We start from the raw sequence: 114,512 nt of genomic DNA, 5'->3' as shown, positions 1-114,512 counted from the left end.
GGTGACGTTCAGGATGTGGTTCATCAGCCGGCCGAGCTCGGAGAAGAGCACGCGGATGTACTGGCCGCGCTTGGGCACTTCGAGGCCGATCAGCTTCTCGATGGCGAGCACGAAGGCGTGCTCCTGGTTCATCGGGCAGACGTAATCGAGGCGGTCGAAATAGCCGATGTTCTGCAGATAGGTCTTGTGCTCGATCAGCTTCTCGGTGCCGCGATGCAGCAGGCCGATATGCGGATCGACGCGGGTGACGATCTCGCCGTCGAGATCGAGGACGAGGCGCAGCACGCCGTGCGCGGCGGGGTGCTGCGGGCCGAAATTGAGCGTGATTTTCGCGTCGTCGGCCGCGATGGTCGTGTTCGTTGCCAGATCAGGCATTCTTTTCTCCGCCGGCAAGCGAATAGCGAGTAGCGAGTAGCGAGCAGGGAAGAAATGACATCACGATTTCTTCCCCTCCAGCGACCGGATCAACGCGCGCAACATCTTTCCAATGCTCTGGCATTGGTCCAACGCCGGTCCGGCCTTTGCCGTTGTCGTTATACCCACTCGAGATGCAAGCAGGAGATGTGTCTCCAGCTCCTTCAGCGAGCCTTGTGCGATCCGCAGATGCTGGATGAACGAACCGGTGGCTTCGCGTCCGTGTCCCTCCGCGATATTCGCGGCAATCGAAGCCGCCGACCGACGAATTTGAGAGGTCATCCCGAACAGCTCGTCCCGCGGGAACGACCGCGTCAATCCATAGCACGCCTCCGCCAACGTCATGGCCTGCTGCCAGACGCTGAGGTCCCGGTAGGACGTGATGGGCTGCTCGCTCAATAGTCATTCCCTATTCGCCACTCGCCATTCGCTACTCGCCTCTAACCCTTCTTCCCCGGATTGCCGGAGGCGGCCTTGTCGCCGCTCGGCAGAATGTGCGGCGCGCCTTCCCACGGGCTCATGAAATCGAAGTCGCGGAATTCCTGAACCAGCTGCACCGGCTGGTAGACCACGCGCTTGAGCTCGTCGTCGTAGCGCACCTCGACATAGCCGGTGAGCGGGAAATCCTTGCGCAGCGGATAGCCCGAGAAGCCGTAATCGGTGAGGATGCGGCGCATGTCCGGATGATCGGTGAAGGCGACGCCGTACATGTCGAAGGTCTCGCGCTCGAACCAGTTGGCGGCCGGATAGACCGCGACGACGGACGGCACGGACTCGTCCGCGCCGACGCGGACATGAACGCGCAGGCGCAGGTTCTTCGTCAGCGACAACAGGTGATAGACGACGTCGAAACGCTTGTCGCGCTTGGGATAGTCGACGCCGCAGATATCGACCAGGATCTTGAACTCGCAGCTCGGATCGTCGCGCAGGAAGGTCATCACCCGGACGATCTCGGCGGTCGCGACGTCGATGTTCAGCTCGCCGAAGGCGACTCCCTGCGCCGTGACGGCGCCCGGCAGGGCGTCGGCGAGATGTTGGCCGAAGGCGGTCAGATCGGTCATCTCAGCGCTCGATCGTTCCGGTGCGGCGGATCTTCCGCTGCAGCAGCATGATGCCGTAGATCAGCGCCTCGGCGGTCGGCGGGCAGCCGGGGACGTAGATGTCGACCGGCACGATGCGGTCGCAGCCGCGGACCACGGCGTAGGAATAGTGATAGTAGCCGCCGCCGTTCGCGCAGGAGCCCATCGAGATCACGTAACGCGGCTCGGGCATCTGGTCGTAGACCTTGCGCAGCGCCGGGGCCATCTTGTTGGTCAGCGTGCCGGCGACGATCATCACGTCGGACTGACGCGGCGAACCGCGCGGCGCGGCGCCGAAGCGCTCGAGGTCGTAGCGCGGCATGTTCGCCTGCATCATCTCGACGGCGCAGCAGGCGAGGCCGAAGGTCATCCACATCAGCGAGCCGGTACGGGCCCAGTTCACCAGCGCTTCGGCGGAGGTGACGAGAAAGCCCTTGTCGGCCATCTCCTGCTGCATCGCCTTGAAATAGGGATCGTTGTCGCTGACGGCGCGGCCGCCCTCGACGGTTGCGCGCGCGCCCTGCCCCGCGGGGAGAATCACTCCCATTCGAGCGCCCCCTTCTTCCATTCGTAGATGAAGCCGACGGTGAGGACGCCGAGGAAGGTCACCATGGACCAGAAAGCGAAGACGCCGGTCGCGCCCAGCGTGATCGCCCAGGGGAACAGGAACGCCACCTCGAGATCGAAGATGATGAACAGGATCGAGACCAGATAGAAGCGGACGTCGAACTTCATGCGGGCGTCGCCGAAGGCATTGAAGCCGCATTCATAGGCGGACAGCTTTTCGGGGTCCGGCTTGGACGGGCCGAGGAGCACGGGAGCGAGGACCAGGGCCGTGGCGATGACGCCGGCGATCCCGATGAAAAGCAGGATCGGCAGATATTCGAGAAGCTGCTTTTCCATTCCCGGCCCTTTTTGCGGCCGACCGATAGCGCTGGCGCGCCGAGGAAGGGCCGGACGGTGTTATTTCGCAGGCGCAGTATAAGACGCGGGTGCCCACGAGCAACGCGGGTTTAGACTAAGATTCGTCGCGAAAAAACCGGAATTTTCAAGGAGTTTGCGAGCGATTCGCAACTGACGCGTAAGCGTGCGAAACACTGTGCCAGGGGTGGTTTTTTGCAGTGCATTTGCACGCATTGCGGGCGCGGATTCCACGCATGGTGCGGCGGTCCGTCTCCGCTCCTATCGGAGCTTCGGCGGGACTCGCCATTTCCACCGCGAAGCGGTGGAAATGGCGGGAGCGACGGGGCTCGAACCCGCGACCTTCGGCGTGACAGGCCGACACTCTAACCAACTGAGCTACGCCCCCGCATGACGGACCCGGACGGCCCGCTCCGCGAAAGGCGGCCGGTGTAGGGGGCGAGGCCCCGCGCTGTCAAGCGATTGCTGCACTCAGCGGCCCGCAGGCGGTTGCGGCGCCGTGACGATCCCGCCGGCGCGGAATTCCTCCGGCGTGACCTTGCCGTCGCCGTTCTGGTCGAGCTGGTCGAACTGCGAGCGCACGCCCGAGGCGAATTCGGCGAAATCGACATAGCCGTCGCTGTTCCAGTCGATCAGCGGGATGGCGGCCGTCTGGTCGAGCTTGATGCGGCGCTGGTTGGCGGCGGCGACCTCATCGGGATCGAGGCGGCCGTCGCGGTTGGTGTCGGCCTGCCAGAAATCCTGCTTGAGGCCGGCTTCGAGCTCTTCGCGCGTGACAGTGCCGTCGCCGTTGGAGTCGTGGCGGGCGACCAGCGCGGCGCCGGGGTGCCAGATCTCCGAGCGCGGCTTGTCATAGGGCGACCAGTGCGGCGGCGGCCGGTGGAACAGGCCGCAGCCGGCCACGAACACCGCGCAAAGAACAATCAGATGGGACGCCCGCATCGCCGGACTTGGCCCGCCGGCTGCAGCCGCGTCAAGCCGGGCTACTGGCCGCCGCCCGGCATCCCACCGCCGCCACTGCCGCCGCCGTGACGTCCATGGCCGCCGCGCCGTCCACCGCCCTGCCCATTGGTCCCCTGCCCCGCCGGCTTGGCACCGCCGGCGTTGAGCTCCTGCGGCGAAAGCTGGCCGTCGCCATTGGTGTCGAGGGTGTCGAACAGCGACAGCGTCGCGCCGGAATATTCCTTGAAGTCGATGCAATTGTCCTGGTTCCAGTCGACCAGCGGCGTCGCCTGGCTGGCGTCCTGCTGCACCCGAATCTGGTTGATGGCGTGGACCTGGTCGGGGCCGAGACAGTTCGTGTGGTTCACGTCATAGGTATCGAATTCCGCCTTGAGGCCGGCGACGAGCTCGGCGCGCGTCAGCGTTCCGTCGTGGTTGGCGTCGTAGCGCAGCAGGCCGGAACTCTGCGAGTGCCAGTTCTCGTCGCGCGGCGTCGCGTTGGGATTCCAGCGCGGATGGCGCGGCGTGGTGCTGCACGCGGCGAGCGCGAGCGCCGCGGCGGCAACCAGGAGGGTTTTTCTCATGGCGGCAGCCTAGCGCATGCCGCCTCAAGCCGACGATTAAACTTCTGTCGCAAAGCGTCGCCGCATTGCGGATCGGTCATCAGTAGAGCCCGACCTTGCCCTTCAGATCGTCGATGATCGCGTCGGCGCGGTAACCTTTGCCGGCCTTGAAAACCAGCGGCATGCGCTCGAGCGCCAGCGAATCCTTCGCGGGATCGCCGTCGATCACGACGAGATCGGCCCGCTTGCCCACCGTCAGCGAGCCGACATCGCCGTCGCGGCCCAGATAGCGCGCGCCGTTGAGGGTGGCGATCTCGAGGGCCTGCGGGAAGGAGAAGCCGCCTTCGACCAGCAGCTCGATCTCGCGCTTGGCCGAGAAGCCCGGGACCACGCCGCCGAAACCGGTGGGGTCGGTGCCGGCGAGCAGGGTGCCGCCGGCCTCGACGAACATCTTCTCCAGCTTCATCAGCTTGGGAAAGATCACGGCATAGGGCTTGTCGTTGACATTGGTCGCGGCGGCCGCCCAGGCGTCCTCATAGGCCTTGCGCAGTTCGGGGATCAGCAGGTCGAGCGCCCGCTGGGGCGCCTTCGGACGGCCCGGCGTGAAGGTCTCGAACACCGTCATGGTCGAGGTCAGCGCGACATGGCGTTTCACGAGCAGATCGATCAGCGCCTTGACGCCGGGGCTTGCGATATCGAGATCGGCCAGCGCCTGCTGCGATCGCGCCGGACAGACATCCGGCTGCTTGTCCCTGTTGAAGTCGGTCATCACCGCGAAGCCGTGCTCGAGATTGTCGATGCCGAGCTCGGCCGCCTCGCGATAGGTCACCGAGCAGATATGGCCGGTCACCTTGAGGCCGCGGGCGTGCGCCGCATCGATCGCCGCTTTCATCTCCGCCCGCGAGATCGTGACGTAGACCTTGAACGAGGTCGCGCCTTCGTCGGCCCAGTAATTCACGGTCTTCACGGCGTCGTCCGGCCCGGTCAGCGCATGCATCTTCGGGATGGGAAGCGGGCCGTTGAGATAGGGACCGGTGATGTCGAAATCGGGGCCGAGCATCTCGCCCCTGTCGATGCCGAGCTTCACATTGATGTCGCCATAGGGGCTCATCGAGCCGCCGGTCCGTGCCGTGGTCGTGCCGCCCGCCAGATAGAGCCGCGGGAAGCTGTAGAGCATGGAGGCGTAGTTGCTGCCGCCCATCGGATAGAAGAGATGCTCGTGCACCATCACGAAGCCGGGGAGCAGCGCCTTGCCGTGCATATCGATGACGGTGGCGCCGGCCGGGACCGGCGTGCGCGGGCCGATGGCGGCGATGCGGCCGTCCTTGACGACCAGCGTCTGGTCGTAGCGCGGCCGGGCGCCGGTGCCGTCGACGATCTCGGCATGGGTGAAGGCCAGCAGCGGCTGGTCGTACGCGACGAAGGGCGTGATGTCGGATTTCGCCGGCGGCGCCGCGGGCGCGACATCGTCATCGTCGTCCGCGAGGACGGCGGTGGCGGACAGCGCAACGAGACCGATAATGGCCAGAACGGCCGGAACTGAACGCATGCAAGCCCCCGTGGAACGCGGCGGGACTATAGCGCGGCCGGGCGGGACTGCTATAACGCCGCGAAACGGGCGGTTAGCTCAGCTGGTAGAGCATATCGTTTACACCGATAGGGTCGGCGGTTCGAGCCCGTCACCGCCCACCACGCGATCTCAGGACATCCCGGCGGCGGCCAAAAGCCCAAAGGCGCCAAGCGCCAGCAGCGTCCGGACGGTGTCGAGTTTCTCCCATCGGCGGATCGCCCCACGCCAGCCTTCGGGCGGCGCGGACGGATTCCAGACGAGCACGGCCTGGTTGATCGGGACAGTGCCCGCCAGCGTGATCACCATAAACGCAAGCAAAGCGAGCTGGCCTGCACAGCGCAAGGCGAAGGCGAGATCGAACGCAGCGCCACCGAGAGCGATCGCGGCGCCGGTCGCCAGGAACGTCAACGCGAAGATCGCGGGCACCAATATGCGAAGGGTGCGGATGAGCGCTTGGCGCAGGCGGATATGCGCCGCATCGTCGAGAGCGGCGAGCGGGCCGCGCACGCCGAAGCGGATCACGAACTCCTCCCCGGCCAGGAGACCGGCGAAGAACACGCTCGCGAAACCGAGGATCTCGGCCGGCATGCCCGTCAATCGCTCCCCAACACGAGCTGGTTGCCCTCGCTGTCCTTCATGATCACGAAGCTGCCCCAGGGCTGTTTCTGCGGCGGGCCGGTGAATTCGACGCCGCGTTCGCTGAGCTGGCGCCAGGTCGTCTCGACGTCGTCGCAGGCGAGGCTGCAGTTCATCCGCGTGCCGACGCGATCCTCCTCGCCCGCCATCGTGAAGAGGACGAACCGCGTCTCCGCCTTGCCGATGCGCAGCTCGATCCAGCGCTGGCCGTTCGGCCCCATCTGCTGGTCGGTGGCGATGCGGAAGCCGAGCTTCTCCGTATAGAACTGCAAGGCGCGCTGCTGGTCGCGCACCGGGATGGAGATGAATTTCACCTGGGTGATCATGACCGGCGGCCCTCTCTGTGCCGCCGAATTGCTAGATCGCGCGGCTTGTCCGGACAAGCATCCCGGCGAATACTATAGCGATGGTTCGCAGAGCGCCGCCGCTGGACGCCTATGTGGTCGAAACCCTGATGCCCGACCTCGTCGGACATGACCGGGCGCCGTCGGCCTTCCTGGTCTACGTGAAGCTGTGGCACGACGCCGGCGGGCCGGGGCGGCGGCGCCAGGTCAGCCTGTCGACGCTGGCGGTGGAGACGGGACTGTCGAAATCCTCGATCCAGGCGGCGTTGCGGCTCCTGCGCCAGCGCGGCTATCTGGCAAGCAGCCGGACGGCGGCGACGGCGGTGCCGGCCCACAGCGTGCTGGCGCCGTGGCGGCGCTGAGACGCATGGCGGGAGCGAAGCAAACCTAAGATAAGGCGACGCAATCCGCCGGGACGCCGCCCATGGACCTCAACGAGATCACCGTCTTCAGCGGCACCGCCCATCCCGAGCTCGCGGCCGAGATCTGTGCCCATCTCAACGTGCCGCTCAGCCCGTCCAAGCTCGTGCGCTTCGCCAATGACTGCCTGGAGGTCCAGCTGCAGGCCAATTGCCGCCAGCGCGACGTTTTCATCATCCAGCCGCTGGTCACGCCGGTGCAGGAGCACCTGGTCGAGGCGCTGCTGATGCTGGATGCGGCGCGCGGCGCCTCGGCGGGCCGCATCACGCTGGTGATGCCGCATTACTCGTATGCCCGCTCGGACAAGAAGGACGCGCCGCGCATCTCGATCGGCGGCCGTCTGGTCGCGGACCTGATCGTGACCGCGGGCGCCAACCGGGTGCTGACCATGACGCTCCATTCGCCGCAGGTGCACGGCTTCTTCTCGATCCCGGTGGACCACCTGCATGCCCTGAACGAACTGGCGGACCACTTCCGGCAATACGACCTCAGCAACACGGTCGCGGTGTCGCCGGACCTCGGCAACGCCAAGGAGACGGCGGCCTTCGCGCGCATGCTGGGCGTCGGCGTGGCGGCGGCGGCCAAGCAGCGCTTCGCCGACGACAAGGTGCAGATCAGCTCGATCATCGGCGATGTGACGGGCAAGGACGTGATCGTGCTGGACGACGAGATCGCCAAGGGCTCGACCACGCTCGAACTGCTCAAGCACCTGCGCGAGCGCAAGGCCAAGTCGGTGCGCATCGCCTGCACCCATGGCCTGTTCGCGGCGGGCGCGGTGCAGCGCCTGAGCGAGCAGCCGGACGTGCTGGAGATCGTCTGCACCAATTCGGTGCCGATCGCGGCCGACAAGCGCGCGCCGAAGCTCACCATCCTGTCGATCGCGGCGCCGCTGGCCGAGGCCATCAAGCGCATCCATGACGGCGAGTCGGTGAGCGCGCTGTTCCACGCGAATTGAGCTCAGCCCAACTGCCGCGGTCCGCAATGCGGCCGCCCAGTTGAAGCCAATTCAACTGTAGAAAGTCGAAACGCCGCCTAACTTTCGGAATCGCGCGGGGTTTCACCCGGGCGGCCCGCATTCGCGGGCCATGACAGCCAGGGGTCCACGACCGCGCGAAACGCCCTTACGTGTTGAGCGAGTCCTTGAGCTGCTTGCCCGGACGGAAACGGGGCTGCTTGGAGGGCTTGATCGTGATCTCCTCGCCGGTCTGCGGATTGCGGCCCTTGCCACCGGCCCTGGTCGCGACCACGAAAACGCCGAAGCCCGTCAAACGCACCTCGTCGCCCGCCTTGAGCGTCGCGGCGATCAGGTCGAACACACCATCCACGGCCTTGGCCGAGGTGTTCTTGTCCAAGCCGGTCGTATCGGCCAGTTTCTGGATGAGATCGTTCTTGTTCACGGCGACGGCTCCTTTGCGCGATTCGCTCCGAGGTGTCGACTTTATGACCTGTCGGCCCCCGGTCAAACCGAAAAACCCAAGAATTCAGCGGAAAATCATATGAAAAGGCCCCGGACGGGGTGCCGCCCGGGGCCTAACTCATTTGTACACCGGTTTAATGCGTGACCACGGCGTCGCCGTCCAGCGCGGCCGGGGGCGGCGTGACCGCCTCCGGCTCGATCCAATCGATCGCTTCGGGCTGACGCACGAGCGCGACCTTCAGGACGTCACCGACATTGGCGACCGGAACGATCCGCATGCCGGACTTCACATTGTCGGGCACTTCGGCGAGATCCTTCTCGTTCTCCTGCGGGATGATCACCGTCTTGATGCCGGCCCGCAGCGCCGCCAGGAGCTTCTCCTTCAGGCCGCCGATGGGCAGGGCCCTGCCCCGCAGCGTCACCTCGCCGGTCATCGCCACGTCGCGGCGCACCGGGATGCCGGTGATCACCGAGATGATGGAGGTGGCCATGGCGAGACCCGCCGACGGACCGTCCTTGGGCGTCGCGCCTTCCGGCACGTGCACATGGATGTCGATCTTGTCGAACAGCGGCGGCTTGATGCCGAAGGAGGTCGCCTTGGAGCGGACATAGGACCGCGCCGCGTCGATCGATTCCTTCATCACGTCGCCGAGCTTGCCGGTGGTCTGCATGCGGCCCTTGCCGGGCAGCATGACCGACTCGATCTGCAGCGTGTCGCCGCCGACCTCGGTCCAGGCCAGACCGGTGACGACACCGACCTGGTCCTCGCCTTCGACTTCGCCATAGCGGTATTTCCGCACGCCGGCGAAGCTGTCGACATTGTCCACGGTCACCTCGACCGACTTGGCCTTGTGGCTGACGATCTCCTTCACCGCCTTGCGGGTCAGGTTGGCGATCTCGCGCTCCAGGTTGCGGACGCCCGCTTCACGGGTGTGATAGCGGATGAGCGACAGCAGGCCCGCATCGGTGATCTTCCACTCGTCGTCCTTCAGGCCGTGCGCCTTCATCTCTTTCGGGATGAGATGGCGCTTGGCGATCTCGACCTTCTCGTCCTCGGTGTAGCCGGGGATGCGGATGATCTCCATGCGGTCCATCAGCGGGCCCGGCATGCGCAGGGAGTTCGCCGTGGTGATGAACATCACGTCCGAGAGGTCGAAATCGACCTCCAGATAGTGGTCGTTGAAGGTGTGGTTCTGCTCCGGGTCCAGCACCTCGAGCAGCGCCGAGGACGGGTCGCCGCGCCAGTCGGCGCCGAGCTTGTCGATCTCGTCCAGCAGGAAGAGCGGGTTCGCGGTCTTCGCCTTCTTCATCGACTGGATGACCTTGCCGGGCATCGAGCCGATATAGGTGCGGCGATGGCCGCGGATCTCGGCCTCGTCCCGGACGCCGCCGAGCGACATGCGGACATACTCGCGGCCGGTCGCCTTGGCGATCGACTTGGCGAGCGAGGTCTTGCCCACGCCGGGCGGGCCGACGAGGCACAGGATCGGGCCCTTCATCTTGCCGGCACGCTGCTGCACCGCGAGATATTCGAGGATGCGCTCCTTGACCTTCTCGAGACCGAAATGGTCGTCGTGCAGCACCTGCTCCGCCGCCACGATATCCTTGCGGACCTTGGACTTCTTGCCCCAGGGCAGCGACAGCAGCCAGTCGAGATAGTTGCGCACGACGGTCGCTTCCGCGCTCATCGGCGACATCGAGCGGAGCTTCTTCACTTCCGCCGCCGCCTTCTCGCGGGCTTCCTTCGACAGCTTGGTCTTGCGAATGCGCTCTTCGAGCTCATTCATCTCGTCGCGGCCTTCGTCGCCCTCGCCGAGCTCCTTCTGGATCGCCTTGAGCTGTTCGTTGAGGTAGTACTCGCGCTGCGTCTTCTCCATCTGGCGCTTGACGCGGCTGCGGATCTTGCGCTCGACCTGCAGCACGCCGATCTCGGATTCGATCAGCGACAGCACCTTCTCGAGGCGCTCGACGGTGCCCAGGGTCTCCAGCAGCGCCTGGCGGTCGGCGATCTTCACCGACAGATGCGAGGCGACGGTATCGGCGAGCTTGGCGGCGTCGTCGATCTGCGCGACGGAGGCCAGCGTCTCGGCCGGGACCTTCTTGTTCAGCTTGATGTACTGCTCGAAGTTGGTCTTGACGGTCCGGACCAGCGCCTCGATCTGCTTGGCGTCGCTCGACTCCTCGGGAATCTTCTCGATGGTCGCCTGGAAGAAGTCGGTGCGCGGCACGAAGCCGGTGACACGGGCGCGGCTCTTGCCCTCGACCAGGACGCGGACGGTCTGGTCGGGCAGCTTCAGGAGCTGGAGCACCGTCGCCAGCGTGCCGATGCGGTGCAGCCCATCGGCGCCCGGATCGTCATCGTCTTTGTTCTTCTGCGTGAGCAGCAGGATCTGCTTCTCGTCGCTCATCACCTCTTCGAGCGCGCGGACGGATTTCTCGCGGCCGACGAAGAGCGGAACGATCATGTGCGGGAATACGACAATGTCGCGCAGCGGCAGAACCGGCGCCAGGTGGCCGCTATCGTCGCCCTGCGGGATTTTCGGCGTGTCTTGATCGGACATTTCTTTTTTTCTCCTACCGCCTCGCTATCCATGAGACGGGTGCTGTCGGCGCCAGCCCCTTCGATGGGCGCAAGTGCCGGGTGATGGAGCCTCCCATTGGGCCGACTCCCGAAACGTTAAAGTGGTCCCCCGGCGGGGCGGTTTCAAGACGTGCAGCTTAGCGGCAATTTCCGGACACGGATGGTAAAGGATCAAGGTTTCAGCAGTCTGCATAGCGACACAACGTCCATCGTGACACGGCGTCACCAATCGTCGCCCGACGTCAAGCGATGTTGAGGCGTTCGCCCTTCTCGCAGAGGGCGCCGCAATGATAGCTGAAGATCGCCGGCGCCAAGCGTCCCGCGCCGGCCAGCACCAGCCGGCGCAGCGTCATCTTGAGCCCGGCCTTCAGCGGATTGTGCCCGAAGGCATGAACGGCGAAATCGCCGTCGAACAGCCGCTGTTCGCGGATCACGAGGCCGGAGGTCTCCAGCGTCAGCGCCAGCGACATCGGCGAATAGGCGTTGATATGGCCGATATTCAAGGTCGGCTGCATCGACCGGTGCGAGACATGCGCCGTGATCTCGCAGGGAACTTCGACATAGACATAGCGTCTCGCAACCCGTCGCAACTCGTGCAGAAAGCCGCGCGGATCGACGACATGCTCGAGCACATGGGTTGCGTAAACCAGGTCGAAGGATTCGTCGGCAAAGGGGATCGTCCTGCCGTCATAGGGCTCGATGCGAATCTCCGCGCCGCTGTTCGCTTTTGCGGTTGCGACCCGGCCGTCACTGATCTCGATGCCTGTGAAGCTGTGCCCCAGGCCGCGCTGCGCCAGTTTCTCAAGCACCATGCCGGTGCCGCAACCGACTTCGAGAACGGTCCCGATCTCGCCGCGAACCGGCCGCGTCAGAGCCTCGATGTTGGAGGCCTTGTCGCGCGCGCCGATCTCACGCCATTCCAGCGTCTTGCGGTCGTAGGGCCGCGAGTAGAGCTCTACGAGATCCGGAACCTTGAAGTTCGGCATGCCACATCAGGAGGCGTTCTTCTGCGCCGCCTCGCCTTTGTCCGAATAGGTGTAAAGGGGACGCGCCTTGCCTTCGACCACATCGGCGGTGATCACCACCTCCTGCACGCCGTTGAGCGTCGGAAGCTCGAACATCGTCTCGAGCAGGAAGCCTTCCATGATCGAGCGCAGGCCGCGGGCGCCGGTGCGCCGCGCGATCGCCTTGCGGGCAATCGAATGCATGGCCTCCTCCTGGAAGCGCAGCTTGACGCCCTCCATCTCGAACATGCGCTGATACTGCTTGGCCAGGGCGTTCTTCGGACGGGTGAGGATCTCGATCAGCGCCGGCTCCGACAGGTCGCCGAGCGTGGCGAGGATCGGCAGGCGGCCGATGAATTCCGGGATCAGGCCGAATTTCAGCAGGTCTTCCGGTTCGACCTCGCGCAGCACGTCGCCCGTACCGCGCTCGTCCGGCGCGCGGACATTGGCGCCGAAGCCCATCGAGGAGCCGTGCGTGCGGCCCGAGATGATCTTGTCGAGGCCGGCGAAAGCGCCGCCGACGATGAAGAGGATGTTGGTCGTGTCGACCTGCAGGAACTCCTGCTGCGGATGCTTGCGGCCGCCCTGCGGCGGCACCGAGGCGACGGTGCCTTCCATGATCTTGAGCAGGGCCTGCTGCACGCCCTCACCCGACACGTCGCGGGTGATCGAGGGGTTGTCCGACTTGCGGCTGATCTTGTCGACCTCGTCGATATAGACGATGCCGCGCTGCGCCCGCTCGACATTGTAGTCGGCGTTCTGCAGCAGCTTGAGGATGATGTTCTCGACGTCCTCGCCGACATAGCCGGCCTCGGTCAGCGTCGTGGCGTCGGCCATCGTGAACGGCACGTCGAGGATGCGGGCCAGCGTCTGCGCGAGCAGCGTCTTGCCGCAGCCGGTCGGGCCGATCAGCATGATGTTCGACTTCGCCAGCTCGACGTCGCCGTTCTTGCCGGAGGAATTGATGCGCTTGTAGTGGTTGTGGACCGCGACCGAGAGCACCTTCTTGGCGTGCGCCTGGCCGACCACGTAGTCGTCGAGGACCTTGAAGATCTCCTGGGGCGTCGGCACGCCCTCCTTCGACTTCATGAAGGAGGTCTTGTTCTCCTCCCGGATGATCTCCATGCACAGCTCGACGCATTCGTCGCAGATGAAGACGGTCGGGCCGGCGATGAGCTTGCGCACCTCGTGCTGGCTCTTGCCGCAAAAGGAACAATACAGCGTATTCTTGGATTCGCCGCCGCTCGCCTTACTCATTGGTTCTCCAAGGCTTTTCTCGCCCCGTTAGATTGCGGTGTTTCTGACGAACACCGCTTGCACATCCCGCGCCAACCCGAAGCGGCGCACTCATCCGGTCATTCGACCACGTTAGCGCCGGGCGGATCAAGAATTGTTTAATCCGAACCAACCTCCTGAAAAGTCAGGAACTTTGACGCTCAGATGCCTTCGCCTTCGGGGCGACGCACCATGATCTGGTCGATGAGGCCGAAAGCTTTCGCCTCTTCGGCCGTCATATAAGTATCGCGGTCGAGCGCTTTTTCAATCTCGGCCACGGTCCGGCCCGTATGATGGGCGTAGATTTCGTTCAGCCGGCGCTTGAGCTTGACCACCTCTTCGGCATGGCGGGCGATATCGGCCGCATTGCCGTAGAAGGAGGCGCTGGGCTGATGCACCAGCACCCGCGAGTTCGGCAGGGCGAAACGGTCGCCCTTCTTGCCGGCCATGAGGAGCAGCGATGCCGCGCTCGCCGCCTGGCCGACGCAGAAAGTCTGCACCGGCGCGCGGATGAGCTGCATCGTGTCGTAGACCGCAAGACCCGCCGTGACGACGCCGCCCGGCGAGTTGATGTACATGTGGACTTCCTTCTTGGGGTTCTCGGCCTCCAGGAAGAGAAGCTGCGCCGTGATCACGCTGGCGGCGAGGTCGTCGATGCCGCCGGTGATGAAGATCACGCGCTCCTTCAGCAGTCGCGAAAAGATGTCGTACTGGAACGAACCGCGCGCGGTCTGCTCGTAGATGTACGGCATCGTCGTGTTCGTGAATGTATCAAGCGGGTCCTTCATGGCCCGTCACCCTTTCGATTCGCTGTCGCGAGACTGTTACGCGCGGAAGCGCACGTCAATTCGACTTCCATTATTCCATTATATAGTGCGGCGCGTCCGACGATGCGACCATGCGGCACAAAGGGTTATTGGATTGCTGAATCGCGCGGGATTCAGCCGCCCAAAGCGTTGCGCGCAACGGAACCCGGCTCCGGCTATTGCGCCTTCAACTTCTCGACCGCTTCGTCCGGATCGCTGAACAGGGTCTCGCGGTCGACCTTGCGGTCCGAGACTTCGGCAAGTTCGGCGATGAAGTCGACGACCTTGTCCTCGAAGATCGGGGCGCGGATCTCGGCGGCGGCCTGCGGATTCTGGGTGTAGAAGTTGAACACCTGCTGTTCCTGGCCCGGGAACTGGCGGGCGCGCGCAGCGATGGCGCGCTGCACCTCCTCGGCGCCGACGCTGATGCCGTTCTGCTCGCCCAGCTTGGCCAGCACCAGACCCAGGCGCACGCGGCGTTCGGCGATCTCGCGATATTCCGTCTTGAGCTCGTCCTCCGACTTGCCCTCGTCCGCCGCGGTTTTGCCTTCGCGCTGCAGCTCGGCCTCGACCTGCTTCCAGATGCCCTCGAATTCGCTCTCGACCATGCGCGGCGGAAGGCCGAAGGCATGCGTCTCGTCCAGCGCATCGAGGATGCGGCGCTTGAGGTGCAGCCGGCTGGCGCGGGCGAAGTCCGACTTGATCTGGTCGCGCACCCGGTCCTTCAGCGTGGCGATGTCGGGCATGCCGATCTTCTTGGCCAGCTCGTCGTCGAGCGTGATCGGATCCGGCTTCTTGACCTCTTTCACGGCGACGTCGAACACGGCGTCCTTGCCGGCGAGCGACGCTTCCGGATAGTCGGCCGGGAACGTGACCTTCACCTCGCGTTCTTCGCCGGCCTTGGCGCCGATGAGCTGGTCCTCGAAGCCGGGAATGAGCTGGCCGGTGCCCAGGCCGAGGTTGAAATCCTCCGCCTTGCCGCCGGGGAACTCGACGCCGTCGACCTTGCCGACGAAATCGATCACGATGCTGTCGCCGCTCTGCGACGGCTCATCGGCCTCGCGCGGCGAGAAGGTCTTGGACTGTTCGGCGAGGCGGTTGAGCGCCTCCTCGACATCGGCATCGCCGACCTCGCCGACCAGGCGCTCGACCTTGAGCTTGGAGACGTCGGTCAGCTCGAAATCCGGCATCAGATCGACGGTGACGGTGAATTCGAGATCGCTCTTGCCGTCCACCACCTGTTCGAAGGCGCTGACGAGATCGACCTTCGGCGGCGAGGCCGGCTTGAGGGCGTTCTCGGTGATCGCCTTCTGGCTCGATTCGTTGACCGCCGCCTCGACGATCTCGCCCATCATGGACTTGCCGAAGCTCTTCTTCAGGAACGAGACCGGCGCCTTTCCGGGGCGGAAGCCCTTGAGGTTCATGCGCGGCTTCATCTCCTCGAGACGCCCGTTGAGACGGGAGTCGAGGTCGGCCTTCGGGACGACGACCTTATATTCCCGGCGCAGGCCTTCGGAGACGGTCTCGGTGATCTGCATGTCGAACTTCCTTACTTCTTATATGTCGCTCAAGCCTTGGCCTGCCGAGCCGTAGCTCGCGGTCACCGGCCCGCCTCCGCCCTTTGGGCTCCGTCGCGGCAGCCTTCTCTCGCTTCGCGAGCGAAGGCTGGTGCGGGCGGAGGGACTTGAACCCCCATGACTTTCGCCGCTGGTACCTAAAACCAGTGCGTCTACCAGTTCCGCCACGCCCGCGCCGGGGCCTTGCCGGAGGCCCTGCCGCCGGAAGGCGGGCCGTGTAGCAGGGTTTTTGGGAGGTGGCTAGGGGCCGACTTTCGCGGCCAGGGGCGCATAAAACCAATCCGGCCGGCATTCCCGGGAGGTTTGCGCAGACCTCCGGAGTTCGGCAGACGCGGCCGAAAAACTTAGGACGAGGTGGTGAGGATGATGAGGTCCTCACCGATCCCGAGGCCGAGCTCGGCATTCCGCGCATCGAAGCGGCGGCAGCGTGGACGCTCCCACTTCACTTTGGTCTTCTCGTTTTGCTCCTTGGGCTGCTGATTCATGTCCACTCCGCGCGCGCAACCAGTGTTTTGTCGTTCCCGAATATAAAGAGAGGATCAATTCGTCAATCGGATTTTGCATCGAATCGATGGCGACGTGACCTAGGACGCTCCCGTCAAAGGCTTGAGCCATAGTGCGACATCCCAGTAGCGGTCGAACTTGCGGCCGATCTCGCCATAGGTGCCGATCGGTGCGAAGCCCAGGGCGCGGTGGACGGCGTTGGAAGCATCGTTGGGCTGGGTGATGCCGGCGAAGGCGCGGTGGATGTCCTCGCCCTTGAGGGAATCGAACAGGGTCTCGTAGAGGCGGCGGCCGAGGCCTTTGCCGCCCTCGCCCGGCGCCAGATAGATGCTGGTCTCGATGGAGGTAGCATAGGCCTCCTTCTCCTTGAACTTCGCCGAGCAGGACCAGCCGACGGCGCGGCCGTCGCGCGCCGCGACGAGGCAGCGATAGCGACCAGCGAGCGCGAACTGGTCCAGCCATTCGCGGCGCTGCGCCAGGGTGCGCGGCTCGAGGTCGAAGGTGATCGGCGTGTGGACGACGTAGTGATTGTAGATGCTCAGGAGCGCGGGCAGATCGCCCCGCTCTGCCGGCCGTATCGCGACGTCATTCATCGTCCTTCAGCGCCCTCAGGACCGCGGGAAGCAGTTCGGGCAGATCCTCCGCGATCAGACCGGGGCCGAACGCATTCGCGGCTTCGCCGTGCAGCCACACACCGGCGCAGGCCGCGTCGAACGAGTCCAGCCCTTGCGCCATCAAACCACCGATGAAGCCGGCGAGTACATCACCGGATCCGGCGGTCGCCAATGCGGGCGGCGCATTGCTGTTGATGACGGCGCGACCGCCGGGTGCGGCGACGACCGTGTCCGCTCCTTTGAGCAGCACGGTGCATCCCGCCTGCGCAGCAGCGGCGCGCACGGCTGCGAGCTTGCTCGCCGACGATGCGAGGAGGCCGGGAAACAGGCGTTCGAACTCGCCTTGATGCGGCGAAAGGACGGCAGGCTCCCGCAGCAACCGGAACAGCACTCTGGGCTCGGCCCGGAAGGCCGTCAGCGCATCGGCATCGAGGACGCAAGCCGCCTTGCTGCGCAGGACCGCGGCAACGAGCTCCTGGGTGGCGCGACCGCTGCCGCAGCCGGGGCCGATGACGGCAGCATTGAGGCGCTCGTCCTTCAACACGCCGGCGAGGCCGGCTGATCCGTCGAACGGCTTGACCATGATGGCGGTGAGCGCGGCGGCGTTGACGGCGAGCGCCTCTTGCGGGCTCGCGACGCTGACGAGGCCGGCGCCGATGCGCAGCGCGCCGCGGGCGGTGAGACGGGCCGCACCGGTGGCGTGGGCCGGGCCGCTGACGACGACGCAATGGCCGCGCGCGTATTTGTGACCCTCGGTCTTCGGCCAGGGATAGGACCAGAGCGACGGTCCGTTCTCCGACAGTTTCGGCTTGATGGCATCAAGCGCCGCCTCGGGGATGCCGATATCGGCGACCACGACCTCGCCGCAGCGCTCCCGGCCCGGCAGCAGCAGATGCGCCGGCTTCTTGCGGAAGAAAGTGACGGTGAGGCCGGCGTCGAAGGCGGCGTCGCCCAGTGGCCGGCCGGTGTCGCCATGGATGCCGCTGGGGATGTCGATCGCGATGACGCGGGCCTTGTAGGCCGGCGAGGCGAGCGCGAGGCGTTTCGCCTCGCCGTCCAGCGGACGCGACAGGCCGGCGCCGAACAGCGCATCGACGAACAGGTCGGCCATGCGGTTGCTCTCGGCGATGCGGATGGTCTCACCGCGCCAACGGCGGATCATTTCGGCCGCCTCGCCCTTGTAGTCAGCGACGTCGCCCAGCGTCTCGACCCAGACGTCCCAGCCGCGGGCATCGAGATGGCGCGCCGCGACGAAGCCGTCGCCGCCATTGTTGCCCGGACCGCAGAGCACGCAGACCGGGCGCGGGCTCCAGCGCTTGCAGATCTCGTCGGCGACGGCCCGCCCGGCCTGCTCCATCAGCTCGAACGGCGCCACGCCGTGGCTCGCCGCATAGCGGTCGGCGGCGGTCATCTCGTCGACGGTGAGGATCTCGCTGGTCATCGCACCCGGTAATGATACCGATAGAGTTCGCAGCCGAAGCCTAGACGCTCATAGAGCCGAATGGCAGGGCTATTCGCGGCGACCACCTGCAGGCAGGCACCGGTGGCGCCGGCGGCCTGCGCCCGGGTGAGCAGCGCGGCAAGCGTGGCGCGGCTGAGGCCCATCCGGCGCTGGGCGGGATCGGTCACCACCCATTGGATGCAGGCCATCTTCTCATGGAGGCCGCAGAAGGCGACCGAGGCGATGTCGCCGCCCTCGCCCCGCGCCTCGGCGAAGAAAGTGGGAACAGCGACGGCGTCGAGCACGGCGTGCAGCGCGCGCGCCTCCTCCAGCGTGCGGCGGGAATGGATGCGGTGCGCCTCCAGCCATTCCTTGGTGGGACGGGTCTCGTGCACCTCGGTGAAGATCGCGGTGCTCGGCCTGGGCGGCTTGTTGCGGCGGAAATTCATGTAGAGCGTGACGGTCTCGTCCTCGGCGCGATAGCCGCGGGCGTCGAGCACCTGCTCGAGTTGCGGGTCGGCATGGCTGAGGATGCGGAAATAGGAGGGCCGGCCATGGGCGCGGTAGATCGCCTCGCAATAGGCGATCTTCTCATGCAGCGGGCGGCGGCCGGGGCCGATGACGTTCACCGAATTGGTCCGACGCGTCGCGCCGTTGGCGAGGCGGATCAGCCAGCCGTCATAGAAGACCTCTTTCAGCGCGGGCCAGGCGTTCATGCAGGTCTCTTCGACCTGCGCGGCGAGTTTGGGCGTGTCCATGCATTCCCTCCGTGTGAGAAGGCCGGGCGCGCGGGAGGTGCCGGATACGAAAAAGCCCCGCACGGTCCGGCGGGGCTTGTTGGAAAACTCGTGCGTCGTGCGCGCGTGCTCAACCGCCCCATCGGAGGGTGGTACGGCGTCGCGAGCTGAGGCGGTTCGAATTCATGCGGTGCACTATGCGGAAAATGAAGTGAGGTGCAAGAGCTTCTCCCAACTTGTCATCCCCGGCCGAGCGCAGCGAGGGGAAGGGGACCCAGGCGTCGAGACCGTGACGGTGTCGACCACCTGGGTCCCCTTCCCTTCGCGATGCTGGCGCATCGCTCAGCCGGGGATGACAGCTGTGTGTTTCAAAACCCCTTCGGCGTCTTGTCGTAATGGGGATCGGCGCTCTCATACGCGTAGCTCGCGGCCAGCACGCCGGCGTCGTCGAACATCTTGCCGACGATCTGCAGGCCGACCGGGAGACCGTCGCTGGTGAAGCCGCAGGGAACGCTCGCCGCCGGCTGCTGCGTCAGGTTGAACGGCGTGGTGAAGGGCGTCCAGGCCATCCAGGCATTGCCGTCGTCTTCGAAGGGCGAGAGCTTGTCGACGTCGAAGGCGGTGGTCGCGAGCTGGGGCGTCAGGAGGAAGTCGTATTTCTCCATGAACTGCCGCATCGCGCTGCCATAGGCGCCGCGCGCGAGGTTGGCCTCAAGGTATTCCTTCTTGGAATAGGCATAGCCCTCTTCCGCCATCCGACGCAGGCCCGGATCGAGTTGCTTTTTCTTCTCTTCCGGATATTCGCCGAGGAGGAGTCCTGCCCCCGACCACCACAGGGTGCGGAAGATCTCGCTCGGATCGCCGCCGGGCGGATCGACCGGTTCGACATGGGCGCCGAGCGCCTCGAAGCGCTTCGCGGCAGCGGCGACCAGCGTCTCGATCTCGGGAAGGATACGCGTCGCGAAGCCCATGCGCGGGCTGAAGGCGATGCGCTTGCCGGCCAGCGGCGCCTCGATGCCGGCGGCATAGTCGGTGGGCCCGTAAGGCAACGAATACCAGTCGCGCGCGTCGGGCCGCGCGACGACGTTGAGCAGCATGGCGCTGTCGAGCACGGTGCGGCTCATAGGCCCGACATGGGCGAGCGTGCCGAAGGGCGAGAGCGGATAGGCGGGCACCCGGCCGAAGCTGGGCTTGAGGCCGTAGGTGTTGGTGAAGCTCGCCGGGATGCGGATCGAGCCGCCGCCATCGGTGCCGAGCGCCAGGGCGCAGAAGCGCGCCGCGAGCGCCGCGGCGCTGCCGCCCGAGGAGCCGCCGGGCGTCTTGTCGGTGTTCCACGGATTGCGCGTGATGCCGGTGAGCGGCGAGTCGTTGGTGCCCTTCCAGCCGAACTCCGGCGTCGTGGTCTTGCCGATCAGCACCGCGCCCGCTTCGCGCAGCCGGGCGACGGTCGGCGCATCGGTATCGATATAGGCGCCGGGGTCGACGGTGAGCGAGCCGCGGCGCGTCGGCCAGCCCTTGGTGACCAGGAGGTCCTTCACCGCGACCGGCACGCCGTCCAGCGGCGAGAGCGGCGCGCCGGCCAGCCAGCGGGCCTCGGAGGCTTCGGCCTGGGCGAGCGAGGTGCCGGCGTCGATGTGGCAGAAGGCGTTGACCTGCGCATCGAGGCCCTCGATGCGGGTAAGGCAGGCCTCGGCGACCTCGACCGGGGAGAGGTCGCGGGACGCGAATAGCGCGGAGAGCTCGGAGGCGGTGAATTCGTGGGGGTCTTTGGACATGCGTGCTCGTTCGTCTTTCCAAACTCAGGATGTCATGGCCCGCGAATGCGGGCCACCCAGTTGATGCGGCGCGCGCTGCCGAATGTCTGGCCGGCGTTTCCTTCTTCGGCTCTGCGACGGTTTCACCTGGGTGGCCCGCACTCCGGCGGGCCATGACACTTATAATGAGGCAAACATCAATTCACCTTCGTCAGCGATGCCTCGCTACCCTTTTCGAGCAGGCGCAGCTTGCCGCCGGTGTTGTCGAAGACGGTCACCGAGCAGTTTTCGGGTGAGAAGACCACGACGCGGTCGTCGTTCTGGGCAGCGCCCATCAGGACGTTGATCGCGACATAATGCGAGAAGACCACCGCGTCCTCCTTGAGGCCCGCGATCGCGGCGACGCAGGCGTCGCGCCAGGCTTCGAGCTCGGGCGTCGTGCCGGCCCACGATCCGGCCATGTGGGCGCGCAGCCAGGCGACGCGGGCCTCGAGGCTCATGCCTTTGGGCGATGGGATTTCGGCGACGCGCGGCTCGATCACCGGGGGCTTGCTCCAGAGTTTGGCGAGCGGGATGGCGGTCTCCTGGGTGCGCTTCAGGGGGCTGGCGAGGATAAGGCGCGGGCCGAGGCCCTTGAGGCGCTCGGCGACCGCCTCGGCCTGGGAGCGGCCCAGATCGTCGAGGCCGGGGTCCATGTCTTCGCCGAAGCCGGCGGCGGCGCGGCCGTGTCTGACCATGTAGATGCGGGGCATGACTCTGTCCTGGATAGCGGGTGCGAAGGAGCTGCTTTACTTCGACAGCGCCTCCCAGGTCGCCATCGCGAGGCCGAAGCCGCGCATGTCGCCGGTCGTCGTGCCGTGCATCACGTTCATCACATAGGAGAGCGTGGTGTGCGCATCCAGGTCGATGATGATGATCGAGCCGCCATAGCCGCCCCAATAGAGCGTGTTGGGGTTGGGCAGCGGGACCGCGCCGCCCGCGAGGCCGAAGCCCAGGCCGAAACGCGCGGGGATGCCCATCACCTTGTCGGTGCCTTCGACCTGCAACTCCAGCGCCTTGCGGCAGCCGGCTTCGGACAAGAAGCGCTTGCCCTTGGCGACGCCGCCATTGGCGAGGATGGTGTGGATCTCGGCGACCGAGCGCGCATTGCCGGTGCCGCCGGCGGCGGGGATCTCGGCGCCGCGCCAGGCGCGCGTCCTGGTCTCGGAGACGTCGATGCCGGGATTGGTCGCCATGTTCTGTGTCAACTCGTTGACCGGGCCGCCGCTGTCGCCCACCGCTTCGCCGGGCGGCGGCGGGATGAGCTCGGCGACGCGGCCGTCTTCCGATGCGGGCAGGCCGATCCAGAAATCGGCGCCGAGCGGCTGCGCGATCTCCTCGCGGAAGACGGTGCCGATGGACTTGCCGGTGACGCGGCGGATCACCTCGCCGACGAGATAGCCTTGCGTGAGCGCGTGATAGCCGGGCGCGGTGCCCGGCTCCCAGAACGGCGCCTGGGCGGCGAGCAGCGACGTCATCTTGTCCCAGTCGTAGATGTCCTGGGTCGTGATCTTCTCCTTCCAGCCCGAGAGGCCGGCGGAATGGCTCATCAGGTGCGAGACCTTGACGGCCGCTTTGCCGGCGGCGGCGAACTCCGGCCAGTACTTCGCGACCGGCGCGTCGAAATCGATCAGGCCGCGGTCGGCGAGGAGGAGCGCGGTCAGTGCCGTCATCGTCTTGGTCGTCGAATAGACGTTGATGATGGTGTCCTTCACCCAGGGCCGGGTCTTCGCCGCGTCGGCGTAGCCGCCCCACAGATCGACCACGGTCTCGCCGTTGCGCGTGACGCAGTAGGAGGCGCCGATGTCGGCGCCGGTGGCGAAGTTGGCATCGAAGACGGTTTTGACGTTTTCGAAGCCGTCGTGGACGAAGCCTTGGGTGGTGGACATTTGGAATTCTTCCCGGACTGTTATCTGCACCAAATATGTCATGGCCCGCGAATGCGGGCCACCCAGGTGACGCAGCTCTTATGTCGTTATTTGCGCCCTACGCCCAACTGGGTGGCCCGCACTCCGGCGGGCCATGACAAGGGAGGGTGTTAGGTGAAGGTGAACAAATTCGTCACCGCGCCCGGCGTCACCGTTCCCGGTTTGCCCAGCACCTCTTCCCGCATCATCCGGTCTAGCGTCGCGTCGTCGTCCGGCGTGTGGGCGAGGAAGCGTCTGTCGCCGTCCTGCTTGCCGACGATGATGCCGAAGCGCTTGCCGCGGCGGTCCGTCACCACCGTGTAGGTCTCGACGGTCGCGGCGCCGCTCGGCTTTTCGATCACGGCGGGATGGGCCGTCGCGTCGATGTCTTTCTGGTAGGATTCGGGGTCCTCGCGCTGCCATTTTCCTTGCGTCGGGCGCGTCGAATAGATGCCGGCGGAGTGCTTGGTCACGTACCAGCCGTTTCCGGTCACGAGGCCGAACTTGCCGGGCGCGGTGCGGGCCTTGCCGGCCATCTGCACAATGGAATGCATGACGTAGTTGTTGCCGGGGCCGCCGAAATAGGGGAGCCCGCCGGTGATGGTGAGGCCGCGCGGATCGTCGGGCGCAATGCCGAGCTCGAGGCAGCCGATCTCCACCGCGCTCGGGAAGCAGGAATAGAGGTCGATGAAGCTGACGTCGCCGATGTCGAGATCGGCCATCGCGAACGCCTTCCTGCCGATGGTGCGGATCGCGGGCGAGGAATGGAAGTTCACCCGCTCGGAGACGTTCCAGATGTCGGCGGCGTCGCCGCAGCCGTGCAGGAAGACCCATTTGGATTGCGGGATGCCGAGCTCGCGCGCTTTGGCGACGGATGTCATCACCACGGCGGCGGCCATGTCCACTTCGATCACGGCGTTGAGATACTTCGTGTACGGAAAGCCGACGAAGCGGTTCTTGTCGGTCGGCGTCGCGATCTCTTCCGGGCTGCGATAGGTGGGGAACCAGGAATAGGGATTCTCCGACGCCACTTTGGTGAAGGGCGAGAAGAACTTGCCGAGCCAGTCGAGATGCTCGGCGGGGCTGCGGCGCTTCATGCCGCGCAGGCCGTTCTCGAACAGCGGGTAGACGTTGACCGGGAAGGCGAGGCCATGGCGGCGCTCGTAGTCGGTCGTGCCGGCACGCATGTCGCCGATCTCTTCCGGGTCGGAGCCGGGATCGGCGTCGGGGCCGGATGCCCAGCCGAGGTCGATGCCCTGTTTGATCGCGCTCAGCAGCGAGGCGATGTATTCGGCACCGGCGAGCAGCGCGACGTCGCACTCGCCGTTCGCGATCTCTTCGGCGGTGCGGTTCACCAGCCATTGCGGCGTGTTGCCGCCGGTCGCGGTGTAGAAGGCGCGGCGCGGCTTGGCGCCGAGCTTGTTCGCGAGGCTGAGCGGCGGATTGCGGAACATGCGCTTGGGCAGGCGGCCCTGGTCGCCGGGGCTGTCGGCCGTGAAGCGCACCACGGCTATGGTGTCTAGCGCGGCGGCGAGGTCGGCTGCGCCGGTGTCCGCGATGGCGTCGCGCGCAACCTTGGCCAGCATGTCGATGGGCGAGAGGCTGTCGCGGACATTGGTCTTGGCCGTGCGCTGCGTGAACTGTGCCCCGCCGACGAGGATGGGAGTGCGGGGGTCGAGGGAGTCGGTCATGGCGTGTTCCGATGTTCTGTTGCGGCGATGACAGCACGGGCACGCGGGGAATTCAAAGCGGGGCGGTTACGTCGGGTAACTCCGTTGTCATCCCCGGCGAGACGCACGGCGTGCGTCGAGGGAAGGGAACCCGGGTGGGAGATACCGTCACGGTATTTGGCGCCTGGGTCCCCTTCCCTCGCACCGCTTCGCGGTGCTCGCCGGGGATGACAATGATATTTTACCCGCGCGCCGTCCCGAAATACCGCTCCAACCGCGCAATCGCCTCGTCGATGACCTCGTGCTTCTTGCAGAAGGCGAACCGCACCATGTGATCGGGCTTGGCCTCGTCGAAGAACACGCTGAGCGGGATCAGGGCGACGCCGGCGTCCTTCACCAGGCGCTCGCAGAAGGCGCGGTCGGGCTCGTTGGTGAGGCCTCGGATTCCGGCGGTGAGGAAGTAGGTGCCTTCGCAGGGGAGGACGTCGAAGCCGAGGCGGCTAAGGCCGGCGGCGAGCTTGTCGCGCTTGGCTTGCAGCTCTCTCGTCAGGTTCAGGGTGAAATCGATCTGCTGCTCGATGCCGTAGGCGACACCAAGCTGGAGCGCGGTCGGCGTGGTGAAGGTGATGAACTGATGCGTCTTGGTGACGACCTCAACCAAAGCACGCGGGCCGGTGACCCAGCCGACCTTCCAGCCGGTCAGCGAGAACATCTTGCCGGCCGAGCCGATGCGGACGCAGCGCTCCGCCATGCCGGGAAAGGCGATCAGCGGCGGGGTGGTCTTGCCGTCGAAGACGAGGTGTTCGTAGACCTCGTCGCAGATCACAACGGCGCTCGTTTCCTGGACGACGCGCGCAAGGGCGGAGAGTTCTTCGCGGTCGAAGACGCGGCCGATCGGGTTGAGCGGGCTGTTGATGATCACGGCGCGGGTCTTCGGGCCGACGACAGCGCGCAGATCGTCCTCGGTGAGGCGCCAATGCGGCGGCTTGAGCTTCACGCTCTTCACGATGGCGCCGACCGCTTCGGCGATGGGCCGATAGGAATCGTAAGACGGTTCGATCAGCACGACCTCGTCGCCCCGCCCCACCAGACCCATGATCGAGGCGGTCAGTGCTTCGGTGGCGCCCGAGGTGATCAGGACCTGCGTCTCAGGATCGAAGTCGAGGCCGTAGAACCGCTTGGCATGGCCGGCGATGGCGCGGCGCAGCTCCACCCTGCCCTTCATCGGCGGATATTGGTTGGGGCCTTCGATCAGCGCGCGCGACGCGGCCTCGCGCACCGCGAGCGGGCCGTCCTCGTCCGGGAAGCCTTGGCCGAGATTGATCGCGCCATGCTCGATGGCGAGCGCGGACATGTGGGTGAAGATCGTGGTCGGGAGGGAGGCGAAGACGGGGTTGGGCATGGCAGAACTATCCTATGGAATGTCATCCCGGCCAAGCGATGCGTCAGCGTCGCGCAGAGCCGGGACCCATTCCTCCAGCGGCACGATGGGTCCCGGCTCTGCGCCCGGCTTTGCCGGGCTTGGCCGGGATGACAGTTTTGGATGTGTCTTGCCCTAGCGACAGGTTGCCTTGGTGCGCGGATGCCCTAGCATCCGCGGCAGATAACATCGGGAGGACAGCATGGCGCATGACATCGTCATTCGCGGCGGGAAGATCGTCGACGGCACGGGGGCCAAGGCCTTTTCGGGCGACGTCGGGATCAAGGACGGGCTGATCGCGGAGGTCGGCACCGTCGCGTCGAAAGGCGCGCGGGAGATCGATGCCGATGGCGCGATGGTGTCGCCGGGGTTCATCGACCTGCACACGCATCTCGACGCACAGATCGGCTGGGACCCGGACCTCACGCCGATCTCCTGGCATGGCGTGACGACGGCGCTGATGGGCAATTGCGGCGTGACCTTTGCGCCGTGCAAGCCGAAGGACCGCGAATTCCTCGCCGGCATGATGGAGTCGGTGGAGGACATTCCGCGCGGCGCGATCATGACGGGGCTGCCCTGGACCTGGGAGGATTACGGCGGCTATCTCGACACGCTCGATACGCTCCGGCCCGGCATCAACGTCGCCGGGCTCGTGGGACATAGCGCGGTCCGTTATTACGTGATGGGCGAGCGGTCCTTCGAGGACCAGGCAAGCGGCGCCGAGACGGCGCAGATGGCCGACATCGTGGCGCGCGCGGTGGATGCGGGCGCGGTCGGCTTCTCGACCAACCGCTTCGCGCCCCACAAGGCGCCGGACGGGCGCTCGATCCCCGGCACCTTCGCCGATCCGTCGGAGCTGGTCGCCATCGGCAAGGCGGTTGCGGCGCGCGGGGCGCTGATGCAGGCGGTCGGCGCGACGGGCGACGTGCTCAAGGTGCTCGGCGATGAAGCGGGCAGCCGCATCCTGTTCTCCTATGGCGTGGGCGCGGCCAAGGGCGATGGGCGCCGCTCGGCCGAAGGGATCGACAAGCTGGCGGAGGGGCGCGACCTCACCGCGATCTGCCAGGTGAAGGGCACGGGCTTCATGTTCGGGCTGCAATGCTCCCTGCCCTTCCGCGGCGAGAGCTGGGACAAGGTCCGCGCGATGGATTTCGCGGGACGAGTCGCGGCTATCCGCGATCCGCATATGGCGGCGCGGCTGATCGAGGAGGGCGAGACGCGGCTGCCGCTTGAGCATACTTATTATATCGGCGACGCCGACGTGCCGAACCTGACGGCGCCGCGCGATGCGAGCGTCAAGGACGCGATGGCGGTGCGCGGCGAGGCGTTTGTCGAGTTGTTCCTGCGGCTGTCGCGCGAGACGGAGGGCCGCGCGCTGTTCAACTATCGGCTGTTCTGCCAGGACATGGACGAGCTGGGCGATCTGTTTGCGAGCTCCAAGCATGTGCTGCCGAGCCTGGGCGATGCGGGGGCGCATGTCTCGCAGATCATCGATGCCGACTGGGCGACGTTCGTTCTCAAATACTGGGTCAAGGAGCGCGCGGTCTATTCGCTCGAGGAAGGCATCCAGCGGATGACTTCGGACGGGGCGCGGATCATGGGGCTGAAGGATCGCGGCGTGCTCGCGGTGGGCAAGCGGGCGGACGTCAACGTGATCGACCTGGAGCGGCTCACGCAGCTGCAGCCGCATATCGTGCACAACTTCCCGGGCGGTGCGCCGCATTTCACGCAGAAGGCGCGGGGCTACAAGGCGACGCTGGTGAACGGACAGGTCAATGTGCTGGACGACCAGTCGACCGGCGCGCGTGCGGGTCTGGTGCTGCGGCACGGGCGGTGATCGGGCGTTTCGCGCTGGTCGCGACGGCGCTGCTCTGCGGAGGAGCCTTCGCGGCCGCGGGCTGGCAGCGCGGGCCGGCCGAGACGGCGCTGCAATTCGCCGAACGTGTGCTGGCGGTCGCGCCGGACGCGGAACCTGACGCGCTGGAGGCGCGCTGGAACGGGCGGCCGGTGATCTTCGCGAGCTACATGCATCCGAGCGGGCAGGACAGCACGGATCGTCTGGTGGTGATGCTGGACAAGGCCGCGGATGGTTCGTACCGCAAGATCGACGTCACCACCGGCGAGGAGGAAGGCGGCGCGGCGCGGGTCGAGGCCATTGGTTTCGCCAATGCGGACCGCGATCCGGCGCAGGAGCTGATCGTCATCCTGAGCTGGAACACGGAGCATTACGACGTCAGCGGCACGTTCTATGAGGTGCGCATCTTCGACGACGCGGCGGTGCGCGGGCAGCTTACTTACCTGAAGGCGGTCAGCGCCCATTTCGGCGGCGATTGCGACTGCACCTGGCGCGACGGGAAGACCAAGCATTTCCGCTTCAAGACCATCGCGGCGGTGAAGGCGGAATTGAAGCGGATGGGGTTTTAGGCGGGCCGAACACGCATTTGCATGTACGAGAAGACTCCCTTCGATATCGATGACCTGATTGCCGGCATCACCGATGAAAGCAGGCACGAAGAAATCGGATTGGACCGCGATGTTCGCCCACCACCGCCACGCAGCGCTCCAAGCACCGTGCTGCTCGCTAGCCTGCGATCTTTAATCCATCGACGATCTTGCGATAGCTTTCATACCAAGAAACAACTCTTTCCGGCGATGTCTGAAACCACTCTGTCCCGAAGCCCTCGTCAATTCGCGTGCCGGCTTGATCAAGGGCGGCGTGAATCGCTCGCTCCAACATTCGTCCGTCATCTGTAGCTATTACAAGGCCAACTATCGGAGCGACTGCGATGCTAGTAAGGGCCCCTTGCGAAAGGATACGGGTGGTCACAAGTCCGGCCGTGAACCCAATCTTACATGGCCAATGGTCCCGACCTTCAAGACGAGCCAGTCGTTCGTCGGAAGATTGATAATAAAGATAGACAGACTCGGCTCCCGATCCGAGTTTGTGGCGTGGCGGAAGCTGCTCCCCATCGCCGCCGACAGCTTCATCGAGAGTTGCCAATGCGGAATTGTCGAGTTCTTCACCAGCTAACGTGCTTTGACCAACTCGGTACCAGCCGACCGACGGACGGACCAACCTTCCGTCTGTCACCAGCGAACTTAGAGCCTTTTTTAAAGTTGCCTCCGCGTCGTTGGCTGCCGTGCCAGCCGAGCTAACGTGCTTTTGAACGACAAATTTCAATATGTCATCGCGCTTTACCGGATTTCTCGATGAGCTAACGAATTCGAGTGCCAGCTCGGCCGCGATGCTCGGCGACAAAGGAATGCCCTTGTATTTGTAGTCATTCATTCGAAACCCTATCGCGTCGATTGCGGAGGCTTCCAACCACCAATTCCAGCACGCATGTGAATGTCGTCACGCCTCGTCGCCCTCGCGCGGCTTCTCGCCGCGCTTGCGGCCCATGATGCGATCGAAGGCGCGAAAGTCGGCCCGCCCTCGCCGATCCGCGAAATATTCGGCCGTCTTGAGTGCATGCGTCTCATGGGCCTTGCCAGAAGTACGGGGCTTGGTTCGTGCTCGAGTCTTCTTCATCGCTTAGCCTGTTTGCCAACAGTTTCGGTACCGCGCAGTTCCTTCATAACGGTGTTCATGGGTGGCCGCCACGAGGGCGGCCATGACGGTGAAAAAATAGGCATTCGGCCGTGAATTTAGGCGGCCGCTTCAGCGGCGGCGAGAGGCCGTCCACAACCCATTGAATCTCCTATACGATTTTTACGCGAAAACCGGCACGAGTCCTGCTAAATCGTTAACGCTGCGGCCGGTTGAGCCGCCGGGGAGACATGCATGAAAAAGATCGAAGCGATCATCAAGCCGTTCAAGCTGGATGAAGTGAAAGAGGCGCTGCAGGAAGTCGGCGTCCAGGGAATCACCGTCACCGAGGCCAAGGGCTTCGGGCGGCAGAAGGGCCATACCGAGCTCTATCGCGGCGCCGAATATGTCGTCGATTTCCTGCCGAAGGTGAAAATCGAGATCGTCGTGGACGAAGCGCGGGTCGAGGCGTCGGTCGACGCCATCCAGAAGGCTGCGCGCACGGGCCGCATCGGCGACGGCAAGATATTCGTCCTCAATGTCGAAGAAGCGATCCGCATCCGGACCGGCGAGACCGGCGCGGACGCGATCTGAAGAATCCATACCGGGTTTAGGTTCAATCTCTTGAAGGGGAATACGTAAGTCATGGCACATAGTCCTGCTACTCCGGCCAGCATCCTGGCGCTGATCAAGTCCAAGGAAGTCAAGTTCGTCGACGTGCGGTTCACCGATCCGCGCGGCAAGTGGCAGCACGTGACCTTCGACCTGTCGATGGTCGACGAGGATTTCCTCACGCAAGGCACGATGTTCGACGGCTCCTCCATCGCGGGCTGGAAGGCGATCAACGAGTCGGACATGACGCTGGTGCCCGACCTCGACACCGCCGTCATCGATCCGTTCTTCGCCCAGACCACGCTGGTGCTGATCTGCGACGTGGTCGAGCCGACCACCGGCCAGCGCTATGGCCGCTGCCCGCGCTCGATCGCCAAGGCGGCGGAGAGCTATGTCAATTCGTCGGGCGTCGGCGACACGACCTATTTCGGCCCCGAGGCGGAGTTCTTCATCTTCGACGACGTGCGCTTCGAAGTGGGCATGAACAAGGGCTACTACTATCTCGACGCGATGGAAGGCGCCTACAACACCGGCACGGAATACGAGCAGGGCAACCTCGGCCACCGTCCGGGCGTCAAGGGCGGCTATTTCCCGGTTCCGCCGGTCGACAGCGCGCAGGACATGCGCGGCGAGATGCTCGCCATCATGGGCGACATGGGCATCCAGCCGGAGAAGCACCATCACGAAGTCGCCACCGCGCAGCATGAGCTCGGCTTCAAGTTCAACACGCTGACCAAGTGCGGCGACTACATGCAGATCTACAAATACGTGATCCACCAGGTCGCCGCCGCCTATGGCAAGTCGGCGACCTTCATGCCCAAGCCGATCTACGGCGACAACGGTTCGGGCATGCATGTGCACCAGTCGATCTGGAAGGCCGGCAAGCCGCTGTTCGCCGGCTCGGGCTATGCCGACCTGTCGGACACCTGCCTCTACTACATCGGCGGCATCATCAAGCATGCGAAGGCCATCAACGCCTTCACCAACCCGCTGACCAACTCCTACAAGCGCCTGATCCCGGGCTTCGAAGCGCCGGTGCTGCTCGCCTATTCGTCGCGCAACCGCTCGGCGTCATGCCGCATCCCGTTCTCGAACTCGCCGAACGGCAAGCGCGTCGAGGTCCGCTTCCCCGATCCGGGCGCGAACCCCTATCTCGCCTACGCCTCCATGCTGATGGCCGGCCTCGACGGCATCGAGAACAAGATCCATCCGGGCGACCCGATGGACAAGGACCTCTATGCCCTGCCCCCCGAAGAGCTGAAGCAGGTGCCGACGGTGTGCGGCAGCCTTCGCGAGGCGCTCGAGAATCTCGACAAGGACCGCGCCTTCCTCAAGAAGGGCGGCGTGTTCAGCGACGACTTCATCGACGCCTATATCGAGCTGAAGATGGGCGACGTGTACGCCTTCGAGCACACGCCGCACCCGGTCGAGTTCAAGATGTACTACTCGGTCTGACCGGCCGCACGATCGCAGGAAGGGCGCGGCGCGCATGTGCCGCGCCCTTTTTGTTTGGACCGACGGGAAGCCCGGACCGGGAGCGACAGCTGGCTTCCGGGTCCGGACTCCATTGGCGGCCGCCAGACGGCCGGCGAATACATTGCCTATACTTCGGGAAGTATAATAGTCTCGCGCCGCGCGAAGGCGGGGGCTGGGGTGAGCGCTGCACCGAATACTGCGAACAACTTACATATCTCGGATCTGCGCTGGATCGTCGCCGGATCGATCCTTGCGGCGTTCTTCCTCGTCGTCTTCGGCATGGTGCTGATCCTCATCTCGGCGCTCCAGCTCCAGCATTCGATCGAAGGGCTGCCGCCGGATGTCGCCAAGGGCGTGACGATCGGCAAGGTCCGCGAGGACGTCGCCACCCTGGATGGCCGCGAAAAGCTGCAGGCCAGCCGCGCCGCCGAACTCGACAGCACGCACGACAAGCTGGCCGGCTTCGACGCCGAGATGCGCGCCGCCGTGACAAAAATCTCGGCCGCGGAACGAAGCGCCGAACATCAGGTCGCCGCGATCCTGCTCCGCTATCCCGATCTGGCGAAGATCGGCATCGCGCTTCCTTCGGACACAGGCACCAGCGGCTTCAGCCGTTCGGTCCAGGACCGCCTGGATGGCATGCTGAACGACCTGATCGCCAAGGCGGCGGGTGGGAACATCCCGGGTGCCCAAGTCGACAGCTTCAGCCGCGAAGTCCGGGTGGCGCTGGCCCCCGCCATCGACAGTTTCAACACGGCCGATGCGCAGTGGCGCCAGGACTACAACAGTTCGCAACTGGCGACCGGGCGGGAAAAGGAGCTTGCCACGCCGCTGCCGGACCTTCCTACCCTGTTCAAGAACGATCAGTACGCCGGCGTTCTCGAAGACTTCCGCGCGTACGAAGTGTTCGGGACATCGGTCTTCAAGGTCGTCTGGCTGCCCAACGCCATGCTGGTCCTCCTGCTGGCGATCTTCATGGGCATGCTGGGCAGCCTGATCCACCTGACGCGCCGGGTGGTGCTCGAAAAATGCTTCGCGACGACGGGCGAGATGCTGTCGCGGATCGGATTGGGCGCCGCCGTGGCGCTGGCCCTGTTCTTCTTCTCCGCCGCCGGCGTGCTGGCGATGTCGCAAAACTCCGCCAGTCAGAGCGGCGACCATGCGATGAGCCCCTATCTCATCTCGTTCCTCGGCATCACGGCGGGTTACCTGTCGGATCGCGTCACCGCCTGGATGCGCGAGATCGGGGAAAACACCTTCAGCCTGAAAAGCGCGGAGGAGCCCGCCCGCTGGGCGGTGGGGCTGAAAGCCGAGATGGCACGCCAGAACCTGACATCGCAGACCCTCGCCGCGGCGATCGGCGAGACCGTCAGCGACCTCGACGACTGGCAGGCCCTGACCAAGCAGGTGCCGAGCGCGGCGCAGAAGGCGCTCGCCTATTATCTGCGCGTCCGTCCGAACACCCTGTTCACCGATGTGCCGCCCTGAGAGCCCATCGACATGGGAAGCCCGGCGTTGCTGTTGAAGATTTGCCCGGAATGGAAAGGCAAGCGACATGGCGAACACGTCCTACGCCGCAGAGCATCCGACACAGAACGCCGTGTTCCGGTCGCTGAATGCCCTGGCGCCGCAAATCCGGCGCGTGCTGATCGGGCTGTTCCTGATCGCGGCGTTCTCGGCGACGGGCGCGGTGCTGCTGTTCGTGCTCACGGCCGAGCAGTTGCAGAACGCGATGGCGGCGCCGGACCTCTCGACGACCAAGTCGACCATCGGCGCGATCCGCCAGGACGTGGCGTCGGTCGAGTACTACTATTCGCAGCTCGACGTCATCTCGAAGAAGCAGAAGGCGGTCGAGGACGCGCTGGGCACGGCCGATGTCGACTCGCGCGGCGCGCTGGCGCGGATGACGAGCAGCGCCGACGACGTCACCACCTTCATCAACCAGAACGACACGGCCTATATCCTGCCGCCGCTGAAGCTGCGCCCCTTCGCGCCGCCGCCGGGCGTTTCGCCCCCAGCCCTCGCCGCGACCGGCGGATCCGGCCCGTCCGCGCCGCCGCCCGCGACGGCGCAACTGGAGATCCTCGATTTCGACAGCGTGGTGACCGGTTATCTCGCAACCTATTATTCCGAGCTGGGCGAGGCCGACGCGTCGCCGCAGGCGGAGACGGCCCGCAAGGCGCTCACAGAGTTCAAGACACAGATCTATGCGAGCTTCGAGGTCTATCGCAAGGCGCATTCGGAATACGACGCCGACACCGCCCGGCTGGCGTCGCTGAAGGCGCAGGAGAGCGCGCTCGACACGCGCAACAAGGATCTCGACGAGGAGATCGCGCCCAAGGGATCGGCGCTCTCCAATCCGGCCTATTGGAATCTGTGCGAGGACTTCTTCTCGTTCAAGACGCTGGTCGGGGAGAACGCCTATCACATCGTTCTGCTGCCCAAGATGATGCTGGTCCTCACCCTGGCGATCTTCATGGGCATCCTGGGGAGCCTGATCTATATCAGCCAGGATTTCCTCAAGGACCCCGAGGGACGCGGCTTCTGGGACATCCTGTTCCGCATCGGGCTGGGCGCGGGCGTGGCGTTCGCGCTGTTCTTCTTCGCGGCCGCCGGCATGCTGGCGATGACGCAGAGCTCGGCACCGAGCGCGCAGGCCAATATGAGCCCCTATCTCATCTCGTTCCTCGGCATCACGGGCGGCTATCTGTCGGACCGCGTGACGCAGTGGATGCGCGAGGTGGGCGAGAACACCTTCAAGATCAATCCGGGCGGGCCGCCGCCGCGCTGGGCGGTCGGACTGGACGCGGCATTGAAGAGTGGCGGGCTGACGGGCGCGGCGCTTGCCGCGGCGACCGGTGCGACGGCGGCGGAGGTCGAGGACTGGATCGCGCTGAAGAAGCCCGTGCCGGGGGAGAAGCAGGTGCTGGTGTCGGCCTTCCTGCGCCTGCATCCGAGCGCGATCTTCACGGATATCGAGCCGGGGTAGCGCGTTGTCATCCCCGGCCGAACGCCGCGCAACGGCGTGAGGGGAAGGGGACCCAGGTAGGAAATACCGTGACGGTGTTTCCTACCTGGGTCCCCTTCCCTCGCACTCGCTAGCGCTCGTGCTCGCCGGGGATGACAAGCACGTTACGCCGCCGCCGCTTCGCTCTCGGTCTTGAGATCCGGCAGGCTTGCCGGGAGCACGACATAGGCGCAGCAGCCCTTGCCGGGTTCGCTTTCCAGCCAGGCGCGGCCGCCATGCAACTCGGCGAGGCCGCGCACCAGCGCGAGGCCGAGGCCCGTGCCGCCGGCCTGGCGGTCGTAGCGGTTGTCGACCTGGCTGAACGGCGTGAAGATCTTGTCGAGCTTCTCGCGCGGGATGCCCGGGCCGTTGTCCTGGACGCTGATCTGGAAACCGCCACAGCGCGCGAGCTCGGCGCGGACCATGATGCGGCCGCCCTCGGGCGTGAACTTCACCGCGTTGGAGCACAGGTTGATCAGGATCTGCTTCAAGGCGCGCTCGTCGGCATAGAGCGGCGGGCAGGATGCGTCGATCTCGATGCCCAGCGTCTGCTGGCGCTCGCGCGCCTTGGCACCGATCAGCTTGAGCGCGATGTCGAAGGTGCGGCGCGCGTCCAGCGGATGCGGCGCGATCTCCATCTTGCCGGCCTCGATCTTGGCGACGTCGAGCAGGTCGTTGATCAGGCTGAGCAGATGGGCGCCCGAGGAATGGATGTCGCCGGCATATTCCTTGTAGCGCGCCGAGCCGACGGGGCCGAAGCATTCCTGCGCGATGATCTCCGAGAAGCCGAGGATGGCATTCAACGGCGTGCGCAGTTCGTGGCTCATATTGGCGAGGAACGCGGTCTTCGACGCGTTCGCGGTCTCCGCCTCGAAGCGCTTGCGCAGGGCTTCGTCGCGGGTCTCCTCCAACTCGCGCGCCAGATCCTCGACCTGGAAGCGCAGGCGGGCGTCCTCGTCGACGCGGCGCGCCAGGCGGCGGCCGTCGAAGAAGAGCTGCGCCGCGAAGCCCGGGATGACGAGCGCGGTGCCGTAGTCGAGCATCGAGCCACCGAACGCGAAGCGCAGCGCCGCCACCGCCGAGATCGGCGCCAGGCAGGCGATGAACATGTCCATATGGGTCGCGCGGCTGACGATCAGGGTCGAGAGCATCGCGATCGTCGCGCCGGCGAGGAAGATATGGTTGATCTGGCTGGCCGGATCCCACAGCAGCCAGGGCACCAGGCCCCAGATCGTGCTGATCACGACCTGCAGCACCGTCATGCGCGCGAACCAGGGGCGCACCGCTTCGTAGTCGGTCTGGCCCGCCGTGGTCATCTGGTAGAAGGAGACGATGTTCGAGGCGAGGAACATCGTGATCGACACGACGCAGGGCAGCAGGATCGCCTCGGCGAACGGACGCTGACCGAGATAGCCGAAGCTGTCCGACCCGAGCCAGGCGAGCGCGAGGGCCCAGAGCGGCGAGGTGAACCGCGTCGTGCGCATCGCGGAGGCGACGAGGTCGAGTTGCGCGTTCAGCACCCGCACGTCGGCGCTGCGCCTCACCCTGAGCTGCTGTCCAAATCCCACCGGCCGAATCCCTGCCTGCCGCCCGCGGATGCGAGGCCCGTGGATCGTAGGGCGTGGTTCTTAAAATTCTCTGAGAGCTGTAAAGGTTAGCCGGCCATTACTTGGGCCGGCGCGGAGAATTCGGTCACTAACGGGAAGTAAACATAGACTTTGGTGCCGCGTTCGGGCGCACTTTCGATCCAGACCCGGCCGCCATGCAGGTCGACAAGGCCCTTCACCAGCGCGAGACCCAGGCCGGTGCCGCCGGACTGGCGGCCATAGCGGTTGTCGATCTGCGAGAACGGCTCGAAGACGCGTTCGAGCTTCTCCTCGGGAATGCCCGGGCCGTTGTCCGCGACCTCGAGCAGCAACCCGCCATTGCCGCTGCGTTGCAGCGCGATGTCGATGCGGCCGTCCTCGGGCGTGAACTTCACCGCGTTGGAGAGCAGATTGAGCGCGATCTGCCGGAAGGCGCGGTCGTCGGCGACGAGCAGCGGCAGATCCGGCGCGATCTCGCAACGGATCGTCTGGCGCCGCTGGCGGGCGCGGGGCCCGATCAGCCTTTCGATGTCGGCGACCGCCGCGGCGGCGTCGAGCGGCCGCGGCTCGATCTCCATCTTGCCGGCCTCGATCTTGGCGACGTCGAGCAGGTCGTTGATGAGGCTCAGCAGATGCGCGCCCGAGGCGTGGATGTCGGAGGCGTATTCGCTGTAGCGCGCCACGGCCTGCGGCCCCAGCGATTGCTGGGCGATGATGTCGGAGAAGCCGAGGATGGCGTTGAGCGGGGTGCGCAGCTCGTGGCTCATATTGGCGAGGAAGTTCGTCTTGGCGGAATTGGCCGCCTCGGCCTCCTGGCGGCCGCGCAGCGCCTCGTTGTTGCTGGCCCGCAGCGCCGCGGACAGATCGACATTGGCGAAATGCTCGCGCAGCGACTGGTCGATGCGCTTGGCGCCGCTGACGCCCATCAGCGAGATGTAGACCGTCCACAGCGGCAGCAGCTGGGCGAAGACCAGGGGCACCTCGCCGGTTCCCGTCACCAGCCGCGTGCCGTAGATCAGCGTGATCGGCACGACGCCGGCGAACAGCACCTCCAGCAGCGCGGCGCGGGTGAAGACCATCGACCACACGACCGAGACGAACATCATGCACAGATAGATGCTGCTGACGGTGTTGCCGCGCACGTTGAAAAGGCAAAGGACGGTTCCCCAGACGACGCCGATGCCGAATTGCAGCGCCACGAGCTGCCAGCGCAGTGCGGCGGGGTTGCGCAGCCGGTGGCGGTTGCGCAGCCAGATCGCCGTCGCCGCGGCCGAGAGCGCCGCATGCAGCGCGAAGGCGAGGAAGAAGTGCCAGAGCGGCACGCGCCCGAACAAACCGCTGGCGCGCAGCAGCGGAAGGAACAAGACGATCGTCCAGAGCGGGTTGAGGCCGATGGTGGACGGCAGGGTCTCGACGAGCAGTCTCAGGCGCGCCTCGGCGACGCGCGGCGGCTCCGAAATCGTCCACAGATGAAAGCTACGCATACCGGTGCCGCTCGACAATCCGCCGCTCGTGCGACGCCGTCCCAAATGTAGAAAACCGCAGTTAAGAAAGGGCTGCGAGGCGGGCCCAGGTTTCGCTGGCTTTCGCCTCGGTTAAGCTTAGAAGTTCCCGAATCGCAACGCTCGCACACGGCACCCATGGCCAAAGACCTGTTCGACGACAACGCGCCCGCTTCGAAGGGCTATACCGCCAAGGACATTGAGGTCCTGGAAGGCCTGGAGCCCGTCCGCCGGCGGCCCGGCATGTATATCGGCGGCACCGACGAGCGCGCGCTGCACCATCTCGCCGCCGAAATCCTCGACAATGCGATGGACGAGGCGGTTGCGGGCTTCGCCAACCGGATCGAGGTGGAACTTTCCGCGGGCGACGTGCTGACGATCCGCGACAATGGCCGCGGCATTCCCACCGACCCGCATCCGAAGTTCAAGAACAAGTCGGCGCTCGAAGTCATCATGACCACGCTGCATGCCGGCGGAAAGTTCGGCGGCAAGGTCTACGACACCTCGGGCGGATTGCACGGCGTCGGCGCCTCGGTGGTGAACGCGCTCTCGGAATGGATGGAAGTCGAGTCGGCGCGCGACCGCCAGGCGCAGAAGATGCGCTTCGAGCGCGGCCATGCGGTGGGCAAGCTCAAGGACCTCGGCGCGGTCAACCGGCGCGGCACGATCGTCTCTTTCCATCCCGACGCGCAGATCTTCGGCAAGGACTGCCATTTCTCGCCGGCGACGCTGTACCGGATGGTCAAGTCGAAGGCGTATCTCTTCCGCGGCGTCGAGATCCGCTGGAAATGCGATCCCGAACTGATCAAGGGCGAGACGCCGGCCGAGGACGTGCTGAAATTCCCCGGCGGGCTGCTCGACTTCCTCAAGAGCGAGGTCGGCGCGAGCAACACGGTCAACCAGCGCGACTTCTCCGGCCGTACCGAGAACAAGGACGGCAAGGGCGCGGTGGAATGGGCCGTCACCTGGACGCCGCAGATCGATCCCTTCGTGCATTCCTATTGCAACACGATCCCCACCTTGCAGGGCGGCACGCATGAACAGGGTCTGCGCACGGCGCTCACCAAGGCGCTGCGCAGCCATGGCGAGCGGGTGAACAACCGCAAGACGGCGCTGATGACGGCGGACGACGTGATGAGCTGCGCCTGCGCCGTGCTGTCGGTGTTCATCCGCGAGCCGGAGTTCCAGGGACAGACCAAGGACAAGCTGTCCTCGCCCGATGCGCAACGGCTGGTCGAGAACGTGGTGCGCGATCATTTCGATCACTGGCTGGCGGAGAGCCCGGCGGAGGCCGACCGGCTGCTCGACTTCGTGATCGACCAGGCGGAGGACCGGCTCAAGAAGCGCCAGGAGAAGGAAACCCAGCGCAAATCGGCGACCCGCAAGCTGCGGCTGCCCGGCAAGCTGTCGGACTGCACGCGCGGCGACCGCGCGGGAACGGAGATCTTCCTGGTCGAAGGCGACAGCGCCGGCGGCAGCGCCAAGCAGGCGCGCGACCGCGCGACCCAGGCGGTGCTGCCCCTGCGCGGCAAGATCCTCAACGTGGCGAGCGCGGCGGCGGGCAAGCTGCAGCAGAACCAGGAGCTCAGCGACCTGGTGCAGGCGCTGGGCTGCGGCACGGGCAGCAAATACCGCGAGGCCGACCTGCGCTACGACCGCGTGATCGTGATGACCGATGCCGACGTCGACGGGGCGCATATCGCGTCGCTGCTGCTGACCTATTTCTATCGCGAGATGCCGCAACTCATCAAAGAGGGGCATCTGTATCTCGCGATGCCGCCGCTCTACCGCATGACGCAAGGCGCCAAGACCGAATATGCGCGCGACGAGAAGCATCGCGACGCGCTGCTCAAGACCGCGTTCCGCGCCGGCGCCAAGGTCGAGATCGGGCGCTTCAAGGGCCTGGGCGAGATGATGCCGGCGCAGCTCAAGGAAACGACGATGAAGCCGGGCGCGCGCTCGCTGCTGCAGGTCGAGATCGCCGAGGATGCGCGCAAGGACACCGAGAGCATCGTCGAGCGGCTGATGGGCAAGAAGCCCGAGCTGCGCTTCCAGTACATCCAGGAGAACGCGCAGTTCGTGACCGGGGTGGACGTTTAGAGTCCGTTGTTTTCAAGTTGATGCAACAATCCGGTGTCATGGCCCGCATTCGCGAGGGCTTTTCGGAAGTTGGGGGTTTGGGGCTCGCATTTGAGCTTTGAGCCTTTTGCAGGGATTGCGCTCCGGGTGGATGGCCCGGCTTGGTCGGATCGGACTACGCGACCGCGGCCCAGCGCTTGAGGTTTATGGCGATGGCTGCGAGGTGGAAGGCGCAGGCGTTGCGTGCCAGGCCTCGGTATCGTGCACGCTTGAGGCCGTGGACGTTCTTGAACAGCGCGAACAGCGGCTCGATGGCGCCACGGACCTTGGCGAGGCGGCTGTTGCGGGCATGCTCGTCTTGCGTCAGTGGGCGTTTGGGATGGCCGCGCCGCATGATGTGATTGGTGATGCCCATCGCGCCCAGCCGGACCGCGCGGCCGTGGCTGTCATAAGCCTTGTCGGCGTAGACGGCCTGCTCGTCGCCGCAGATCAATTGGTCGGCAACCGCGCTCTCGTTGATGTTGGCCGGTGTGAAGAGGAGGCGGCGGATAAAGCGGCTGGTCTTGTCCATCGCGGCGTGCAGCTTGTAGCCGAAGTGGTATTGGCCGTCCTTCTTTGTCCAGGCCGCGTCGGGGTCGTGCTCGCTGCCCACCAGCTTGCTCGCCGCTCTGCCCGCATCGTCACGCGGACCATCGCCCTGCGGCCTGGGCGGCCGGTTGACCGCGGCGGGGATCAGCGAGGCGTCGATCAGCGTGCCTTGCTTGAGCACGAAGCCGCCGGCCTCGATCTGCCGGCCAATCTCGGCGAACAGCGCCTCCTCCAGCCCGCCCGCCAGGCTCTCGCGGAACCGCCACAGCGTAACGTGGTCGGGGATCGGATCGCTCAGCGCAAGGCCCGCAAAGCGCCGGAACGATAGCCGGTCCTTCAGGCCTTCCTCCAGGGCCGGGTCCGACAGCGCGTACCAACGCTGCAATATCAGCGCCTTGAACAGCATCAGGGCCGGATAGCCCGGTGCCCCCATCGGACCACCGCGCAACGGCGCCAGCAAGACTTCCACCGGTGCCCAGTCCAAAAGCGCAAACACTCGGTCCAGCGCCCCGCTGCTGCCGCCAGCCGCAACAACCGCCCCATCCGCGAAGCTCAGCTGCCCGATACGACGTTCCGCCATCGCCCAATCCACCGTCCGATCAACACAGACAATGAATCAGTAATCCCAACTTCCGAAAAGCCCTCGCTTTTGCGGGCCATGACAGGTTTTTGGCTGACTCCTTCTGATCACAACAGACTCTAGAATCGAGTCAGTCAGGCCAGCCAGGTCTCTATCTTGCGGTGGCTGTACGCGGCTTTGATGGTGTACGCCTCGTCCCGGCGCACCGCGCAAGGCACCGGTAACGGCAGGATGTTCAAGCTCGAGAAGAACACGGCGCCGGGCTCCGGGCGCGCTTCCAGTGTCGTTTCTCCATCGAGCTCGAGCCGGAGCCAGCGCGCCAGGCCGTTCGCGCTGCCGTCCTCCGACGCCTCACACGTCACCTCCACATCGCCGTGCAGCGCGAAAGACTCGGAAAACGCGATGCGGAGGAGTTCGACCGGTTCCGACATCAGCCGCAGATCGCGATCGCCGATGGCGCTCGACTTGGCGGCGGTCGTGAAGTCGGCCATCGGCGTCAGGTCGAAACCACAGGCGCTTTCGAGCCGGCCGATGCGCGGATAGTCGCTCCAGGCGGCAAGCGCGACGCGCAGGGATGCGGCGGCGGGAACGGTGATCGCACCCTGCGCGAGCAGCCGCGCCTTCGCGTCGGCGATCGCGCCGAGCGGATCGAACGTGAAGAGGTCGTCGCCGAAGATGTCGCAGAACAGCAGATCGGCGGGGCGCGGCAGATCGATGCCGACCTTCACGTCCTGCGACGGCTTGTCCAGCACCGTGATGCGGTCCGCATAGCCGTTGTGTCCGGCAAGCTCGCGCGCCAGCGCCGCCGCGACCGGATCGCTCTCGCAGGTGAAGACATGCGCCGCTCCGGCGCGCGCCGCCATCAGCGCGAGCATGCCGGCGCCGGTGCCGATCTCGAAGACCTGCATGCCCGGCTTGATCGCGCGCCGCAGCACCGCGTCCCACGCCGCATTGCGCCATGCATCGTTCATCATCGGCACGTGATAGCCGGGGAGAAGCGAATGGAGCAGCGCCCGGCCGCGGGCGACGACGCGCGGATCGCCCTGCCCCGCCGCAAGCCCGATGCGCGCGAGCTCGAAGGCGCGCAACTTGTGCTTCTTCTTCGCCACCATCTCGGCGAGACCGATCATGTGCAGGGCGTAATCCGGCTTGCCGCGCAGGCCCGCTTCGAAGGTCGCGATCAGGCTTTCGATCTCGTCGCTCCGGCTCACAGCGTCAGCCTCCCGAAGACGATCGTCGTATCGCCCGATTGCGAGGGGACCGCGGTGGCAGGACGCGCCGCGACGAGCCTGGCGGCATCCGCCGGCAGGCCGTAATGCTGCTCGCCCAGCGTGACGCCGACCGGCTTGCGCGACGCGAAGACGAGGGTCACCGATTTGCCGCGGCAATCGTCGGTCATGCAGGCGATGACCGTGCCGTAGGGTCCCGGCGCGCCGGGATCGGGCGCGAAGGACTTGCCGTCGATCTCCGCCCGCAGGAGGCCCGCGTCCTTCGGCACGACGACGACCATGCGATTGGCCAGCGCCGAGCCGTGCAGCGCGAGCGTCACGCGGCGGCCGGCGCCGTCGGGCCGGCTCGCGATCGCTGCGGAGGGCGCGGCATAGCGCGTCGCCCCGGCCGGCGCCGCATAGGCGTTGGTGAACGAGAGCGGCATGGCCTGCCGGCGCGCGGCGGAGAACGGCATCGCTGCGCGCAGCGATGCGGGCAGCGCGCCGGCCGGATCGGCGGCCCAGACCGCCTTGCCCGCGATATGGTCGTCCACGAAGCTCAGATTGAGGCGCTCGGGCTGCCGCACGCTATAGGCCGGATGCAAACCGGCGATCACTGCGAGGACGAGGCCTGCAACGGCGGTGACCGCGGCGCAGCGCTGCGGCGGACGCGGTGCGAGCAGCGGCAGGAGCGGCAGTGCGGCGAACGCCATGGTGACCGTGATCAGCGGATGCAGCGCGAGGCCCTGCACGAGCTCCGACGCCGAGGACAGCGAGAGCCAGATGACCAAGGCTGGAAGTGCGAGGAGCACGCCGACCGCTTCGGCCCCGGCGCCGTCCAGCCGTGCCTGCACGATGAGCAGGATCGCGGCAATGAGCGCGGGAAACAGGAAATAAGGGCTCAGGCCCGGCAGGAAGATCGCGGTGACCAGGCCAAGACCGGCGAACCACGACCAGACCGACAGCGCCGCCAGGCGGGGGCTGGCGAGCCGCGTCCAGAGCAACAGGGCCGTGGCGACTCCCAGCGCGAGCGCGAGGCGCAGCCAGACGGGATGGGCATAGGATGGATCGGGCTGGCCGGAGACCAGCGAAGCAACGGTGTGGAGCAACCAGCCGAACAGCGCCGCACCCAGCAGCGCGGCCGGCGGAATTGAAAAGGCGACCAGGCGGCGGCCGATGCCGAGCACCTCGCCGCGCGAGGCCCAGGCGGCAGCGACCAGCAGCAGGATGACGAGAACGGCGAGCGGAATGGCCCAGCTCGCCGGCAGGCGCGGCAGGAGATGGCCGAATACGGTCAGATAGATCGCGTCGCCGCCCTTGAGCGCCGCGAAATCGGTCTGCATCAATCCGGAGACCGTGCCCAGCAGGTTGTCGCCGTGATGCTGCAGCGTCGCGAGGCTGAGATTCTCGCGGCGGTCGAGCGGCGTGTGGTAGTGCGCGACATTGCCGCTGAAGGCGAAATTGTAACCGGTCTGGCCGCGATCGAGAAAGACCGTGAGATCGGTGTCGTTGGGCAGCAGCCTGTAGATCACCGCGAAGAGCGAACTGGTTGCGTATTCGGGGACGCTTTGCGCATAGAGATCGATCAGCGCGCCGTCGCCGGGGCTGGTCTGGAACAGCAGGCTCGGCCCCTGATTGCCGCGGGCCTCGACATTCACCACCACGCCGACCCGGGCGAGGAAGGCAGGGTTGTCGGCGAAGGCCGCGGCGCCAAGCAGGCCGGCCTCCTCGCCATCGGTGATCAGGGCGAGGATCGGGTGTCTGGTCTTCAGGCCGCGTGCTTGAAGCGCGCGCACGGTCTCGAGGACCGTAGCGACCCCCGACTGGTCGTCCGCCGCACCGGGACCGGCGGGCACGGAGTCGTAATGCGCCAGCAGGACGATCGCCTTGCCCTGGCCGGGCGCGACCTCGGCGATGATGTCCTCGACGGTGCCGCAGGCGAAGAAGCCGTATTGCCTGCGGCCGTTGCAGCCGAGCGCGCGGTAGACCGAAGTCCCGACATGAAGCGCCGCGAATTCCTTGCGGATGCGCTCGCGCACCGCATCGTTGGCGCGGGACGAGACGGGATGCGGGATTTCGGGCCCCAGCAGGTCGCGGAGCACGACATTTGCGCGGGCCGCCGAGAAGGCGGTGGCCGGCGCGTTCATCGGGCGCGGCGCGGGCAAGCCGTTGAAGGTGGCACCGAGAACCCAGATCGCGACCGCAAGGGCCGCGAGCAGGATCAGGCGCGGGCGTGCGCCGCTCGCCTTCGAATCCATGATCCCCTCCCGCGTTCGGCCGGAGCGTTGCCTCCGGCGGCGCGCTTGTCGAGGGGCAGACTGGAGCGTCTGGCCGGCGAAGCGGTCCGTGCCTTGTCTTCCCCCCGAGTGGCGGGAGCTCCTTATGGAACTCGCTGAAAATCACGGAGGTTGAAAAGTAACAAAATTGCGCTATATTGCGACGCACATAGAGTCGGATCGCCAATTCGGGCGTGGACCTAGGGCGCACGCCTGCGCCCCACCAGGAGCGTAAGACGAGCATCGTGACGAGCACCGGCGCGGAAGCCGGTATTGAAGAAGTCCAGATTTCTTCGAATTCTACGGCTGACGCCAGCCCACCTCTTTCTGCCCCTGAAGCGCCCGGCTTCGAAAGCCTGGGGCTTTCGGCCGATGTGCTGAAAGCGGTGGCCGAGAGCGGCTACACCATTCCAACCCCGATCCAGGCGCAGGGCATTCCCCATGTGCTGCAGCGGCGCGACATCATCGGCATCGCCCAGACCGGCACCGGCAAGACGGCGTCGTTCACCCTGCCGATGATCGAGCTCCTGGCGCGCGGCCGCGCCAAGGCGCGCATGCCGCGCTCGCTGATCCTGGAGCCGACGCGCGAGCTCGCGGCGCAAGTTGCCGAGAGCTTCGAGAAATACGGCAAGTTCAACAAGCTTTCGATGGCGCTGCTGATCGGCGGCACGTCGTTCGACGACCAGGACCGCAAGCTCGACCGCGGGGTCGACGTGCTGATCGCCACGCCGGGCCGCCTGCTGGACCATTTCCAGCGCGGCAAGCTGATGCTGAGCCAGGTCAACATCCTCGTCATCGACGAGGCCGACCGCATGCTCGACATGGGCTTCATCCCGGACGTCGAGGAGATCTGCAAGAAGCTGCCCTTCACGCGCCAGACCCTGTTCTATTCGGCGACCATGCCGCCGGAGATCCAGCGGCTGACCGACCAGTTCCTGCACAATCCGGTGCGGGTGGAAGTGGCGCGGCCGGCGACGACCGCGACCAACATCACGCAGGAGATCGTGCTGGTCCCGGCGAACGACTGGGCCAAGCGGGAGGCGCTGCGCCGCCTGATCCGCGAGGCCGAGCCGACGCTCAACAACGCCATCGTGTTCTGCAACCGCAAGCGCGACGTCGACGTGGTCGCCAAGTCGCTGGTCAAGCATGGCTTCGATGCCGCGCCGCTGCACGGCGATCTCGACCAGTCGCTGCGCACCAAGACCCTGGACCGTTTCCGCGCCGGCGACCTCAAGATCCTGGTCGCCAGCGACGTGGCGGCGCGCGGCCTCGACATCCCCGCGGTCAGCCATGTGTTCAATTTCGACGTGCCCTATCACCCGGACGACTATGTCCACCGGATCGGCCGCACCGGGCGCGCCGGGCGCGCCGGCCACGCCTATATGCTGGCGACGCCGCGCGACGAGAAGCAGGTCGACGCCATCGAGCGCCTGACCAAGTCGCCCATCGGCCGCAAGACGATGGAGAATCTCGAAGTGCGCGAGGACCGCAAGCCGCGCCGCGACGAGGAACGCAAGGGCGGGCGCAACGGCGGACGAGGCGAGCGCGATCGCGGCCGCCGCGACAAGTTCCGGCCCGACAAATTCCACGAGCATGTCGCGGCGATGGAGCCGGCGACGGCCTCCGACGTCGCGGCGGCGCCGGCCGAACAGCCGGCCGCCGCGCAGGCGCCCGAACCACCGCGCCAGGAGCGCGCGCCGCAGCCGCAGAAGAAGCGGCACGAGCCGCGTCCGCCCAAGCCGCAACAGCCGCAAGGCAAGCCGCGCGAGCCGGCGCACAAGGCGCATCAGGACCGCCGCAACGACGCGGCGCCGGTGAAACCGGAACGGCACGAGCTGCCGGCCTTCCTGTTCCGCCCGATCAACCTGCCCAAGAAGGCCGACGCCTGACGCATCCGCAGCTTCAGCCGCACCTGGACACGTGGCGGCTGACGCCGGACGGCAAGCCGTTCGAGACCCACAGTTCCTGGCTGACCTTCGCCAAGCGCGGCAATGCGCCCGTGCTGCTGAAGGTCTTCAAGCCGCACAGCGACGAGGGCCGCAGCGCGCAGATCCTGCGCCATTGGGGCGACCGCGCCGTGCGTGTGTTCGAGGCCGACGCGGAAGCGGTCGTGATCGAACGCGTCGTCCCGGGCACAGCGCTCGGCGAGCTTGTGTCCGAGGACGACGACCGCGCCACGCACATCTGGTGCGACACGGTTTGGGCACTGCACGACAGACCCGCGCCCCAGGGTTTCCCGACATTGTTCGATTGCGGGCGCTGCTTCAACAGGCCCTATCCGGAGCATGCGCTGCTCACGCGCGACCTGTTCGAACACGGCAAGCGCGCGTTCTTCGCGCTGTGCGAGAGCCAAGCGCCGGAGCGCTTCCTGCTGCATGCCGACCTGCATCACGCCAATGTCGTGCGCGACGAGGCCCGCGGCTGGCTGGTGATCGATCCCAAGGGCTATGCAGGCGAGCTGGCGTTCGAGGCGGCCTCCTTCCTGCACAATCCTACGCGCGCGTTCTGCGAGCCCAAGCCGCTGGCACGCCGGGTGCGCATCCTGGCGGAGCGGCTGGCGCTCGATCCCGAGCGCCTGCTGCGCTGGTGCTTCGCGCATGGCGTGCTGAGCGCGCTGTGGTCGGTCGAGGACGGCGTGTTCGATCCGGTCGGCGGCATCGAAGCGGCGCATGCGGCACTGGCAGTGCTGGGGCACAAGACGGGCGGATAGGACGGAACCTTGCCCGAGAGCGGCGCCTTCGTCCTTCGAAAGGCTCTGGATGCGGATAGACGTCCGATCATCTCCAAATCTTCATGAAAAAGACGGCTGCAAAAGCCGGGCGGTAGCGCTATATTTGCTGCAATGCAGCATGAATCTCCCAAGCCCGTAGCCGAACCGCGTCGCGTCCTTGTCCTGCAGGGCGGCGGGGCGCTGGGCTCCTACCAGGCCGGCGTCTACGAAGGTCTCGCCGAGGCCGATTATCATCCCGATTGGGTCGCGGGCATCTCGATCGGCGCCATCAATGCCGCGCTCATCGCGGGCAACCGGCGCGCAGACCGTCTCGCCAACCTGCGGGCGTTCTGGGAGACCTCGAGCGTCGGCATGCCCTTCAACCCGGATGTCCCCGGCGCGACGGTGCGGTCGGTCCTGAACGAAGCCGCCGCCGCCTGGACCGCGGCGGCCGGCGTGGCGGGCTTCTTCCGTCCGCGCTTCCCCCCGGCCCTGTTCTATCCGCCCGGTGCCCCCGAAGCGCTCAGCTATTACGACACCGGCCCGCTGCGCGAGACGCTGACCAAGCTGGTCGACTTCGACCGGATCAACGCGAAGGAGGTCCGCCTCAGCCTGGGCGCGGTGAACATCCGGACCGGCCAGCTCGTCTATTTCGACAACACCGCGCAGCGGATCGGGCCGGAGCATGTGATGGCCTCGGGCGCGCTGCCGCCCGGCTTTCCGCCGATCGAGATCGACGGCGAGCATTATTGGGACGGCGGCGTCGTCTCCAATACGCCGCTGCAACATGTGATGCAGACGGTGACGAAGGACGATCTCGTGATCCTCCAGGTCGACCTGTTCAACGCGGCCGGCCGGCTGCCGCGCACGCTCCTGGAAGTCGCCGAGCGCGAGAAGGACATCCGCTATGCCAGCCGCACCGCGCACAACACCGAGATGGGGCTGAAAATCCACGAGGCCAAGGTTGCGCTGCGCGCGCTGCTGGACTCGCTGCCGCCCGAACTGCGCAAGACGCCGAACGCCGAGCTGCTGGGCGACCTGTCCTACGAGAACGCGGTGACGCTGGTGAAGCTGGTCTATCGCCGCAAGCCCTATGAAGGCCCGTCGAAGGACTATGAATTCTCGCGCCAGACCATGCTGGAGCACTGGGCCGCCGGCCTGGCGGACCTGCGCAAGACGATGGAGAAGCGCGGCGAGATGGTGTGCGAGCGCCGTAAGGCGACGACCAAGCTGATCGAGATGGAGCCTCTCAAGTGACGCGCGACGACATCCTGAACGCCTCGTCCATGCCGCTGTTCAGCCCGAGCTATCCGCACGGGCCGTTCCGTTTCGTGCGGCGCGAATATCTCATCATCACCTATCGCACCGACCCCGCGGCGATCCGCGCCGCCCTGCCCGAGCCGCTGGCGCCGGCGGCGGGCGACCTCGCCTATTACGAGTGGATGAAGATGCCCGATGCGTCGGGCTTCGGCGACTATGAGGAGAGCGGCACCGGCGTGTTCGCGACCTTCAACGGCGAGCCGTGCAATTTCTCAGTGCAGATGTACCTGGACGACGAGCCGCCGATCACCGGCGGGCGCGAGATCTGGGGCTTTCCCAAGAAATACGGCGTGCCGCGACTCAAAGTGATCAAGGATACGCTGACCGGCACCCTGCACTACGACGACGAGCGCGTGGCGCTTGGCACGATGAGCTACAAACCCGTCAGCCTCGCCGACAAGCTCGACATGGTGAAGGCGGGCATCGCCAAGCTCAACGTGAACCTCAAATGGATTCCGGATGTCGACGGCAAGCCCAAGGTCGCCCAGCTCGTCGGCTATAATCTGGAAGACATCGTCGTCCACGAGGCGTGGGACGGGCCGGCGCGGCTGCACCTGATCCCGCACGTCAATTGCCGTGTCGCCGACCTGCCCGTGCTCGAGATCGTCGGCGGCCGCCACCAGATCGTCGATTTCGTGCTGCCCTATGGCCGCGTGCTGCACGATTATCTTACCCCTTAAAGGAGTTACCCCATGTCGCTCAAAGGCAAATCCGCCGTCGTCACCGGCTCCACCAGCGGCATCGGCCTCGCCTATGCCCGCGCCTTCGCCAAGGAAGGCGCCAACATCACGCTGAACGGCTTCGGCGACGCCGCAGCCATCGAGAAGGAGCGCGCGGGCATCGAGGCCGATTTCGGCGTCAAGGCGATCTACTCGCCGGCCGACATGACCAAGCCCGACGAGGTCGCCGCCATGATCGCGCTGGCCGAGACCACCTTCGGCTCCGCCGACGTGCTGGTGTGCAATGCCGGCATCCAGTTCGTGGCGCCGGTCGAGGAGTTTCCGGTCGAGAAATGGCAGCAGATCATCGCCATCAACCTGACCTCGGCCTTCCTGTGCATGCGCGCCGCGGTGCCGGGGATGAAGAAGCGCGGCTGGGGCCGCATCATCTCGACCGCCTCGGCCCATTCGCTGGTGGCCTCGCCGTTCAAGTCGGCCTATGTCGCGGCCAAGCACGGCATCGCCGGCCTGACCAAGACCATCGCGCTGGAGACCGCGACGCACGGCATCACGGTCAACTGCATCAGCCCGGGCTATGTCTGGACTCCGCTGGTCGAGAAGCAGATCCCCGACACGATGAAGGCGCGCAACATGACCAAGGAACAGGTCATCAACGACGTGCTGCTGGACGCCCAGCCGACCAAAGAGTTCGTGACCGTCGAGGAGGTCGCGGGGATCGCGGTGTTCCTGTGCTCGGACGCGGCGAAGAACATCACCGGCGCGAACATCTCGGTCGACGGCGGCTGGACCGCCGAATAGGCATCTTTCGCAAAACCTGCTCGATACGACTCGACAGCGGCGACGATATAAACAGGTGAACTTGCAAGTTAGACTTGCAAGTTCACCTGTCATGTCGTAGCGTGGCTTGGTCATGCCCAAAGACCTCAAGGCCGCCGTCACCGATTTCGTCCAGGCCGTCGGCCTGCTGGCGCGCCGCGTCCGCGCCGCGGGGGCGCATGAGCTGAGCTGGACACAATCGGCCGTGCTCGGCCGGTTGGTCGTCGGCGGACCCGCCACCACCGCCGAACTGGCGCGCGCCGAAGGGATGAAACCGCAATCGATGGGCGCGACGATCGCCGCCCTCGAAGGGCTCGGCATGGTCGCGCGCGTGCCGCATCCGACGGACGGGCGGCAGATGACGATCACGCCGACGCCGAAGGGCGAGGCCGAACGCAAGCGCACCGGCGACGCCAAGCGCGCCTGGCTGCTGGAGGCCGTCGCCCAGCTCGACGCGCGGGAGCAGCAGACGCTGTTCGCCGCGGGCGACATCATCCGGCGTCTCGCGGATCGCGACACGCGGTAACCCGATACCAAGGAGATCGATCATGGAATGGAGCACGGCCACGGCCTATTTTTTCGGCGGCGCCTTTCTGACCAACGCCATCCCGCATTTCGTCAGCGGCGTCATGGGCAAGGCCTTCCAGAGCCCGTTCGCCAAGCCGCCGGGCGAAGGCCTGTCGTCTTCGACGGTGAACGTGCTGTGGGGCTTCGGCAACCTCGTGGCCGCGTATCTGCTGCTGTGCCGCGTCGGCCAGTTCGATCTGCGGTCGACGCCGGACATCGCCGCGTTCGGCGCGGGCACCCTCGTCCTCGGGCTGCTGACGGGCAGCCGCTTCGGGCGTTTCAACGGCGGCAATGCCGCCAAAAAGGACGCATGAGCGGCGGGACATTCCGCTCGCTGCGCATCCGCAACTATCGCCTGTGGGCGGGCGGCGCGCTGGTGTCCAATATCGGCACCTGGATGCAGCGCACCGCGCAGGACTGGATCGTGCTGGCGCAGCTGACGCATCACAATGCGACGGCCGTCGGCGTGGTCATGGGGCTGCAATTCGGGCCGCAGCTGTTTCTGCTGCCGTTCACCGGCTTTGCCGCCGATCACCTGGACCGTCGCAAGCTCCTGTTCGCCACGCAAGGCGCCATGGGCCTGCTCGCGCTGGGGCTCGGGGTGCTCACGCTCTGCGGCATCGTGCAGCTCTGGCACGTCTATGTGTTCGCACTCCTGCTCGGCTGCGTCGCGGCGTTCGACACGCCGGCGCGCCAGACTTTCGTGTCGGAACTGGTGTCGGAAGCCCATCTTTCGAACGCCGTGGCGCTCAATTCGACCTCGTTCAACATGGCGCGCATGATCGGCCCCGCCATCGCCGGCGGCCTGATCGCCGCGGTCGGCTCGGGCTGGGTGTTCCTGATCAACGCCGCGTCCTTCGCCGCCGTGCTCGGATCGCTCGGCCTGCTGCGCAAAGGCGAATTGCATGCGAGCCACCGCGCGGTCCGGGCGCGCGGCAGCCTGGCGGAGGGCTTCCGCTATATCCGGAACCGGCCGGACATCCTGGCGGTGCTGTTCATGCTGTTCCTGATCGGCACCTTCGGCATCAACTATCCGATCTTCGTCGCGACCATGACGGTCAGCGTCTTCCACGGCGACGCGAGCCGCTACGGCCTGCTGACTTCCGTGATGGCGGTCGGATCGGTCGCCGGCGCGCTCCTGTCGGCCAGGCGCGAGAAACCCCGGATCGCCTTCCTGCTCGTCGGCGCGGCGGCCTTCGGCGCCGGCCTGGCGATGGCCGCGCTCGCGCCGAGCTATGTCCTGTTCGGCGCGGCATTGATGTTCGTCGGCCTGGCGGCACAAACCTTCACCACCACCGCGAATGGCGCGATCCAGCTCTGGACCGCGCCGGCGATGCGCGGCCGCGTCATGGCGATCCTGCTGGCCATCGCGCTGGGCGGAACGCCGCTCGGCGCGCCCCTGGTCGGCTGGATCGCCGACCGGTTCGGGCCGCGCTGGGCGCTGGGCGTTGGCGCCGCCTCGGGCTTCGCAGCCGCCGCGATCGCCCTCGCTTATCTCGCGACGCATCGCGGCCTGCGCGTCCGGATCGACGCCGGCCGCGTGCGTTTCAGCCTGGACGCCGAACGCCCTACGCCTTGATGCTGCCCGCCAGCATCTTGCGGATGCCTTCGCCGTAAGGCGGACGCAGCATGGCCGTGAGGTCGCGGCTGACCTGCTGGAACACCGCCTTGGCGTGGCTGAAGGTCTTGAAGCCGTCGAGGCCGTGGTAGTTGCCCATGCCGGACGGGCCGATGCCGCCGAACGGCAGGTCTTCCATCGCGACATGCATCACGACATCGTTGACGCTGACACCGCCCGAGGTGGTGCGGGTGAGCACCTTCTCCTGCTCCGCACCGTCCTTGCCGAAATAGTAGAGGCCGAGCGGCCGGCTATGCGCGTTCACATAGCCGATCGCATCTTCGACGTTCTTGTAGGTCTTCACCGGCAGCAGCGGTCCGAAGATCTCGTCCTTCATGATCGCCATGTCGTCGGTCGGGTTGAGGACCAGGGTCGGCGGGATCTTGTGATAGGGCTGCTGGCGGAAATCCTCCTTGGCCGGATTGAGCTCGACGATCTCGGCCCCCTTGGCGCGCGCGTCGTCGAGATAGCCCTGCAGGCGGTCGTAGTGGCGCTGGTTGATCACCGAGGTGTAGTCGGGATTGTCCTTCAGCGTCGGGAACATCGTCGAGATCGCATTGGCGGCCGCATGGACGAATTCCTTCGCCTTGCCTTCCGGCACCATCACGTAATCCGGCGCGAGGCAGATCTGGCCGGCATTGAGGGTCTTGCCCTGCATCACGCGCTTGGCGGTCAGCGCCATGTCGGCGCTGTCGGAAACGATCACCGGCGACTTGCCGCCGAGCTCGAGCGTGGTCGGCACCAGGTTCTCCGCCGCCGCCTTCATCACGTGATAGGCGATCGAGGTCGCGCCGGTGAACAGCAGGTGGTCGAAGGGCTGGCGCGCGAAGGACGCGCCGACCTCGGCCCCGCCGGTGAACACCGCGACCTCGGTCTCGTCATAGGCCGAGGCGAAGAGGCGCGCCATCAGCTCCGAGCAGCGCGGGGTGAACTCCGAGGGCTTGATCATCGCGCGGTTGCCCGCCGCGAAGATGCCGGCGAGCGGCGTGAAGGTGAGGTTGAAGGGGAAATTCCACGGGCTGATCACGCCGACGACGCCCTTGGGCTGGTATTCGATATAGGCCTTGGCGCCGAACAGCCCGAGGATCGCCGGCGTCACCTTGCGCTTCTCGCGCTTCATCCAGGTCTTCAGATGCGCCTTGGCGTGCTTGAGCGGGCCGATCGAACCGGAGACGTCGGTGAACAGCGACGCCTCCACCGAGCGATGGCCGAAATCCTCGCGCAGCGCGTCGGCGATGGCGTCCTTGTGGCCGACCAGCAGGGCAATGGAGCGGTCGATCCACTCGATGCGCTTCTCGGCGCTGGGCGGCCCCTCCTTCAGATGGGCCTGGCGCTGTTTTTCGAGGATCGCGCGCATCCGCTGTGCGGGATCGAGGGCGATCGGTCGGGCTTCCGCAGCGCTCATGTCATGTCCTTCCACGAAGATTGCGTGATATTTTGTCAATCTAGGCGCTGTACCGCGCCGCCTCAATGCTCCCCTTAAGGGTTTTTTACGACCCTCGGGGCAACTATCGCGCAAGCCCTGTTAGAGGCTTGGGTGTCGCGGTGGAGAGATAGCGTTGCGCAGTGAGCGGGAACAGGCGCTGGCCAGGACCGCGCTCGCCCTGATGGGCGAGTGCAACGTGACGCCGACGCCCGAGAATTACGAGCTCTTCTATTCCTATGCGGCGGGCGACAATCCGTCGGTGGGCCACGTCATCGGCGACATGATCGCGGCGCGCCGGGTCTTCTCGCCGGCCGTGCTGAAGGAATTGCGCGACCGCAGCTTCACCCGCAACAGGACCGAGCGCGCGGTCGAATCGATCGGCGAGACCGTCGGCGTCTCGCTGGACGAGGCGATCGCCAAGCTGGAAGCGGCGAGCCGGCACGCCCTCGCCTATGGCGACACACTGTCGGCGGCGCGCGGCGAACTCAAGGGCGAGCATTCGCCGGAGGAGCTGCGCCAACTGGTCGGCAATCTGGTGGCGGCGACCAAGTCCATGGAGACGCGCACCCGCTCGCTCGAACGCGAGCTGCAGCAATCCTCGCAGCAGGTCGGCGAATTGCGCGCGCAGCTCGACAAAGTGCGCAAGGAAAGCCTGACGGATTCGCTCACCGGCATCGCCAACCGCAAGGCCTTCGACAGCGAACTCGCGGCCGCCATCGCCGATGCGCGGTTGAGCGGCGAGAACCTGGCGCTCTTCCTGTGCGACATCGACCTGTTCAAGTCGTTCAACGACACCTGGGGCCACCAGACGGGCGACCATGTGCTGCGGCTGGTGGCCAATTGCCTGTCCGAGAACACCAAGGGCCGCGATACCGCGGCGCGCTATGGCGGCGAGGAATTCGCGGTGATCGTGCGGCAGGCGGGACTTGCCGCCGCGGTCAGCCTCGCCGAACAGATCCGCCGCACCGTCGAAAGCAAGAAGCTGGTCAAGAAATCGACCGGCGACGTGCTGGGCTCGATCACCATCTCCATCGGGGTGGCGGAGCTGAACGGCGGCGAGGACTCGGCGGCGCTGATCCTGCGGGCCGACCAGTGCCTCTATCAGGCCAAACATGCCGGACGGAATTGCGTGATCGCGGAGACCGATCCGCGCATGGGCGCGCTGGAAATTGACGCTGCGTAATTGCGGCAGTTGCCCGCGCGGAAGCATCCCACCACCCGGAAAATCGCAGCGCGATTTTCCGACCTCCCCTCTAGGGGGCGGTGAAATCGTGCGTATACTCCGCGCGGCAAAATCGCGGAGATAGGGTCATGCGCACGGAATTCGATCGGGCCTATGTCACGGCGCATGGCCGGGTGGCGGTTCTCACGCTCAATCACCCCGAGGCGATGAACGCGGCCGGCACCAAGCTGGTGCGCGGCGCGGCCAAGGCCATCGACTTCATCGAGAACAAGGACAATGGCTTCCGCGCCGCGATCCTGACCGGCGAGGGGCGCGGCTTCTGTTCCGGCGCGAACCTGTCGGAGCGCGGCAGCGGCGAGGAGACCGGCGTCGGTCATGCGCTGGAGACCATCTATCACCCCTTCCTGCGCCGCCTGCGCGACCTCTCCATTCCGCTGGTCACCGCGGTGAACGGCGCGGCGGCGGGCGTCGGCATGAGCATCGCGCTGATGGGCGATCTCGTGGTGGCGTCGCGGTCGGCGTATTTCCTCCAGGCCTTCACGCGCATCGGACTGGTGCCGGACGGCGGCTCGACCTGGCTGCTGCCGCGCCTGATCGGACTGGCGCGCGCCAAGGAGCTGTCGCTGCTGGCCGAGCGCCTTCCCGCCGAGAAGGCGTTCGAATGGGGCCTGATCAACCGTGTGGCCGGTGACAACGAGCTCATGGACGAGGCGCTGAAGCTCGCGCATCAGCTGGCGGACGGGCCGGCCTCGCTGACCGTGACGCGCCATCTCTACTGGCAGAGCCCGCTCAACACTTACGAGGAGCAACTCGACCTGGAGCGGAAGGGGCAGGAGCAGTCCCAAAAGACACAAGATTTCGTGGAAGGGGTCACCGCCTTTCTGCAAAAGCGGCCTGCCAAGTTCCACGGGAAATAAGCCACCGCGCATCGTCAAGGCCGCCCCACTCGCGCGTCCGTGACTTGCGCAGGACCGGGAAGTTCTGACCTATTGCCGGCAGATTCATGACGGCGACGCGCAGCCGCGCGCGGCCACAACCCATCCAGTGGAGTTCTCAGCGATGCGACGCAGCCTTGTTCTTTTGGCCGGGGCCTTGAGCCTGGCCGGCGCGGCAATGGCCGCCGGCAATGGCGACGCGCCGCCCGCGGGCAAGCCCGAACTCGGCGCCTGGGGCGTCGATCTCACGGCGATGGACCGGAGCGTCAAGCCAGGCGACGACTTCTTCCTGTATGCCAATGGCAGTTGGCTCAAGACGACCGAGATCCCGCCGGAGCGCAGCAGCATCGGCGCCTTCCAGAGCCTGCGCATCCTGAGCGAAACGCGGATGAAGGATATCGTGGCCGGACTCCAGGCCAAGCCGCGCGAGGAGCTGACGCCCGAAGAGCGCAAAGTGCGCGACCTCTACGATGCCTTCATGGATCAGGCACAGATCGAGGCGAAGGGGTTGGCGCCGGCCAAGGCGGATCTGGCGCGTATCGCCCGGATCAAGACGCTGGACGACGTCGCGCGCGCGATGGTCGATCCGCGGCTGAACGAGCCCAGCGTGTTCAATCTCAGCATCGGCGTCGACCAAAAGGACTCCAATGTTTACTCCGTGGTGGTCTCGCAGGGCGGCCTCGGCATGCCGGATCGCGATTACTACCTGCGCGACGATGCGGCGTTGGCCGCCAGCCGCGACGCCTATCGCAAATATCTCACGCAGATGCTGACGCTGGCCGGCGCCAAGGACGCGGCGCAGCGCGCCCAGGCGATCTACGACGTCGAGGCCAAGATCGCCAAGGAGCACTGGACCCGGGCGGAAAACCGCGACGAGGACAAGATCTACAATCCGATGAAGATATCGGAGCTGAAGGCTTTCGCGCCCGATTTCCGCTGGGATGCCTTCTTCACCGGAGCCGCCATTCCGGCCGTCGCGCCCAAAGGCGAGCGCGTCATCATCGCGAGCCAGAAATCCGCCTTCCCGGCGCTGGCGAAGATCTTCGCGCAGACCCCGGTCTCGGTGTGGCGCGACTACCTGACGGTGCACTACCTGCATCAGTTCGCGGCCTATCTGCCCAAGGCGTTCGACGACACCGATTTCGCCTTCTACGGCACGGTGCTGGGCGGACAGCAGCAGCAGCTCGATCGCGCGACCCGCGGCGTTCATCTGCTCGACCGCCTGATCGGCGAGGCGCTGGGCAAGGTCTATGTTGCGAAATACTTCCCGCCTTCCGCCAAGCAGAAGGCCGAGGAACTCGTCGGCAACCTTCTCAAGGCCTATGACGCCGATATCCACACCCTGCCCTGGATGTCGGAAGCGACGCGGGTGAAGGCGCTGGAGAAGCTGCACAAGCTCAAGCGCTATATCGGCTATCCGGACAAGTGGATCGACTATTCTTCCTATGCCGTGACGCCGGGCGCGCTGCTCGCCGACGTGCAGGCGGGCCAGGCCTTCGAGTGGCACCGCGAAGTCGTCCGGCTCGACGATCCGGTCGACCGCACGGAATGGGGAATGACGCCGCAGACGGTGAACGCCTATTACGATCCGTCGGTCAACAAGATCGTGTTCCCCGCCGCGATCCTGCAGGCGCCGTTCTTCGATCCCAACGCCGACGATGCGGTGAACTATGGCGGCATCGGCGCGGTGATCGGGCATGAGATCAGCCACGGCTTCGACGACCAGGGCGCCAAGTATGACGGCGACGGCATCCTGCGCGACTGGTGGACAGCGGACGACAACAAGGCGTTCGTGGCGAAGACCTCCGCGTTGTCGGATCAGTTCGACACCTATGAGCCGCTGCCCGGCCTGCACATCATCGGGCGCAACACGCTGGGCGAGAACATCGCCGACCTGGCGGGGGCGACGATCGCGCTGAAGGCCTATCACCTGTCGCTGGACGGCAAGCCGGCGCCGGTGCTCGACGGCTTCACTGGCGACCAGCGCTTCTTCCTGGGCTTCGGCCAGATCTGGCGCGCCAAGTACCGCGACAATGCGCTGCGCACGCAGACGCTCTCCAACGAGCACAGCGTGTCGCAATTCCGCGCCATCGGGCCGACGCGCAATATCGACGCCTGGTACGATGCGTTCGGCGTGAAGCCGGGCGACAAGTACTACCTGCCGCCGGAGAAGCGGGTGCATCTCTGGTAATCACATCGTGCCGCCGGGAACCCTCCCGGCGGCACTTTTTCTTTGCAGCACGAGGATATCTTCCATGAAACGCAGTCTTCTTCTGCTCGGCGCGGCCGCCATCGTGATGAGCGCCGCGGCGCTCGGCGGCGAGCCGCAGGTCAAGCCCTGGGGCGTGGACCTGGACTATATCGACAAGACGGTGAAGCCCGGCGACGACTTCTTCCTCTATGCCAACGGCAACTGGGTGAAGCACGACACCATCCCCGCCGACCGCACCTATTCGGGCGTGAACCTCGAGCTCGACCTGCAGAACGAGGCGCGGCTGAAGGGCCTGGTCGCCGACCTCGCCAAGACGCCGGACGACAAGCTGACGGCCGAAGGGCGCAAGCTGCGCGACCTCTACAACGCCTATATGGACACCGCGCAGATCGAGGCGAACGGCCTGGCGCCGGCGCAGAAGGACCTGGCGGCGATCGCCGGCTACAAGAGCCTGAGCGACGTGGCGGCGGCGATCGGCGATCCGCGGCTGGGCGTGGACGGGCCGTTCGGATTCTACATCGGCGTCGACGACAAGAATTCGGAGGTCTATTCGATCAACCTCTACCAGTCGGGCCTGGGCATGCCGGACCGCGACTACTACCTGAAGACCGACAAGGAGATCGTCGAGACCCAGGCCGCATACAAGAAGTATCTCGCCGACATGCTGGGCATCGCGGGTGCCGCCGGCGACGCGGCGGCGCGGGCGGAAAAGGTCTATGCGCTCGAAGCCGCGCTGGCGCAGGTCAGCTGGCCGGCGGAGGACCGGCGCGACGAGGACAAGATCTACAATCCGATGACCATCGCGCAGCTCAAGGCGCTGGCACCGGGCTTCGACTGGGACGCGATGTTCCGGGCCGCAGGCATTCCCGAGACCGGGCCCAAGGGCGACCGCAAGGTCATCGTGGCGGAGAAATCGGCCTTCCCGAATCTCGCCAAGGTGTTCGCCGCCACGCCGATCGAAGTGTGGCGCGACTATCTGACGATCCGCTACCTGCATCGCTGGGCTTCGCTGCTGCCCAAGGCGGTCGACGACACCGATTTCGCATTCTACGGCACGGCGCTCGCCGGCAAGACGGCGCAGCTCGAGCGCCCGACCCGCGGCATCCGCCTGCTCGACGTCTCGATGGGCGAGGCGCTGGGCAAGCTCTATGTCGCGCGCTACTTCCCGCCGGAGGCCAAGGCCAAGGCGCTCGACCTCGTGCACAACCTGCTCAAGGCTTACGACGCGGACATCCGCACCCTGGCCTGGATGACGCCGGCGACGCGCGCCAAGGCGCTCGACAAGCTGCACGCGACACAGCTCAAGATCGGCTATCCGGACACGTTCCGCGACTATTCCGCGCTCAGCATCGCGCGCGGCGACCTGCTGGGCAGCGTGCAGGCCGCAGGCGTGTTCGAATGGCACCGCGAAGTCGTGCGCATCGACAATCCCGTCGACCGCACCGAATGGGGCATGACGCCGCCGACCAACAACGCCTACAACAATCCCAACCTGAACGAGGTGGTGTTCCCGGCCGGCATCCTGCAGCCGCCCTATTTCGACGCCAATGCCGACGACGCGGTGAACTATGGCGAGATCGGCGCCACCATCGGCCACGAGCTCAGCCATTCCTTCGACGACCAGGGCGCCAAATACAACGCCAAGGGCGTGCTGGAGAACTGGTTCAGCGATGCCGATCTGACGGCGTTCAAGGCACGCGGCGACGCCATCGCGGCGCAGTACGACCAGTACACGCCCCTGCCCGGCCTGCACATCAACGGCAGGCTGACGCTGGGCGAGAACATCGCCGACATCGCGGGCCTCGTGATCGCGCTCAAGGCCTATCACATCTCGCTGCACGGCAAGCCGGCGCCGGTGCTGGACGGCCTGACAGGCGACCAGCGCTTCTACATCGCCTATGCCCAGAGCTGGCGCGAGCGGCACCGCGATGCGGCGATCCGCAGCCAGGTGCTGTCGAACCCGCACAGCCCATCGGAGTACCGCGTCAACGGCGTGGTGCGGAACACGGACGGCTGGTACGCCGCGTTCGGCGTCAAGCCGGGCGACACGTACTACCTGCCGCCGGACAAGCGCGTGCCGGTGTGGTGAGTTGACCGCGAACCATCAGGGAAAGAGCCCATGAAAAAGACCGTCGTCGCCCTGGCCGCACTGGCCGGGGCCGCCTGCCTCGCCGTCGCGGCCCCACCGCCCAGCGCCGCCATCGGTCCCTGGGGCTTCGACCTCAGCGGCATGGACCGCAGCGTCAAGCCGGGCGACGACTTCTTCGAATACGCCAACGGCGCGTGGTTCAAGCGCACGACCATCCCGGCCGACCGCACCTCCACCGGCTCGTTCCAGGAGCTGCGCATCCTGTCCGAGCAGCGGATGAAGGATTTGATCGCCGACCTGCATGCGAAACCGGCCACGGCGCTGAGCCCGGAAGAGCACCAGATCCTCGACCTCTATGACGGTTTCACCGACACGGCCGGCATCGAGAGGCGCGGATTGGCGCCGATCAAGCCCGACCTGGCGCGCATCGCGGCGCTGAAATCCTATGATGACCTCGCGGCGCTGATGGGCGATCCGGCGTTCGCTTCGTTCGGCGATGGCGACAGCATCGCCGCCGACCGCATCACGCCGGACGCCAAGAACTCCACGGTCTATGTGATCTCGGCGACGCAGTCTGGGCTCGGCATGCCGAACCGCGACTATTACCTCAAGACCGACGACGCGGGCTTGGCGGCGACGCGCGACGCCTACAAGACCTATCTCGCGCAGATGCTGACGCTGGCTGGCGCCAAGGACGCGCCGGCGCAGGCCGCGGCCGTCTATGCGCTGGAAGAGGAGATCGCGAAGTCGCACTGGGCCTCGGCGGCGCGGCGCGACGCGGACAAGACCTACAATCCGATGACGGTGAAGGACCTCCAGGCCTTCGCGCCGGGCTTCAACTGGATCGTGTTCTTCAAGGCGCAGGGCATCGGGCCGGACCGCAAGGTGATCGTGCGCGAGAACACCGCGTTCCCCGCCCTGGCGCAGACCTTCGCCAAGACGCCGCTGGCGGTGTGGAAGGACTACCTGACCGTCCACTACCTGCATTCCATGGCGGACTACCTGCCCAAGGCGGTGGACGACGCGGACTTCGATTTCTACGGCAAGGTGATCGGCGGACAAGCCCAGCAACTGCCGCGCGACACGCGGGCGGTGACGCTGATCGACAATGCCCTGCCCCATCCTTTCGGCAAGCTCTATGCCGCGAAGTATTTCCCGCCGCAGACGCGCGCCAAGGCGGAACAGCTGGTCGCCAATATCGTGAAGGCCTACGACGCCGACATCCGCAAGATCGCCTGGATGAGCGAGGTCACGCGGCAGAAGGCGCTCGACAAGCTGCACGCCTTCACGCCGCATATCGGCTATCCCGACCGCTGGCGCGACTATTCGGGCCTCGTCATCGGCAAGGACGATCTCATCGGCGACGCCGAACGTGCCAACGCGTTCGAGTGGCAGTACCGGCTGGCGCGGATCGACCAGCCGGTGGTGCGCGACGAGTGGAGCATGACGCCGCCGACGGTGAACGCCTATTACACCCAATCCTTCAACGCGATCTTCTTCCCGGCCGCGATCCTGCAGCCGCCCTTCTTCGACCCCAATGCCGACGATGCGGTGAACTATGGCGGCATCGGCGTGGTGATCGGGCACGAGATCGGCCACGGCTTCGACGACCAGGGCAGCAAATACACCGGCGCCGGCACGCTGGAGAGCTGGTGGACCGACACCGACCGCAAGGCCTTCGAAGAGCGCGTCACGGCGCTGGGCGCGCAATATGAGGGTTACGAAGGCCTGCCCGGCCTGCACCTCAACGGCCGCCTGACCATGGGCGAGAACATCGGCGACCTGTCGGGCGTCGCGATCGCGCTGCAGGCCTATCACGCCTCGCTGAACGGCAAGACGTCTCCGGTGCTGGACGGCTTCACCGGCGACCAGCGCTTCTTCCTTGCCTTCGCCCAGATATGGCGCGGCAAGTACACCGACGCCGCGATGCGCCAGCAGGTACTGACCAACCCGCACAGCCCACCGCACTGGCGCGCCGTGGGACCGGAGCGCAACGTCGATGCCTGGTATGCGGCGTTCGACGTGAAGCCCGGCGACAAGATGTACATCCCGCCGGAGCAGCGCGTTCATTTGTGGTGAGGTGAAGCGCTAGCGTTTCCTTTGCGGGCGCGCAGGGCTCACCGCCTTGCGCGCCTTTTTCCTTGCCGTGGGGGCGGCCTGCGCGACCTTCAAGGCCGCGCGCGCCCATCGGGCAAGCTCATCGGGGTCGTCATAGAGACGCTCAGGAAGACTGAGCCAGGTCGTGACGACCAGCTCCTTGCCCTTGGTGAAAGTGAAGGGCTTCGACGTCTCGGCGTCGAATGCCTTGCGCGTTTCGGCGTCGGTCTTGAAGTAGATCGTGTCGTTGTCGAAGACCATGCCAAGCATGGTGTCGCCGGCATAGATGCCCTCGCCGCCGAAAAACCGGCGCAGGCGGATCGGACCGAATTCCGAGAAGAGATCGTCGAAACGATGCGGATCGTTCATCTCTTGCCCGCCGCCCCATAGCGCAGGCCATCGATCAGCAGCGCGAGCATGCGCCGCGTGTGATCCGGCGCGACGTCGTAGGCGGGACGGCACAAGCTGACCGCGGCGCTCAGGAGATCGCCGGGCGCGACGCCTGCGCGTATCTCGCCCGCGGCGACGGCGCGACTCAACAGCATCTCCATCGCGGGCCGGAGCCTGCCGTCATAATAGGCCGGCAAGGTCTCATAGGCCGGATCGCCCGAATGCAGCGCCTTCGCAAGCCCGCGCTTGGCCGCCACGAATTCGGTGAACCGGAGCATCCAGCGCGACAGCGCCTCCGTCGGCGGATATTTCGTCGCCAACGCTGCGGCGGCATCTGCGCAGGCGTCCACCTCCTGCCGGAACACCGCGACGATCAGGTCCGAGCGCTGCGGGAAATGGCGATACACCGTGCCCACGCCGACGCCCGCCTTCTCCGCGATATCGCGCACCGGCGCATCCACGCCCGATCTTGCGAACACCGCCGACGCCGCCTGCAGCAACGCCGCGATATTGCGCTGCGCATCGGCGCGTTTGGCAGGTTTCGCGCTCGCTTCCGGATGCTCCTGCGCCGTCTTCACGGAAAACCTCTTGCTAAACGGAACAGCGTTCCGTATAAACGGAATACGGTTCCGCTTGCGCTTCCATAGCGCAGACCGGCGATCGCCGCCACCCGCGCGCTAAAGGAGACCAGCATGACCGACAACCGCATCGCCCTCGTTACCGGGGCCAACCAGGGCATCGGGCTTCAGATCGCCAAGGATCTCGCCGCCGAAGGACTGACAGTGCTGGTCGGCTCCCGCAATCTCGAAAGCGGCCAGAAGGCCGCGCGCGAAATCGGCGCGAATGCCCACGCCATCCAGCTCGACGTGACGAATGCGGCCTCCATCGCCGCTGCCGCAGAGCGCATCCGCAAGGAATTCGGCCGACTCGACGTGCTGGTGAACAATGCCGGCATCTCGAAAATCGGCCAGCCGAAGGGTGCGGTGGAGGACATCGTCAAAAGCGGCCGCATCAGCAGCGCATCGCTGGATGACATCCGCACGATCTATGAAACGAATGTCTTCGGCGTCATCGCCGTGACGCAGGCCATGCTGCCCTTGCTGCGGACGTCGACCGCGGCGCGAGTCGTAAACGTGTCGAGCGGCGTCGGTTCGCTCACCCGAACGCTCGGCCCGGGCGGCGAGCACCTGCGCGCGCTCTACGGCATGTATTCGGCTTCGAAGACCGCACTCAACGCGGTGACAGTGGGGCTTGCCCTCGATCTCGGGCCCGAGGGCATCAAGGTCAACGCCGCCTGCCCCGGCTACACCAAGACGGCGCTCAACAACTTCCAGGGCACGCGCACGGTGGAAGAGGGCGCGCGCGAACCGGTGCGCCTCGCGCTGCTTGACGACAACGGCCCGACCGGCAGCTATTCCAACGACGAAGGTCCGCTTCCGTGGTGATACCCGAACGGCCCGCGCCGATTCCGGCCGGCCGCCCTGGGTGATCGAAACGGCCATGGGGCGGCCTCAAAGCCTGCCCGGTCCTGTGATAATGTTGCGTCGCTCGACGGGGGGCGCGTCGATGCGCAGAATCCGGACGGTATTGGCTTTGTTGGAGCACTGAATATCAGCGCGCGCGATAACGCGCCCGCGCTCAAACCGTCGCCGGCGTGATGCTCACGCTTTCGCCGCAGCCGCAGGCGGCGGTCTGATTCGGATTGTTGAACACGAAACGGGCGCCGAATTTCTCGGTGACGAAATCCATCTCGGTCCCGATCAGGAACAGGATCGCCTTGGGCTCGATGAAGATCTTCACGCCCTTGTCCTCGACGACCTCGTCCAGCGGACGCATGTCCTCGGCATAGTCCATCGTGTAGGCCATGCCGGCGCAGCCCCCATTGGTGACGCCGACGCGCACGCCCTGATATTTGCCCTCGGCGTCGGCCATGATGTCGCGAATGCGCGCGGCGGCGGAGTCGGTGAGGCGCACGGCTTTGGGGCGCTCGCGGCGGGATTTGGAAGGCGTGGTGGTCTGCGTCGTGGTCATTGCTTTGCCTTTGGCATTCACCCCACCCGATCCGCCTTCGGCGGATCGACCTCCCCTCCGGGGAGGTGGAGTCTTCTAGTACATGTTCAGTTCGAGTTTGGCTTCTTCGCTCATCCGTTCGGGGGTCCAGGGCGGATCGAAGGTCATGTTCACGGTGACCTCGCCGATGCCGTCCACGCCCATCAGCGCGTCTTTTACCATGCCGGGCATCTCGCCGGCCACCGGGCAACCCGGCGCGGTCAGCGTCATGTCCACGGTGACGTCCATGTTGTCCGCCACGTCCACCTTGTAGATAAGACCGAGTTCGTAGATGTCCACCGGGATCTCGGGGTCGTAGACCGATTTCAGTGCGGTCACGAGCTTCTGGGTGAAATCCTCCAGCACCTCGGCGCTGAGCGCGGAACCGGGATTGGCGAAATCGGCCTTGTTGGGGGTGTCGTTCATGCCGATATGGCGGCCGCGCCGCCCTCCAATGCCGATTTCATCGTGTGCCAGGCAAGAGTCGCGCATTTGACGCGCATCGGGAACGCCGAGACGCCGGCCATCACGTCGAGGCGCTCGCGATCATCCTCGTTGAGGCCCTCGACGTCCTCGCCCTTCACCAGGTTGAGGAAGCCGCCCATGAGCTTTTCGGCCTCGGCGACCGTGCGGCCGACGATCATGTCGGTCATCAGCGAGGCCGAGGCCTGGCTGATGGCGCAGCCCTTGCCCTCGAACATGATGTCGGCGATGCGGTCGTTCGCGTCGACCAGCAGCTGCACCGTGACACGGTCGCCGCAGAGCGGGTTGTGGCCCTGTGCCGCGTTGGTGGCGCCATCCAGCTTGCCGAAATGGCGCGGATGCTTGGAGTGATCGAGGATCACGTCCTGATAGAGCTCGCGGAGGGAGTCGTCCATGGGCTAGCCCAATATCTTCCTGGCCTTCGCCAATGCGTCCAGCATGACGTCGACCTCGGCGCAGGTGTTGTAGAGCGCGAAGCTCGCGCGGGTGGTGGAGGCGACGCCGAAGCGCTCCATCAGCGGCTGGGCGCAGTGATGGCCGGCGCGCACCGCGACGCCTTCGCGGTCGAGGATGGTGGCGAGGTCGTGAGCGTGCATGCCCTCGGTCTCGAAGGAGAGGATCGCCGCCTTGCCGGGCGCGTCGCCGATCACGCGCAGCCAGTTGAACTGGCGCACGCCCTCGCGGGCGTAGGCGAGCAGATCGTGCTCATGCGCCTTCACCGCGAGGCGGTCGAAGGAGTTCATGTAGTCGAGCGCGGCGGCGAGGCCGATGCTTTCGATGATCGGCGGCGTGCCGGCCTCGAAGCGGGCGGGCGGATCGGCATAGGTGACGATGTCGCGCGTGACCTCGCGGATCATCTCGCCGCCGCCATTGTAGGGGCGCATCTGCTTGAGCAGCGCGCGCTTGCCGTAAAGCGCGCCGATGCCGGTGGGGCCGTAGAGCTTGTGGCCGGTCAGGACGTAGAAATCGACGTCGAGATCGCGGACATCCACGATCTCATGCACCGCGCCCTGGCAGCCATCGGCCAGAACCGGCACGCCCTTGGCGTGGGCGCGGGCGGCGATCTCCTTGAGCGGTGTGGTCGTGCCGAGCACGTTGGAAATGTGCGTGATGGCGACGAGCCTGGTCTTCGGACCGATGGCGGCATCGAGCGCCTCAATGTCGAGGCCGCCATCGTCGCGGACGTCGACCCAGCGCAGCACGGCGCCTTGGCGCTCACGCAGAAAGTGCCAGGGGACGATGTTGGAGTGGTGCTCCATCACGCTCAGCACGATTTCGTCGCCGGGCTGGATGCGGGGGGCGAGATAGGAGGCGGCGACCAAATTGATCGCCTCGGTGCCGCCCTTGGTGAAGACGATCTCGTCTTCATGCGCGGCGTTCAGGAATTTCTGCACGGTGCGGCGGGCGGCTTCGTAGCGGTCGGTCGCCTTGGCCGAGAGATAGTGCACGCCGCGATGGACGTTGGCGTATTCGCCGGACGCGAAATCGCGCATGGCGTCGAGCACCTGGCGCGGCTTCTGTGCGCTGGCGCCGTTGTCGAGATAGACCAGCTTCTTGCCGTAGATCTGCTTCGACAGAATTTCGAAATCGGCGCGGGCGGCGGCCGGATCGAAGGCGGTAGCGATCTTGCCCTGCGCGGTCATGGCTGCATCGCCTTGGGCAGTGCGTCCTCCACGGCCTGCCAGACCGAGGCGCGGATCGTCTCATCGGCGATCTCGTCGACCGCCTCTTCGAGGAAGGCGCGGACCAGCATGTTGCGGGCTTCGGCCTCCGGGATGCCGCGGGCGCGCAGGTAGAACAGCGAATTGGCGTCGAGGTCGCCGACCGCGGCGCCATGGGCGCATTTGACGTCGTCCGCGAAGATCTCGAGCTCGGGCTTCAGGTCGGCCTCGGCGCGCTCGCCCATCAGCAGGGCCTTCGCGGTCTGACGGGAATCCGACTTGTCGGCGCCCTGCTCCACCGTGATGCGGCCCTGGTAGACCGCGCGCGACTTGCCGCCGGCGACGTGCTTGAAGAGCTGGGTGCTGGTCGTGTGGCCGACCGCATGCACGATATGCGTGGTCACGTCGGCATGGGCGCCGTCGCCCAGCACCGAGACGCCGGAAAGGTGCGCGCTCGCGCCTGTGCCGGCCAGCGCGATCTGGAATTCGGCGCGGCTGAGCTTGCTGCCGCCGTTGAAGAGATGGGCGCAGTAGCGGCCGTCGCGGGCGATGGTCGCGGCGTATTCCTCGACCTGGACGGCGGCACCGGCATGGGGCGCCATGCGGATATGCGTGAGCTGCGCGTTGGCGCCGACCACGATCTCAACGCCGAGATTGGAGATGCCGACGCCGGGACCGATCTCGATGAGCGTCAACGCCGCGCCGTCTTCCAGCACGACGAGGCCGCGCACTGTGCCGTGACCGGCGAAGGTCAGCGACAGCGGCTGCGCTATCGCGCGGCCTTTCGGGGCGCGCAGGGCGAAGCCGGTGCGCGCCTGGGCCAGCGAGGCCGAGGCCATCGCGTTCTGCGGCAGCGTGCCCAGATGCGCCTTCACCCAGTCCGGCGCGGCCGACGCGTTCGACAGGTCGAACAACTCCACGCCCTCCGGCAATGTGCCGACAGTCCAGGCCACGGCACCATCGTCATTGGCGCCGTCAAGCGCGGACTTCAGGTCGGAATATTTCCAATCCTCGATCCGGCGATGCGGTAGCCCAAGCGCGGCGAAGCGGTTGGCGGCTTCCGCGCGGCGTTCGTCGAGCCAATGCGCGTTCGCGTTCATGCCGCCTTGCCCACGATGTGCTCGTAGCCCTTGGCTTCCAGCTCGTGCGCCAGCTCCTTGCCGCCCTCGGCGACGATGCGGCCTTTGGCGAGGACGTGGATGCGGTCGGGCACGATGTAGTCGAGCAGGCGCTGGTAATGCGTGATGACCAGCATGGCGCGGTCCGGGCTGCGCAGCGCGTTGACTCCCTCGGCGACCAGCTTCAGCGCGTCGATGTCGAGGCCGGAATCGGTTTCGTCCAGAATGGCCAGCTTCGGCTCGAACAGGGACATCTGGAGGATCTCGAGCCGCTTCTTCTCGCCGCCGGAGAAGCCGACATTGAGGGCGCGCTTGAGCATCTCCTCGCTGACCTTCAGCGCGGCGGCGCGGGCGCGGACGGTCTTGAGCACCGTCATCGCGTCGACTTCCTTCTCGCCGCGGGCCCGGCGCTGCGCGTTGAGCGCGGTCTTGAGGAAGGTGAGCGTGGTGACGCCGGGGATCTCGACCGGGTATTGCATGGCGAGAAAGACGCCCTTGGACGCGCGCTGTTCCGGCGCCAGCGCGGTCAGGTCTTCGCCATTGTAGGTGATCGAGCCCGAGGTAACATCGTAGCCGGCGCGGCCGGCCAGCACATAGGACAGCGTCGACTTGCCCGAGCCGTTCGGCCCCATGATGGCGTGCACCTGCCCCGCCGCGATGGAGAGCGTCAGCCCTTTGAGGATTTCCTTGCCGTCGACGGCGACGTGGAGGTCTTTGATTTCAAGCATGGGAAAGGTTCGCTTTGAAAACCCCAATGTCATGGCGCGCAAATGCGGGCCACCCGGTTGGGGAGCCACAACGGCTGAAAGTTTCGCGGGATGTCACCTGGGTGGCCCGCATTTGCGCGCCATGACACCGGTGGGCGGGGCGATGGCGATGGATCATCCGACGCTCCCCTCAAGCGAAATGCCGACGAGCTTCTGCGCTTCGACGGCGAATTCCATGGGGAGCTGCTGCAGGACTTCCTTGCAGAAGCCGTTGACGATCAGCGCCACCGCCTCTTCCTGCGGAATGCCGCGCTGCAAGCAGTAGAAGAGCTGGTCCTCGGCGATCTTCGAGGTCGTGGCTTCGTGCTCGATGCGCGCACTCGGATTGCGGCTCTCGATATAGGGCACGGTGTGGGCGCCGCACTTGCCGCCGATCAGCAGCGAATCGCATTGGGTGTAGTTGCGCGCGTTCGAGGCCTTGGGATGCACGCTGACCAGGCCGCGATAGGTGTTCTGCGCCTTGCCGGCGCTGATGCCCTTGGAGATGATCCGGCTGCGCGTGTTCTTGCCCAGATGGATCATCTTGGTGCCGGTGTCGGCCTGCTGGAAATTGTTGGCGATGGCGATGGAGTAGAACTCGCCCACCGTGTCGTTGCCGCGCAGGATGCAGCTCGGGTATTTCCAGGTGATCGCCGAGCCGGTCTCGACCTGGGTCCAGGAGATCTTCGAGCGGTCGCCGCGGCAGTCGCCGCGCTTGGTGACGAAGTTGAAGATGCCACCCAGGCCGTTCTCGTCGCCGGGGTACCAGTTCTGCACCGTGGAGTACTTGATCTCGGCGCCTTCGAGCGCCACGAGCTCGACCACGGCGGCATGGAGCTGGTTCTCGTCGCGCTTGGGCGCGGTGCAGCCTTCGAGATAGGAGACGTAGGAGCCTTCGTCGGCGACGATCAGGGTGCGCTCGAACTGGCCGGTCTCGGACGCGTTGATGCGGAAATAAGTGCTGAGCTCCATCGGGCAGCGCACGCCCTTGGGGACATAGACGAAGGTGCCGTCGGAGAACACCGCGGAGTTCAGCGTCGCGAAGAAATTGTCGGTCACCGGCACGACGGTGCCGAGGTACTTCTTCACCAGGTCGGGATAGTCGCGGATGGCTTCCGAGATCGGGCAGAAGATCACGCCGGCTTCGTTGAGCTTGGCCTTGAAGGTCGTGGCGACGGAGACGCTATCGAACACCGCATCCACCGCGACGCCGGCGAGCGCCATCTGCTCGTGCAGCGGAATGCCGAGCTTCTTGTAGGTCTCGAGCAGCTTGGGGTCGACCTCGTCGAGGCTCTGCTTGAGCGGCGTGTTCTTGGGCGCGGCGTAGTAATAGGAGTTCTGGTAGTCGATCTTCGGGTAGTGGACGCGGGCCCAGTTCGGCTCGCGCATCTCCTTCCAGCGCGCGAAGGCGCCGAGGCGCCAGTCGAGCATCCATTCGGGCTCGCCCTTCTTGGCGGAGATGTACTTCACCGTGTCTTCGGAGAGACCCTTGGGGGCGCGCTCCATCTCGATGTCGGTGACGAAGCCGTATTTGTATTTCTCGCCGATCTCGGCGACCTGTTCCTTGGTTTCGCGGGCGACGGACATCAGGCGGCCTTTCGCGCGACACGCGCCGTGAGCTTGGCGATGGCGGCAAGCGCCGCATCGACGTCCGCTTCGGGCGAATTCCACCCGAAACTGACGCGCAGCGCAGACGCGGCGAGCGCGTCGGAGACGCCCATCGCCTTCAGGACATGGGACGATCTCACCTTGCCGGAGGAGCAGGCGGAGCCGGAGCTGACCATCACGCCGTCGAGGTCGAGCGCCATCACCGCGGTCTCGGCCGCAATGCCGGGCAGCGCGAAGTTCGAGGTGTTCGGCAGACGCGGCGCGGCGGCGCCGAAGACGACGGCGTCCGGAACGACCGTCCGCAATTCGGCTTCGAAGCGGTCGCGCAAGAGGGACGACAGCGGCGTGGCGGCCGCAGCAGCGGCGCCGAAACCGGCGATGCCGGCGACATTCTCGGTGCCGGCGCGCTGGCCGCGTTCCTGTCCGCCGCCGAGGATCAGCGGCGCGAGCGGCGCGCCCTCGCGCACGACCAGCGCGCCGATGCCTTGCGGGCCACCGAGCTTGTGGGCGGAGAGCGTGAGATAGTGCGCCGACGGCAGATCGATCTTGCCGGCGGCCTGGATGGCGTCGACGAAGAGATAGCTTTCGTGCTCGGCCATGAGCCTCGCGACCTCGGCCAGCGGCTGGATCACGCCGGTCTCGTTGTTCGCGGCCATCACGGCGACCAGCGCACGGCCTTTGCCTTCGCGCAGCAGGACGCGGAAGGCTTCGAGATCGACCGCGCCGTCCGCGGCGACCGGGACGTATTCGAGCCGGATGCCAGGGACGCGTTCGGCGATCGCGCAAGCGTTGGCGAGGATCGAGTCGTGTTCGACGGCGCTGACGAACAGACGGGTGATGCGGGCACCTGCCTCGGCAGCCCCCTGCACCGCGCCCCACAGCGCCAGTGCGTTCGCCTCGCTGCCGCCACCGGTGAAGATCACGTCCTGCGCCCGGGCGCCGGCCAGCGCGGCGACTTGGTCGCGCGCCGCTTCGACCAGCGCGCGGGCGGCGCGCCCTGCTCCGTGCACGGAGGATGGGTTGCCGCCCACGGCCAAGGCGCGCTCCACCGCAGCGCGGGCTTCGGGGCGCAGCGGCGACGTCGCATTGTGATCCAGATAGGCCATGACTCTCTGTGCCGGTATCAGGCCGCTTCTTCGTGCTGCTGCGACGGCTGCGGCGCCGGCTCGCTGCTGGCGACCAGCGTGCAGGGCTGGCTGCGGCCCAGAACGCGCTTCTCCACGACATCGGCCAGCGAGACCGAGGAGAGGAAGACATGGATCTGGCGCCCGAGCTCTTCCCAGAGGTCATGGGTCACGCAGCGCGCGCCGGCATTGGTGCAGCCCTTGGCGGTGCCCGGCTTGCAACGCGTGGCGGCGATCGGCTCGTCCACCGCGACGATGACGTCGGCGATGCGGGTCTCGGCGGCCGGGCGGCTGAGACGGTAGCCGCCGCCGGGGCCGCGCACGCTCTTGACCAGTCCGCCGCGGCGGAGCTTGGCGAAAAGCTGCTCGAGATAAGAGAGTGAAATCTCCTGGCGCTGGGCGATATCGGCCAGCGAGACGGGCTTGTTGGCCGCCTCATGCTGGGCCAGATCGGCCATCGCCATCACGGCATAACGTCCCTTGGTGCTTAGGCGCATGGCCCAATCTCCTTCGGCTGAAGCGCGTTTTGCCTTGCTTTTGAGGGGCCCAACCGGTGTAAGAACGGGCCCGCCGCGCTGGAATCTGCCAGCCGGATATAGGTTCCCCCACTAACGCGGTCAAGTATTAGCGTGACGCAATCCCGGCATAGCTGCAATTCTTTGAATTCCCTGATGGTTTCCGGGTTATTGCGGCGCGGGAATCCCGACTTATCTGCTGTTGAAGCCCCACCCGGAAGGCCCCATGCCTGATATCATCCTGCCCGGCCCCGCCGGTCGCATCGAAGCCCGCTATCAGCGCCAAAAGGCGCCTGGAGCGCCCATGGCGCTGGTGCTGCATCCCCATCCGCAGTTCGGGGGCACGATGAACAATCCGCTGGTCTACGACCTGTTTCACATGTTCCACAAGCTGGGTTGCACCACGGTGCGGTTCAATTTCCGCGGCGTCGGCCGCAGCCAGGGGACGTTCGATTCCGGCTCCGGCGAATTGTCCGACGCGGCGGCGGTGCTCGACTGGATGAACACGCTCTATCCCAACCCGTCGAATGTCTGGGTGTGCGGGATCTCGTTCGGGGCGTGGATCGGGATGCAGCTCCTGATGCGGCGGCCCGAGATCACCGGCTTCGTGTCGATCGCGCCGCCGGCCTCGATGTACGACTTCGCCTTCCTCGCGCCCTGCCCCGCTTCCGGCCTGATCGTGCACGGCACGAAGGACCAGGTGGTACCGGAGCCCGACGTGCAGAAGCTGGTCGACCGGCTGACCGCGCAGAAGGGCATCAAGATCACCTACGACAAGATCGAAGGCGCCAACCACTTCTTCGACAAGCACGAGGCCGATGTGGTGGAAGCCGTCGAAGGCTATGTCCACAACATGATGAGCAAGCCGCGCGAGGGGCGCTGAGCGTGCGTGCTTCGAGGCTCGCTTCGCTCGCACCTCAGCATGACGGGATTTGTGCTGCACGACTCCCGTCATGCTGAGGTGCTCCGCCGAAGGCGGAGCCTCGAAGCACGCACTCCGCCTCAACCTGCCCGGTGCAGCTTGCCGCCCGTCATCGGTTCCTTCACGCCCGTCGTGGTCGGCAGGGAGAGCGGCAAGCCCTTCACCGAACGGGCCGCGAGATAGGCGAAAGCCTCCGCCTCGATGAAATCGCCGTTCCAGCCCGCATCCTCGGCGCTGAGCACCGGCGCGTTCACCCGGGCCCGCAGGCCGTCCATCAGCGTCCTGTTGTGGCGGCCGCCGCCGCAGACGATCCAGGCATTGGGCATCTCGGCGAAATGCTCGCGCGCCTTTGCGATGGAAGCGGCCGTGAAGGCGGTAAGCGTCGCCGCGCCGTCCTGCGGCGACAGGCCCTCGACCGCCGCCGCGCCGAAATCCAGGCGGTCGAGCGATTTGGGCGGCGTCAGGGCGAAGAACGGGTTCTCGAGCATCTTGTCCAACGCCGCGTCGTTCACCTTGCCAGTGCGGGCGAATTCGCCGCCCTCATCCACCGGCACACCGCTGTGGCGGTGCATCCAGTCGTCGATCGGCGCGTTGCCGGGACCGGTGTCGAAGGCGAGCACCTCGTCCCTGCCGATATAAGTGACGTTGGCGACGCCGCCGATATTCACCAGAACGATGGGAAGCTCGTAGCGCGCCGCCTTTCCGACAAGCGCCGCGTGATAGAGCGGAACGAGCGGCGCCCCCTGCCCGCCGGCCTTCACGTCCGCGGAGCGGAAGTCGTTGACCACGGCGATGCCGGTCAGCCGCGCCAGCAGCGCGCCATCGCCGATCTGCCAGGTCCAGCGCTGGGCGGGGCGGTGCAGGATGGTCTGGCCGTGGAAGCCGATCAGTGCGACCTGGCGAGGACTGAGGCCGGCCTTCTTGAGGAGCGCCTGGACGGCTTCGGCATGGACTTCGGTCAGCCGGCGTTCGGCCTCGCGGATCGAATACGGCACCGGCGCGCCGGCGGCGACGGTCTGCGCGTCGTCCAGCGCCTGGCGGAGCATGGCGCGCATCGCGGGATCGTAAGGCAGGCCCAGGGCGGGACCGGGCACGGCGACGTCCTCGCCATCGGTCTCAACCAGCGCGGCGTCGACGCCGTCGAGCGACGTTCCGCTCATGAGACCTATGATTTTCTGAACATCGGCCATTTGTGTTACACACCCTGCCCGTTCGTCATCGCCCGCTTCATGCGGGCGACCCATTTTCACGCAAAGGAAATTGGGTCGCCCGGACAAGCCGGGCGATGACGCTTAGGGGGAACATACGACAACTTCAACCCGAGTTATTCCGATGCCCGCCGCGCCGCAATTCCGCTCCGACTTCCTCCGCACCTTCGTGGAGCGCGGCGCCTATTACGACTGCTCGCAGCCCGACGACCTCGATGCGTTGTTCGCGCGCGAGCGGGTGACCGCCTATATCGGCTTCGACTGCACCGCCAAGTCGATGCATATCGGCAACCTGGTGCAGCTCATGACGCTGCGCCGGCTGCAGCAGGCCGGGCACCGGCCGATCCTGCTGATGGGCGGCGGCACGACCAAGGCCGGCGATCCCTCCGGCAAGGACGAGACGCGGCTGATCCTGACCCCGGAGCAGATCGAGGCCAACAAGCAGTCGATGCTGGGCGGGGTGAAGCACCTGCTCAAATTCGGCGACGGACCGACGGACGCGATCATGGTCGACAACGCGGAATGGCTCGACAAGCTCGAATACATTCCGTTCCTGCGCGAGGTCGGCAAGCATTTCTCGGTCAACCGCATGCTGACGATGGAGAGCGTGAAGCTGCGGCTCGACCGCGAGCAGCCGATGTCGTTCCTCGAGTTCAACTACTCGATCATGCAGGCCTATGACTATGTCGAGCTCTACAAGCGCTATGGCTGCCGGCTGCAGTCCAGCGGCTCGGACCAGTGGGGCAATGTCGTGTCGGGCATCGACCTGGGCCGCCGTATGGAAGGCGCGCAGCTCTTCGCGCTGTCGACGCCGCTGATCACGACGTCCTCGGGCGCCAAGATGGGCAAGAGCGTCTCGGGCGCGGTGTGGCTGAACAAGGAGATGCTCAGCGTCTACGACTATTGGCAGTTCTGGCGCAACACCGAGGACGGCGATGTCGGCCGCTTCCTGCGGCTGTTCACCGACATGCCCCCGGACGAGATCGCGCGGCTGGAGGCGCTGCAGGGCGCCGAGCTGAACGAGGCGAAGAAGATCCTCGCCACCGAGGCGACGGCGGTGCTGCACGGCCGCGCCGCGGCGGACGAGGCGGCGGAGACGGCGCGGCGGACCTTCGAGGAAGGCGCGCTGGCGGAAGGGTTGCCGACCTTCACGCTGGCGTTGCCCGACGGGGTGCTGAACCTCGCCGTGGCGACGGGGCTGGCGGCGTCGAACTCCGAAGCGCGCAAGCTGATCACCAATGGCGGGCTCAGGCTGAACGACGTCGCGGTGAGCGATCCCCGGCTGCAGATCGATGCCGGCGCGCTGACCGCGGATGGCGTGCTGAAGCTGTCGAGCGGCAAGAAGAAGCATGTGCTGGTGAGGCCGCAATAGCTCGCTTGTCAGCCCCGGCGAGCCGTGCGCAGCACGGCGAGGGAAGGACCCAGGTCGGAAACACTGTGACGGTGGTAGCCACCTGGGTCCCCTTCCCTCGCAGCGCGCTGCGCGCACTGCTCGCCGGGGATGACAACTGAGCTTATGGCTTCGGCGGTGTTGCTGTCGTCGGTGCCGCCGGCGCCTGGTTGTTCGACGGCGCGTTGGCGGCGTCGGGCATCTTGCCTTCGAAGACCCGGCGCAGGATGCCCGGCGTCACCATCGACAGCGGATTGATGCTGATCTTCGGCTCGTCGGCGTCGCCGCTGACCGCGTAGGTCATGCCGATGATGCCCTCGCCCGGCTTGGAGACGAGCAGCTCACCGACCAGCGGGATCACGCCCAGCACGCTGTTGAGCCCGAACAGCGGGACCAGCGTGCCCTTCAACGCGATCTGGTTCTTCGGCCGGTCGATATAGCCCTCCGCACTGATGCCTATGGCAGGACCCGACGCACGCGCGTCGTGGATGGCGAGCACGCCATTGTTGGCGCCGAACGGCACTTTGAGCTCGTCGACCGCGATGCCGCCGCCTTGCAGCAGGTTGCCGAAGCCGATCAGCGAACCGGCGCTGAACAGGCGAGCGAGGAAAGGCTGGTTGAGCAGGCGGAAATCGTCGAGCTTCACCACGCCGCCATAGTCGTTGGTCGTCGCGTCGTCGGCGGCGGGCGCGGCGGCGGAGCCGTGCAGGGTCGCCTGGAGATCGAGCTTGCCGCCCTTGATGCTCGCGAAGCCGAACAGGCCGCGAGCCAGCGTCCCGAAATCGCCGGTCGTGATGCTCACGCGGCGGTCGGGGCCGGCGGGCGCGATGGTGCCGGCGATGGCGGCTTTTCCGATGCGGCCGCCGAGCGTCATCGTCGCCGGCCGGTCCGCCACGCCGGTGACGTCGAGCGCGAAGGCCGCGATGGCGACATTGTTGCGCAAGGCGACGCGATCGAGCTTCGCATTGATGTGGAACGGCTCGTCGAAGGTATCGGCGGCGCCGGCTTTGCCGTTCGCATTGCCGGTGCCGCTGCCGCGCCGCGCGATCTGGGTGCCGTCGAGCGAACGGCCTTTGAGGATCACCTCGACGCCGGCCGGGCCGCGGCTGAAGACCAGCGCGAAGTCGTTGGACGCACCGGAGCGGACCGCTGGCGCGTTCAGCGACACCAGCTTGCCATTGTCGTCGAAATCGAGCGTCGCCGCGGCCTGGAGGCTGGGGCCGGCGATGGTGACATTGGCGGAACGCATCGCGCTGCGCGGCCCGAAGGTCGCGACGACGTGCGCCGAGGCGGGGAAGCCGGCCGGCTTGTTGATGCCCACCAGATCCGCCGCCATCGTCGCGGGCGTGAGGTCCAGATTCATGTCGGCGGTGCCGAGCTGACCGCGGCGGCCGGTCAGCGTGGCGACGATGCCGACGGGCCCTTTGAGGAAATCGGCGGAGCGCAGGCCGAGCGCTTCGCGGCCGGCCTGGTCGAGTTGTCCCTTCACGCCGATCCGCGTCGTCACGGGATCGGCGGTCTTGAAATCCTCGACCCAGTCGACGGCAAGGCGCGAGGTGGCCAGCGCCACGGTGCCGCCGGCGTGCAGATGGCTGTTGTCGACGTCGAAGGTCATCGCGCCGTCATTGAGCCGCGTGTTCTTACCCAGCGAGATGCCGAAGCCGGTTGCGACTGCCTTGATCGAGATGCCGATGGCATCGACGCTCAGTTCGCGGCGCATCGGAACATGGAAGCTCAGATCGACCGCGGCTTTGCCCGCCGTCGCGGCCGGATCGATGCCGAAGCGCGTCGCATAGTTCAGCGGCTTGAGATCCGTCAGCTTGAGGATATCGGTCAGAGAGCCGTCGACATGGGCGGCGATGTCGCCGATCGAGTTGGCCGCGCTGAGGTCGGGAATCGCGGCATGGCCCTTGCTCACCAGCAGCGGGCCAATGCGGCCCCGCGCGATGTCGGCTGCGAAGGTGTTGCCGGTCAGCCTGGCGCTGCCGAAGACGCCCGTCATATGGGTCAGGCCGTGGACATAGCTGAGTTCCGCGTTGGAGATCGGAAAGCTCATCAGCAGCGCGCCGTCGGGCAGGCCCGGAAGGTCGAAGGCACCTGCCGGCAGATGCGTCTCGAACACGATGGGTCCCAGCGTGCCGGAGAAGATGTTCTCGCCGATCCAGACCCGGGCGCCCTCACCGACACCGATCGGCCAGTAGTGCAGCAGATCGCGGATCGCCAGGGATTCGATCTGGCCCTTCAGCGCCATCACCGGCGACTGATTGTCCACCAGCGTGATCTTGCCCGACGTCGCCAGGAGCAGGGCGCCGCCCGAGGTGCCGAGCTTGTCGATCAGGATATCATGCGTCGCAGGCAGGTAACTGCCGTGCAGCGTCGCCAGCGGAATGAACACCGGCTGCGCGAAGACGCCGGGCAGAGTCAGCGCCGTCTTGTCGGCGGTAAGATCGACACCGAGGCGCGCGATCGCGCCGCTGTTGTCATAGAAGAAGCCGAGCCCGCCGACGATATGGGCCTGGAGCTGATCGGCGTCGAGCGAAGCGTCCTGGATGATCACGCGTCCGCCGGCGCGGTCGTAGCGTCCCGCCAGGTGCAGCGAGCGGACCTTCATCGCCTTGCGCACGCCGACGACGGCAGCCGTGCCGCCGCCGGTCAGGGTGAAATCCGCCTGCAGGAGATGCGTCCCCTGGATAGAGAAGTTCGACGCGAAGTCCGCCGTCATCGCGAGACTCTTGAGGAAGCTGAACATCCCGGCGTTGCGGCCGAGCGCGGCGATGTCGAGATGCTGGACCGCCAGGCGCCCGCTGACCGGTCCGCCCTTGGGCGGCAATGTCATCTCGCCGGAGAGATGCGCGGCCTGGCCGGTGACCTCGATATCGGCTTCCAGCGACGTCACCAGGTTGGGGCCGGAATCGGCGATGCGGACGTCGGCCTTCGGCGCGACGAGGAAGAGGCCCGTCGTCTCGTCCAGGAAGGCGACGCGGGCGTCGCGGATCGCGAAGCTCTGCAGCGCCGAGGCGCCCGAGCTGTTCTTGTTGATGGCGTCGGTGATGCGGCTGATGATGTCGCGCTGGCTCTCGTCATGCTCGACGCCGAGCCGCAGCGTGCCGTCCTTGTTGCGCACCATGGTGAGCTGCACGCCGACCAGCGTGATGCGGGTCACGACGAGATTGCCCTGGAGAAAAGGCTGGGCCGCGAGATCGATGTCGGCCTGGGGCGCCTGGGCGATGATCCGGCCGCGGGAGTCGAACACCCTTGCGCCCAGCACGACGAGATTCACCCGCCCCTGCTCGCGCGACCACTCGACGGCGGCCTGGTCGTATTTGACGGTGATGCCGGGAAGCGCCTGGGCGAGGGCCTGGGAGATCTGCCCCGAGAGCGGGCCCAGCGAGATCGGCCCGATCAGAAGGCGAAGCGCGGCGCCGACCACAAAGAACAGAACCGCAACGCCAAGGCCGGTCAGCACCAGCGCGGTCCGGCTGATGTGGTGCGACTTCACGTAGCGGCCGATGAAGGTCGCGTTCCAGGCCTCGGCGAGGCTCATCCTGGCGGCCTTTCGGGGCGGGCTGGCGGGCGCGCCGATGATGGGGTCTTGGGCCAAGGAACCTCTACCTCTAACCCCCGGAAAACTGCGCATAAATCCGGCCGCGGCTTTCCCCATGCCGCCGGATCGGCTATCAGCTTATGGCCCATAGTTAAGGGCCGGGTAAACGGCCTTCCGCCACTTTGGAGACCCCATGGAACTCGCGCCCGGCGACAAGGCTCCCAAGTTTCGTCTTGCGGGGGACGGCGGCGCTGACGTATCGAGCGCCGCACTCAAGGGAAAACCCTACGTCCTGTATTTCTATCCCAAGGACGATACGGCGGGATGCACCAAGGAAGCCGTTGGCTTCTCGGAAAGCCACAAGACGTTCGAATCGCTGGGCGTGACCGTCATCGGCGTCTCGAAGGACAGCACGGCCAGCCATGACCGGTTCAAGGCCAAATACAAACTGAAGATCGCGCTCGCCTCGGACCCGGAGACAAAAACGGCCGAGGATTACGGGGTTTGGGTGGAGAAAAGCATGTATGGCCGCAAATATATGGGCATGGAGCGGGCGACCTTCCTGGTCGACGGCCATGGTGTCATCCGCAACATCTGGCGCAAGGTTAAGGTCGCCGGCCATGTCGCGGACGTGCTGGCTGCGGCGAAAGCGCTCAAATGAAGCCCCATTACCCCAAAAAGGGCTTCGGACCACGGTTAACCTCAAGATCGTTTTTCTGGGGTAAAAGCTTGATTCGGCGCCGACAACTGGGTGAAATGCGTCCGGTTGGGGTTGGCGCGCAAGACGCAAACAAGGGACATGTTGGCATGGCAGGGACGCTCCTCGCGCGCGTCTGGGCTTGGCTCCATGAGACGTTTCCGGAGCGCCAGATCTACATCCGCAGCGATGGGCGGGTTCAATTCTTCACCTTCGGCCCGACGCTGCAGGCCACGATGGCCGGCCTGTCGCTGATCTTCCTGGGCTGGGTCGCCTTCGCCACCGTCAACGTCATCTTCAAGGACCGCATCATCGCGGCGAAGGACCGGCGCTATTCGCAGATGCAGTCCGCCTATGAGAACCGCGTCGCGGACCAGCAGCTTGCCTTCGACGAGCTGAACGGCGCGCTGGTCTCCGCCGAGGACCGCTTCAAGGCGACGGCGGACGAGCTGCAGATCAAGCAGAACACCATCATGAAATTCCTCGACCGCAAGCGTCAGGTCGAGTCGACGATTGCGGCCCTCAACGGCAACCAGGTCCGTGCCGGCACCGAGAGCGCGCCGGCCGAAGGCAGCGACAATGGCGCGCCGAGCGACGAGATCGAGGGCTCTCCGGCCCCTGCCGGCGCCGCGCCGATCGATGCGTCCGGCTCCTCGGACGTGCCGGTGATGCCGCGTCCGCCGGCGCCCCAGCCGCGGACCGCCAAGCCCACCAAGGCGAGCTTCCTGGATTTCGGCGGCGCGGTCGACCATCTCAAGGGCCTGCTGTTCGGGACCGGCACGCCGCATGCGGCGATGCCGCAGGCCGCGACCTATGTGCAGCATCCGGCGCTGCGCGTGCTGGCCGAACAGACCTATCGCGTCGCGCGAATCGGGACGATCGAGACCCAGCTCATGGCGCGGACCCAGGGCGAGGCGGCCGAGGGCGTCGCGCAGCTCCAGACCGTCATCCGCCGCACCGGCCTCAACCCCGACGACTACACCCGCCGGCTGGCGGCGGTCGAAGGCGTCGGCGGACCAGACTGGCCGCTGGGCGAGACCCACATCGAAGGCATTGCCGACCAGAATTTCTCGAACGCCTATCTGCGCGCGTCGGCGGTGCTGGACCAGATGAACACGCTGCTGTCGGCGATGCGGCACATCCCGCTGACGACCCCGGTCTTCGGCAGCCAGTTCGAGCGCACCAGCGGCTTCGGGGCGCGGATCGATCCGTTCACCGGGCGCTATTCCTTCCATCCCGGCATCGACTTCGCGGGACCCTGGGGGTCCGCGATCGCGGCGACCGCGCCGGGCACCGTGGTCTATGCCGGCGACCGCGGCGGTTACGGCAATATGGTTGAAATTGACCATGGTTTCGGAATCCATACCCGGTACGGACACATGTCATCGATTCTTGTCCATGTCGGCGCTAAGGTGGCCAAGGGCTCGGCGATCGGAAGGCTCGGATCGACGGGGCGCAGTACCGGACCACATGTCCATTATGAGGTCTGGTACGACAATGTTGTGAGAAACCCGAGCACCTTTATCGAGGCTGGCCGCCATGTTTTCGAGTAAGAAAGAGACCCCTCCCCCCGCGCCCGCGATGAACGTTCCGCCCGCCAAGCGCGCGGCCCGCTCCTCGGCGCCGTCGATCATCAGCGCCGACCTGGTCGTGACCGGTACGCTGACCTCGACCGGCGACATCCAGATCGACGGCCGCGTCGAGGGCGATGTGCATTCCGCCGGGCTGGTGATCGGCGACAAGGCATTCATCAACGGCGAGATCATGGCCGAAGAGGTCACGATCCGCGGCCGCGTCCAGGGCAGCATCCGCGCCCGCAAGGTCTTGCTCTGCGCGACCAGCCATGTCGAAGGCAACATCTTGCACGAAGCTTTCGCGGTGGAGACCGGCGCGTTCTTCGAGGGCAATTGCCGTCACGCCGACAACCCGCTGGCGGAAGATGCCGGCCGCAAGACGAACGAATTCCGCGCCAGTCCGGCGCCCGCACCCGCCGCGCCGTCCAACACGCCGTCCGCGATCTCCGCGATGGTGACTCGTCCGCTGGCGAGCGATGCGAGCCGCCCGATCGTGGGACCGGGCCTCGTACCGGCGAAATAGGCCTGCCAGAATTGTAGAGAACAGCTGGCCCCGCCACGGGTTTTCGTGGCGGGGCTTTTGTTTTCAGGCGTGGCCGGTCAGCAGCCAGAGGATGATGATGATCGGTATCGGGATGCCGATAAGCCAAAGCAGCAGAGAGCGCATGCAAATTCCCCGTTGGTAAAGTCGGCGAGGTAATCAAGAGCGCGCGGAATAGTTCCAGCGGCGCGCGCGGGTTGCACGCTTTTGCGGCAGGACGGAACAACGCGGGTGCCCATTCGTTTGACCGCTAGCCACATAATCAAGCAGGGGGATCTCATCATGCCCGTCACCACCGTTCTCGGCGAAGACAGCACCGCCATCATCACCGACGAAAACCCGCGGCGCTTCTCATGGAGCGCCGCCTTCGCCGGCGCGCTCATCGCCACCGGCGTCACCTTTCTCCTCCTTACGCTGGGTTCGGGCGTGGGCCTCTCGCTCGTCACCGTCCGCCACGCGACCACGAGCGGCGCCACGACCTTCCTGACGCTCGGCGCGGTGTATTTCCTCGTCGCGCAGGCCTTCGGCTTCGCGGTGGGCGGCCATGTCGTCGGACGGATGATCGGCCCGGCGCTCGAAACGAGCCGCGAAGAGGAATTCCGCGCCGGCACCCATGGGCTCGTGTCCTGGGCGCTGGCCGTCGTGGCCACCGCGACGATCGTCGCACTGTCGGTGCTGGTCGCCGGCTCGGCCGCGACGAATGGCGCGGTGAACGGCGCGCTCGCCTCGTCCGGCGCGAGCGGCGGCCGCGGCGAAAACGCCACGCAGCCGGTCACGACCTCTTACTGGGTCGACACGCTGTTCCGTCCGGCAACGGCGGCGCAGGCCGCACTCTCCTGGCGCCGATACGCCCAGGCCGACAACGGCACCGCGACGGATGCGATGCCGCCGACGAGCGAGCCGACGCCGGCGGCGCCGAGCGACGCGTCCACCGCGAACGAGCCGGCCCCGGCCGCGCCGGCGGACGGCGCACCGGTATTCCTGAACAACGCCAACACCGCCGCGCCGACCACAGCGGTGACGACGACGGCGCTGCCGTCCGTGACGCGCAGTCTCGGTGCCGACAAGGCGGAAGCGGGGCGCATCCTGACGGTCGGCTTGGCCAATGGCGGCACGCTATCCGGGGAAGATCGCACGCAGCTGGCGCGGCTGGTGTCGACCGATACCGGGCTTACCTTCGGCGCGGCGCAAGCGCGCGTCACCCAGGTCGAGAACCGCATCCGCGAGGATGAAGTCAAGACCGCAGAGGCGGCGCGCAAGGCTGCGGCCTATGCGAGTCTGTGGACGGCCTTGGCGCTGTTGTTCGGCGCCGTCGTCGCGGTCGCCGCGGCGATCTCGGCGCGCTGGGAAGATGATCGCGAAGGCGGCGTGCTCCCGGGCTCGCGCGTGGTCGAAACGCGGTTCTAGAAACGCGGGTTTCCTCCCCCGCCTGCGCGGGGGAGGAAAACTCATTCCAGATCCTCGATCGGCTCTTTCGCCTTGCCGCCCACCGCCTGCGCCAGCGCGGCGGCCATGAAGGGGTCGATGTCACCATCGAGCACGTCGGACGGCGTGCGGCTTTCGACTCCAGTGCGCAGGTCCTTCACGAGCTGATAGGGCTGCAGCACATAGGAACGGATCTGGTGCCCCCAGCCGATTTCCGATTTCTCGCCGACGAAGGCGCCGGTCTCTTCCTGCTTCTTCTTGAGCTCGATCTCATAGAGACGGGCGCGCAGCATATCCCAGCAATTGGCACGGTTCTGGTGCTGCGAGCGCTCGGTCTGGCAGGCTACGGCAATACCGGTCGGCAGATGCGTGATGCGCACTGCGGACTCGGTCTTGTTGACGTGCTGCCCGCCGGCGCCGCTCGCGCGATAGACGTCGATGCGCACATCCTTTTCGGGAATGTCGATCTCGATCGTCTGGTCGATCACCGGATAGACCGTCACCGAGGAGAAGCTGGTGTGGCGGCGCGCGGCGGAGTCGAAGGGCGAGATGCGCACCAGACGGTGCACGCCCTGCTCGCTCTTCAGCCAGCCATAGGCATTGTCGCCCTTGATCAGGATTGTCGCCGATTTGATGCCGGCGCCTTCGCCTTCGCTCTCTTCCAGATATTCGACCTTGTAGCCGTGCTTCTCCGCCCAGCGCGTGTACATGCGCTCGAGCATCGAGGCCCAATCCTGGCTCTCAGTGCCGCCGGCGCCGGCATGGATCTCGAGATAGGTGTCGTTGCCGTCGGCTTCGCCGCTGAGCATCGATTGCAGGCGCTGCTGCTCGGCGCGCCTGTGCAGATCGACGACGGAGGCTTCGGCGTCCGCGACCATCGAGGCGTCATTCTCCGCCTCGGCCATCTCGAGCAGGCCCTGGGCGTCGGCGAGCTCGTTCTCGAGGCCGCGCACGGCGCCCAGGGACGATTCCAGTTTCTGACGCTCCCGCATCAGCTTCTGGGCGTTCTGCGGATTGTTCCAGATGGCCGGATCTTCGGCCTTGGCGTTCAGCTCGTCGAGGCGGCGCAGGGCGTTGTCCCAGTCAAAGATGCCTCCTCAGCAGGGCGACGGCCTGCTGGATCTCTTCGACGGTACGGGCGATTTCGGGGCGCATGGGGTTCTCCGGGCGCTGATATAGGCAGTGAAGGCAACTTCGTAAAGCAAGCACTGTTGTCATCCCCGGCCGCGTGTCGCGGAGCGACGCGAGGGGAAGGGGACCCAGGCCTATCGGCACGCACCGGATTTGCCGGACTACCTGGGTCCCCTTCCCCGCGCGATGCTGACGCATCGCTCGGCCGGGGATGACAATGGCGCGTGCGCGTCGACCTCCCCACAAGGGGAGGTTGGAAAAGACTCAGTACAGCCCGCCATTGCCGGGGTCGACGGTCGGGGCGCCTTCGGTCGGGTTGGCCGGCGGGGCGGTGCCGGCGAAGGGCGTGGCGCCGACCTCGGCGCCCGGCGCGTCGGGCTCGCCCGGCGCGGTATTGGGCTTGAAGACTTCCGGGATGCCACCCGGCGTCGGCACGCCGCTGTGATAGTCGACATTGACGATCTCGACACCCGGCGCGACGCGGAACGGGATGCCCGGCGTGTTCGACAAAGCGCCCTTCATGAAGTCGCGGAAGATCGGCGCCGAGACCGTGGCGCCCTGCTCCACCCCGCCCAGGGTGCGCGGATTGTCCATGCCGGCATAGACGCCGCAGACGAGGTCGGGCGAGAAGCCGACGAACCAGACGTCCTTGGACTCGTTCGAGGTGCCGGTCTTGCCGGCCAGCGGCTTGCCGACGGCAAGGACGGAGCGGCCCGTGCCGCGCAGCACCACGCCCTCCAGCAACGAGACGATCTGGTAGGCGGTCTGCGGGTCCAGCACCTGCTCGCGCGTGTCGGCGAGCAGCGGCTCGGCCTGGCCGTGCCAGTCGGCGATGTTGCAGCCGTCGCAGGCGCGGCCGTCATGGCGCCAGATGGTCGTGCCGTTGCGGTTCTGGATGCGATCGATCAGCGACGGGACGATGCGCTTGCCGCCGTTCACGAACACCGAATAGCCCGTCACCTGCTTGAGCAGCGTGGTCTCGCCTGAACCGATCGAGTTCGACAACAGCGGCGGGAGCTTGTCATAGGCGCCGAAGCGGATCGGGTATTGCACCACCTTGTCCATGCCGACGGCCTGCGCGAGGCGGATGGTCATGAGATTGCGCGACAGCTCGATGCCGCGGCGCAAGGTCGTCATGCCGAGATAGTGCTTCTCGAAATTCTTCGGCCGCCAGATCTTGCCCGAGCCGTCGTTCATCTCGAACGGCGCGTCGAGCACCTTGCTCACCGGCGTGTAGCCGTTGTCGAGGGCGGCAGCGTAGACGTAAGGCTTGAAGGACGAGCCGGTCTGGCGCATCGCCTGGAAGGCGCGGTCATACTGGCTCGAGGCATAGGAGAAGCCGCCCGAGAGCGCGAGGACGCGGCCGGTGTGCGGATCCATCGCGACGATGCCGCCATTGATCTCCGGCACCTGGCGCAGGCCGTATTGTCCCGGCTTGTCGGGCAAGGGCTCGACATAGATGAGGTCGCCGATCTTGAAGACGTCCGACGGACGCTGCGGCGTCGGGCCGGCGGAGGGCGAATTCTTGAGCTCGTGGCGGGCCCAGGTGAGCTCGCTCCATGGGATCGTCGCCGTCGTGCCGTCGTTGAGGCCGATCTGTGCGTCATTGCCGTCGAAGGCGAGGACCACCGCGACACGCCAGGCCTCGATGCCCGACTGGTTCTCGACCGCTTTCAATGTGTCGCGCCAATTGCCCGAGACGGCGATATTGCTGACCGCGCCGCGCCAGCCGTGGCGGCGGTCGTAGCGCACCAGCCCGGCGCGCAGCGCGTTCACCGCGTAGTTCTGCAGCGCGGTATCGAGCGTGGAACGGACCTGCAGCCCGCCGTCATAGAGCGCCTGCTCGCCATAGCGGGCGAGGAGCTCGCGGCGGACCTCCTCGACGAAATAGTCGGCGTCCTCGGTCTGCGAGCCGGCGGCGCGGGTCTGGGTGACCAGCGGCTCGGCCTGGGCGGCACGCGCTTCCTCGGCCGAGATGTAGCCGTTCTGCTCCATCTGGCCGATCACCCAGTTGCGCCGGTCGAGCGCGCCCTGGTGGTTGCGCACCGGATCGAACTGCGACGGCGCCTTGGGCAGCGAGGCGAGGAAGGCGACCTCGGCGATGTCGAGCTCGTCGAGCGACTTGCCGAAATAGTTCAGCGCCGCGGCGGCGACGCCGTAGGAGTTCTCGCCGAGATAGATCTCGTTGAGATAGAGCTCGAGGATCTTGTCCTTGGAGTAGGTCGCGTCGATGCGGATGGCGAGGATCGCCTCCTTGATCTTGCGGCTGAACTTCACGTCGCTGTTGAGCAGGAAGTTCTTGGCGACCTGCTGGGTGATGGTCGAGGCGCCTTCGAGCCTGCGGTGCTGGAAGACGTTGACGATGTCCTTGAGGCCGGCGCGCACGATGCCCGACGGATCGATGCCGGGGTGGTTGTAGAAATTCTTGTCCTCGGCCGAGGTGAAGGCCTGGATGATCCGCTTGGGCACGAAGGAGATCGGCACGAAGATGCGGCGCTCGCGGGCATATTCGCCCAGCAGCGTGCCGTCGCCGGCATAGACCCGGGTGGTGACGGCCGGCGTGTAGTCGCGCAGCGTCTCGACGCTGGGCAGGTCGCGGGTGAGCCAGTAGATGCCGACGACGGCAGCCAGGACGCCGGCGGCGGCGAGGACGCCGATGGCGAGGCCGATATAGGCAAGAATGCGCCGGAACATGCCCTGCTGATCCCTCTGCTGGCCGCCTTCTTATCGGCCGAATGTGGCGCTGGGAAGGTATTCGTTTTCTGGTCGGCGGCGCCCCGTCCCGCCCCGGTCACAGACGCGTGCCGCTATGGAGTTCCGCCCCGGAAATAGCCTTCGACCGCCGAGGCCAGGGCGTTGGCCACGCCGGTGCGCCAGCGCACCGTGTTCATCTGGTCGGCATCGCCCGCGTTCGAAAGGTAGCCCAGCTCGACCAGCACGGCGGGCACGTCCGGCGCCTTGAGGACGACGAAACCGGCCGAGCGGTGGGGCTGGCGCGGCAAAATGTCCGTTGCGCCGGTCAGCAGGGAGACCGCGCCGGTCGCGAAACGTGACGAACGATTCATGGTGTCGCGCTGGGCCAGGTCGATCAGGATCGGCGCCACGGTCGAGTTGCCGCCGCCGAGATCGACGCCGGCGATGACGTCCGACTGATTCTCCTTGCGCGCCAGCGCCGCCGCCTCCCGGTCGGAGCCGGAATCGGACAGCGTGTAGATCGACAGTCCGTTGACGTTGGGATCGGGATTGGAATCGGCATGCAGGGAGATGAACAGGTCGGCGTGCCAGGAGCGCGCGATGCTGACGCGCTCGCGCAAGGGAATGAACACGTCGGTGTCGCGGGTCAGGTGGACGGTATAGCCGCGCCGGGCAAGCTCGCGGCCGAGCCGCAGCGCTTCATCCAATACAAGATCTTTCTCCATCAACCCATTGACGCCGCTGGTGCCGGAGTCGATGCCGCCATGGCCGGCATCGATGACCACGATGCGCTTCTGCTCCAGCACCGGCGCCGGGGCGGGCGGCAGGGCGGCGAGCTGCTCGGCGGCGGCTTCGCGCGCCTTCAGGTCGGCGGGCCAGCCGGAATTGTGCTCGAACTGATCGGGCGTGGCGGGAAAGAGGTCGATCACGACGCGGTAGCCATAGCCGCCGCTGGGCGGCAGGACGAGCGGGTCTCCGGCTTTCATGGGCTTGTTCAGGTCGATGACAAACCGCGAATTGCCCGAGCGGAACAAGCCATAGCGGTAGCTCTTCACGGCGCCATTGCCGGTCGGGCGCGGCGGGCCGTCGAGGTGCCACTGCACCGCCGGCATGTCGATCACGACGCGATCCGGGTTGGCCAAGGTGAAGACCCGCATCTGCACCGGATCGGACATCTCGACCACGAAGCGCGTGCGGTCGGCATGCTCGCCGATCCGGGCGCTCATGACGATCGGAACCGGGCCGGCGGACGGCTTGGCGGCCAATGGCTTCGCGGCAGGCGGCGGAACCGGATTGGGGCGGTCATCCTTCAGGATGTGCGAGATAAGGTCGTCGCCCGCCTTCGCGGCGTCGGGATCCGCGCCGATCGCCGCCGTTACCAGGGCAGCGCCTGCCAGGCCGACGGCGCCTAGGATTATGGTCAAGCGGCGATTCATCATGGATTACCCGCGCCCACCCTGTGGAAACTGGGTGTAAACCATTTACGAATCCTTAGCACCTGAGGCCTTTTACAATGAATCCGTGGGTTCCTCTTGCCGTTGCGGCGGAGCGACCCTACAACATGTTCATGCTGCGCCGGCCGGACACAGGGGTGTCCGGGCTTTTCGGTGCGGTGGTCCGGAGATCGCGCCGGCCGGCTCCCTCGTCCTTGTCGAGCGGGGCCCGAGCGCAGGAATCCTTCCATTGCAGCAGCATCCCGCCGCCGGCCCGGCCGGCTGAAGTTTATTTTGTGATGACCGACACAGCGCGAGCCCTTCGTCCCGATTCCGCAGCAGAGCTGCGGGCGGCGGTGGCCCGGCGCATGTCCCCAACAACGCGGTCCATCCTCTGCCCGGCGCGCATAAGCGCGGCAGACGGTGCGCGGCCGCACGGAGAATCCCATGCCCAAGCGTATGCTGATCGATGCCAGCCACCCGGAAGAGACCCGGGTCGTCGTCCTAGACGGTAACAAAGTCGAAGAATTCGATTTCGAGGCCGCGACGCGGCGGCCCCTCAAAGGCAACATCTATCTCGCCAAGGTGACGCGCGTGGAGCCGTCGCTCCAGGCTGCCTTCGTCGAATATGGCGGCAACCGCCAGGGTTTCCTGGCCTTCGCGGAAATCCACCCCGACTACTACCAGATCCCGATCGCCGACCGGCAGGCGCTGATCGCCGAGCAGGAGGCCGAAGCCCGGCGCCGCTCGGAAGACGACATCGAGTCCTTCGAGATCTCCTCCGGCCCCAAGCCGCCGCTTCCGGAAGAAGAAGAGGAAGGCGACGAGGTCGAAGTGGCTCCGGCCGGCGAGGAGACCGCCGAAGCGGCGCCCGCGGCCGAGGACGCGCTGCCGACCGAGGACGGTCCGGAGCCGGAACATCCGGCCCTGGCGAGTTCCGACGACGAACACGAGGACGTCTTCGAGCATCCCGGCGCCGCGGCCGATGACGAAGACGATGAAGAAGACGAGGACGAGGAGGACGACGAAGACGAGCACGACGTCCCGCCGGCGCATGTCCATCACAGCCATGAAGACGAGGAGATCGACGCGGTCGCCGAAGCCGAAGACCAAGCCGGCGTCGTCGACGAGCAGACCGCCGCAGCCGCGGCCTCCCACGTTCCGGCCGAGGACGGCTTCCACGTCGAGACCCCGGTTCCCGAAGTCACGGAGAACGTGCCCGACATCCAGACCGCGTCGGAGCAGCCGCTCGACGGTGAACAGCCGGCCGCTGCGGAAGGCGAGCATGCCCAGCCGCTGCAGGCGCAGCGCCCCTCGCAGCGCTGGGTGAAGCGGCGCCACTACAAGATCCAGGAAGTCATCAAGCGGCGCCAGATCATCCTCGTCCAGGTCGTCAAGGAAGAGCGCGGCAACAAGGGCGCGGCGCTGACCACCTATCTGTCGCTGGCCGGCCGCTATTGCGTGCTGATGCCCAACACGCCCCGCGGCGGCGGCATCTCCCGCAAGATCACCAATGCCGGCGACCGCAAGCGGCTGAAAGAGGCCGCGCAGGCGCTCGAGCTGCCCGAGGGGATGGGCCTGATCATCCGGACCGCGGGCGAGAACCGCAGCAAGGTCGAGATCAAGCGCGACTACGAATACCTCCTTCGCATGTGGGACACGATCCGCGAGACCACGATCAACTCCATCGCGCCGGCCTGCGTCTATGAGGAAGGCGACCTGATCAAGCGCGCCATCCGCGACCTCTACAACAAGGACGTGGCCGACATCACGGTCGAGGGCGAGGCGGGCTACCGCAACGCCAAGGACTTCATGCGCATGCTGATGCCCAGCCATGCCAAGAACGTGAAGCCCTATGGCGAGCCGGTGCCGCTGTTCCAGCGCTACCACATCGAGGCGCAGCTCGACGCGATGTTCTCGCCGACCGTCACGCTGAAATCCGGCGGCTATATCGTGATCAACCAGACCGAGGCGCTGGTCTCGATCGACGTGAACTCCGGCCGGGCGACGCGCGAGCACTCCATCGAGGAGACGGCGCGCAAGACCAATCTCGAAGCCGCCGAGGAGATCGGACGGCAGCTCCGGCTGCGCGACCTCGCGGGCCTGATCGTCATCGACTTCATCGACATGGAGGACGGACGCAACGACCGCGACGTCGAGAAGCGCATCCGCGACGCGGTGAAGAACGACCGCGCCCGCATCCAGATCGGAAAGATCAGCCAGTTCGGCCTCCTGGAGATGAGCCGCCAGCGCCTGCGCGCCGGCGTCGTCGCGGGCTCGACCGTCCCCTGCCCGCATTGCGGCGGCCAGGGCATCGTGCGCTCGGTCGAATCCACCTCGCTGCGCGTGCTGCGCGGCCTGGAGGAAGAGGCGCAGAAGCAGCGCGCCGAGGGCCTGACGGTCCGCGTCGCCAGCGACGTCGCGATCTACACGCTGAACCAGAAGCGGCGCGAGCTGTCGCGGCTGGAGAGCGAATATTCCATCACCATCAATTTCGAGCCCAAGGCCGAGCTGATGGCGGGCGCCTTCGAGATCGACCGCGTCGGCCATCGCAATCCGGAAGACTTCCCGCGCCCGGCCCTCGCCACGATGAGCACGGCGCCGATGGAAGACGAGGACGCCGACTACGTCGAGGAGGAAGAGCTCCAGGTTGAAGACGCGGTCATCGCCGACGCGGTCGAGGCCGCGCCGGAAGAAGAACAGGAACGGCCGCGCCGCGAACCGCGGGACGGCGAACAGGGCGACGGACGCCGCCGGCGCCGCCGGGGCGGCCGCAATCGCGGCGGACGCAGCCGCGACGAGCGCGCTCCCCGGCCGCAGGGCGATGCGACAGCCACCGCCGCAGAACCGGTCGCGATCGGCGAAGACGCCGGTGCGGAGTCGATGGAAACCGGCGTCAAGACGCTCGCGGACGAGCAAGATCCGGACACCGGCGGACAGCCCGGTCCGGTGGGCGAGGACGGCCAGCGCCGCAAGCGCCGGCGCCGGCGCGGCCGCCGCGGCGGCAATCGCGAACGGTTCGCCGAGGGCGACGAGCAGGCACCCGTGACGGCCGATGAAACGCCGATCGTGCCGCCGGTCGCGGTGGTGGCGCCGCCGGTCTCGCAGACACCCGCATCGTTCGGCACGAACCGGTTCGGCGAGCCCGACGAGATCGACACCACGCCAGGCGATCATCGTCCGCGCGTCAGCCCGAACGCGGCGTCGTCGCCGTCCTGGTCGCTGAACGAAGCGAACGAGATCGACACCACGCCGAAGGACGACGACGCCAAGCCGGCCACGCCCAAGAAGGGCTGGTGGCAGCGGGCCTTCAAGTCGTAGCGCCGCGATGAAGCTCGCGCGGATCATCCTGTTCACCGGCAAGATGGACGCGATGAGCGCGTTCTACGAAGAGGTGCTCGGGCTCAAACGCGTCACCGACGAGAAGGGCTGGCGGGAATTCGCCGCCGGCCCGATCCGCATCGCGCTGCATTCCGGCCCCGCCTCCCCCGGTCGCAAAGGCCCCAAGATCGTGTTCTACGCCAAGGACGTCGCCGCGACGCGCGCCAAGCTGGTCGCGCGCGGCGCGACCTTCGGCAAGGTGCACGTCGGCGAAGGCTTCAGCCTGTGCGACGGCAAGGACCCGGACGGCAACCCGGTGCAGCTGTCGAACCATTGAGGGCGACGCGTCTTACGGTCTGGACTCAATTGGCGTCGCATCATCAACAACTTGTCATGGCCCGCGCCCTTCGACGCCGCCTGCGGCGGCGTCGAAGGGCGCGGGCCATGACATTTTATTTTATCGAGTACGGACCTCAATCGCCCGGCGGCACAGTCCAGCCGGTGCTCGCGGCCCAGTCCTCGGCGCCGGCCATGATGATGTCGAACACCGGATCCTTGACGTCGTAATAGGCCTCGACATCGTCCGGGACGAGACGCGCCAATTGCCGCTTGATCTCGCCATAGGCGTCCGCCGCGCCGCGATGGGTGCGAAGATAATCGCGGCAGAGCAGCGGATAGCGCTGGTTGAAGCGCCCGGCGACACGGACATGCACATTGGCCGGCCGCGCCTCGGATTTGTAGAAGCGCTTCTCGAGCTCGGCGGGCGGAAGGGTGAGACCCGGCGGACAATGATCGGTGACCGGCGCCCCCCGGACGAATCCCGGCAACGGCAGGCGCAGCGTGTCGAGCGCGGCGACGGTGATCTGGATGTCGATGATGTCCTTGGCGGCGAGCCCCGGCACGGCGGTCGATCCGATGTGATGGATCGCGAGGATCGCATCGCCGCCCGCATCCCGCAGGCGCTCGGCGATGGCGCGGAATTCGGCGGGCCATTCGGGGCGATAAGGAACGATGACGATCATGGCGCGCCTCCTGAAGTGGGCGCGAGCATAAACGCGCCTGCAGCGGCTCCCAAGGGGGGCCGACGGCAGCGATGCAATTTTGGGGACATAGACGAGATGGGTGTTGGACCGACTCGGTTCAAGGCCTGTAGGAAAATAATTCGTACACGGAGTTATCCCCGCGGGCGCCCTGCGGACGCCGCGGATCGCATGGTGAAATCGTGCACGCCGCGGGGATAAGTCCACGTTGTGCGCTGCAACGAACGATATTTCGTTGCGCGGAATTTTTCCTCTCGAGCTTTCCTCCCCCGTGGTTACGGGGGAGGAAAGCTACTTCGCTCTTGCCGCGAACGACGCGAGCAGGCCCTGCCAGTATTCGCCGTGGCGGCGCAGGAAGACGAGGTTCGAGGCCGTGTGGCGCGCGACGTGGCTGTCCGGCACGGTGTCCCAGCCCGTGTGCTCCACCGTCACGCGGGTCTCCTCGCCGACCGCTTCGAAGCGCACTTCGACCTGCGTGTTCTGATCCTTGGTGAAGGTCGCCTGGCGCCAGCCGAAGACCAGCCGCGCGCCGGGCTGCCACACGAGGATACGGCCGATCACGAACACCTTGCCGTTCGGCAGCGTCTCGATGAAACGGCCGCCCTCCCCGCCCTCGAAGCTCAGCACGCCGCCGTCGCGCGGGGTGAAGCGGAAGAGCGGGCTGGGCCGCCACCACAGCGCGATCTCGCGCGTAAAGAGGTCGAAGGCCGCCTGCGGAGCGGCACGGACGCGGACGGACACGAGGATGCTGCTCATCTGCGGCCCGCCTTCGGCCGCTTCTCGACATGCGCCTTGAAGGCGAGAAGCTGGCGGCCCCACAGGACCTCGGTCTCCGCCAACCAGTCTTTCAGCTCGGTCATGGGTTCGGGCCTCAGGCTGTAGATCCGGACGCGGGCGTCCAGGCCGTCATGGCGTTCCTCGACCAAGCCCGACTGGCGCAGCAGGCGGAGCTGGCGGCTCATCGCCGGCGGGCTGACGCCGACCGCCGCGGCCAGCGCGCCGGCGGGACGCGGCTGTTCCGACAATAGGTCGACCACGCGGCGGCGCTGCGGATCGGCGAGCGCCGCCAGCACGGTGTCGAGCTTCGCACGGCCCTTCACAGCGTCTCGCGCAGCGTCAGGCCGCTCGCCTGCTCCATCTCGCCGAGCGTCAACACCTTCACGGTCTGCGCGAAGACCCAGATGTGGCCTTCGGGATCGGCGCAGCGATAGGTGCGGTCGCCGTAGAACTGGTCGGACGGCTCCTGCAGGATGACGGCGCCGGCATCCCGGGCGCGCGCGAAATGCGCATCGATATCGGTGTCGACATGGACGTGCAGCAGCTGCGTGCTCTTGCCGCCCAGCGCTTTGGGGCTCTCCAGCGCGTCGGCGAATTTGCGCGCGATCATCACCAGGGCGCCGCGATATTGCATCTCCGCATGGACGAGCGTCCCGGCGTCGTCGGTGATGATCAGCGCGGTCTCGAAGCCGAAGGCTTTCGCCAGCCAATCGAGCGCCGCCCGGTCGTCCTGATAGATCACCGAGGCGCGGAAGATCGAACGCTCGTCGCGGGCGTTGTCGAGCATGGCCATATCCTTCACTATTTCTGGAATATTTAACCGTTTTCAAAACTAAAAAGTCAAGCGCATTCTTCGCGACGACAAGGCGAAGACGGAGGCGAAAAGGTCTCGGAAGCCGCTGCTACGGCCCGGCGTCACCGGCGGCGCCCAGGCCGTTGGCGCCGGGGTCGGGGAGTGCCACGCAGGCGTCGCCCTGGCAGGTGATCGCGTTGATCGTGTCGTAAGGCGCGACGCCGGTGGAGCGCAGATCGGCGCGGCGGATCAGGCCGTCGCCATGGGCGAGCCGCGCCAGGGCATAGCCCATCGCGGCGGTGCCGTTCGGGCCGCCGGCGCCGACGCCCGCGAGGGAGAGCGTGCCACTGCCTTCCGTCGCGATCACCGGGGTCAGGAAGGCCGCGGCGAGCCCCGCTTCGCCCGAGGACGGGGCGCGCGCCAGCGTCACGCCGGTGCCCTGCGCATTATGGCCGGAGCCGAAGGGGCCGTTCATGGTCACGCCGCAGGCGACGGACTGGCCGGCCGAGTCGGTGGCCGCGAAGCCGGTGGCGCCGAGATCCTGCGGCAGGTTGCTGACCTTGAAGCGCGCGAGGGCCTGCTTCACCGCGACGATGACGGAGGCCTGCAGGTCGTTCGCGCCCACACTGGTCTGCTGGGCGCGGTTCAAGGTGTCGAACAGCGCGCCCGCGAAGGCGCCCGCACCGGTGTTCTGCGACGGCAGGTAGACATACTGGTTGCCGAGCTGCATGGCTTGGGGCGCCGTACGCTGCGGCGCATAGCGGGCATATTCGGCGACCGTGAGGCCGCCGCCCTGGGACGAGGAATAGGCGAGGATGCGCGCCCCGACGGGACCGCGATAGAAGCCGTTCGGTCCTTGCGTGCGGATCGTCGCCAGGGTCTGGGCGAGATCGGGATTGGACACGATGCTGCCGGCCGGCTTGGCATTGCCGGATTCGTCGAGGAATTCGGCCGCGAGTGCGGCATCGAGGCGGATCACGTCCTGCGCGGTGGCGATACGCGTCGACAGGGCCTTGGAGATCGGAAAGCCCGCGGAGGCATAGGCTTCGGCCGGCGCCACGTCGCGCTGCCAGGGCAAGGTGCCATAGGCGCTCTGCAGCAGCGCGAAGCCGCGGACATTGCCGGGCACCGCATAGGCGCCGCCGCCATTGGAGTCGCGGGCGAGGAAGTCGAATTCCTCGGTCCGGCCGCTCGCACCATCGCGCAGGATGCAGATGCCGCCGCCGCCCAGCCCGGCCGCGACCGGATAGGTTACGGAAAGTGCAAAGTACATCGCGGTCGCCGCATCGGCGGCCGAGCCGCCTTGCTGCAGGATCGCGGCCCCCACCTTCACCGCGAAGGGCTCGTCGCCGACGACGAGCGCCTTGCCGCCGCCGCCACCGCTTCCGCCGCCGCCCGAGGTGAGATCGACAGCGACGGGGCCGCCGCCGACCTGCAGCGGCTGGTTCAGGTCGAAGGAGCAGCCGGAGAGAAGCAGCAGGCTCGAAGCGCAAGCCAATATCCGCAAACGAAGCATCGGTGTCATATTTCCCAGCTGGTTAACAGGCGCCGCACGTCCGTTGACGCAGGTTCCGCGGCCACATACGGTCCCCACCGGACGAGGGGCGCGGGGACCTTTAGGAGAGTTCAAGCCTTGGCGTTTTGCAACCCTTTGCTCCGTTTCCGCGTCCTGCGCGATGCGGTTTCCCGCCGCGCGCGGCCATTGGCCTTTCTTTTCGGGATCGTGACCGCACTTGCGATACAGGTCGGCCCGGCGGCGGCGCAAGGCATCCTGCTGCTGCGCGACACCGAGACCGAGCGCGCCCTGCGCTCCTATGAGGACCCGCTGCTCAAGGCCGGCGGCGTCGATCCGGCCGGCGTGCACATCTATCTGGTCAACGATTCCTCGGTGAACGCCTTCGTCGCCGAGGGCCAGAACATGTTCATCCAGAGCGGCATGATCATGTTCGCCAAGAACTCGCTGGAGCTCAAAGGCGTGATGGCGCACGAGACCGGCCACATCGTGGCCGGGCATCTGTCGCGCGATTCCGCCGCCATCCAGAAGGCGATGGTGCCGATGCTGCTGTCGATGATCGTCGGCATCGCGGCGATCGCGGCGGGCGCGGGCGAGGCCGGCATGCTGATCCTGATGGGCGGTCAAGGTCTCGCCGAGCAGCAGTTCAACGCCTTCAGCCGGGTGCAGGAAGCGACCGCCGACCAGATCGCGATCAAGCTGCTCAACAAGACGCATCAATCGTCGCGCGGCCTGCTCGCGACCTTCGTGCGGCTCGCCGACGAGGAAGCGCGGGCGCAGGACCGCATGGATCCCTATGCCTCCGACCATCCGATGGGCCGCGACCGCGTCGCCAACCTGGAGACCGAGGTGGAGGCATCGCCCTACAAGGACGTGCCCGAGGATCCGGCGGTCGAGCATGAATACGAGATGCTGCAGGCCAAGCTCGCCGGCTATATCGAACCGCTGCAGACGCTGTTCAACCGCTATCCGCCGAGCGATATGAGCAAGCCCGCGCGCTATGCCCGCGCCATGGCCTATTCGCGCAAGCCCGACCTGCCCAAGGCGCTGGCGGAGATCAACAGCCTGATCAAGGACGAGCCGAACAATCCGTATTTCTACGAAGTGCTGGGGCAGATCTATGTGAGCATGGCCAAGCCCGAGCTCGGCGTCGCGGCGTTCCAGAAATGCGTCGACCTGATGCCGGACGCCTCCCAGCTGCGGGTCGCGCTGGCTGCGGCGCAGCTCGCGACCGAACGGCCGGCCCTGGCGCAGCCGGCGCTGGTGAATCTGAAGGCGGCGCTGCAGCGCGAGGACGACGATCCGTTCGCGTGGTACGAGGCGGCGGCGGCGTACAGCCAGATGGGCAACGAGCCGATGGCGAATCTCGCGACGGCGGAACGCTATTACGCGGTCGGCGCCTACGGCCCGGCGGTCGTCTTCGCGCAGCGCGCGCAGCACGGACTGGCGCAGGGCTCGTCGGACTGGCAGCGCGCCAACGACATCGTCGCCGTCTCCATGCCGCTGGCGCGGCAGCAGCAGCAACGCTAGGCGGTCGCATGGCCTTCCAATGGAAGACGGCCCTGCTGGGGGCGCTCGGCGGTGCCGTTCTCGCGATCGGCATCGTGTTCGGCGCCGCGGCGCTCGGCTATTTCCCGCAGCGCGAGCACTTCGACGGACGCCAGGTGCGCGCCTATCTGCTCGCGCATCCGCAGATCCTGCTCGAGGTGACGGCCAAGCTGCAGGACCGCGAGCAGGACGACGAGGACAGCGCCGAACAGGCGCGGCAGGCCGCGGTCGACAAGGCGGGGCTGAAGACCTTCTTCGATCCGAACCTCGCCTATGTGAGCGGCCCGGCGGCCGCGCGCACGACGCTGGTGGAGTTCTTCGACTACAATTGCGTCCACTGCCGCAACACCTTTCCGGTGATCAAGACGTTCTACGAGGCGCACAAGGGCGACGCGCGCTTCGCCTTCATCGATTTCCCGATCTTCGGGAAGATGTCCGACGCGGCGGCGCGGGCCGCTGTCGCGGCGCGGCGGCAGCCGGACAAGTACATCGCCTTCTCCTTCGCGATGATGGGCGAGAAGGGCGCGATCGACATGGACACGCTCTACCGCGACGCCAAGGCGGCGGGGCTCGACATGCCCAGGCTGATCGCCGACATGAAGGATCCTGCGACCGACAAGACGCTGGCGGCGGCGCATGCGCTGGCGCGCCGGATCGGCGTCAGCGGCACGCCGACCTTCATCGTCGACGGCAAGGTGCATTCCGGCGAGATCGACGCGGAGACTCTGGCGCGGATGACGAAGCCCTAGGCGCAACGGCTCCAACTGGCATCAGCCCAACCAACAACGTGTCATGGACCGCGATTGCGGGCGGTGACATCCATTTTATCGAGTACAGACCCTAGATCAGTCCCGTCATCGGGCTCGAGGGATCGCCGTAGTTCTTCTTCGGCATGCGGCCGGCGAGCCAGGCGAGGCGGCCGGCTTCGACGCCGAGCTTCATCGCGGCGGCCATCTTCACCGGGTCCTTCGCCATGGCGATGCCGGAATTCGAGATGACCGCGTCGCTGCCCAGCTCCATCGCCACCGCCGCATCCGAGGCGGTGCCGATGCCGGCATCGACGATCACCGGTACCTTGCTGTCCTCGATGATGAGGCGGATGTTCACCGTCGACTGGATGCCCATGCCCGAACCGATCGGCGAAGCGAGCGGCATGATCGCGACGGCGCCGAGGTCTTCGAGCCGCTTGGCCATCAAGGGATCGTCGCTGCAATAGACCATCACCTTGAAGCCGTCCTTGCTCAGCATCTCGGTGGCGCGCAGCGTCTCGATCATGTCGGGATAGAGCAGCTTCTTCTCGCCCAGAACTTCGAGCTTGACGAGGTCCCAGCCGCCGGCCTCGCGGGCCAGGCGCAGGGTGCGCACCGCGTCCTCGCCGGTGAAGCAGCCGGCGGTGTTGGGCAGGTAGGTGACCTTTTTCGGATCGATGAAGTCCACCAGCTTGGGCTGATCGGGATCGGTGAGGTTCACGCGGCGCACCGCGACGGTGACGATCTCCGCCCCGCTGGCTTCGAGGGCGCGGGCGTTGTCCGCATAGGACTTGTACTTGCCGGTGCCGACGATCAGGCGGGACTTGTAGGTCTTGCCGGCGAGGACGAAGGGCTTGTCCTCCGGGGCTTCTTTGTTTGGTCGCTCACCCTCGCGGGTACGCTCCGGTGGCGCGTTGCCGCCGCCGATGAAATGGACGATCTCGTAGCGGTCGCCGTTCGCGACCATGACCGCGTCATAGGTCGAGCGCGGCACGATCTCGAGATTGCGCTCGACCGCGATCTTCTTCGGATCCAGCCCGAGCGCGGCCAGCATGCCGTGCACGCTGAGGCTGCGATCGAAGCTCTTGGATTCGCCGTTGACGGTGACGTGCAGGCTCATGGCTTCCTCTTCCTACGCCGGTGCTAACCGGATCAGGTTCAAAGGGACTGGGCGCCTGCCCATCTCAGCCCTTGCGGGCACCCCCGGGATCGATGGCCGAGACATTACCTCTGCTTGGGGCGCCGATAAACCCCGGGTTTCGCTGGCGCCGCCATGCGATTATAAGGGACGAATCCCCGCCTGATCCTGGAGTTCCCTTGGCCAAATCCGGCAGTCCGAACAAAGCCTTGCCGATCTACGTGCTGAACGGGCCGACGCTCAACCTGCTGGGCGCCCGGGAGCCGGAGATTTACGGCCGCACGACGCTGGCGCAGATCGGGAAGATGGTCGCGGCGCGCGCCAAGAGCCTGGGGTTGAGCGTTGTCTTCCGGCAATCCAACCATGAAGGCGAACTGGTGGACTGGATCCAGGAGGCGCGGACCGCGGGCGCGGGGGTCGTGATCAACGCGGCCGCCTATACCCATACCTCGGTCGCGATCCACGATGCCCTCAAGGCGCTGGATAAGCCGATCATCGAAGTGCATCTCTCCAACCCGCATGCGCGCGAGCGTTTCCGGCACCGCTCCTATGTGAGCCTGGTGGCGACGGGCGTGATCTGCGGTCTCAAGGAACAGGGCTATCTGGCCGCGATCGACGCGATGGCCGGGCTCATCAAAGGTCGAGCATGAACATGAAAGACGTCAAATCCATCTGGGCGCGGCTCAGCGGCAAGAGGGAGGGCGGCCTGGCCGATGCGGACGCGATCCGCGAACTGGCCGAGCTCTTGAAGGAGACCGGGCTCACCGAGATCGAGATCGAGCACAACGGGGCGCGGCTGCGCGTCTCCAGGCAGACGGGCGGCACCGTGACGGCGGCACCGGCGGCGGCGGCGCCGGCGGCGGCTTCGTCCGCGGCGCCGGCCAAGCCGAGCGGCCCGCCGGCGGGCGCGGTGCCCTCGCCGATGGTCGGCACGGTCTATTCCGCGCCGGAGCCGGGCGCCAAGACGTTCATCAGCGTCGGCCAGACGGTCAAGGAAGGCGACACGCTGTTCATCGTCGAGGCGATGAAGACCATGAACCCGATCACCTCCCCGCGCGGCGGCACGATCAGCGAAATCTGCGTAAACGACGCGCAGCCGGTCGAGTTCGGCCAAACGCTCTGCATCATCAACTGATGTTCGAGAAAGTCCTCATCGCCAACCGCGGCGAGATCGCGCTTCGCATCAACCGGGCGTGCAAGGAGATGGGCATCGCGACCGTGGCGGTGCATTCCACCGCCGATGCCGATGCGATGCATGTGCGGCTGGCGGACGAGAGCGTGTGCATCGGGCCACCGGCCTCGGCGCAGAGCTATCTCAACATCCCCGCGATCATCGCGGCCTGCGAGATCACCGGCGCCGAGGCGATCCATCCCGGCTACGGCTTCCTGTCGGAGAACGCGCGCTTCGCCGAGATCGTGCGCGAGCACGGCATCACCTTCATCGGACCGACGCCCGAACACATCCGGATGATGGGAGACAAAATCACCGCCATCCAGGCCGTGAAGGCGGTGGGCATTCCCACCGTGCCCGGCTCGGGCGGCGCAGTGGAGGACAAGGACGCGGCGCGGGTCGCCAAGGAGATCGGCTATCCGGTCCTGATCAAGGCGACGGCGGGCGGCGGCGGCCGCGGCATGAAGGTGGCGCTGAACGAAGCGGAGCTGCCGCTGGCGCTGTCGACCGCGCGGCACGAAGCCAAGAGCGCTTTCGGCAACGACCAAGTCTATATGGAAAAATATCTCCAAAGGCCGCGCCATATCGAGATCCAGGTGCTGGCGGACGCCACCGGCCAAGTGATCCATCTGGGCGAGCGCGACTGCTCGCTGCAGCGGCGGCACCAGAAGGTGTGGGAGGAAGCCGGCTCCCCTGCCCTCAACGCACAGCAGCGCGACGACATCGGCCGGGTGGTGACCAAGGCGCTCGGCAAGCTCGGCTATCTGGGCGCCGGCACGATCGAGTTCCTGTTCGAGGACGGCGAGTTCTATTTCATCGAGATGAACACCCGCCTGCAGGTCGAGCACCCCGTCACCGAGGCAATCACCGGCATCGACATCGTGCGCGAGCAGATCCGCATCGCGGCCGGCGGCGCGCTGGAGTTGCACCAGAGCGACGTGGTGTTCAACGGCCACGCCATCGAGTGCCGCATCAATGCGGAGAACGCCTTCACCTTCCAGCCTTCGCCGGGCACGATCACCCAGTTCCACACGCCGGGCGGGCTGGGCGTGCGCTTCGACAGCGCGATCTATTCCGGTTATCGCATCCCGCCCTATTACGACAGCCTGGCGGGCAAGCTGATCGTGCATGCGCGCAACCGCAACGAATGCCTGCTGCGGCTGCGCCGGGCGCTCGACGAGCTGGTGGTCGGCGGGATCGAGACGACCATCCCGCTGTTCCAGCAGCTGGTCCGCGAGAAGGACATCATCGACGGCGAGTACAACATCCATTGGCTCGAGCAATGGCTGGCGAAGCATAAGACGGGCGCGTAGGCACCCGCCCGCAAGACCGCGACACGCTTCGCCGAAAGCTCAGCGGCAGTCCATCAGGATCCGTACAGGCCGTCATTGCCTGTCGGCAAAAAAAACAGTTCCGACTGGTGGAGCGCAACCGACCGCAGACGCGGAGCGGACCATGGGGCGCGCGCCGCGGCGGACGCCTCGCTCGCGCGATGCGGTGCCACTCTCGAAACCGGTTCGTTCTGCGCCATAAGGCAACGCTAACAATCGGCGGCGCGGCGCCGCAAGGGGAAAAAGCAACGCTCGGCGAACAAGAGTTCCGGCGTGGCGCTTTCGTCACGGCCGTAATCGGTTTCGCTCGAGCCGTCCGCGAAAAGACATCTTTTCCAGCGAGCATGGTGAACACCGGCTGGCCCGGTCCCGGCGCGACATGAGGCAAGACCGTGATCCGCTTTCTTCTTCTGGCGCTCGCAATGGGCGCGCTCATCTTCGCAGTCGGCACACGCGGCGGCTTTGCGGCCCGGCCCAAACCGCTTCCGCTGGGGGCGCGCGCCGATCTCGTCGTGATCGAGAAGGACGCGCACAAGCTCACGCTCTACGCGCATGGCCGGGTGCTGCGCAGCTATTTCGTCGCGCTGGGCAGCGGCGGCGTGGAGGCCAAGATGCGCGCGGGCGATGGGCGGACGCCGGAGGGGCATTACCTGATCGACGCGCACAAGGCGGACAGCACGTTCTATCGCGCGCTGCATATCTCCTATCCGTCGGCGATCGATCGCAAGGTTGCGCGGGCGCGCGGCGTGACGCCCGGCGGCGGCATCACGATCCACGGCTTGCCCAGCTTCACGGGCTGGATCGGAGGCTGGCACCGGCTGATCGACTGGACCGACGGCAGCGTCGCGGTGACCGACGGCGAGGTCGACGAGATTTGGCGCGTGGTGCCCAACGGAACGCCGGTGGAGATCCGGCGCTAGCCACCGCGACCCGATCGGCGATCAGGAGAGGCCGGAGGTGGCGTCGGTGACGCTGGCGGTACCGGTCTGCGCGGAACGCGCCGATATCGAGACCAAGGTCGGCCGCGTCCAGGCCGGGCGCATGGGTTCAGACGTGACGGACGCGTCGCACTCAACCTGGAAATCGGAGTCTACCGAACGCATCCCAACACCCGCATGTTTGCACTAACGACAATTCACGCTATGGGTATTGCAGCGCAATATCAAACGCCATTCGTCCAGTGCGGCGAAATGGGCGCGCGCACAAAGTTCCGCGGACGGACCTTCCGCTGCGACCATCGGAAAGAATCAACTGTGTCGTTCGAGTTGCTCATTCACCATGCACGGCATGCACTGCTCGCGGTGATCGGTACGGCGCGCTACCAACGGTTGAAGATTCGCGCGCGCGAGACGCTGATCGCCCTCGGGCCCGACACCACGGCAATGGCGCAGCGCGCCGAACTCGCCTGGACAAAAGGCGATGCGGCGGATGCGGAGCGCGAATGGCTGGCGCTCGCCGCGGCGCAACCGCTGGCGGCCGAGTGGCCGATCAAGCTGGCACATGCCGCCGACATGCAGGGCGAGCATCTGCGCGCCGAGCAGATCGTCGACGCAGCCTGGGCGCGCGGCGTGCACGACCCCGACATCGCCGAGCGCATCGCCTTTTTCCGCCGCACCAACCGGCTCTCCAACACCGCGATCGACGACGCGATCGCCAGCGTGCGCGATCCCAAGGCAGCGCCGCTCATGATCCTGCGCGCCGCGCATTATCTCCTGAGCGAAGGCCGACTGGCGGAGGCGCGCGAGGGCTTTGCCCGCGTGCCCGACCTGCCGCGCTATGAAGGGATGATGCGTAGCTGCCGCGCCGCGCTCGGCGTGCTGGAACAGGCGCAGGCGGAGGGGCAGACGCTCCTCGGCGGGACGCTGTCGCCGGCGCGCGACACGCTCCTGGTGCGCGAGCCCGGCGCGGACACGACGGTCATCGTCTTCACCACGGTGCGCGGCGATTGCGGCATACCGCTCAACGCGGTGCACGCCCTGCTGCAGCCGGCCAAGGTCAATGCGATCTACCTGTTCGACGACCGCAAGCAGTTCAACCTGGGCGGCAACACGACGCTCGGCCGGCCCTATCCCGCGATGATCGAGCGGCTGCGCGCGCAACTCGCGGAATGGGGCACCAGAACCCTCATCACGATCGGGTTCTCTGCCGGAGGGTTCGTCGCCTTGCGGACCGGGCTCTCGCTGAAAGCGGACGGCGCGCTGCTGTTCTCGCCGGTCGTCTCGCTCCATCGCCGGCCGGAGCGGCCCATCGAGAGGGCGCTGGGAAATCCCGAGGACGATGCGCGCATGCTGGCGACGGAAAAATACCTGCGCCGCACCGTGCCGGAGATGATGACGCGACTGCCCGACGAGATGCCGGGGCGCGACTGCCTCAAGACCATCGAGATCCATTTCGGCCGGAACCTGACCGACATGGTGCACGTCAACGCGGTGTGGGACATGCCGGGGATCACGTTCCATCCGGTGGAGGGCTTCGCCGGGCATGAATGCCTGAGCGAGATCTTGAGGCGCGGCGACAAAGAAATCTTCGCGCGCTTCATCGAAGGCGTGCGCGCGGCCAAGCAGGGCTGAGGGCCGCCTATTGCGTGTAGGACACCGCGGGCACTTCGCAGCGGTCGACACGCTTGGGGTGGATGCCGGTGAAAGCGCCCTGCCAGCACTCATCGAACACCGAACAGTAGCAGGCGCGCGCCACCAGCGTTCCGTCGGATACGGCCTTGCGCAGGACCTCCCAGCCATCCGCATTGGTCGCCGTCTTGGCGTAGGTGAAGAAGGCGCGGCTCTCGCCCGCCCGGATCACGGTCTTTCCGACGGTACCGACCTGGATGCTGCCCGTGCGCGGCTGGTCGCGTGCCGGCCCCAGGCGCGGATCGTAATGACAGCAGCGCTGCAGCAGGTCGTGCGACGTCGTCATGGGCTTGCCGCGGTAATAGACCTCCAACGTCTCGACCAGCGCGGGCCCGACGCCGGCATTGATCACCTCGAAGGTGAGCACCGAATTGCCCTTGGCGTCGCCGTCGCTGGTGCTGAACTGCAGGAAGGGCCAGGACGCCGCGGCGACCATCTTCTTGTTGGCATCCATCGTCCCGACCGCGACCCAGAGCGAGATCGCCGAAAGCGCCAGGGCGAGACCGGTGGCGGCGTATTCCAGCCAGTGGCGGGGGCGCGGTTCGAGGGGCGGAGGGATGTCGCTCATGCTCAGGCTCGTTGTGCGGCGCAGCCTCCAGGCATTAGCGTGGGGCGTGCCTTATGTGCAAACCCTGGGTGCGACGCGCTACGTCTTCGATGATCTGAAGACGCTGCTGGCGCGCGCCTCGCCGGACCGTTCGGGCGACCGGCTGGCGGGGGTGGCGGCGGCAACGGGCGAGGAGCGGGTCGCGGCGCGCATGGCGCTGGCCGATCTGCCGCTGGCGGAATTCCTGAAACAGGACCTGGTGCCGTACGAGACCGACGAGGTGACGCGGCTGATCCAGGACAGCCATGACGCAACGGCCTTCGCGCCGGCCGCGGCGCTGACGGTGGGGGAATTCCGCGACGTTCTTCTGGCGCATGAGACGACGGACGCGGTGCTGGCGGCGCTGGCGCCCGGCCTGACGCCGGAGATGGCGGCGGCGGTGTCCAAGCTGATGCGCAACCAGGACCTGATCGCGGTGGCGCGGAAGGTCTCGGTTGTCACGCGGTTCAACAACACGATCGGGCTGCCGGGACGCCTGTCGGTGCGGTTGCAGCCGAACCATCCGACCGACGACGCCAAGGGCATCGCGGCGGCGATCGTTGACGGGCTGCTCTATGGTAGCGGCGACGCGGTGATCGGGATCAATCCGGCGACCGACAATGTCGCGACGGTCGGCAACCTGCTGGCGATGATCGACGAGATCCGGCGGCGCTGGGATATCCCGACGCAATCCTGCGTGCTGGCGCATGTCACGACGACCTTGAAAGCCATGGAGGCAGGCGCGCCGGTCGACCTGGTTTTCCAGTCCATCGGCGGCAGCGAGGCGGCGAACAGGAGCTTCGGAATCGATCTGGCGCTGCTGGCGGAGGCGCGCGAAGCGGCGCTGGCGCTCAAGCGCGGCAGCGTCGGCGACAACGTGATGTATTTCGAGACCGGCCAGGGCGCGGCGCTGTCGGCGGGCGCGCATCACGGCGTCGACCAGCAGACCATGGAGGCGCGCGCCTATGCGGTGGCGCGGGCGTTCGAGCCGCTGCTGGTCAACAGCGTGGTGGGGTTCATCGGGCCGGAATATCTGTTCGACGGCAAGCAGATCACGCGCGCCGGCCTGGAGGATCACTTCTGCGGCAAGCTGCTCGGCCTGCCGATGGGGGTCGACGTCTGCTACACCAACCATGCCGATGCCGACCAGGACGACATGGACAATCTGCTCACCCTGCTGGGCGTGGCGGGCTGCACCTATGTGATGGGCGTCCCGGGGGCCGACGACGTGATGCTGTCCTACCAGAGCACCTCGTTCCACGACGCGCTCTATGTGCGCGCGGCGCTGGGGCTGCGGCCGGCGCCGGAATTCGAGGCCTGGCTGCTGCGGATGGGAATCCAGGATGGGAGCGGCCGCATTGCGCCCACCCCGGCCGGCGGCGAGGCGCGGCGCCTGCTCGACTTCGCGAAGGGCGCATGAGCGGCGAGGACGACTGGCGGGCCTTGCGCGCCTTCACGCCGGCGCGGGTGGCGCTGGGCCGCGCGGGCAATGGGCTGCCGACCCGTCGGGTGCTGGAGTTCCAGCTTGCCCATGCGCGGGCGCGCGACGCGGTGACCATGGCGTTCGACGCCGAGGCCGTGGCCGGCGCGCTGGCGGCGATCTGCGTGACGACAAGGGCGGCGGACCGCACCGCCTATCTTTCCGATCCGGATCTCGGCCGCAGGCTCAGCGATGAAGGACGCGCGAGGCTGACGCACGGCGCGTTCGACGCCGCGCTGGTGATCGCCGACGGCTTGTCCTCCGCCGCGGTCCACGCGCATGGCGCGGCGCTGGCGCGGCACATCCTGGCGGCATCGGCGGAATTGAAATGGGCTCCAGTCACGGTGGTCACCCATGGCCGCGTCGCGATCGGCGACGACATTGCGCAGGCGCTGGGCGCGGCGTTCGCGGTCGTGCTGATCGGCGAGCGGCCGGGCCTGTCGGCGGCCGACTCGATCGGGATCTATCTCACGCACCGGCCCCTGCCCGGCGTCACCACAGACGCCGAACGCAATTGCATCTCCAATGTGCGGCCCGGAGGCCTGGGACTGCCGGATGCGGCGCTGCGGCTGGCATGGCTGATCGGCCAGGCGCGCCGGCTGGGGGCCACGGGCGTCGCCCTCAAGGAAGACGCGCCCGAGCGGCCGGCCATCCCTGACGGCGGGGCGGGAGACTGATAGAGTTCCCCGGCATACCCGACGGGGAATCACATGGCGTGGCTGTCGAAATACGAACCGCAATTGCTCAGCATCCTGCGCATCGTCGCCGCGTTGCTGTTCCTCGAGCATGGCCTGCAGAAGATTTTCGGTTTCCCGCCCATGCCGCCGGCGATGGCGCATGCCATCCCGGCGAACTTCATGCCGGTCATCCTGGCGGCCGGCGCCATCGAGCTGGTCGGCGGCGTCCTGCTCGTTCTGGGACTTTTCACGCGGCTCGTCGCCTTCATCAGTGCCGGTGAGATGGCGGTGGCCTATTGGCTGGTCCATTTCGCCCGGGGTGGTTTTTTCCCGGCCAATAATGGCGGCGACGCCGCGATCCTGTTCTGCTTCATCTTCCTGTTCATCGCGGCGGCCGGCCCGGGGGCCTGGGCGGTGAGCAAATCGCCGAGCACATAGTCGCGAAAGCCCCTCCTCCGTCGGCAGACCTTGATCTATGATGGCTCATGCACGGCACGCCGGGCCTGACGCCTGAACTTCTGCTCGCCGCTTACGCCGAGGGCCTGTTCCCGATGGCGGAGCGGCGCGACGACCCGGCCTTGTTCTGGGTGTCGCCCGAGCGCCGCGGCGTGATTCCCCTGGACGGCAGTTTCCACGTCTCGCATCGGCTCGCCCGCACGGTGCGCAGCGGCCGCTTCACCGTCACCTTCGACCGGGCATTCGTCGCCGTCATGGAGGCCTGCGGCGGCGATCGCGAGCAGACCTGGATCAACCCCGAGATCCTGAGGCTCTACACCGCGCTGCATGGCGACGGGCATGCGCACTCCGTCGAGTGCTGGCGGGACGGCGTGCTGGCCGGCGGGCTCTATGGCGTGAGCCTGGGCGCGGCGTTCTTCGGCGAGAGCATGTTCTCGCGCCAGCGCGACGCCAGCAAAGTCGCGCTGGTGCATCTGGTGACGCAGCTCGCGCGCGGCGGCTATATCCTGCTGGACACGCAATTCCTCACCGCCCATCTGGCGCAGTTCGGCGCGCAGGAGATCAGCCGCGGCGCCTATCTGGCGCGGCTGGAGGAGGCGCTGAACCATCGGGCTGTCTGGCGCGACGACACGGCCGCGCCGGTCGCCTGACGTCGGCTATTGGCTCGCGTCTTCGGGAAGCGCCACGGGCCGTTCGGTCTCCGGCGCATCGGGCGAGACGGGCTTGACCGGCTTGACGGGGCCGATGACGACGGTCTCGCCGGGCGCCACCGGCCGGCAGGTCATCACCCAGACGTCGTAGAGCGGATGCTGCATGCCGTTGAGACCGGGGCTCGACGCATACATCCAGCCCGAGAAGACGCGGCGGCGCGGCTGGTCGGGGCGCTGGTCGTCGATCTGCACGAAAGCCGCGGTCTCCGGCGTCTCGGTCGAGGGCGTGGAATAGCAATAGCGCGCCGCGACCGTGAGGGTCGCAAACTGCACCGATTTGCCGATCGGGATCAGCAGCGTGGTGGGACGGCCGGTGATCTTGTCCAGGCCCCGCATGATGAGCGTCATCGGTCCGACGGGCTTGGGCGGGAGCGCCACCACCGCAGCCGGCTTCGCCGGCTTGGGCTTGGCCGCGGGCGCCGCAAAGACGCTGCCGGCGAAGGCCAGCGCTGCGCCGCAAAGCGCGATCGCCTTAGGGATGCGCATTGGGCGCGCTCGGCTGCGGCTTCTGCTGGCCGCTCTGCCCACCGCTGCCGCCGCCGCCGATGAAGCGGCCGACGAGGCCCATCAGGTCGACGGAGCCCTGGACATTGCCGATCTGGCCGCCCGGCTTGAGCATGGTGTCGCTGCCGCCCGGCGAGATGGACAGGTAGGAGCCGCCCAGCAGGCCGGACGAGGTCACCATCAGCGAGGAATCGTCCGGCACCTGGACATCGCTGCGGATGTTCATATGCAGGGTGACGAGATAGGTCTTGGGATCGAGGGTCAGCGCCTCCACCGCGCCGATCTTGATTCCCGACAGGCGCACATCGGTGCCGGTCGCGAGGCCGTCGACGCGCGGCATCTTCGCGGTCAGCTCATAGCCGCCCATGCTGCCCGACGAGGTGTTGGTGTAGGCGAAGTAGAGGAACGCCGCGGCGACCGCCACGACGATCGCGCCCATGATCGTCTCGACCGTGTTGTTGCCCATGACCTACTCCGGCTTCCAGGCTTGGTAATCGCCGGTGGCGTGCGGCCGCTTGCCGGCAGCGAGCAGGCTGCCGTCGGGACGGTAGGCGCCTTCGGTGCCGGTGAGATTCGGAACGTGCTCCTTCTCCCACGACTTTTCCTTGAAGGGCGACGTCGTCGGAGGATCGGCGAAGGTGTGGTGCAACCAGCCGTGCCAGTCCGGCGGCACGCGGCTCGCCTCCACCGTGCCGGCATAGATCACATAGCGCCGGCTGCCTTTGCGCGACTGATAGTAGCGGTTGCCGTACTTGTCCGTGCCGACGAGAGCGGTGGAGAACCACACCGTCGCCAGAGTTCCGAAGGTGGCGCTATGCCACCAGGCAAAAATCATGCGGATGAAGGACATAGGTCTGGCCGAACCCCAGCGGAATCGCGCGCGAATATAGAAGGCGACGCGTCACGATACCATTGAGACGATGGCGACACGGTGACCGGGCGGTTCCCACCCCATCAGGGATCATCCATCCACAATCGATCCCAAACCATCGCGCGGTGACGACTGTCACAATCGCGAAAAATTTTTCTGCGCCGATTCCCGTTACCATCTTGACAGTATGTTTTCCGGCGCAAAAACGCGGTGTCACAGACCCACAACATATGGTGGGTAAGGTTTCGTTTACCACTTTCCCCTTGCGAGCGTTTTCGAACAGTGCCCATACTTAGGGCCTGTCGCTCCTCGCGACACCAAATCTGGCGGACAGTCATCCAACTCCCCGCCGCGGTTCCTGCCCTATCGGCAGGCGCCCGGCGAAAGGACAACTGTCCCCCGAACGGTGGCGCGGAAGCACAGGACACGGCAGCGACGACAGATTTAACGGGGATCAATTCCATGCGGATTCGGCGGCAGTTCACGGTTGAGGGTCGTTCTCCCTATGAGGGCATCGCGTTTCGCTCGGCAACCAGCGAGATCCGCAATCCCGACGGCTCGATCGTGTTCTCCCAGCACAATATCGACGTCCCCGAATCCTGGAGCCAGGTCGCGTGCGACGTGCTCGCGCAGAAATACTTCCGCAAGGCGGGCGTCCCGACGGCGCTGAAGCCCGTGCCGGAAGAGGGCGTGCCGGAGTTCCTCTGGAAGAAGACGGCGGACTCGACCGAGACCCGCGGCGAGAATTCCGCGACCGAAGTGTTCGACCGCCTGGCCGGCACCTGGGCCTATTGGGGCTGGAAGGGCGGCTATTTCGACTCCGAGGCCGATGCGAGCGCCTTCAAGGACGAGCTCAGCTACATGCTGGCGACGCAGATGGCGGCGCCGAACTCGCCGCAATGGTTCAACACCGGGCTGCACTGGGCCTATGGCATCGATGGCCCGAGCCAGGGCCACTACTATGTCGACCACAAGACGGGACGCCTGACGAAGTCCGCTTCGTCCTATGAGCATCCGCAGCCGCATGCCTGCTTCATCCAATCGGTCGCCGACGACCTGGTGAACGAAGGCGGCATCATGGACCTGTGGACGCGCGAGGCCCGCCTGTTCAAATACGGCTCGGGCACCGGCACGAACTTCTCGTCGCTGCGCGGCGAGAACGAGAAGCTGTCGGGCGGCGGCAAGTCGTCGGGCCTGATGAGCTTCCTCAAGATCGGCGACCGCGCCGCCGGCGCGATCAAGTCGGGCGGCACGACGCGCCGCGCCGCCAAGATGGTGATCGTCGACGTCGACCACCCCGACATCGAGGCCTTCATCGACTGGAAGGTGGTCGAGGAGCAGAAGGTCGCGGCGATGGTCGCGGGCTCCAAGCTCGCCGAGAAGCACCTCAAGCTCGTCATGAAGGCCTGCATCAACTGCCAGGGCTCGAACGACGACTGCTTCGACCCGAAGAAGAACCCGGCGTTGCGCCGCGAGATCAAGGCCGCGCGCAAGTCGATGATCCCAGACAACTACATCGAGCGCGTGATCTCGTTCGCCAAGCAGGGCTTCAAGGACATCGACTTCCGGGTCTACGACACCGACTGGGACTCGGAAGCCTATCTGACGGTGTCCGGCCAGAACTCGAACAATTCGGTGCGGGTGACGGACGAATTCCTGAACGCTGTGCTCGAAGACCAGGACTGGGACCTCACCTATCGCGGCAGCAACAAGATCGCCAAGACCATCAAGGCGCGCGAGCTGTGGGAGAAGATTTCCTACTCCGCCTGGGCCTGCGCCGATCCCGGCATCCAGTTCCACTCGACGATCAACGACTGGCACACCTGCCCGGCCGGCGGCGACATCCGCGCCTCCAATCCGTGCTCGGAATACATGTTCCTGGACGACACGGCCTGCAACCTCGCCTCGCTGAACCTGATGGCCTTCCGCAAGGAAGTCGACGGCGCCAAGGTGTTCGACACTCCGGCGTTCGAACATGGCTGCCGCCTGTGGACCGTCGTGCTGGAAATCTCGGTGCTGATGGCGCAATTCCCGTCCAAGGAGATCGCACAGCTCTCCTACGACTACCGCACGCTGGGTCTTGGCTTCGCCAATATCGGCGGCCTGCTGATGGCGGCCGGCATCTCCTATGACAGCCGCGAAGGCCGCGCGATCGCGGGCGCGATCAGCGCCGTGATGACCGGCGTCGCCTATGCGACCTCGGCCGAGATGGCCGGCGAGCTGGGACCGTTCCCGGAATACGCCAAGAACAAGGACGCGATGCTGCGGGTGATGCGCAACCATCGCCGCGCCGCCCATGGCGAGACCACGGGCTATGAAGGCCTCTCCACCCTGCCCGTCCCGCTCGATCTCGCGGCGGTGACGAACAAGGAGCTGGCCTTCGCGGCACAGCGCGCCTGGGACGACGCGGTGTCGCTCGGCGAAGGCTTCGGCTACCGCAACGCGCAGTCGACCGTGATTGCGCCCACCGGCACGATCGGCCTTGTGATGGATTGCGACACGACCGGCGTGGAGCCGGACTTCGCACTGGTGAAGTTCAAGAAGCTGGCCGGCGGCGGCTATTTCAAGATCATCAACCGCTGTGTGCCCGAGGCGCTGGCGACGCTGCAATACGGCCAGGGCCAGATCGACGACATCATCGGCTATGCGGTCGGCCATGCCACGCTGGAAGGCTATGGCGGCGCGATCAACCACGACTCGCTGCGCGCCAAGGGCTTCCGCGACGAGCAGATCAACGCCATCGAGGGCGCGCTGGAATCGGCGTTCGACATCCGCTTCGTGTTCAACAAATGGACGCTGGGGGTGCCGTTCTGCACCGACGTGCTGAAGCTCGAGGCGGCGGCGCTGGACGCGCCGGACTTCGATCTTCTCAAGGCGCTGGGGTTCAGCCGCGCCGACATCGACACCGCGAACCTGCATGTCTGCGGCGCGATGACGCTGGAAGGCGCGCCGCACATCAAGGAGCAGCATCTGGCGGTGTTCGACTGCGCCAATCCCTGCGGCCGCATCGGCCAGCGGGCACTGTCGGTCGACAGCCATATCGACATGATGGCGGCGGTGCAGCCCTTCATCTCGGGCGCGATCTCCAAGACTATCAACATGCCGAACAGCGCGACCGTCGAGGAATGCGGCGCGAGCTACATCAAATCGTGGCGCCTGGGGCTCAAGGCCAACGCGCTCTACCGCGACGGCTCCAAGCTCAGCCAGCCGCTGGCGAGCCAGGTGCTGCAGATCGACGACGAGGACGAAGACGAGGCGGTCGAGGTCTCCGCGGTGCAGCGCACCACCGTCGTCACCGAGCGGATCGTGGAGCGCATCGTCGAGCGGGTGCAGGCGCATGAGCGCGAGAAGCTGCCGCAGCGCCGCAAGGGCTATACCCAGAAGGCGATCGTCGGCGGGCACAAGGTCTATCTGCGCACCGGCGAGTATGAGGACGGCCGCATCGGCGAAATCTTCATCGACATGCACAAGGACGGCGCGGCGTTCCGCAGCCTGATGGACGCCTTCGCCATCGCGATCTCGATGGGCCTGCAATACGGCGTGCCGCTGGACGAGTTCGTGGATGCCTTCACCTTCACGCGCTTCGAGCCCGCCGGCATGGTGATCGGCAACGACTCGATCAAGAACGCGACGTCGATCCTCGACTACATCTTCCGCGAGCTGGCGGTGAGCTATCTGGGGCGCAACGACCTCGCGCATGTCCAGCCCGAGGGCGACGAGGATGTCGGCGTCGGCACGGATGAAGGCAACACCGAGGTCGTGCGCCGCGTGGTCTCGCCGGGCTTCGTGCGCGGCCGCATCCCGCGGACCATCGCGGTGGTGCGCGGCGGGGCGCAGCCCAAGGTGATGGAAGATCACGGCGTGCATACCCATCTCCACAGCGAGCAGCACGAAGTGGCGGAATTCCTCACCAGCGACGACGTCGTGCTGTCGGACGCGATGAGCGAGATCCGCGCCAGCGTGATGGCGGAAGCGGCCAACCCGGTCGGCGACCTGGTCGACGCGCTGGGCACCAAGCTGAAGGAGCGCGCCGAGACGGCGGCGAGCAAGGCCGGAAAGGCGCGCGAACTGCAGGCCAAGCGGGCGGCCGAGGCGCGGATGAAGGGCTATGAAGGCGATGCCTGCGGCGGCTGCGGGAATTTCACCCTGGTGCGCAACGGCACCTGCATGAAGTGCAACACCTGCGGCAGCACGAGCGGCTGCAGCTAGACCGGACACCTCGCGATGGGTGGGAAGGGGTGGGTGGCTCGCGCGCCCGCCCCTTCCGCTTTTTGGCATGCGCTTCACCTCCCCGCAGAGCGGGGAGGTGAAGCGGGAACGCGACTCAGGGAGGCAGCGTTAGACGGCCATGGCAAAGCAACTCGTTGAAGTGATCGACCGCGCCGGGCATGTCATCGACCGTTATACGGTCGACCTGCCGGACGCCGACTGCCACGACGTCGAATACGAGGAGTACGCGCTGATCCTCGCCGAAAAGTCGGGGCGGATCGAAGAGACCGAGATTCTGCATCTGCGGGCGCGTTGCGTGAAATGAGGCCTGGGGCGTTCCGCCAAGAACGGTCTAAACTTCCAGGCGGGCGGAGCGATCGCGTTCTTTGCGCGTTTCCGTTCCATGCCGTTCGTCGATTCCGCTGCCCTGAAATCCCTCTGGTACGACGAGAAGCGCCGGACGCTGCGCGCCACGTTCCGCGATACCGGCCGGACCTATGTCTACGAAGACGTTACGCCGGGCGAATATGACGCGCTGATCGGCGCCGGTTCGAAAGGCGCATGGTTCAACGCCCATATCCGCAACAATCACGCTTTCCACGAAGCTTGAACCGGTCGGGCGCCGGCGAAATTTCCTGTCGCCTCCGGCATAGGAAATTGCGCATCGCGTCTGATTCGCTTTGCTGTGGAAAACTGATTCGCGACGCTCGACTCGACGCCGTTTCGCGCGCAATCTTTTCTCGCGTCTGGGGCACCCGCGCACACGGGAAAAAGCCCAAGGCACCTGAAATGGTGACCGGCGCACACCTTGCACCGTCCGGTGAGGGCTCGAGCTCGAAACGGCACGGAGTGCGGCAAGGGCCGCGGAGCGGGTTCTAGAACCCCGACGTGGACCGGGAATCCAGGGACCGGCGGTGAAACCGGTCAAGCTGGGCGCGAGAGGCGGAACCTTAAGGCCGCGCGAGCGTGATGCCGAGACGTCCAACGAAAGGCGGACGGGAGGCGTCGAAAAAGATCGCACAGGTCC

104 protein-coding genes, 3 tRNA genes and 1 riboswitch (1 of these 108 running past the window's edge) are annotated in these 114,512 nt (G+C 66.4%); of the genes, 46 read left to right on the top strand and 61 right to left on the bottom strand.

From position 1 onward, the window contains the following. The 9 genes from WDM91_01725 to WDM91_01685 form a co-directional block, all read right to left on the bottom strand. Positions 1-375, bottom strand: partial view of an NADH-quinone oxidoreductase subunit D gene (locus WDM91_01725; GenBank protein ID MEI9993285.1) — the beginning only. 828 nt of this gene lie to the left of the window's left edge; only the first 375 of its 1,203 coding nucleotides appear in the window; its start codon is at positions 373-375; its stop codon lies beyond the left edge, outside the window. Between the two features lie 60 nt (positions 376-435). Continuing rightward, a complete protein-coding gene (locus WDM91_01720) occupies positions 436-813 on the bottom strand; it encodes a four helix bundle protein (protein ID MEI9993284.1) in 378 nt (125 codons plus the stop codon). Positions 814-854: 41 nt separating this feature from the next. After that, the gene (locus WDM91_01715) at positions 855-1,475 is read right to left on the bottom strand and encodes an NADH-quinone oxidoreductase subunit C (protein MEI9993283.1); all 621 of its coding nucleotides are present in this window, start codon (positions 1,473-1,475) and stop codon (positions 855-857) included. Between the two features lies 1 nt (position 1,476). Further along, the gene (locus tag WDM91_01710) at positions 1,477-2,040 is read right to left on the bottom strand and encodes an NADH-quinone oxidoreductase subunit B family protein (GenBank protein MEI9993282.1); all 564 of its coding nucleotides are present in this window, start codon (positions 2,038-2,040) and stop codon (positions 1,477-1,479) included. Beyond that, complete coding sequence (locus tag WDM91_01705) at positions 2,031-2,396, bottom strand: NADH-quinone oxidoreductase subunit A (GenBank protein MEI9993281.1); 366 nt, start codon at positions 2,394-2,396, stop codon at positions 2,031-2,033. The genes WDM91_01710 and WDM91_01705 overlap by 10 nt, the downstream gene beginning before the upstream one ends. 329 nt (positions 2,397-2,725) lie before the next feature. Continuing rightward, positions 2,726-2,802, bottom strand: a tRNA-Asp gene (locus WDM91_01700). Positions 2,803-2,885: 83 nt separating this feature from the next. Further along, positions 2,886-3,356, bottom strand: a complete 471-nt coding sequence (locus WDM91_01695) for a hypothetical protein (protein ID MEI9993280.1) — start codon at positions 3,354-3,356, stop codon at positions 2,886-2,888. Between the two features lie 41 nt (positions 3,357-3,397). Continuing rightward, the gene (locus WDM91_01690) at positions 3,398-3,940 is read right to left on the bottom strand and encodes a hypothetical protein (GenBank protein ID MEI9993279.1); all 543 of its coding nucleotides are present in this window, start codon (positions 3,938-3,940) and stop codon (positions 3,398-3,400) included. Between the two features lie 79 nt (positions 3,941-4,019). After that, entirely contained in the window at positions 4,020-5,468 is a 1,449-nt protein-coding gene (locus WDM91_01685) for an amidohydrolase family protein (protein ID MEI9993278.1), read from the bottom strand. Between the two features lie 67 nt (positions 5,469-5,535). Here WDM91_01685 and WDM91_01680 point away from each other — a divergent pair. Further along, positions 5,536-5,611: transfer RNA gene (locus WDM91_01680), tRNA-Val, on the top strand. A gap of 7 nt (positions 5,612-5,618) precedes the next feature. On the opposite strand, the gene WDM91_01675 is transcribed toward WDM91_01680, so the two are convergent. Then, a complete protein-coding gene (locus WDM91_01675) occupies positions 5,619-6,077 on the bottom strand; it encodes an anthrone oxygenase family protein (protein MEI9993277.1) in 459 nt (152 codons plus the stop codon). Positions 6,078-6,082: 5 nt separating this feature from the next. Beyond that, positions 6,083-6,451 (bottom strand): VOC family protein, encoded by a 369-nt coding sequence (locus tag WDM91_01670; GenBank protein MEI9993276.1) that lies wholly within the window; start codon positions 6,449-6,451, stop codon positions 6,083-6,085. A gap of 80 nt (positions 6,452-6,531) precedes the next feature. Between WDM91_01670 and WDM91_01665 the strand changes: the two genes are divergently transcribed. Next, a complete protein-coding gene (locus WDM91_01665; protein ID MEI9993275.1) occupies positions 6,532-6,831 on the top strand; it encodes a helix-turn-helix domain-containing protein in 300 nt (99 codons plus the stop codon). A 62-nt stretch (positions 6,832-6,893) separates the two neighbouring features. Continuing rightward, a complete protein-coding gene (locus WDM91_01660; GenBank protein ID MEI9993274.1) occupies positions 6,894-7,844 on the top strand; it encodes a ribose-phosphate pyrophosphokinase in 951 nt (316 codons plus the stop codon). Between the two features lie 166 nt (positions 7,845-8,010). Here WDM91_01660 and WDM91_01655 read toward each other — a convergent pair whose 3' ends face one another. From WDM91_01655 to WDM91_01580, 16 genes are all read right to left on the bottom strand, one after another. Continuing rightward, entirely contained in the window at positions 8,011-8,286 is a 276-nt protein-coding gene (locus tag WDM91_01655) for an HU family DNA-binding protein (protein ID MEI9993273.1), read from the bottom strand. A 154-nt stretch (positions 8,287-8,440) separates the two neighbouring features. Continuing rightward, positions 8,441-10,867: an endopeptidase La gene (gene lon / locus WDM91_01650; GenBank protein ID MEI9993272.1), complete on the bottom strand. Its 2,427-nt coding sequence runs from the start codon at positions 10,865-10,867 to the stop codon at positions 8,441-8,443. A gap of 262 nt (positions 10,868-11,129) precedes the next feature. Further along, the gene (locus WDM91_01645; GenBank protein ID MEI9993271.1) at positions 11,130-11,873 is read right to left on the bottom strand and encodes a class I SAM-dependent methyltransferase; all 744 of its coding nucleotides are present in this window, start codon (positions 11,871-11,873) and stop codon (positions 11,130-11,132) included. A 6-nt stretch (positions 11,874-11,879) separates the two neighbouring features. Next, on the bottom strand, positions 11,880-13,148 hold the full coding sequence (clpX, locus tag WDM91_01640) for an ATP-dependent Clp protease ATP-binding subunit ClpX (GenBank protein ID MEI9993270.1): 1,269 nt from the start codon (positions 13,146-13,148) through the stop codon (positions 11,880-11,882). A 179-nt stretch (positions 13,149-13,327) separates the two neighbouring features. Then, positions 13,328-13,954, bottom strand: a complete 627-nt coding sequence (locus tag WDM91_01635) for an ATP-dependent Clp protease proteolytic subunit (protein ID MEI9993269.1) — start codon at positions 13,952-13,954, stop codon at positions 13,328-13,330. 194 nt (positions 13,955-14,148) lie between these two features. Next, a complete protein-coding gene (tig, locus tag WDM91_01630; GenBank protein MEI9993268.1) occupies positions 14,149-15,510 on the bottom strand; it encodes a trigger factor in 1,362 nt (453 codons plus the stop codon). A 128-nt stretch (positions 15,511-15,638) separates the two neighbouring features. Then, positions 15,639-15,723: transfer RNA gene (locus WDM91_01625), tRNA-Leu, on the bottom strand. A 170-nt stretch (positions 15,724-15,893) separates the two neighbouring features. Continuing rightward, positions 15,894-16,034: a hypothetical protein gene (locus WDM91_01620; protein ID MEI9993267.1), complete on the bottom strand. Its 141-nt coding sequence runs from the start codon at positions 16,032-16,034 to the stop codon at positions 15,894-15,896. A 99-nt stretch (positions 16,035-16,133) separates the two neighbouring features. Beyond that, positions 16,134-16,646 carry an N-acetyltransferase family protein gene (locus WDM91_01615; protein ID MEI9993266.1) on the bottom strand — a complete coding sequence of 171 codons (513 nt, stop codon included), beginning with the start codon at positions 16,644-16,646 and terminating at the stop codon, positions 16,134-16,136. After that, positions 16,639-18,108, bottom strand: a complete 1,470-nt coding sequence (locus tag WDM91_01610; protein ID MEI9993265.1) for an NAD(P)H-hydrate dehydratase — start codon at positions 18,106-18,108, stop codon at positions 16,639-16,641. The genes WDM91_01615 and WDM91_01610 overlap by 8 nt, the downstream gene beginning before the upstream one ends. Then, the gene (locus tag WDM91_01605; protein MEI9993264.1) at positions 18,105-18,866 is read right to left on the bottom strand and encodes a GNAT family N-acetyltransferase; all 762 of its coding nucleotides are present in this window, start codon (positions 18,864-18,866) and stop codon (positions 18,105-18,107) included. Before WDM91_01605 ends, WDM91_01610 begins: the two co-directional genes overlap by 4 nt. Before the next feature lie 347 nt (positions 18,867-19,213). Then, positions 19,214-20,620, bottom strand: a complete 1,407-nt coding sequence (locus tag WDM91_01600; protein MEI9993263.1) for an amidase — start codon at positions 20,618-20,620, stop codon at positions 19,214-19,216. Positions 20,621-20,796: 176 nt separating this feature from the next. Continuing rightward, positions 20,797-21,351: a histidine phosphatase family protein gene (locus WDM91_01595; protein MEI9993262.1), complete on the bottom strand. Its 555-nt coding sequence runs from the start codon at positions 21,349-21,351 to the stop codon at positions 20,797-20,799. A gap of 36 nt (positions 21,352-21,387) precedes the next feature. After that, complete coding sequence (locus tag WDM91_01590) at positions 21,388-22,527, bottom strand: serine hydrolase domain-containing protein (protein MEI9993261.1); 1,140 nt, start codon at positions 22,525-22,527, stop codon at positions 21,388-21,390. A gap of 149 nt (positions 22,528-22,676) precedes the next feature. Next, positions 22,677-24,236 (bottom strand): acetyl-CoA acetyltransferase, encoded by a 1,560-nt coding sequence (locus tag WDM91_01585; GenBank protein MEI9993260.1) that lies wholly within the window; start codon positions 24,234-24,236, stop codon positions 22,677-22,679. Positions 24,237-24,456: 220 nt separating this feature from the next. Further along, positions 24,457-25,617: an aminotransferase gene (locus WDM91_01580; protein ID MEI9993259.1), complete on the bottom strand. Its 1,161-nt coding sequence runs from the start codon at positions 25,615-25,617 to the stop codon at positions 24,457-24,459. Between the two features lie 220 nt (positions 25,618-25,837). On the opposite strand from WDM91_01580, the gene WDM91_01575 reads away from it, so the two are divergent. Together WDM91_01575 and WDM91_01570 are read left to right on the top strand one after the other, a co-directional pair. Then, positions 25,838-27,472 (top strand): amidohydrolase family protein, encoded by a 1,635-nt coding sequence (locus tag WDM91_01575; protein ID MEI9993258.1) that lies wholly within the window; start codon positions 25,838-25,840, stop codon positions 27,470-27,472. Further along, on the top strand, positions 27,469-28,059 hold the full coding sequence (locus tag WDM91_01570; GenBank protein ID MEI9993257.1) for a hypothetical protein: 591 nt from the start codon (positions 27,469-27,471) through the stop codon (positions 28,057-28,059). The genes WDM91_01575 and WDM91_01570 overlap by 4 nt, the downstream gene beginning before the upstream one ends. A 157-nt stretch (positions 28,060-28,216) precedes the next feature. Here the strand turns inward: WDM91_01570 and WDM91_01565 are convergent, their stop codons facing one another. After that, the gene (locus tag WDM91_01565) at positions 28,217-28,924 is read right to left on the bottom strand and encodes a GIY-YIG nuclease family protein (GenBank protein MEI9993256.1); all 708 of its coding nucleotides are present in this window, start codon (positions 28,922-28,924) and stop codon (positions 28,217-28,219) included. Between the two features lie 66 nt (positions 28,925-28,990). Beyond that, a complete protein-coding gene (locus tag WDM91_01560; protein ID MEI9993255.1) occupies positions 28,991-29,167 on the bottom strand; it encodes a hypothetical protein in 177 nt (58 codons plus the stop codon). A gap of 252 nt (positions 29,168-29,419) precedes the next feature. Here WDM91_01560 and WDM91_01555 point away from each other — a divergent pair, with 252 nt between their 5' ends. The 4 genes from WDM91_01555 (at position 29,420) to WDM91_01540 (ending at position 34,241) form a co-directional block, all read left to right on the top strand. Then, entirely contained in the window at positions 29,420-29,758 is a 339-nt protein-coding gene (locus WDM91_01555; GenBank protein MEI9993254.1) for a P-II family nitrogen regulator, read from the top strand. A 51-nt stretch (positions 29,759-29,809) separates the two neighbouring features. Further along, a complete protein-coding gene (glnA, locus tag WDM91_01550; GenBank protein MEI9993253.1) occupies positions 29,810-31,231 on the top strand; it encodes a type I glutamate--ammonia ligase in 1,422 nt (473 codons plus the stop codon). A 198-nt stretch (positions 31,232-31,429) separates the two neighbouring features. Further along, on the top strand, positions 31,430-32,740 hold the full coding sequence (locus WDM91_01545; GenBank protein ID MEI9993252.1) for a hypothetical protein: 1,311 nt from the start codon (positions 31,430-31,432) through the stop codon (positions 32,738-32,740). A gap of 67 nt (positions 32,741-32,807) precedes the next feature. After that, on the top strand, positions 32,808-34,241 hold the full coding sequence (locus tag WDM91_01540) for a hypothetical protein (GenBank protein MEI9993251.1): 1,434 nt from the start codon (positions 32,808-32,810) through the stop codon (positions 34,239-34,241). 143 nt (positions 34,242-34,384) lie between these two features. Here WDM91_01540 and WDM91_01535 read toward each other — a convergent pair whose 3' ends face one another. Together WDM91_01535 and WDM91_01530 are read right to left on the bottom strand one after the other, a co-directional pair. Then, entirely contained in the window at positions 34,385-35,827 is a 1,443-nt protein-coding gene (locus tag WDM91_01535; GenBank protein ID MEI9993250.1) for a HAMP domain-containing sensor histidine kinase, read from the bottom strand. An 86-nt stretch (positions 35,828-35,913) separates the two neighbouring features. After that, positions 35,914-37,329, bottom strand: coding sequence for an ATP-binding protein (locus WDM91_01530; GenBank protein MEI9993249.1), 1,416 nt, complete (start codon positions 37,327-37,329; stop codon positions 35,914-35,916). Positions 37,330-37,485: 156 nt separating this feature from the next. On the opposite strand from WDM91_01530, the gene parE reads away from it, so the two are divergent. Then, complete coding sequence (parE, locus tag WDM91_01525; GenBank protein MEI9993248.1) at positions 37,486-39,447, top strand: DNA topoisomerase IV subunit B; 1,962 nt, start codon at positions 37,486-37,488, stop codon at positions 39,445-39,447. 154 nt (positions 39,448-39,601) lie between these two features. Here parE and WDM91_01520 read toward each other — a convergent pair whose 3' ends face one another. The 3 genes from WDM91_01520 to WDM91_01510 all read right to left on the bottom strand — a co-directional run bounded on the left by WDM91_01520 (position 39,602) and on the right by WDM91_01510 (position 44,060). Further along, positions 39,602-40,594 (bottom strand): IS5 family transposase, encoded by a 993-nt coding sequence (locus WDM91_01520; GenBank protein ID MEI9993247.1) that lies wholly within the window; start codon positions 40,592-40,594, stop codon positions 39,602-39,604. Positions 40,595-40,728: 134 nt separating this feature from the next. Continuing rightward, the gene (locus WDM91_01515) at positions 40,729-41,805 is read right to left on the bottom strand and encodes a 50S ribosomal protein L11 methyltransferase (protein MEI9993246.1); all 1,077 of its coding nucleotides are present in this window, start codon (positions 41,803-41,805) and stop codon (positions 40,729-40,731) included. Next, positions 41,802-44,060: a M20/M25/M40 family metallo-hydrolase gene (locus WDM91_01510; protein MEI9993245.1), complete on the bottom strand. Its 2,259-nt coding sequence runs from the start codon at positions 44,058-44,060 to the stop codon at positions 41,802-41,804. The genes WDM91_01515 and WDM91_01510 overlap by 4 nt, the downstream gene beginning before the upstream one ends. 392 nt (positions 44,061-44,452) lie before the next feature. Here WDM91_01510 and WDM91_01505 point away from each other — a divergent pair, with 392 nt between their 5' ends. From WDM91_01505 to WDM91_01470, 8 genes are all read left to right on the top strand, one after another. Next, positions 44,453-45,967 carry a DEAD/DEAH box helicase gene (locus WDM91_01505; GenBank protein ID MEI9993244.1) on the top strand — a complete coding sequence of 505 codons (1,515 nt, stop codon included), beginning with the start codon at positions 44,453-44,455 and terminating at the stop codon, positions 45,965-45,967. Further along, the gene (locus WDM91_01500) at positions 45,964-46,788 is read left to right on the top strand and encodes an aminoglycoside phosphotransferase family protein (protein MEI9993243.1); all 825 of its coding nucleotides are present in this window, start codon (positions 45,964-45,966) and stop codon (positions 46,786-46,788) included. Before WDM91_01505 ends, WDM91_01500 begins: the two co-directional genes overlap by 4 nt. Before the next feature lie 132 nt (positions 46,789-46,920). Continuing rightward, positions 46,921-48,045: a patatin-like phospholipase family protein gene (locus WDM91_01495; GenBank protein MEI9993242.1), complete on the top strand. Its 1,125-nt coding sequence runs from the start codon at positions 46,921-46,923 to the stop codon at positions 48,043-48,045. Beyond that, a complete protein-coding gene (locus WDM91_01490) occupies positions 48,042-48,788 on the top strand; it encodes an acetoacetate decarboxylase (GenBank protein ID MEI9993241.1) in 747 nt (248 codons plus the stop codon). The genes WDM91_01495 and WDM91_01490 overlap by 4 nt, the downstream gene beginning before the upstream one ends. Before the next feature lie 12 nt (positions 48,789-48,800). Beyond that, positions 48,801-49,586 (top strand): 3-hydroxybutyrate dehydrogenase, encoded by a 786-nt coding sequence (locus WDM91_01485; GenBank protein MEI9993240.1) that lies wholly within the window; start codon positions 48,801-48,803, stop codon positions 49,584-49,586. 112 nt (positions 49,587-49,698) lie between these two features. Beyond that, positions 49,699-50,130, top strand: coding sequence for a MarR family transcriptional regulator (locus WDM91_01480; protein ID MEI9993239.1), 432 nt, complete (start codon positions 49,699-49,701; stop codon positions 50,128-50,130). Positions 50,131-50,152: 22 nt separating this feature from the next. Beyond that, positions 50,153-50,485: a hypothetical protein gene (locus WDM91_01475; GenBank protein MEI9993238.1), complete on the top strand. Its 333-nt coding sequence runs from the start codon at positions 50,153-50,155 to the stop codon at positions 50,483-50,485. Then, positions 50,482-51,750, top strand: coding sequence for an MFS transporter (locus tag WDM91_01470; protein MEI9993237.1), 1,269 nt, complete (start codon positions 50,482-50,484; stop codon positions 51,748-51,750). The genes WDM91_01475 and WDM91_01470 overlap by 4 nt, the downstream gene beginning before the upstream one ends. Here WDM91_01470 and WDM91_01465 read toward each other — a convergent pair. Next, positions 51,740-53,194 (bottom strand): coniferyl aldehyde dehydrogenase, encoded by a 1,455-nt coding sequence (locus WDM91_01465; protein ID MEI9993236.1) that lies wholly within the window; start codon positions 53,192-53,194, stop codon positions 51,740-51,742. The genes WDM91_01470 and WDM91_01465 overlap by 11 nt on opposite strands. Before the next feature lie 154 nt (positions 53,195-53,348). Between WDM91_01465 and WDM91_01460 the strand changes: the two genes are divergently transcribed. The 5 genes from WDM91_01460 (at position 53,349) to WDM91_01440 (ending at position 61,713) form a co-directional block, all read left to right on the top strand. Then, a complete protein-coding gene (locus WDM91_01460; protein ID MEI9993235.1) occupies positions 53,349-54,398 on the top strand; it encodes a diguanylate cyclase in 1,050 nt (349 codons plus the stop codon). A gap of 128 nt (positions 54,399-54,526) precedes the next feature. Then, the gene (locus WDM91_01455; protein ID MEI9993234.1) at positions 54,527-55,315 is read left to right on the top strand and encodes an enoyl-CoA hydratase/isomerase; all 789 of its coding nucleotides are present in this window, start codon (positions 54,527-54,529) and stop codon (positions 55,313-55,315) included. A gap of 142 nt (positions 55,316-55,457) precedes the next feature. After that, a complete protein-coding gene (locus tag WDM91_01450; GenBank protein MEI9993233.1) occupies positions 55,458-57,524 on the top strand; it encodes a M13 family metallopeptidase in 2,067 nt (688 codons plus the stop codon). A 64-nt stretch (positions 57,525-57,588) separates the two neighbouring features. Next, positions 57,589-59,634 (top strand): M13 family metallopeptidase, encoded by a 2,046-nt coding sequence (locus WDM91_01445; GenBank protein MEI9993232.1) that lies wholly within the window; start codon positions 57,589-57,591, stop codon positions 59,632-59,634. Positions 59,635-59,664: 30 nt separating this feature from the next. Then, positions 59,665-61,713, top strand: a complete 2,049-nt coding sequence (locus tag WDM91_01440) for a M13-type metalloendopeptidase (GenBank protein MEI9993231.1) — start codon at positions 59,665-59,667, stop codon at positions 61,711-61,713. 9 nt (positions 61,714-61,722) lie between these two features. Here WDM91_01440 and WDM91_01435 read toward each other — a convergent pair whose 3' ends face one another. Continuing rightward, on the bottom strand, positions 61,723-62,100 hold the full coding sequence (locus tag WDM91_01435; protein ID MEI9993230.1) for a TfoX/Sxy family protein: 378 nt from the start codon (positions 62,098-62,100) through the stop codon (positions 61,723-61,725). Continuing rightward, on the bottom strand, positions 62,097-62,699 hold the full coding sequence (locus WDM91_01430) for a helix-turn-helix domain-containing protein (protein MEI9993229.1): 603 nt from the start codon (positions 62,697-62,699) through the stop codon (positions 62,097-62,099). Before WDM91_01430 ends, WDM91_01435 begins: the two co-directional genes overlap by 4 nt. A gap of 114 nt (positions 62,700-62,813) precedes the next feature. Here WDM91_01430 and WDM91_01425 point away from each other — a divergent pair, with 114 nt between their 5' ends. Then, positions 62,814-63,566 (top strand): SDR family oxidoreductase, encoded by a 753-nt coding sequence (locus WDM91_01425; GenBank protein MEI9993228.1) that lies wholly within the window; start codon positions 62,814-62,816, stop codon positions 63,564-63,566. A gap of 193 nt (positions 63,567-63,759) precedes the next feature. Here WDM91_01425 and WDM91_01420 read toward each other — a convergent pair whose 3' ends face one another. From WDM91_01420 to WDM91_01380, 9 genes are all read right to left on the bottom strand, one after another. Beyond that, on the bottom strand, positions 63,760-64,152 hold the full coding sequence (locus WDM91_01420; protein ID MEI9993227.1) for an iron-sulfur cluster assembly accessory protein: 393 nt from the start codon (positions 64,150-64,152) through the stop codon (positions 63,760-63,762). Between the two features lie 75 nt (positions 64,153-64,227). Further along, the gene (locus WDM91_01415; GenBank protein ID MEI9993226.1) at positions 64,228-64,596 is read right to left on the bottom strand and encodes an SUF system Fe-S cluster assembly protein; all 369 of its coding nucleotides are present in this window, start codon (positions 64,594-64,596) and stop codon (positions 64,228-64,230) included. Next, a complete protein-coding gene (locus WDM91_01410; protein MEI9993225.1) occupies positions 64,593-65,048 on the bottom strand; it encodes an SUF system NifU family Fe-S cluster assembly protein in 456 nt (151 codons plus the stop codon). The genes WDM91_01415 and WDM91_01410 overlap by 4 nt, the downstream gene beginning before the upstream one ends. Before the next feature lie 3 nt (positions 65,049-65,051). Beyond that, a complete protein-coding gene (locus WDM91_01405) occupies positions 65,052-66,296 on the bottom strand; it encodes a cysteine desulfurase (GenBank protein ID MEI9993224.1) in 1,245 nt (414 codons plus the stop codon). Beyond that, complete coding sequence (sufD, locus tag WDM91_01400) at positions 66,293-67,414, bottom strand: Fe-S cluster assembly protein SufD (GenBank protein MEI9993223.1); 1,122 nt, start codon at positions 67,412-67,414, stop codon at positions 66,293-66,295. Before sufD ends, WDM91_01405 begins: the two co-directional genes overlap by 4 nt. Further along, entirely contained in the window at positions 67,411-68,160 is a 750-nt protein-coding gene (sufC, locus tag WDM91_01395) for a Fe-S cluster assembly ATPase SufC (GenBank protein MEI9993222.1), read from the bottom strand. Before sufC ends, sufD begins: the two co-directional genes overlap by 4 nt. A gap of 153 nt (positions 68,161-68,313) precedes the next feature. After that, positions 68,314-69,765 carry a Fe-S cluster assembly protein SufB gene (sufB, locus tag WDM91_01390; GenBank protein MEI9993221.1) on the bottom strand — a complete coding sequence of 484 codons (1,452 nt, stop codon included), beginning with the start codon at positions 69,763-69,765 and terminating at the stop codon, positions 68,314-68,316. Beyond that, the gene (locus WDM91_01385) at positions 69,765-70,892 is read right to left on the bottom strand and encodes a cysteine desulfurase family protein (GenBank protein ID MEI9993220.1); all 1,128 of its coding nucleotides are present in this window, start codon (positions 70,890-70,892) and stop codon (positions 69,765-69,767) included. Before WDM91_01385 ends, sufB begins: the two co-directional genes overlap by 1 nt. A gap of 17 nt (positions 70,893-70,909) precedes the next feature. Beyond that, a complete protein-coding gene (locus WDM91_01380; protein MEI9993219.1) occupies positions 70,910-71,407 on the bottom strand; it encodes an Rrf2 family transcriptional regulator in 498 nt (165 codons plus the stop codon). Positions 71,408-71,627: 220 nt separating this feature from the next. Here WDM91_01380 and WDM91_01375 point away from each other — a divergent pair, with 220 nt between their 5' ends. Then, a complete protein-coding gene (locus tag WDM91_01375; GenBank protein ID MEI9993218.1) occupies positions 71,628-72,308 on the top strand; it encodes an alpha/beta hydrolase in 681 nt (226 codons plus the stop codon). A gap of 119 nt (positions 72,309-72,427) precedes the next feature. Here the strand turns inward: WDM91_01375 and WDM91_01370 are convergent, their stop codons facing one another. Next, the gene (locus tag WDM91_01370; GenBank protein MEI9993217.1) at positions 72,428-73,537 is read right to left on the bottom strand and encodes an anhydro-N-acetylmuramic acid kinase; all 1,110 of its coding nucleotides are present in this window, start codon (positions 73,535-73,537) and stop codon (positions 72,428-72,430) included. 142 nt (positions 73,538-73,679) lie between these two features. Here WDM91_01370 and tyrS point away from each other — a divergent pair, with 142 nt between their 5' ends. Beyond that, the gene (tyrS, locus tag WDM91_01365) at positions 73,680-74,927 is read left to right on the top strand and encodes a tyrosine--tRNA ligase (GenBank protein ID MEI9993216.1); all 1,248 of its coding nucleotides are present in this window, start codon (positions 73,680-73,682) and stop codon (positions 74,925-74,927) included. A gap of 142 nt (positions 74,928-75,069) precedes the next feature. Here tyrS and WDM91_01360 read toward each other — a convergent pair whose 3' ends face one another. Then, positions 75,070-78,489 carry an AsmA-like C-terminal domain-containing protein gene (locus WDM91_01360; protein ID MEI9993215.1) on the bottom strand — a complete coding sequence of 1,140 codons (3,420 nt, stop codon included), beginning with the start codon at positions 78,487-78,489 and terminating at the stop codon, positions 75,070-75,072. A gap of 193 nt (positions 78,490-78,682) precedes the next feature. Here WDM91_01360 and WDM91_01355 point away from each other — a divergent pair, with 193 nt between their 5' ends. From WDM91_01355 to WDM91_01340, 4 genes are all read left to right on the top strand, one after another. Next, positions 78,683-79,150, top strand: coding sequence for a peroxiredoxin (locus WDM91_01355; GenBank protein ID MEI9993214.1), 468 nt, complete (start codon positions 78,683-78,685; stop codon positions 79,148-79,150). Positions 79,151-79,296: 146 nt separating this feature from the next. Next, on the top strand, positions 79,297-80,739 hold the full coding sequence (locus WDM91_01350) for a peptidoglycan DD-metalloendopeptidase family protein (GenBank protein ID MEI9993213.1): 1,443 nt from the start codon (positions 79,297-79,299) through the stop codon (positions 80,737-80,739). Positions 80,740-80,767: 28 nt separating this feature from the next. After that, positions 80,768-81,283 carry a polymer-forming cytoskeletal protein gene (locus tag WDM91_01345; protein MEI9993212.1) on the top strand — a complete coding sequence of 172 codons (516 nt, stop codon included), beginning with the start codon at positions 80,768-80,770 and terminating at the stop codon, positions 81,281-81,283. A 300-nt stretch (positions 81,284-81,583) separates the two neighbouring features. After that, positions 81,584-82,708: a hypothetical protein gene (locus WDM91_01340; protein ID MEI9993211.1), complete on the top strand. Its 1,125-nt coding sequence runs from the start codon at positions 81,584-81,586 to the stop codon at positions 82,706-82,708. Between the two features lie 41 nt (positions 82,709-82,749). On the opposite strand, the gene prfB is transcribed toward WDM91_01340, so the two are convergent. From prfB to WDM91_01325, 3 genes are all read right to left on the bottom strand, one after another. Next, positions 82,750-83,881 (bottom strand): peptide chain release factor 2 gene (gene prfB / locus WDM91_01335; GenBank protein ID MEI9993210.1). Its coding sequence is split into 2 segments (ribosomal slippage): positions 82,750-83,811 and positions 83,813-83,881, totalling 1,131 coding nucleotides; the frame shifts between segments, so codons are not numbered across the junction. 240 nt (positions 83,882-84,121) lie between these two features. Continuing rightward, positions 84,122-86,551, bottom strand: a complete 2,430-nt coding sequence (locus tag WDM91_01330; protein ID MEI9993209.1) for a penicillin-binding protein 1A — start codon at positions 86,549-86,551, stop codon at positions 84,122-84,124. A 113-nt stretch (positions 86,552-86,664) separates the two neighbouring features. After that, a complete protein-coding gene (locus WDM91_01325) occupies positions 86,665-87,975 on the bottom strand; it encodes an N-acetylmuramoyl-L-alanine amidase (GenBank protein ID MEI9993208.1) in 1,311 nt (436 codons plus the stop codon). Between the two features lie 456 nt (positions 87,976-88,431). Here WDM91_01325 and WDM91_01320 point away from each other — a divergent pair, with 456 nt between their 5' ends. Together WDM91_01320 and WDM91_01315 are read left to right on the top strand one after the other, a co-directional pair. After that, a complete protein-coding gene (locus WDM91_01320; protein MEI9993207.1) occupies positions 88,432-91,305 on the top strand; it encodes an Rne/Rng family ribonuclease in 2,874 nt (957 codons plus the stop codon). 7 nt (positions 91,306-91,312) lie between these two features. Beyond that, positions 91,313-91,642, top strand: a complete 330-nt coding sequence (locus WDM91_01315; protein MEI9993206.1) for a VOC family protein — start codon at positions 91,313-91,315, stop codon at positions 91,640-91,642. A 136-nt stretch (positions 91,643-91,778) separates the two neighbouring features. Here WDM91_01315 and WDM91_01310 read toward each other — a convergent pair whose 3' ends face one another. From WDM91_01310 to WDM91_01290, 5 genes are all read right to left on the bottom strand, one after another. After that, a complete protein-coding gene (locus WDM91_01310) occupies positions 91,779-92,327 on the bottom strand; it encodes a GrpB family protein (GenBank protein ID MEI9993205.1) in 549 nt (182 codons plus the stop codon). 309 nt (positions 92,328-92,636) lie between these two features. Beyond that, complete coding sequence (locus tag WDM91_01305; protein MEI9993204.1) at positions 92,637-93,101, bottom strand: SRPBCC family protein; 465 nt, start codon at positions 93,099-93,101, stop codon at positions 92,637-92,639. Beyond that, positions 93,098-93,445 carry a metalloregulator ArsR/SmtB family transcription factor gene (locus WDM91_01300; protein MEI9993203.1) on the bottom strand — a complete coding sequence of 116 codons (348 nt, stop codon included), beginning with the start codon at positions 93,443-93,445 and terminating at the stop codon, positions 93,098-93,100. The genes WDM91_01305 and WDM91_01300 overlap by 4 nt, the downstream gene beginning before the upstream one ends. Beyond that, the gene (locus WDM91_01295; protein ID MEI9993202.1) at positions 93,442-93,909 is read right to left on the bottom strand and encodes a VOC family protein; all 468 of its coding nucleotides are present in this window, start codon (positions 93,907-93,909) and stop codon (positions 93,442-93,444) included. The genes WDM91_01300 and WDM91_01295 overlap by 4 nt, the downstream gene beginning before the upstream one ends. 115 nt (positions 93,910-94,024) lie before the next feature. Beyond that, on the bottom strand, positions 94,025-95,440 hold the full coding sequence (locus WDM91_01290) for a gamma-glutamyltransferase (protein MEI9993201.1): 1,416 nt from the start codon (positions 95,438-95,440) through the stop codon (positions 94,025-94,027). Between the two features lie 177 nt (positions 95,441-95,617). Between WDM91_01290 and WDM91_01285 the strand changes: the two genes are divergently transcribed. After that, positions 95,618-96,958, top strand: coding sequence for a M48 family metalloprotease (locus WDM91_01285; protein ID MEI9993200.1), 1,341 nt, complete (start codon positions 95,618-95,620; stop codon positions 96,956-96,958). An 8-nt stretch (positions 96,959-96,966) separates the two neighbouring features. Beyond that, a complete protein-coding gene (locus WDM91_01280) occupies positions 96,967-97,725 on the top strand; it encodes a thioredoxin domain-containing protein (GenBank protein MEI9993199.1) in 759 nt (252 codons plus the stop codon). A gap of 91 nt (positions 97,726-97,816) precedes the next feature. On the opposite strand, the gene thiS is transcribed toward WDM91_01280, so the two are convergent. Beyond that, positions 97,817-98,845 carry a sulfur carrier protein ThiS gene (gene thiS, locus WDM91_01275; GenBank protein ID MEI9993198.1) on the bottom strand — a complete coding sequence of 343 codons (1,029 nt, stop codon included), beginning with the start codon at positions 98,843-98,845 and terminating at the stop codon, positions 97,817-97,819. Further along, positions 98,838-98,940: riboswitch (TPP riboswitch) on the bottom strand. Its footprint overlaps the gene before it by 8 nt. Before the next feature lie 102 nt (positions 98,941-99,042). Here thiS and aroQ point away from each other — a divergent pair. The 5 genes from aroQ to WDM91_01250 all read left to right on the top strand — a co-directional run bounded on the left by aroQ (position 99,043) and on the right by WDM91_01250 (position 103,935). Further along, positions 99,043-99,513: a type II 3-dehydroquinate dehydratase gene (aroQ, locus tag WDM91_01270; protein ID MEI9993197.1), complete on the top strand. Its 471-nt coding sequence runs from the start codon at positions 99,043-99,045 to the stop codon at positions 99,511-99,513. Next, positions 99,510-99,998: an acetyl-CoA carboxylase biotin carboxyl carrier protein gene (gene accB, locus WDM91_01265; protein MEI9993196.1), complete on the top strand. Its 489-nt coding sequence runs from the start codon at positions 99,510-99,512 to the stop codon at positions 99,996-99,998. Before aroQ ends, accB begins: the two co-directional genes overlap by 4 nt. Further along, positions 99,998-101,347: an acetyl-CoA carboxylase biotin carboxylase subunit gene (accC, locus tag WDM91_01260; protein MEI9993195.1), complete on the top strand. Its 1,350-nt coding sequence runs from the start codon at positions 99,998-100,000 to the stop codon at positions 101,345-101,347. Before accB ends, accC begins: the two co-directional genes overlap by 1 nt. A gap of 410 nt (positions 101,348-101,757) precedes the next feature. Then, positions 101,758-102,285, top strand: coding sequence for a L,D-transpeptidase family protein (locus tag WDM91_01255; protein ID MEI9993194.1), 528 nt, complete (start codon positions 101,758-101,760; stop codon positions 102,283-102,285). A 333-nt stretch (positions 102,286-102,618) separates the two neighbouring features. Then, entirely contained in the window at positions 102,619-103,935 is a 1,317-nt protein-coding gene (locus tag WDM91_01250; protein ID MEI9993193.1) for a hypothetical protein, read from the top strand. Positions 103,936-103,942: 7 nt separating this feature from the next. Here the strand turns inward: WDM91_01250 and WDM91_01245 are convergent, their stop codons facing one another. After that, positions 103,943-104,560 (bottom strand): hypothetical protein, encoded by a 618-nt coding sequence (locus tag WDM91_01245; protein ID MEI9993192.1) that lies wholly within the window; start codon positions 104,558-104,560, stop codon positions 103,943-103,945. Between WDM91_01245 and WDM91_01240 the strand changes: the two genes are divergently transcribed. The 4 genes from WDM91_01240 to aat are packed head-to-tail and all read left to right on the top strand — an operon-like array spanning position 104,559 to position 107,841. After that, positions 104,559-105,998, top strand: coding sequence for an ethanolamine ammonia-lyase subunit EutB (locus tag WDM91_01240; protein ID MEI9993191.1), 1,440 nt, complete (start codon positions 104,559-104,561; stop codon positions 105,996-105,998). The genes WDM91_01245 and WDM91_01240 overlap by 2 nt on opposite strands. Next, positions 105,995-106,735 carry an ethanolamine ammonia-lyase subunit EutC gene (gene eutC, locus WDM91_01235; protein ID MEI9993190.1) on the top strand — a complete coding sequence of 247 codons (741 nt, stop codon included), beginning with the start codon at positions 105,995-105,997 and terminating at the stop codon, positions 106,733-106,735. Before WDM91_01240 ends, eutC begins: the two co-directional genes overlap by 4 nt. Before the next feature lie 33 nt (positions 106,736-106,768). Continuing rightward, positions 106,769-107,173: a DoxX family protein gene (locus tag WDM91_01230; GenBank protein ID MEI9993189.1), complete on the top strand. Its 405-nt coding sequence runs from the start codon at positions 106,769-106,771 to the stop codon at positions 107,171-107,173. A gap of 47 nt (positions 107,174-107,220) precedes the next feature. Then, positions 107,221-107,841, top strand: coding sequence for a leucyl/phenylalanyl-tRNA--protein transferase (gene aat, locus WDM91_01225; GenBank protein MEI9993188.1), 621 nt, complete (start codon positions 107,221-107,223; stop codon positions 107,839-107,841). Positions 107,842-107,847: 6 nt separating this feature from the next. Here the strand turns inward: aat and WDM91_01220 are convergent, their stop codons facing one another. The 3 genes from WDM91_01220 to WDM91_01210 are packed head-to-tail and all read right to left on the bottom strand — an operon-like array spanning position 107,848 to position 109,255. Further along, the gene (locus tag WDM91_01220; protein ID MEI9993187.1) at positions 107,848-108,387 is read right to left on the bottom strand and encodes a DUF2155 domain-containing protein; all 540 of its coding nucleotides are present in this window, start codon (positions 108,385-108,387) and stop codon (positions 107,848-107,850) included. After that, positions 108,374-108,871 carry an outer membrane lipid asymmetry maintenance protein MlaD gene (mlaD, locus tag WDM91_01215; GenBank protein MEI9993186.1) on the bottom strand — a complete coding sequence of 166 codons (498 nt, stop codon included), beginning with the start codon at positions 108,869-108,871 and terminating at the stop codon, positions 108,374-108,376. The genes WDM91_01220 and mlaD overlap by 14 nt, the downstream gene beginning before the upstream one ends. 3 nt (positions 108,872-108,874) lie before the next feature. Next, on the bottom strand, positions 108,875-109,255 hold the full coding sequence (locus WDM91_01210; GenBank protein ID MEI9993185.1) for an NADH:ubiquinone oxidoreductase subunit NDUFA12: 381 nt from the start codon (positions 109,253-109,255) through the stop codon (positions 108,875-108,877). 483 nt (positions 109,256-109,738) lie between these two features. Here WDM91_01210 and WDM91_01205 point away from each other — a divergent pair, with 483 nt between their 5' ends. From WDM91_01205 to WDM91_01195, 3 genes are all read left to right on the top strand, one after another. Next, complete coding sequence (locus tag WDM91_01205; protein MEI9993184.1) at positions 109,739-113,485, top strand: vitamin B12-dependent ribonucleotide reductase; 3,747 nt, start codon at positions 109,739-109,741, stop codon at positions 113,483-113,485. A 139-nt stretch (positions 113,486-113,624) separates the two neighbouring features. Beyond that, the gene (locus WDM91_01200) at positions 113,625-113,810 is read left to right on the top strand and encodes a hypothetical protein (GenBank protein ID MEI9993183.1); all 186 of its coding nucleotides are present in this window, start codon (positions 113,625-113,627) and stop codon (positions 113,808-113,810) included. A 78-nt stretch (positions 113,811-113,888) separates the two neighbouring features. Beyond that, on the top strand, positions 113,889-114,095 hold the full coding sequence (locus WDM91_01195) for a KTSC domain-containing protein (protein ID MEI9993182.1): 207 nt from the start codon (positions 113,889-113,891) through the stop codon (positions 114,093-114,095). Positions 114,096-114,512: the final 417 nt, after the last annotated feature.

This window comes from Rhizomicrobium sp. (genome assembly GCA_037200385.1).
Lineage (GTDB): Bacteria > Pseudomonadota > Alphaproteobacteria > Micropepsales > Micropepsaceae > Rhizomicrobium.
Note: the sequence above shows the minus strand (reverse complement) of the source record. Positions and strands in the feature narration are given on the sequence as shown.

Excerpts from the sequence above, each read along its gene's own strand:
- WDM91_01695 (MEI9993280.1), bottom strand. The coding sequence starts at position 3,356 with ATGCGGGCGTCCCATCTGATTGTTCTTTGCGCGGTGTTCGTGGCCGGC.
- WDM91_01575 (MEI9993258.1), top strand. The coding sequence starts at position 25,838 with ATGGCGCATGACATCGTCATTCGCGGCGGGAAGATCGTCGACGGCACG.
- WDM91_01595 (MEI9993262.1), bottom strand. The coding sequence starts at position 21,351 with ATGCCCCGCATCTACATGGTCAGACACGGCCGCGCCGCCGCCGGCTTC.
- WDM91_01410 (MEI9993225.1), bottom strand. The coding sequence starts at position 65,048 with ATGGACGACTCCCTCCGCGAGCTCTATCAGGACGTGATCCTCGATCAC.
- WDM91_01425 (MEI9993228.1), top strand. The coding sequence starts at position 62,814 with ATGACCGACAACCGCATCGCCCTCGTTACCGGGGCCAACCAGGGCATC.
- WDM91_01195 (MEI9993182.1), top strand. The coding sequence starts at position 113,889 with ATGCCGTTCGTCGATTCCGCTGCCCTGAAATCCCTCTGGTACGACGAG.
- WDM91_01585 (MEI9993260.1), bottom strand. The coding sequence starts at position 24,236 with ATGACCGACTCCCTCGACCCCCGCACTCCCATCCTCGTCGGCGGGGCA.
- WDM91_01670 (MEI9993276.1), bottom strand. The coding sequence starts at position 6,451 with ATGATCACCCAGGTGAAATTCATCTCCATCCCGGTGCGCGACCAGCAG.
- WDM91_01350 (MEI9993213.1), top strand. The coding sequence starts at position 79,297 with ATGGCAGGGACGCTCCTCGCGCGCGTCTGGGCTTGGCTCCATGAGACG.
- WDM91_01600 (MEI9993263.1), bottom strand. The coding sequence starts at position 20,620 with ATGTCCAAAGACCCCCACGAATTCACCGCCTCCGAGCTCTCCGCGCTA.
- sufB (MEI9993221.1), bottom strand. The coding sequence starts at position 69,765 with ATGTCCGTCGCCCGCGAAACCAAGGAACAGGTCGCCGAGATCGGCGAG.
- WDM91_01210 (MEI9993185.1), bottom strand. The coding sequence starts at position 109,255 with ATGTCCTTCATCCGCATGATTTTTGCCTGGTGGCATAGCGCCACCTTC.
- WDM91_01635 (MEI9993269.1), bottom strand. The coding sequence starts at position 13,954 with ATGAAGGACCCGCTTGATACATTCACGAACACGACGATGCCGTACATC.
- clpX (MEI9993270.1), bottom strand. The coding sequence starts at position 13,148 with ATGAGTAAGGCGAGCGGCGGCGAATCCAAGAATACGCTGTATTGTTCC.
- WDM91_01370 (MEI9993217.1), bottom strand. The coding sequence starts at position 73,537 with ATGGCCGATGTTCAGAAAATCATAGGTCTCATGAGCGGAACGTCGCTC.
- WDM91_01310 (MEI9993205.1), bottom strand. The coding sequence starts at position 92,327 with ATGATCGTCATCGTTCCTTATCGCCCCGAATGGCCCGCCGAATTCCGC.
- WDM91_01450 (MEI9993233.1), top strand. The coding sequence starts at position 55,458 with ATGCGACGCAGCCTTGTTCTTTTGGCCGGGGCCTTGAGCCTGGCCGGC.
- WDM91_01615 (MEI9993266.1), bottom strand. The coding sequence starts at position 16,646 with ATGAATGACGTCGCGATACGGCCGGCAGAGCGGGGCGATCTGCCCGCG.
- WDM91_01205 (MEI9993184.1), top strand. The coding sequence starts at position 109,739 with ATGCGGATTCGGCGGCAGTTCACGGTTGAGGGTCGTTCTCCCTATGAG.
- WDM91_01355 (MEI9993214.1), top strand. The coding sequence starts at position 78,683 with ATGGAACTCGCGCCCGGCGACAAGGCTCCCAAGTTTCGTCTTGCGGGG.
- WDM91_01665 (MEI9993275.1), top strand. The coding sequence starts at position 6,532 with ATGGTTCGCAGAGCGCCGCCGCTGGACGCCTATGTGGTCGAAACCCTG.
- WDM91_01555 (MEI9993254.1), top strand. The coding sequence starts at position 29,420 with ATGAAAAAGATCGAAGCGATCATCAAGCCGTTCAAGCTGGATGAAGTG.
- WDM91_01715 (MEI9993283.1), bottom strand. The coding sequence starts at position 1,475 with ATGACCGATCTGACCGCCTTCGGCCAACATCTCGCCGACGCCCTGCCG.
- tig (MEI9993268.1), bottom strand. The coding sequence starts at position 15,510 with ATGCAGATCACCGAGACCGTCTCCGAAGGCCTGCGCCGGGAATATAAG.
- tyrS (MEI9993216.1), top strand. The coding sequence starts at position 73,680 with ATGCCCGCCGCGCCGCAATTCCGCTCCGACTTCCTCCGCACCTTCGTG.
- WDM91_01660 (MEI9993274.1), top strand. The coding sequence starts at position 6,894 with ATGGACCTCAACGAGATCACCGTCTTCAGCGGCACCGCCCATCCCGAG.
- WDM91_01475 (MEI9993238.1), top strand. The coding sequence starts at position 50,153 with ATGGAATGGAGCACGGCCACGGCCTATTTTTTCGGCGGCGCCTTTCTG.
- WDM91_01295 (MEI9993202.1), bottom strand. The coding sequence starts at position 93,909 with ATGCTCGACAACGCCCGCGACGAGCGTTCGATCTTCCGCGCCTCGGTG.
- WDM91_01675 (MEI9993277.1), bottom strand. The coding sequence starts at position 6,077 with ATGCCGGCCGAGATCCTCGGTTTCGCGAGCGTGTTCTTCGCCGGTCTC.
- aat (MEI9993188.1), top strand. The coding sequence starts at position 107,221 with ATGCACGGCACGCCGGGCCTGACGCCTGAACTTCTGCTCGCCGCTTAC.
- WDM91_01385 (MEI9993220.1), bottom strand. The coding sequence starts at position 70,892 with ATGGCCTATCTGGATCACAATGCGACGTCGCCGCTGCGCCCCGAAGCC.
- WDM91_01315 (MEI9993206.1), top strand. The coding sequence starts at position 91,313 with ATGAAGCTCGCGCGGATCATCCTGTTCACCGGCAAGATGGACGCGATG.
- WDM91_01485 (MEI9993240.1), top strand. The coding sequence starts at position 48,801 with ATGTCGCTCAAAGGCAAATCCGCCGTCGTCACCGGCTCCACCAGCGGC.
- WDM91_01230 (MEI9993189.1), top strand. The coding sequence starts at position 106,769 with ATGGCGTGGCTGTCGAAATACGAACCGCAATTGCTCAGCATCCTGCGC.
- WDM91_01340 (MEI9993211.1), top strand. The coding sequence starts at position 81,584 with ATGCCCGTCACCACCGTTCTCGGCGAAGACAGCACCGCCATCATCACC.
- WDM91_01280 (MEI9993199.1), top strand. The coding sequence starts at position 96,967 with ATGGCCTTCCAATGGAAGACGGCCCTGCTGGGGGCGCTCGGCGGTGCC.
- accB (MEI9993196.1), top strand. The coding sequence starts at position 99,510 with ATGAACATGAAAGACGTCAAATCCATCTGGGCGCGGCTCAGCGGCAAG.
- WDM91_01580 (MEI9993259.1), bottom strand. The coding sequence starts at position 25,617 with ATGCCCAACCCCGTCTTCGCCTCCCTCCCGACCACGATCTTCACCCAC.
- WDM91_01610 (MEI9993265.1), bottom strand. The coding sequence starts at position 18,108 with ATGACCAGCGAGATCCTCACCGTCGACGAGATGACCGCCGCCGACCGC.
- WDM91_01360 (MEI9993215.1), bottom strand. The coding sequence starts at position 78,489 with ATGAGCCTCGCCGAGGCCTGGAACGCGACCTTCATCGGCCGCTACGTG.
- glnA (MEI9993253.1), top strand. The coding sequence starts at position 29,810 with ATGGCACATAGTCCTGCTACTCCGGCCAGCATCCTGGCGCTGATCAAG.
- thiS (MEI9993198.1), bottom strand. The coding sequence starts at position 98,845 with ATGAGCCTGCACGTCACCGTCAACGGCGAATCCAAGAGCTTCGATCGC.
- eutC (MEI9993190.1), top strand. The coding sequence starts at position 105,995 with ATGAGCGGCGAGGACGACTGGCGGGCCTTGCGCGCCTTCACGCCGGCG.
- WDM91_01320 (MEI9993207.1), top strand. The coding sequence starts at position 88,432 with ATGCCCAAGCGTATGCTGATCGATGCCAGCCACCCGGAAGAGACCCGG.
- sufD (MEI9993223.1), bottom strand. The coding sequence starts at position 67,414 with ATGAACGCGAACGCGCATTGGCTCGACGAACGCCGCGCGGAAGCCGCC.
- WDM91_01620 (MEI9993267.1), bottom strand. The coding sequence starts at position 16,034 with ATGAATCAGCAGCCCAAGGAGCAAAACGAGAAGACCAAAGTGAAGTGG.
- WDM91_01495 (MEI9993242.1), top strand. The coding sequence starts at position 46,921 with ATGCAGCATGAATCTCCCAAGCCCGTAGCCGAACCGCGTCGCGTCCTT.
- WDM91_01645 (MEI9993271.1), bottom strand. The coding sequence starts at position 11,873 with ATGCCGAACTTCAAGGTTCCGGATCTCGTAGAGCTCTACTCGCGGCCC.
- WDM91_01710 (MEI9993282.1), bottom strand. The coding sequence starts at position 2,040 with ATGGGAGTGATTCTCCCCGCGGGGCAGGGCGCGCGCGCAACCGTCGAG.
- WDM91_01690 (MEI9993279.1), bottom strand. The coding sequence starts at position 3,940 with ATGAGAAAAACCCTCCTGGTTGCCGCCGCGGCGCTCGCGCTCGCCGCG.
- sufC (MEI9993222.1), bottom strand. The coding sequence starts at position 68,160 with ATGCTTGAAATCAAAGACCTCCACGTCGCCGTCGACGGCAAGGAAATC.
- WDM91_01685 (MEI9993278.1), bottom strand. The coding sequence starts at position 5,468 with ATGCGTTCAGTTCCGGCCGTTCTGGCCATTATCGGTCTCGTTGCGCTG.
- WDM91_01380 (MEI9993219.1), bottom strand. The coding sequence starts at position 71,407 with ATGCGCCTAAGCACCAAGGGACGTTATGCCGTGATGGCGATGGCCGAT.
- lon (MEI9993272.1), bottom strand. The coding sequence starts at position 10,867 with ATGTCCGATCAAGACACGCCGAAAATCCCGCAGGGCGACGATAGCGGC.
- WDM91_01240 (MEI9993191.1), top strand. The coding sequence starts at position 104,559 with ATGCTCAGGCTCGTTGTGCGGCGCAGCCTCCAGGCATTAGCGTGGGGC.
- WDM91_01290 (MEI9993201.1), bottom strand. The coding sequence starts at position 95,440 with ATGACACCGATGCTTCGTTTGCGGATATTGGCTTGCGCTTCGAGCCTG.
- WDM91_01305 (MEI9993204.1), bottom strand. The coding sequence starts at position 93,101 with ATGAGCAGCATCCTCGTGTCCGTCCGCGTCCGTGCCGCTCCGCAGGCG.
- WDM91_01445 (MEI9993232.1), top strand. The coding sequence starts at position 57,589 with ATGAAACGCAGTCTTCTTCTGCTCGGCGCGGCCGCCATCGTGATGAGC.
- mlaD (MEI9993186.1), bottom strand. The coding sequence starts at position 108,871 with ATGGGCAACAACACGGTCGAGACGATCATGGGCGCGATCGTCGTGGCG.
- WDM91_01330 (MEI9993209.1), bottom strand. The coding sequence starts at position 86,551 with ATGTTCCGGCGCATTCTTGCCTATATCGGCCTCGCCATCGGCGTCCTC.
- WDM91_01455 (MEI9993234.1), top strand. The coding sequence starts at position 54,527 with ATGCGCACGGAATTCGATCGGGCCTATGTCACGGCGCATGGCCGGGTG.
- WDM91_01420 (MEI9993227.1), bottom strand. The coding sequence starts at position 64,152 with ATGACCACGACGCAGACCACCACGCCTTCCAAATCCCGCCGCGAGCGC.
- WDM91_01220 (MEI9993187.1), bottom strand. The coding sequence starts at position 108,387 with ATGCGCATCCCTAAGGCGATCGCGCTTTGCGGCGCAGCGCTGGCCTTC.
- WDM91_01605 (MEI9993264.1), bottom strand. The coding sequence starts at position 18,866 with ATGGACACGCCCAAACTCGCCGCGCAGGTCGAAGAGACCTGCATGAAC.
- WDM91_01565 (MEI9993256.1), bottom strand. The coding sequence starts at position 28,924 with ATGAATGACTACAAATACAAGGGCATTCCTTTGTCGCCGAGCATCGCG.
- parE (MEI9993248.1), top strand. The coding sequence starts at position 37,486 with ATGGCCAAAGACCTGTTCGACGACAACGCGCCCGCTTCGAAGGGCTAT.
- accC (MEI9993195.1), top strand. The coding sequence starts at position 99,998 with ATGTTCGAGAAAGTCCTCATCGCCAACCGCGGCGAGATCGCGCTTCGC.
- WDM91_01470 (MEI9993237.1), top strand. The coding sequence starts at position 50,482 with ATGAGCGGCGGGACATTCCGCTCGCTGCGCATCCGCAACTATCGCCTG.
- WDM91_01705 (MEI9993281.1), bottom strand. The coding sequence starts at position 2,396 with ATGGAAAAGCAGCTTCTCGAATATCTGCCGATCCTGCTTTTCATCGGG.
- WDM91_01465 (MEI9993236.1), bottom strand. The coding sequence starts at position 53,194 with ATGAGCGCTGCGGAAGCCCGACCGATCGCCCTCGATCCCGCACAGCGG.
- WDM91_01530 (MEI9993249.1), bottom strand. The coding sequence starts at position 37,329 with ATGCGTAGCTTTCATCTGTGGACGATTTCGGAGCCGCCGCGCGTCGCC.
- WDM91_01590 (MEI9993261.1), bottom strand. The coding sequence starts at position 22,527 with ATGTCCACCACCCAAGGCTTCGTCCACGACGGCTTCGAAAACGTCAAA.
- WDM91_01200 (MEI9993183.1), top strand. The coding sequence starts at position 113,625 with ATGGCAAAGCAACTCGTTGAAGTGATCGACCGCGCCGGGCATGTCATC.
- WDM91_01560 (MEI9993255.1), bottom strand. The coding sequence starts at position 29,167 with ATGAAGAAGACTCGAGCACGAACCAAGCCCCGTACTTCTGGCAAGGCC.
- WDM91_01520 (MEI9993247.1), bottom strand. The coding sequence starts at position 40,594 with ATGGCGGAACGTCGTATCGGGCAGCTGAGCTTCGCGGATGGGGCGGTT.
- WDM91_01245 (MEI9993192.1), bottom strand. The coding sequence starts at position 104,560 with ATGAGCGACATCCCTCCGCCCCTCGAACCGCGCCCCCGCCACTGGCTG.
- WDM91_01540 (MEI9993251.1), top strand. The coding sequence starts at position 32,808 with ATGGCGAACACGTCCTACGCCGCAGAGCATCCGACACAGAACGCCGTG.
- WDM91_01415 (MEI9993226.1), bottom strand. The coding sequence starts at position 64,596 with ATGAACGACACCCCCAACAAGGCCGATTTCGCCAATCCCGGTTCCGCG.
- WDM91_01405 (MEI9993224.1), bottom strand. The coding sequence starts at position 66,296 with ATGACCGCGCAGGGCAAGATCGCTACCGCCTTCGATCCGGCCGCCGCC.
- WDM91_01345 (MEI9993212.1), top strand. The coding sequence starts at position 80,768 with ATGAACGTTCCGCCCGCCAAGCGCGCGGCCCGCTCCTCGGCGCCGTCG.
- WDM91_01510 (MEI9993245.1), bottom strand. The coding sequence starts at position 44,060 with ATGGATTCGAAGGCGAGCGGCGCACGCCCGCGCCTGATCCTGCTCGCG.
- WDM91_01435 (MEI9993230.1), bottom strand. The coding sequence starts at position 62,100 with ATGAACGATCCGCATCGTTTCGACGATCTCTTCTCGGAATTCGGTCCG.
- WDM91_01440 (MEI9993231.1), top strand. The coding sequence starts at position 59,665 with ATGAAAAAGACCGTCGTCGCCCTGGCCGCACTGGCCGGGGCCGCCTGC.
- WDM91_01480 (MEI9993239.1), top strand. The coding sequence starts at position 49,699 with ATGCCCAAAGACCTCAAGGCCGCCGTCACCGATTTCGTCCAGGCCGTC.